Source organism: Pseudomonas sp. NPDC090208 (assembly GCF_044746785.1).
GTDB lineage: Bacteria > Pseudomonadota > Gammaproteobacteria > Pseudomonadales > Pseudomonadaceae > Aquipseudomonas.
The window spans coordinates 163,303-251,345 of record NZ_JBIVCU010000002.1; the positions used below are offsets into that span (position 1 = coordinate 163,303).

General features: G+C 61.6%; 79 protein-coding genes and 1 other RNA gene. 53 read left to right on the plus strand and 27 right to left on the minus strand.

Going from position 1 to position 88,043, the window contains the following annotated elements; genetic code table 11:
* The first annotated feature begins 17 nt into the window (after window positions 1-17).
* The 6 genes from rpsI (at window position 18) to ACIPL0_RS03810 (ending at window position 4,537) form a co-directional block, all read left to right on the plus strand.
* On the plus strand, window positions 18-410 hold the full coding sequence (gene rpsI / locus ACIPL0_RS03785; protein WP_400593495.1) for a 30S ribosomal protein S9: 393 nt from the start codon (window positions 18-20) through the stop codon (window positions 408-410).
* Window positions 411-672: 262 nt separating this feature from the next.
* Complete coding sequence (gene petA / locus ACIPL0_RS03790) at window positions 673-1,266, plus strand: ubiquinol-cytochrome c reductase iron-sulfur subunit (protein ID WP_400593492.1); 594 nt, start codon at window positions 673-675, stop codon at window positions 1,264-1,266.
* Window positions 1,266-2,477, plus strand: coding sequence for a cytochrome bc complex cytochrome b subunit (locus ACIPL0_RS03795; RefSeq protein WP_400593489.1), 1,212 nt, complete (start codon window positions 1,266-1,268; stop codon window positions 2,475-2,477). The genes petA and ACIPL0_RS03795 overlap by 1 nt, the downstream gene beginning before the upstream one ends.
* Complete coding sequence (locus ACIPL0_RS03800; RefSeq protein ID WP_400593487.1) at window positions 2,477-3,259, plus strand: cytochrome c1; 783 nt, start codon at window positions 2,477-2,479, stop codon at window positions 3,257-3,259. Before ACIPL0_RS03795 ends, ACIPL0_RS03800 begins: the two co-directional genes overlap by 1 nt.
* Window positions 3,260-3,487: 228 nt before the next feature.
* Window positions 3,488-4,105 carry a glutathione S-transferase N-terminal domain-containing protein gene (locus ACIPL0_RS03805; RefSeq protein ID WP_400593955.1) on the plus strand — a complete coding sequence of 206 codons (618 nt, stop codon included), beginning with the start codon at window positions 3,488-3,490 and terminating at the stop codon, window positions 4,103-4,105.
* Between the two features lie 18 nt (window positions 4,106-4,123).
* Entirely contained in the window at window positions 4,124-4,537 is a 414-nt protein-coding gene (locus ACIPL0_RS03810; RefSeq protein WP_081565333.1) for a ClpXP protease specificity-enhancing factor, read from the plus strand.
* A gap of 192 nt (window positions 4,538-4,729) precedes the next feature.
* Here the strand turns inward: ACIPL0_RS03810 and ACIPL0_RS03815 are convergent, their stop codons facing one another.
* From ACIPL0_RS03815 to ACIPL0_RS03830, 4 genes are all read right to left on the minus strand, one after another.
* Window positions 4,730-5,308, minus strand: a complete 579-nt coding sequence (locus ACIPL0_RS03815) for a BON domain-containing protein (protein ID WP_400593484.1) — start codon at window positions 5,306-5,308, stop codon at window positions 4,730-4,732.
* Entirely contained in the window at window positions 5,305-5,898 is a 594-nt protein-coding gene (locus ACIPL0_RS03820) for a phosphoheptose isomerase (protein WP_400593482.1), read from the minus strand. The genes ACIPL0_RS03815 and ACIPL0_RS03820 overlap by 4 nt, the downstream gene beginning before the upstream one ends.
* Window positions 5,899-6,072: 174 nt before the next feature.
* A complete protein-coding gene (locus ACIPL0_RS03825) occupies window positions 6,073-6,447 on the minus strand; it encodes a YraN family protein (protein ID WP_400593479.1) in 375 nt (124 codons plus the stop codon).
* Window positions 6,444-8,258 (minus strand): penicillin-binding protein activator, encoded by a 1,815-nt coding sequence (locus ACIPL0_RS03830; RefSeq protein WP_400593476.1) that lies wholly within the window; start codon window positions 8,256-8,258, stop codon window positions 6,444-6,446. Before ACIPL0_RS03830 ends, ACIPL0_RS03825 begins: the two co-directional genes overlap by 4 nt.
* Window positions 8,259-8,491: 233 nt before the next feature.
* Here ACIPL0_RS03830 and rsmI point away from each other — a divergent pair, with 233 nt between their 5' ends.
* From rsmI to lpxC, 18 genes are all read left to right on the plus strand, one after another.
* A complete protein-coding gene (rsmI, locus tag ACIPL0_RS03835; RefSeq protein ID WP_400593953.1) occupies window positions 8,492-9,397 on the plus strand; it encodes a 16S rRNA (cytidine(1402)-2'-O)-methyltransferase in 906 nt (301 codons plus the stop codon).
* An 86-nt stretch (window positions 9,398-9,483) separates the two neighbouring features.
* Window positions 9,484-9,842: RNase P RNA component class A (gene rnpB, locus ACIPL0_RS03840), an RNA gene on the plus strand.
* 306 nt (window positions 9,843-10,148) lie between these two features.
* Window positions 10,149-10,604 (plus strand): division/cell wall cluster transcriptional repressor MraZ, encoded by a 456-nt coding sequence (mraZ, locus tag ACIPL0_RS03845; RefSeq protein WP_037017349.1) that lies wholly within the window; start codon window positions 10,149-10,151, stop codon window positions 10,602-10,604.
* On the plus strand, window positions 10,601-11,548 hold the full coding sequence (rsmH, locus tag ACIPL0_RS03850; RefSeq protein WP_400593473.1) for a 16S rRNA (cytosine(1402)-N(4))-methyltransferase RsmH: 948 nt from the start codon (window positions 10,601-10,603) through the stop codon (window positions 11,546-11,548). Before mraZ ends, rsmH begins: the two co-directional genes overlap by 4 nt.
* Window positions 11,545-11,838 (plus strand): cell division protein FtsL, encoded by a 294-nt coding sequence (gene ftsL / locus ACIPL0_RS03855; RefSeq protein ID WP_400593470.1) that lies wholly within the window; start codon window positions 11,545-11,547, stop codon window positions 11,836-11,838. The genes rsmH and ftsL overlap by 4 nt, the downstream gene beginning before the upstream one ends.
* Window positions 11,835-13,583 carry a peptidoglycan D,D-transpeptidase FtsI family protein gene (locus ACIPL0_RS03860; protein WP_400593467.1) on the plus strand — a complete coding sequence of 583 codons (1,749 nt, stop codon included), beginning with the start codon at window positions 11,835-11,837 and terminating at the stop codon, window positions 13,581-13,583. The genes ftsL and ACIPL0_RS03860 overlap by 4 nt, the downstream gene beginning before the upstream one ends.
* Complete coding sequence (locus tag ACIPL0_RS03865; protein ID WP_400593464.1) at window positions 13,583-15,046, plus strand: UDP-N-acetylmuramoyl-L-alanyl-D-glutamate--2,6-diaminopimelate ligase; 1,464 nt, start codon at window positions 13,583-13,585, stop codon at window positions 15,044-15,046. Before ACIPL0_RS03860 ends, ACIPL0_RS03865 begins: the two co-directional genes overlap by 1 nt.
* Complete coding sequence (gene murF / locus ACIPL0_RS03870; RefSeq protein WP_400593461.1) at window positions 15,039-16,424, plus strand: UDP-N-acetylmuramoyl-tripeptide--D-alanyl-D-alanine ligase; 1,386 nt, start codon at window positions 15,039-15,041, stop codon at window positions 16,422-16,424. The genes ACIPL0_RS03865 and murF overlap by 8 nt, the downstream gene beginning before the upstream one ends.
* Entirely contained in the window at window positions 16,424-17,506 is a 1,083-nt protein-coding gene (gene mraY, locus ACIPL0_RS03875) for a phospho-N-acetylmuramoyl-pentapeptide-transferase (RefSeq protein ID WP_400593458.1), read from the plus strand. Before murF ends, mraY begins: the two co-directional genes overlap by 1 nt.
* Before the next feature lie 6 nt (window positions 17,507-17,512).
* Window positions 17,513-18,859 (plus strand): UDP-N-acetylmuramoyl-L-alanine--D-glutamate ligase, encoded by a 1,347-nt coding sequence (gene murD / locus ACIPL0_RS03880; RefSeq protein ID WP_400593455.1) that lies wholly within the window; start codon window positions 17,513-17,515, stop codon window positions 18,857-18,859.
* Complete coding sequence (gene ftsW, locus ACIPL0_RS03885) at window positions 18,856-20,073, plus strand: putative lipid II flippase FtsW (RefSeq protein ID WP_400593453.1); 1,218 nt, start codon at window positions 18,856-18,858, stop codon at window positions 20,071-20,073. Before murD ends, ftsW begins: the two co-directional genes overlap by 4 nt.
* Window positions 20,060-21,133 (plus strand): undecaprenyldiphospho-muramoylpentapeptide beta-N-acetylglucosaminyltransferase, encoded by a 1,074-nt coding sequence (murG, locus tag ACIPL0_RS03890; protein WP_400593450.1) that lies wholly within the window; start codon window positions 20,060-20,062, stop codon window positions 21,131-21,133. Before ftsW ends, murG begins: the two co-directional genes overlap by 14 nt.
* Complete coding sequence (murC, locus tag ACIPL0_RS03895; RefSeq protein ID WP_400593447.1) at window positions 21,126-22,586, plus strand: UDP-N-acetylmuramate--L-alanine ligase; 1,461 nt, start codon at window positions 21,126-21,128, stop codon at window positions 22,584-22,586. Before murG ends, murC begins: the two co-directional genes overlap by 8 nt.
* Window positions 22,583-23,542, plus strand: coding sequence for a D-alanine--D-alanine ligase (locus ACIPL0_RS03900; RefSeq protein ID WP_400593444.1), 960 nt, complete (start codon window positions 22,583-22,585; stop codon window positions 23,540-23,542). Before murC ends, ACIPL0_RS03900 begins: the two co-directional genes overlap by 4 nt.
* A gap of 3 nt (window positions 23,543-23,545) precedes the next feature.
* Entirely contained in the window at window positions 23,546-24,415 is an 870-nt protein-coding gene (locus ACIPL0_RS03905; protein ID WP_400593441.1) for a cell division protein FtsQ/DivIB, read from the plus strand.
* A gap of 15 nt (window positions 24,416-24,430) precedes the next feature.
* Window positions 24,431-25,690 (plus strand): cell division protein FtsA, encoded by a 1,260-nt coding sequence (ftsA, locus tag ACIPL0_RS03910; protein WP_400593438.1) that lies wholly within the window; start codon window positions 24,431-24,433, stop codon window positions 25,688-25,690.
* A 61-nt stretch (window positions 25,691-25,751) separates the two neighbouring features.
* Window positions 25,752-26,942 (plus strand): cell division protein FtsZ, encoded by a 1,191-nt coding sequence (gene ftsZ / locus ACIPL0_RS03915; RefSeq protein WP_400593435.1) that lies wholly within the window; start codon window positions 25,752-25,754, stop codon window positions 26,940-26,942.
* 112 nt (window positions 26,943-27,054) lie between these two features.
* Entirely contained in the window at window positions 27,055-27,966 is a 912-nt protein-coding gene (gene lpxC, locus ACIPL0_RS03920) for a UDP-3-O-acyl-N-acetylglucosamine deacetylase (protein ID WP_108236924.1), read from the plus strand.
* Between the two features lie 698 nt (window positions 27,967-28,664).
* Here lpxC and ACIPL0_RS03925 read toward each other — a convergent pair.
* Window positions 28,665-29,117, minus strand: coding sequence for a DUF721 domain-containing protein (locus ACIPL0_RS03925; RefSeq protein ID WP_400593432.1), 453 nt, complete (start codon window positions 29,115-29,117; stop codon window positions 28,665-28,667).
* 318 nt (window positions 29,118-29,435) lie between these two features.
* Between ACIPL0_RS03925 and secA the strand changes: the two genes are divergently transcribed.
* The 4 genes from secA (at window position 29,436) to ACIPL0_RS03945 (ending at window position 35,282) form a co-directional block, all read left to right on the plus strand.
* On the plus strand, window positions 29,436-32,186 hold the full coding sequence (gene secA, locus ACIPL0_RS03930) for a preprotein translocase subunit SecA (RefSeq protein WP_400593430.1): 2,751 nt from the start codon (window positions 29,436-29,438) through the stop codon (window positions 32,184-32,186).
* Between the two features lie 129 nt (window positions 32,187-32,315).
* Window positions 32,316-33,533 carry a bifunctional glutamate N-acetyltransferase/amino-acid acetyltransferase ArgJ gene (gene argJ, locus ACIPL0_RS03935; RefSeq protein ID WP_400593427.1) on the plus strand — a complete coding sequence of 406 codons (1,218 nt, stop codon included), beginning with the start codon at window positions 32,316-32,318 and terminating at the stop codon, window positions 33,531-33,533.
* 176 nt (window positions 33,534-33,709) lie between these two features.
* Window positions 33,710-34,336 carry a glutathione S-transferase family protein gene (locus ACIPL0_RS03940; RefSeq protein ID WP_400593424.1) on the plus strand — a complete coding sequence of 209 codons (627 nt, stop codon included), beginning with the start codon at window positions 33,710-33,712 and terminating at the stop codon, window positions 34,334-34,336.
* A 1-nt stretch (window position 34,337) separates the two neighbouring features.
* A complete protein-coding gene (locus ACIPL0_RS03945; protein ID WP_400593421.1) occupies window positions 34,338-35,282 on the plus strand; it encodes a Nudix family hydrolase in 945 nt (314 codons plus the stop codon).
* A 111-nt stretch (window positions 35,283-35,393) separates the two neighbouring features.
* On the opposite strand, the gene ACIPL0_RS03950 is transcribed toward ACIPL0_RS03945, so the two are convergent.
* From ACIPL0_RS03950 to ACIPL0_RS03960, 3 genes are all read right to left on the minus strand, one after another.
* On the minus strand, window positions 35,394-35,972 hold the full coding sequence (locus ACIPL0_RS03950; protein WP_400593418.1) for a cob(I)yrinic acid a,c-diamide adenosyltransferase: 579 nt from the start codon (window positions 35,970-35,972) through the stop codon (window positions 35,394-35,396).
* A 3-nt stretch (window positions 35,973-35,975) separates the two neighbouring features.
* On the minus strand, window positions 35,976-38,021 hold the full coding sequence (locus ACIPL0_RS03955; RefSeq protein ID WP_400593415.1) for an ATP-binding protein: 2,046 nt from the start codon (window positions 38,019-38,021) through the stop codon (window positions 35,976-35,978).
* 81 nt (window positions 38,022-38,102) lie between these two features.
* Window positions 38,103-39,035, minus strand: coding sequence for a putative 2-dehydropantoate 2-reductase (locus tag ACIPL0_RS03960; RefSeq protein ID WP_400593412.1), 933 nt, complete (start codon window positions 39,033-39,035; stop codon window positions 38,103-38,105).
* Between the two features lie 160 nt (window positions 39,036-39,195).
* Here ACIPL0_RS03960 and ACIPL0_RS03965 point away from each other — a divergent pair, with 160 nt between their 5' ends.
* Together ACIPL0_RS03965 and ACIPL0_RS03970 are read left to right on the plus strand one after the other, a co-directional pair.
* Window positions 39,196-39,681 (plus strand): YajQ family cyclic di-GMP-binding protein, encoded by a 486-nt coding sequence (locus tag ACIPL0_RS03965; RefSeq protein ID WP_400593409.1) that lies wholly within the window; start codon window positions 39,196-39,198, stop codon window positions 39,679-39,681.
* Between the two features lie 126 nt (window positions 39,682-39,807).
* Entirely contained in the window at window positions 39,808-40,650 is an 843-nt protein-coding gene (locus ACIPL0_RS03970; RefSeq protein ID WP_400593950.1) for a mechanosensitive ion channel family protein, read from the plus strand.
* Window positions 40,651-40,994: 344 nt separating this feature from the next.
* On the opposite strand, the gene ACIPL0_RS03975 is transcribed toward ACIPL0_RS03970, so the two are convergent.
* Both ACIPL0_RS03975 and ACIPL0_RS03980 read right to left on the minus strand, forming a co-directional pair.
* Entirely contained in the window at window positions 40,995-42,554 is a 1,560-nt protein-coding gene (locus ACIPL0_RS03975) for an AmpG family muropeptide MFS transporter (RefSeq protein ID WP_400593406.1), read from the minus strand.
* Between the two features lie 42 nt (window positions 42,555-42,596).
* Window positions 42,597-42,944 (minus strand): MGMT family protein, encoded by a 348-nt coding sequence (locus tag ACIPL0_RS03980; protein ID WP_400593947.1) that lies wholly within the window; start codon window positions 42,942-42,944, stop codon window positions 42,597-42,599.
* Window positions 42,945-43,125: 181 nt separating this feature from the next.
* Between ACIPL0_RS03980 and ACIPL0_RS03985 the strand changes: the two genes are divergently transcribed.
* The 5 genes from ACIPL0_RS03985 (at window position 43,126) to groL (ending at window position 48,569) form a co-directional block, all read left to right on the plus strand.
* Complete coding sequence (locus tag ACIPL0_RS03985; RefSeq protein ID WP_400593403.1) at window positions 43,126-44,133, plus strand: DUF481 domain-containing protein; 1,008 nt, start codon at window positions 43,126-43,128, stop codon at window positions 44,131-44,133.
* A gap of 903 nt (window positions 44,134-45,036) precedes the next feature.
* A complete protein-coding gene (locus tag ACIPL0_RS03990) occupies window positions 45,037-45,768 on the plus strand; it encodes a HugZ family protein (protein WP_400593401.1) in 732 nt (243 codons plus the stop codon).
* Between the two features lie 66 nt (window positions 45,769-45,834).
* Window positions 45,835-46,332, plus strand: a complete 498-nt coding sequence (locus tag ACIPL0_RS03995) for an FxsA family protein (RefSeq protein ID WP_400593398.1) — start codon at window positions 45,835-45,837, stop codon at window positions 46,330-46,332.
* A gap of 248 nt (window positions 46,333-46,580) precedes the next feature.
* Window positions 46,581-46,874 (plus strand): co-chaperone GroES, encoded by a 294-nt coding sequence (locus tag ACIPL0_RS04000; RefSeq protein ID WP_274135953.1) that lies wholly within the window; start codon window positions 46,581-46,583, stop codon window positions 46,872-46,874.
* 51 nt (window positions 46,875-46,925) lie between these two features.
* A complete protein-coding gene (groL, locus tag ACIPL0_RS04005; protein ID WP_400593395.1) occupies window positions 46,926-48,569 on the plus strand; it encodes a chaperonin GroEL in 1,644 nt (547 codons plus the stop codon).
* 424 nt (window positions 48,570-48,993) lie between these two features.
* On the opposite strand, the gene ACIPL0_RS04010 is transcribed toward groL, so the two are convergent.
* Window positions 48,994-49,737: a phosphatase PAP2 family protein gene (locus ACIPL0_RS04010; protein WP_400593392.1), complete on the minus strand. Its 744-nt coding sequence runs from the start codon at window positions 49,735-49,737 to the stop codon at window positions 48,994-48,996.
* 220 nt (window positions 49,738-49,957) lie between these two features.
* Here ACIPL0_RS04010 and colR point away from each other — a divergent pair, with 220 nt between their 5' ends.
* The 5 genes from colR (at window position 49,958) to ACIPL0_RS04035 (ending at window position 53,708) form a co-directional block, all read left to right on the plus strand.
* A complete protein-coding gene (gene colR / locus ACIPL0_RS04015; protein ID WP_400593389.1) occupies window positions 49,958-50,641 on the plus strand; it encodes a two-component system response regulator ColR in 684 nt (227 codons plus the stop codon).
* Complete coding sequence (locus tag ACIPL0_RS04020; protein WP_400593386.1) at window positions 50,631-51,911, plus strand: sensor histidine kinase; 1,281 nt, start codon at window positions 50,631-50,633, stop codon at window positions 51,909-51,911. Before colR ends, ACIPL0_RS04020 begins: the two co-directional genes overlap by 11 nt.
* Before the next feature lie 180 nt (window positions 51,912-52,091).
* On the plus strand, window positions 52,092-52,760 hold the full coding sequence (locus tag ACIPL0_RS04025) for a class I SAM-dependent methyltransferase (protein ID WP_400593383.1): 669 nt from the start codon (window positions 52,092-52,094) through the stop codon (window positions 52,758-52,760).
* Between the two features lie 4 nt (window positions 52,761-52,764).
* Entirely contained in the window at window positions 52,765-53,484 is a 720-nt protein-coding gene (locus ACIPL0_RS04030; RefSeq protein ID WP_400593380.1) for a lipopolysaccharide kinase InaA family protein, read from the plus strand.
* Window positions 53,481-53,708: a hypothetical protein gene (locus ACIPL0_RS04035; RefSeq protein WP_400593377.1), complete on the plus strand. Its 228-nt coding sequence runs from the start codon at window positions 53,481-53,483 to the stop codon at window positions 53,706-53,708. The genes ACIPL0_RS04030 and ACIPL0_RS04035 overlap by 4 nt, the downstream gene beginning before the upstream one ends.
* A 328-nt stretch (window positions 53,709-54,036) precedes the next feature.
* On the opposite strand, the gene ACIPL0_RS04040 is transcribed toward ACIPL0_RS04035, so the two are convergent.
* The 10 genes from ACIPL0_RS04040 to ACIPL0_RS04085 form a co-directional block, all read right to left on the minus strand.
* On the minus strand, window positions 54,037-57,069 hold the full coding sequence (locus ACIPL0_RS04040) for a multidrug efflux RND transporter permease subunit (protein WP_400593374.1): 3,033 nt from the start codon (window positions 57,067-57,069) through the stop codon (window positions 54,037-54,039).
* 27 nt (window positions 57,070-57,096) lie between these two features.
* Window positions 57,097-58,248: an efflux RND transporter periplasmic adaptor subunit gene (locus tag ACIPL0_RS04045; protein WP_400593371.1), complete on the minus strand. Its 1,152-nt coding sequence runs from the start codon at window positions 58,246-58,248 to the stop codon at window positions 57,097-57,099.
* 318 nt (window positions 58,249-58,566) lie between these two features.
* Entirely contained in the window at window positions 58,567-59,676 is a 1,110-nt protein-coding gene (locus tag ACIPL0_RS04050) for a DUF1513 domain-containing protein (protein ID WP_400593368.1), read from the minus strand.
* 1 nt (window position 59,677) lies between these two features.
* Window positions 59,678-60,742 (minus strand): imelysin family protein, encoded by a 1,065-nt coding sequence (locus ACIPL0_RS04055; RefSeq protein ID WP_400593365.1) that lies wholly within the window; start codon window positions 60,740-60,742, stop codon window positions 59,678-59,680.
* A 28-nt stretch (window positions 60,743-60,770) separates the two neighbouring features.
* Window positions 60,771-62,198 carry a di-heme oxidoredictase family protein gene (locus ACIPL0_RS04060; RefSeq protein ID WP_400593362.1) on the minus strand — a complete coding sequence of 476 codons (1,428 nt, stop codon included), beginning with the start codon at window positions 62,196-62,198 and terminating at the stop codon, window positions 60,771-60,773.
* 140 nt (window positions 62,199-62,338) lie between these two features.
* Window positions 62,339-62,812 carry an AP2/ERF family transcription factor gene (locus ACIPL0_RS04065; RefSeq protein ID WP_400593359.1) on the minus strand — a complete coding sequence of 158 codons (474 nt, stop codon included), beginning with the start codon at window positions 62,810-62,812 and terminating at the stop codon, window positions 62,339-62,341.
* Window positions 62,813-63,199: 387 nt separating this feature from the next.
* On the minus strand, window positions 63,200-64,522 hold the full coding sequence (locus ACIPL0_RS04070) for an imelysin family protein (protein ID WP_400593357.1): 1,323 nt from the start codon (window positions 64,520-64,522) through the stop codon (window positions 63,200-63,202).
* Window positions 64,523-64,828: 306 nt separating this feature from the next.
* Window positions 64,829-66,880 (minus strand): putative bifunctional diguanylate cyclase/phosphodiesterase, encoded by a 2,052-nt coding sequence (locus ACIPL0_RS04075; protein ID WP_400593354.1) that lies wholly within the window; start codon window positions 66,878-66,880, stop codon window positions 64,829-64,831.
* A gap of 301 nt (window positions 66,881-67,181) precedes the next feature.
* On the minus strand, window positions 67,182-67,778 hold the full coding sequence (locus ACIPL0_RS04080) for a superoxide dismutase (protein WP_400593351.1): 597 nt from the start codon (window positions 67,776-67,778) through the stop codon (window positions 67,182-67,184).
* Between the two features lie 326 nt (window positions 67,779-68,104).
* Window positions 68,105-68,707, minus strand: coding sequence for a LysE/ArgO family amino acid transporter (locus tag ACIPL0_RS04085; RefSeq protein ID WP_400593348.1), 603 nt, complete (start codon window positions 68,705-68,707; stop codon window positions 68,105-68,107).
* Between the two features lie 105 nt (window positions 68,708-68,812).
* On the opposite strand from ACIPL0_RS04085, the gene ACIPL0_RS04090 reads away from it, so the two are divergent.
* The 4 genes from ACIPL0_RS04090 (at window position 68,813) to ACIPL0_RS04105 (ending at window position 72,870) form a co-directional block, all read left to right on the plus strand.
* Window positions 68,813-69,712: a LysR family transcriptional regulator ArgP gene (locus ACIPL0_RS04090; protein ID WP_400593345.1), complete on the plus strand. Its 900-nt coding sequence runs from the start codon at window positions 68,813-68,815 to the stop codon at window positions 69,710-69,712.
* 218 nt (window positions 69,713-69,930) lie between these two features.
* Window positions 69,931-70,929, plus strand: coding sequence for an NAD-dependent epimerase/dehydratase family protein (locus ACIPL0_RS04095; RefSeq protein WP_400593342.1), 999 nt, complete (start codon window positions 69,931-69,933; stop codon window positions 70,927-70,929).
* A gap of 68 nt (window positions 70,930-70,997) precedes the next feature.
* Window positions 70,998-71,867 (plus strand): ATPase, encoded by an 870-nt coding sequence (locus ACIPL0_RS04100; RefSeq protein WP_400593339.1) that lies wholly within the window; start codon window positions 70,998-71,000, stop codon window positions 71,865-71,867.
* Between the two features lie 451 nt (window positions 71,868-72,318).
* Window positions 72,319-72,870: a hypothetical protein gene (locus ACIPL0_RS04105; protein WP_400593336.1), complete on the plus strand. Its 552-nt coding sequence runs from the start codon at window positions 72,319-72,321 to the stop codon at window positions 72,868-72,870.
* A 104-nt stretch (window positions 72,871-72,974) separates the two neighbouring features.
* On the opposite strand, the gene ACIPL0_RS04110 is transcribed toward ACIPL0_RS04105, so the two are convergent.
* From ACIPL0_RS04110 to ACIPL0_RS04120, 3 genes are all read right to left on the minus strand, one after another.
* The gene (locus tag ACIPL0_RS04110) at window positions 72,975-74,024 is read right to left on the minus strand and encodes an alkene reductase (RefSeq protein ID WP_400593333.1); all 1,050 of its coding nucleotides are present in this window, start codon (window positions 74,022-74,024) and stop codon (window positions 72,975-72,977) included.
* A 71-nt stretch (window positions 74,025-74,095) separates the two neighbouring features.
* Window positions 74,096-75,262, minus strand: a complete 1,167-nt coding sequence (locus ACIPL0_RS04115) for an MFS transporter (RefSeq protein WP_400593330.1) — start codon at window positions 75,260-75,262, stop codon at window positions 74,096-74,098.
* Between the two features lie 25 nt (window positions 75,263-75,287).
* Window positions 75,288-75,590: an ArsR/SmtB family transcription factor gene (locus ACIPL0_RS04120; RefSeq protein WP_400593327.1), complete on the minus strand. Its 303-nt coding sequence runs from the start codon at window positions 75,588-75,590 to the stop codon at window positions 75,288-75,290.
* Between the two features lie 271 nt (window positions 75,591-75,861).
* Here ACIPL0_RS04120 and ACIPL0_RS04125 point away from each other — a divergent pair, with 271 nt between their 5' ends.
* Complete coding sequence (locus ACIPL0_RS04125; protein WP_400593324.1) at window positions 75,862-76,467, plus strand: ACP phosphodiesterase; 606 nt, start codon at window positions 75,862-75,864, stop codon at window positions 76,465-76,467.
* On the opposite strand, the gene ACIPL0_RS04130 is transcribed toward ACIPL0_RS04125, so the two are convergent.
* Together ACIPL0_RS04130 and olsB are read right to left on the minus strand one after the other, a co-directional pair.
* Window positions 76,428-77,216 carry a lysophospholipid acyltransferase family protein gene (locus ACIPL0_RS04130; RefSeq protein WP_400593321.1) on the minus strand — a complete coding sequence of 263 codons (789 nt, stop codon included), beginning with the start codon at window positions 77,214-77,216 and terminating at the stop codon, window positions 76,428-76,430. The two genes, ACIPL0_RS04125 and ACIPL0_RS04130, sit on opposite strands and share 40 nt — an antisense overlap.
* Entirely contained in the window at window positions 77,216-77,971 is a 756-nt protein-coding gene (olsB, locus tag ACIPL0_RS04135) for an L-ornithine N(alpha)-acyltransferase (RefSeq protein WP_400593318.1), read from the minus strand. Before olsB ends, ACIPL0_RS04130 begins: the two co-directional genes overlap by 1 nt.
* Before the next feature lie 388 nt (window positions 77,972-78,359).
* Between olsB and ACIPL0_RS04140 the strand changes: the two genes are divergently transcribed.
* From ACIPL0_RS04140 to ACIPL0_RS04165, 6 genes are all read left to right on the plus strand, one after another.
* On the plus strand, window positions 78,360-79,472 hold the full coding sequence (locus ACIPL0_RS04140) for a serine hydrolase domain-containing protein (protein ID WP_400593315.1): 1,113 nt from the start codon (window positions 78,360-78,362) through the stop codon (window positions 79,470-79,472).
* On the plus strand, window positions 79,469-79,807 hold the full coding sequence (locus ACIPL0_RS04145) for an amidase (RefSeq protein ID WP_400593312.1): 339 nt from the start codon (window positions 79,469-79,471) through the stop codon (window positions 79,805-79,807). The genes ACIPL0_RS04140 and ACIPL0_RS04145 overlap by 4 nt, the downstream gene beginning before the upstream one ends.
* Before the next feature lie 97 nt (window positions 79,808-79,904).
* Entirely contained in the window at window positions 79,905-80,486 is a 582-nt protein-coding gene (locus ACIPL0_RS04150) for a YceI family protein (RefSeq protein ID WP_400593309.1), read from the plus strand.
* Between the two features lie 2 nt (window positions 80,487-80,488).
* Window positions 80,489-81,646, plus strand: a complete 1,158-nt coding sequence (locus ACIPL0_RS04155; RefSeq protein WP_400593306.1) for a phosphatidylserine/phosphatidylglycerophosphate/cardiolipin synthase family protein — start codon at window positions 80,489-80,491, stop codon at window positions 81,644-81,646.
* A gap of 480 nt (window positions 81,647-82,126) precedes the next feature.
* Window positions 82,127-82,708, plus strand: coding sequence for a DJ-1/PfpI family protein (locus tag ACIPL0_RS04160; protein WP_400593303.1), 582 nt, complete (start codon window positions 82,127-82,129; stop codon window positions 82,706-82,708).
* Window positions 82,709-83,119: 411 nt separating this feature from the next.
* The gene (locus ACIPL0_RS04165) at window positions 83,120-83,428 is read left to right on the plus strand and encodes a ribbon-helix-helix domain-containing protein (RefSeq protein ID WP_400593301.1); all 309 of its coding nucleotides are present in this window, start codon (window positions 83,120-83,122) and stop codon (window positions 83,426-83,428) included.
* Window positions 83,429-83,497: 69 nt separating this feature from the next.
* Here ACIPL0_RS04165 and ACIPL0_RS04170 read toward each other — a convergent pair whose 3' ends face one another.
* On the minus strand, window positions 83,498-85,021 hold the full coding sequence (locus ACIPL0_RS04170) for a fumarate hydratase (RefSeq protein ID WP_400593298.1): 1,524 nt from the start codon (window positions 85,019-85,021) through the stop codon (window positions 83,498-83,500).
* Between the two features lie 425 nt (window positions 85,022-85,446).
* Between ACIPL0_RS04170 and ACIPL0_RS04175 the strand changes: the two genes are divergently transcribed.
* Both ACIPL0_RS04175 and ACIPL0_RS04180 read left to right on the plus strand, forming a co-directional pair.
* The gene (locus ACIPL0_RS04175) at window positions 85,447-86,553 is read left to right on the plus strand and encodes a diguanylate cyclase (protein WP_400593945.1); all 1,107 of its coding nucleotides are present in this window, start codon (window positions 85,447-85,449) and stop codon (window positions 86,551-86,553) included.
* Entirely contained in the window at window positions 86,546-87,484 is a 939-nt protein-coding gene (locus ACIPL0_RS04180) for an iron-sulfur-binding ferredoxin reductase (RefSeq protein ID WP_400593295.1), read from the plus strand. The genes ACIPL0_RS04175 and ACIPL0_RS04180 overlap by 8 nt, the downstream gene beginning before the upstream one ends.
* Window positions 87,485-88,043 lie beyond the last annotated feature (559 nt).

Consider the following 88,043-nt stretch of genomic DNA (forward strand, 5'->3'; position numbering starts at 1 on the left):
TAACGGAATAGTTCATTATGTCGGCGACTCAAAATTACGGCACTGGCCGTCGCAAGACCGCAACCGCACGCGTTTTCCTGCGTCCGGGCACCGGTAACATCTCCATCAACAACCGTTCCCTGGACGTGTTCTTCGGCCGCGAAACTGCCCGCATGGTAGTTCGTCAGCCGCTGGAACTGACCGAGACTGTCGAAAAATTCGACATCTACGTCACTGTCATCGGCGGTGGTGTGAGTGGTCAAGCTGGCGCAATCCGCCACGGTATCACCCGCGCTCTGATGCAATACGACGAATCCCTGCGCAGCGCTCTGCGTAAAGCAGGCTTCGTGACTCGCGACGCTCGCGAAGTTGAACGTAAGAAAGTCGGTCTGCGTAAAGCGCGTAAGCGTCCGCAGTACTCGAAGCGTTAATTCGCTCTTCGTTCAAAAAGAACGCTCAGTTTCCTCAGGAAACTGGGCGTTTTTTTATGGGCGTCTATTATTGGTGATGACAACGCGACGCGTCCGTGGATGCCCCGTTCTATAAGGCTTCCCCGTTTTCGCCAAATGGCAATTCCCTTGTGACATGAAGGGCTATTCATTACCATTCGGCAGGATTTTTTGACAGCTAGAAAAATAATTTAAAGAGAAGTCCGACCAAGCGGGCTTCTTGAAGCTGATGGGAGAGGACGGAATGAGCAATGACGGCGTGAATGCAGGCCGGCGTCGCTTCCTCGTCGCCGCCACATCCGTGGTTGGCGCGGCAGGAGCGGTGGGGGCTGCGGTCCCGTTCGTGGGGGCATGGTTTCCCAGTGCCAAAGCCAAAGCCGCTGGCGCACCGGTAAAAGTCAATATCAGCAAGATCGAGCCCGGTCAGCAGATGATCGCCGAGTGGCGTGGGCAGCCGGTCTTCATCGTCCACCGGACCCAGGAAATCCTCACCAACCTGGGCAAGATCACCGGCCAGCTCTCCGATCCCGAATCCAAGAACTCCACGCAGCCGACCTATGTCGACCCTGTCGTGCGCTCGATCAAGCCTGAGATCCTGCTGCTGATCGGTATCTGCACGCACTTGGGCTGCTCACCCACATTCCGCCCTGAAGTGGCACCGGCAGACCTGGGCAAGGACTGGGTCGGTGGTTACTTCTGTCCTTGTCACGGCTCTCATTACGACCTGGCCGGGCGCGTCTACAAGGCGCAACCAGCACCCCTGAATCTGCCAGTGCCGCCGCATTCCTACGAGTCGGACTCAATCATCGTCATTGGTGTCGATCAGGAGAAAGCGTAATGAGCAAATTCATGGACTGGATCGATGCACGCTTCCCTGCGACCTCCATGTGGGAAGACCATCTCAGCAAGTATTACGCCCCCAAGAACTTCAACTTCTTCTACTTTTTCGGCTCCCTGGCGCTGCTGGTGCTGGTCAACCAGCTAGTGACCGGCATCTGGCTGACGATGAGCTACACGCCGTCGGCGGAGGAGGCCTTCGCCTCGGTCGAGTACATCATGCGCGACGTCGAGTACGGCTCGATCCTGCGCCTGCTGCACTCCACGGGCGCTTCGGCGTTCTTTATCGTGGTTTATCTGCACATGTTCCGCGGCCTGCTGTACGGCTCGTATCAGAAGCCTCGGGAGCTGGTGTGGATCTTCGGCATGCTGATCTATCTGGCGCTGATGGCCGAAGCGTTCATGGGCTATCTGCTGCCATGGGGGCAAATGTCGTACTGGGGCGCGCAGGTGATCATTTCACTGTTCGGCGCGATTCCGGTGATCGGCAACGACCTGACCCAGTGGATTCGCGGCGACTACCTGATTTCCGGCATCACCCTGAACCGCTTCTTCGCCCTGCACGTGGTCGCGTTGCCCATCGTTATTCTCGGGTTGGTGGTGCTGCACGTGCTGGCGCTGCATGAGGTCGGTTCGAACAACCCGGACGGCGTCGATATCAAGAAGCTCAAGGATGAAAACGGCAAGCCGCTGGACGGCATCGCTTTCCATCCGTACTACACCGTCAAGGATATCGTCGGTGTCGTGGTGTTCCTGTTCATCTTTTGCTCCATCGTGTTCTTCTTCCCGGAGATGGGTGGTTACTTCCTGGAAAAACCGAACTTCGAGCAGGCCAACGCGTTCAAGACTCCGGAGCACATCGCGCCGGTGTGGTACTTCACGCCGTTCTACGCGATTCTGCGGGCGATTCCCGACAAGCTCATGGGCGTCATGGCCATGGGTGCGGCGATTGCGGTGCTGTTCGTGCTGCCGTGGCTGGACCGAAGCCCGGTCAAGTCGATGCGTTACAAGGGCTGGCTCAGCCGGATCTGGTTGCTGCTGTTTTGTGTGGCCTTCGTGATCCTCGGGATTCTGGGGGTTCTGCCGCCCAGCCCGGGACGCGCGTTGCTGTCGCAGGTGTGTACGTTCGTGTACTTCGCCTACTTCATCCTGATGCCGTTCTACACGCGCATGGAGAAGACAAAACCGGTTCCGGAAAGGGTGACTGGCTAATGAAAAAACTATTCGCTGTTTTGTTGCTTGCTGCGCTGCCTGCCTTGTCATTTGCCGCCGAGCACGGTGGTCCTGAACTGGAGAGCGTCGATATCGATGTCTCCGACAAGGTCGCCATGCAGGATGGGGCGCGAACCTTCGTCAACTATTGCATGGGCTGCCACAGCGCCAAGTTCCAGCGTTATGAACGGGTGGCCGATGATCTGGGCATTCCTCATGAGCTGATGCTGGAGAAGCTGGTGTTCACCGGTGCCAAGATCGGCGACCACATGACGGCCGGCATGCAGTCGGCCGATGCCAAGGTCTGGTTTGGTGCTGCGCCGCCCGATCTGACCCTGGTGGCGCGGGTGCGTGGCACCGACTGGCTGTATGGCTATCTGCGCTCGTTCTACGAGGATCCGGCGCGTCCATGGGGAGTGAACAACAAAGTGTTCCCCAATGTCGGCATGCCTAACGTGCTGGTCGGCCTGCAAGGGCGTCAGGTGGTCGGTTGCAAGCAGGTCCAGGTGGTCGAGAACGACAAGAAGCAATACGACCCGCTGACCGGTTCGCCATTGACCCACGAAGCCTGTGACCAGCTGACCATCGTGCCTAAGAGCGGCACCCTGACCGAAGAGCAGTTCGACGAAAAAGTGAAGAATCTGGTGACCTTCCTCGCTTACTCGGCGAACCCGGTCAAACTGCAACATCAGCGTATCGGCACCTATGTGCTGTTGTATCTGGCCATCCTGTTCATCTTCGCGTATCTGCTCAAGCGCGAATACTGGAAGGATGTGCACTGACCGGATGTCGGTCTGGCTGTAAATGGAACGCGCTCTGGAGAGCCTCGTTCGGGTAATGGACGCAGAGCGGGTATAGTGGCGAGCGAAAGATTGCAGAAATTACCTTGAGTAATGAGCTATCTTGTCGCCCGCGATGAACACCCGCTTATTGTGGATGTTGCCGGAGGCGCCTTCAGGGCGCGTTCGTTTTTTCTGCTTCTGAATATCCAACAAGCGAGGAGGACCGCCATGGGCGTGACCAATCGGTTGGCCTGTTACTCCGACCCCGCCGACCACTATTCCCACCGCGTGCGCATTGTGCTCGCCGAGAAAGGTGTCAGCGCCGAGATCATCGATGTTGTCGGTGGTCGCCATCCGGCCAAATTGATCGAGGTGAATCCGTACGGCAGCGTGCCGACCCTGGTCGATCGTGACCTGGCGGTGTACGAGTCGACTGTAGTGATGGAATATCTGGATGAGCGTTACCCGCATCCGCCGTTGTTGCCGGTTTATCCGGTGGCGCGCGCCAACAGCCGTCTGCTGATCCATCGGATTCAGCGCGACTGGTGCGGCCTGGTGGATGTGATTCTGGACCCGCGCAGCAAGGAGGCCGCCCGTGCCCAGGCGCGCAAGGAATTGCGCGAAAGTCTGACCGGTGTGTCGCCACTGTTCGCGGAGAAGCCTTTTTTCCTCAGTGACGAGCAAAGTCTGGTCGACTGCTGTCTATTGCCCATACTCTGGCGCCTGCCGATTCTGGGTATTGAATTGCCGCGGCCTGCCAAGCCGCTGCTTGATTATATGGAGCGCCAGTTTGCGCGTGAGGCATTCCAGGCAAGTCTGTCTGCTGCCGAACGTGACATGCGCTAAGGCCCGAGGAGCCGTTTGATGAACTCCAGTCGCCCCTATCTGATCCGCGCGCTGTACGAGTGGATTGTGGACAACGATTGCACGCCGCACATCCTGGTCAATGCCGAATACCCGGCGGTCCAGGTTCCGCAGGGTTTCGCCAATGACGGCCAGATCGTGCTCAACATCTCGCCAAGCGCCGTGCGCCATCTGCACATGGACAATGACGCGGTGAGCTTTGAAGGTCGCTTCGGCGGCGTCCCGCACAGTCTCTATGTGCCGGTCGCGGCCGTCATGGGCATTTACGCCCGTGAGAACGGGCAGGGCATGGTTTTCGATCTGGAGCCCGCCGTGGACGACGACGAAGATCTGGACGTGGACGACGACATGCCGCCACCGGATGACGAACCGCCGCGCCCGAGCGGCCGGCCGAGTCTGAAAGTGGTCAAGTGATCACGTCGCAACAATGAAAAAGGCGATCCCGAGGGATCGCCTTTTTTGTGTCTGATCTCTGTAGCGAAGACTCCGGCCCCTGTGGGAGCGAATTCATTCGCGATGCGGTGGCTCGGCTGACAGGCCTTCGTCGTCGAGAAAACCTGTCGCGAATGAATTCGCTCCTACAATGGCACCGCGATCAGAGCAATATCAGTCGATGTACTCGAACAGTTTGACGATCTTCTGCACGCCCGACACGCCCTGCACCAGGTTGGTGGCGCGGGTGGCTTCCTGTTGGGTCAGCAGGCCCAGCAGGTAGACGATGCCGTTTTCGGTCACGACCTTGATCCGCGAGCCGGGAATGGCGCTGTCAGTCAGCATTTCGGTCTTGATCTTGCTGGTCAGCCAGGTGTCGTTGCTGCGTGCAAGCATCGACGACGGTTGAATCACCTGCAGTTCGTTGCTGACCTTCTTCACCTTCTGCACCTGGCTTGCGGTCTGCTCGGCCAGTTGTTTGAGGTCGGCGCGCGGGGTCTGGCCCGCCAGCAGGACGACACCGTTGAAGCTGGTGACGACGATGTGCGAGTTGTTGTCCAGGTCAGGGCTGGCTTTGGCGATGTTCACGGCGACCTTGGTTTCGATCAGCGAGTCATCGATCTTGCTGCCCAGCGTGCGGGTGCCGCGATCGTCGTCGATAGGTGCTTCGCGACTGGCGTTGACCACCGAGCTGCATCCGCTGATGCCCAGGCAGAGTGTCAGAGCCAGCAGGCTGAAACGTTTGGATATCATTCTTCACTCCCGAACAATTGGCTGTCGATCAGATCGCAGAGGCAATGGATCGCCAGCAGGTGGACTTCCTGAATACGTGCAGTGACTTTGGCCGGGACGCGGATCTCGACGTCCTCCGGCAGCAGCAGCGAAGCGACGTCGCCACCGTCGCGGCCGGTCAGGGCTACGACAATCATTTCCCGGTCATGTGCGGCCTGGATGGCCTGGATGATGTTGGCCGAATTGCCGCTGGTCGAGATCGCCAGCAACACATCGCCCGGTTGCCCCAGTGCGCGGATCTGTTTGGAAAAGACCTCGTTGTAGCTGTAGTCGTTGGCAATCGAAGTGATGGTCGAGGTGTCGGTGGTCAGCGCAATGGCCGGCAGGCTCGGGCGTTCGCGCTCGAAGCGGTTGAGCAGCTCGGAGGAAAAGTGCTGGGCGTCACCGGCCGAACCGCCGTTGCCGCAGGCAAGCATTTTGCCTTCGTTGAGCAGCGCGTTGACCATCACCTGGCTGGCTTGCTCGATGTGCGGTGCAAGAACGTCCATCGCCTGTTGCTTGGTATCGATGCTGGCCTGAAAAAGCTGGCGAATTCGGGATTGCATGTCCATCTGTGTAAACCTTAATAGGGCCGGCTGGTCGGGCGATGTCTGAGACAGGTCATCGGCATCCCGGCACAAAACTGTGCAGCCCGCAAAGCAAAGAGCAAAAAAATCGGTGTGGTTGGGTGTCAGGGTGAAGCTACCGGCGCGTGCCTGTGCCGTTGCGTCGTGGCGTACTTGCCATCAACTGTCGAACGCATTCTTCAGCCAGTTCAATGCGGGGGCCTTGCCCGGATCGCCATTAATGGCGACGACATCGAAACGGCAGGGCGAATCGGCCCACTGCGCTTCACGCTGGAGGAACGACTGAGCGGCCAGAGTGAGCTTTTCCTGCTTGCGAAAATCGACGCTTTCCAGCGCGCCACCCCATCCTGCGTGGCGCCGATAGCGAACTTCGACGAATACTACTGTATCGCCGTCGAGCATGACCAGATCAAGCTCGCCGCGTTTGCACAGCCAGTTCTGCGTGATCAGCTGTAAACCGTGCTGCTGCAGATGGCGCAGGGCGCAGGCTTCAGCCTCGCGCCCTGCGGTATGACGGGGATCGCCTGGGGTCAAGGCGCGGTGTCCGGCAGGCGCTGGACGCGACCGTCGACGAACTGTGCCCACGGCAGTTGGCGCTCGATACGTTGGCCCTGGCCGATGGCCAGGCTGCCGGAAAGTCCATCGATGCGGCTTTCAGGCAGGGTCTTCAGTTGAGTCAGGCGTGGCGCCAGGCGATAGGCGTCGATGCCCATGGCGTACAGGCGACCCAGGCTGCCTGCGGCTTGTGGCCACTGGTTGGTGACTTGCTGGCGCAGCGGGTCGGCCGCGTTGAGCAGCCATGGGGTTTCGCAGAAGCGCACGCCGGCGAGGTCGTTGTACATCGCCTGGTCGCCGCTGTTGGTGAACAGGTGCGAGGTGGCGTAGACCGGCACGTCGCCGGCGTACTGGAAGACCATGGTCGGCTTGATCTGCTGAGCCTGTTGCGGAGTGGCGGCGAGGAACATGAAGTCGACGTCCTGGCGACGCGAAGGCTGTGCGGCCATTTGCGCGCCGGTGGTGCTTTGCAGGCGCTGTGCGCGACCTTCGCTGTTGCGCAGCTGGAACAGTTCGGCGACTTGCTGGGCAAGTGCGACAGGCTGGTCGATACGCTCCACACCCAGCAGCGTGCCGCCTTTGGCGGTCCAGCTTTGGCGGAAAGCGTTCAGAACGCGGTCGCCCCATTCGCCTTTCGGCACCATGGCGACAGCACTGCGCTTGCCGTCGGCCCAGGCGCGGCGCGCCACTTCACGGGCTTCGTCTTCGGCGGCAAGGCCGAACTGGAACAGCTCGGCCGGACCTTGCGTGGTGGCATCGCTGTAGTTCAGCGCCAGAGTGGTGATCGGCAGTTGCGGGTGGGCGCTCAGCTGTTTGACCAGTGGTTTTTCCAGTGGGCCGACCACCAGTTGCACGCCGGCAGCTTTGGCCTGGGCGTAGAACGCATCCATGGAGGTCACGCGGGAGCTGTCGAACACTTCAATCGCAGGCGGCTTCTGGCCGGCCTGTTGCGCTTGATAATGCGCAGCCATGAAGCCATCACGCAGCGCGCGGGCGACCGAGGCCAGCGGGCCATCCTGTGGCAGCAGCAGAGCGATCTTGGTCAGCGGTGCGCTTTTCAGCTCGCGCAGTTGTGCCAGCGAAGTCGGCAATTGGCGGGCTGCCGGGTGCTGCGGGTTCTGCGCTTTCCAGGCGTCGATGGCAGCCTGTTGCTGTTCGAGGGTGCCAGCGCCCTTGACTGCGCGGGCCAGGCTCAGCCAGCCACCCATGTCGTCGTTGGCGGTGCTTTGCAGCTGCTCTGGAGGCAACGCAGCGACCAGCGTCCAGATCGCGTCATTATTGGCGCTGAGGGCGTCGCCTTGCAGCAGCGGGCCCATGAACACGCGCTCGCTGGCGGCGGCAAGGGTCTGACCGTCGGCTTCCAGTGCACGGGCGCGGGCAGTGTGGACGCGAGTCTGCAGGTCGACCGGCATTTCACCCAAGTGTTGCAGGCTTGGGTGATTGAGAGCAGTCAGAGCAGCTTTGGGCTGGCTGCGGCCCAGTGCCAGTTCGGCGGCCAGGGTGTTGGCGTAGATCTGCTTGTCGGTCTTGAGCTGATCCATCTGCACCTGCTCAAGGATACTGGCGGCGCGCCCAGGGTTGTTCTGGCGGGCGGCCAGATCGGCAGCGGTTAGTCGGAGCAATGCGGCCTGATCGGGCGTCTTGGCCGCGGCGGCCTGCTCCAGCAGTTGTTCGATGGTAGCGTCGGGAGTGCGTGGCAACTCGCCGAGGCTGGAGGAGGGCGAACCGGCGCAAGCTGCCAACAGGGCAGCCAGGCAGAGGGCAGAGAACAGCCGCAGGCAAGCGATCATGTATATGTTCCTGATTCTCGAGCAAATTAGCGGGGAATTGTACCCAAGCACTGGTCGGGGCGCGACGTCGAGGGCGTTAATGCAGCGAAATGGGTCGTGTCAGGGTGTGCCGGTGCTTGTCGATCGCCTGCTTTTGACAGGTTGAACACGATTTGCGGGATGGGGGAGTGTGGGCGTCCATTTTTCAATCTCTCCGTGTGCGACGCCCGTTTGTGAGCGTCGTAGGCTGTACAATGCAGCCTTTTACAGAATGTGAGGTGTGCGCTTTGACTGCTCCGGGTGCTTTGAATTCCGCTACGGGCTCGCTTTATGTGGTGGCTACGCCAATCGGCAACCTGGACGACATGAGCGTGCGCGCGCTCAAGGTGTTGCGCGAAGTGGCGCTGATTGCTGCCGAAGATACCCGGCATTCATTACGGTTGATGCAACATTTCGGCATAGCGACGCCGCTGGCGGCGTGTCATGAGCATAACGAGCGCGAGGAAGGCAGCCGTTTTATTACCCGTCTGCTGGCCGGCGATGACGTGGCGCTGATTTCCGATGCGGGGACGCCGCTGATTTCCGATCCGGGTTACCACTTGGTGCGCCAGGCGCGCGCTGCGGGTATCCAGGTGGTGCCAGTGCCCGGCGCATGCGCGCTGATCGCGGCGCTGTCAGCAGCCGGGTTGCCCTCCGACCGTTTTATCTTCGAAGGTTTCCTGCCAGCGAAAGCGACAGGGCGCAAAGCGCGTCTGGAATTATTGAAGGAAGAGCCGCGCACGCTGATCTTCTATGAGGCGCCGCACCGGATTCTCGAATGCCTGCAGGATATGGAAGCGGTCTTTGGCGGCGAGCGCCCGGCGGTCTTGGGGCGTGAGCTGACCAAGACCTTCGAAACCCTCAAGGGGCTGCCACTGGCCGAGTTGCGTGCATTCGTCGAAGCGGACAGTAATCAGCAGCGCGGCGAGTGCGTGGTACTGGTCGCCGGCTGGAGCGAGCCTGAAGGTGAGGATGCGATCGGCGCCGAGGCGCGGCGTGTGCTGGACCTTCTGATGCAGGAGATGCCGCTCAAGCGCGCGGCGGCACTGGCGGCGGAAATCACCGGTGTGCGCAAGAACCTGCTTTATCAGGTTGCTTTGGACAAGCAGAAGGGCGAGTAATAAACGCTCGCAACAAAACGGCTAAAAGCGCGATATGCGACTTAAAGCTTGTTCTTGGGGCGTCGTGCCATTAACCTTGGCAGCGGAGAGTCGATTGGACAGTCGCTGCCTTTCATTGTTCCGCAATGAAGGGGGGAGGAAAGTCCGGGCTCCATAGGGCGGAGTGCCAGGTAACGCCTGGGAGGCGCGAGCCTACGGAAAGTGCCACAGAAAACAACCGCCTAAGCACTTCGGTGCCGGTAAGGGTGAAAAGGTGCGGTAAGAGCGCACCGCGCGTCTGGTAACAGTTCGCGGTCAAGGCAAACCCCACTCGGAGCAAGACCAAATAGGGTTCCTAGGCGTGGCCCGCGCTGGAACCGGGTAGGTTGCTAAAGATGTCCAGTGATGGCCATCGTAGAGGAATGACTGTCCTCGACAGAACCCGGCTTACAGATCGACTCTCCACCTTTTCTTCCCTTCTTTTTTGTCTCGCAGAACCCTCCTCGTAATTCCGAAAAAATCTTAAACCTCATAAATCACTTTAAGTTTGTGCGCGATGTTTCTGATATCCGTCAGATTTATCCGTAGGAACGCTCCGAATTTTTCCAGCAGTCCTCCAATACCTCACCTAAATCTCCGTCCTGTAAGGGTTTTCCTTGAGAAGTTGCCTTGACGGTGTGGTGGGCGCATTCCTATAGTGTGCGCAAGTGGCGGAAAGTGGCGTGAAGTGGGTTTTTTGAGCGCAAAAAGATAATATTCGGAGATCGCGCCTGTGTTCCGTGGTGCAAACGCAATCAACCTCGACGCAAAGGGTCGTCTCGCTATGCCGAGCCGGTACCGCGACGAGCTCGATTCGCGCAGCGCCGGCCAACTGATTGTGACCATTGATACCGTCGATCCATGCCTGTGCATCTATCCGCTCCCGGAATGGGAACTGATCGAAGCCAAGTTGCGTGAGCTTGCGACATTTCGCGAAGAAAACCGCCGTCTGCAGCGGCTGTTGATCGGTAATGCGGTTGATCTGGAACTCGATGGCAGTGGGCGATTTCTGGTACCGCCACGTTTGCGTGAATACGCCAAGCTCGACAAGCGAGTAATGCTGGTAGGCCAGCTCAACAAGTTTCAACTGTGGGATGAGGACGCCTGGAACGCACTTGCTGATGCGGACCTTGCGGCCATTCAAAAACCGGGTGCGATGCCCGATGAATTGCGTGATTTGATCCTGTGACTACGAATAGCGGCTTTACCCACATCACCGTACTGCTCGAAGAAGCCGTCGAGGCTCTCGCGGTGCGCGCCGATGGCTGCTATATGGACGGCACGTTCGGCCGTGGCGGACACAGCCGCCTCATCCTGCAGAATCTCGGGCCGGATGGCCGACTTCTCGGATTCGATAAAGATCCTCAAGCGATTGCCACCGGGCAAGCGCTGGCGGCCGAAGACGGCCGCTTTGTCGTTGTGCAGCGCAGTTTTGCGGAAATGGGCGCAGAGGCTCTGGAACGCGGCCTGGCCGGAAAGGTCAGCGGCATCCTTCTGGACCTCGGCGTGTCCTCGCCGCAACTGGACGACCCTGAACGTGGCTTCAGCTTCATGAACGACGGCCCGCTGGACATGCGCATGGACCCGAGCCGTGGCATCAGCGCTGCCGAGTTCGTCAACACCGCATCCGCCGAAGAGATCGCTCGCGTATTCAAGGAATACGGCGAAGAGCGTTTCGCTCGGCGCATGGCTGGCGCAGTCGTCGCTCGCCGTGAAACCCAGCCGTTCGAACGCACCGCCGATCTGGCTGAAGTGCTGAAAGTCGCCAACCCTGCGTGGGAAAAGGGCAAGAACCCGGCGACCCGCGCGTTCCAGGGCCTGCGCATTCACGTCAACAACGAACTGGGTGATCTGGAAGCTGGCCTTGATGCTGCACTGGAAAACCTCGAAGTCGGCGGTCGTCTGGTAGTGATCAGCTTCCATTCGCTGGAAGACCGCATCGTCAAGCTGTTCATGCGCAAGCTGGTCAAGGGCGAAGCGGACAACATGCCGCGCAACCTGCCGATCCGTCATCAGGCGTTCGAGCCGCGCATCAAATTGATCGGCAAGGCGCAATTCGCCTCCGACGCTGAAACCAAAGCCAACCCGCGCTCGCGCAGCGCGGTCATGCGTGTCGCGGAGAAACTCCGGTGAGCCGCGGTATGTTCAAGCCTCTGCCAGGCGGCAGCTTCTTCATGCTGCTGCTGTTCATTGCCGTGCTCGTCTCGGCCATCGCCGTTTCCTACAGCGCGCACTGGAACCGTCAACTGCTCAACTCGCTGTACTCCGAACTCAGCGTGCGCGACAAGGCGCAGGCCGAATGGGGCAGACTGATTCTTGAACAAAGCACCTGGACCGCCCACAGCCGGATCGAGGCCCTGGCCACCGATCAGCTGAAAATGCGTGTGCCGAATGCTGCCGATATCCGCATGGTGTCGCCATGATGAAACTCGACGGCGCCCTGTATCCGTGGCGATTCCGCGTCGTGGTCGGCTTGCTGACGATCATGGTGCTGGCTATTTCCTATCGCATCGTCGACCTGCAGGTCATTGACCGTCGCTTCCTGATCGAGCAGGGCGATGCGCGCAGCCTGCGTACCGTTTCGATCCCTGCTCACCGTGGTCTGATCACTGACCGTAACGGCGAACCGCTGGCGGTCAGTACTCCGGTCACCACCATCTGGGCCAACCCGTCGGAGATGCAGGCGGACAAGAGCAAGTGGGGCATCCTGGCGCAGGCGCTGGGGCAGGACCCGAAATCGCTGGCCGATCGCCTCAACGAGCAGGCGAGCAAAGAGTTCATCTATCTGGTTCGTGGCCTGACCCCGGAGCAGGGCCAGTACGTGCTCGATCTCAAGGTGCCGGGCGTTTACGGCAAGGAAGAATTCCGCCGCTTCTATCCGGCTGGCGATGTCACGGCCCACATGGTGGGCTTCACCGACCTCGACGACCACGGTCGCGAAGGTGTCGAGCTCGCCTACGATGACTGGCTTGCCGGCGTGCCCGGCAAGCGGCAAGTGATCAAGGATCGGCGCGGCAAGCTTATCAAGGATCTCCAGGTGAAGAAAAACGCCAAGGCCGGAAAGACCTTGGCTTTGTCTATTGATCTGCGCCTGCAATATCTGGCGACCCGCGAACTGCGCAACGCCATTCAGGAAAACGACGCCAAGGCCGGCAGCCTGGTGATCATGGACGTGAAGACCGGCGAAGTGCTGGCGATGGTCAACCAGCCGACCTACAACCCGAACAACCGTCGCACCATGGTGCCGGCGGCGATGCGTAACCGCGCCATCATCGACGTGTTCGAGCCGGGTTCGACCATGAAGCCGATCTCGATGACCGCCGCGCTGGACAGCGGCCGCTGGAAGCCGAGCGACAAGGTCGAGGTCTACCCGGGCACCCTGCAGATCGGCAAATACACCATTCGCGACGTGACCAAGACCGAAGGCCCGATCCTCGATCTGACCGGCATTCTGATCAACTCCAGTAACGTCGGCATGAGCAAGGTGGCCTTTGACGTCGGTGGCGAAGCGATCTTCCGCGCCATGCAGCGTGTCGGTCTGGGTCAGTACACCGGCCTGGGCTTCCCCGGCGAGCGCGTGGGCAACCTGCCGAACTACCGTGAATGGCGCAAGGCGGAAACCGCGACCCTGTCCTACGGCTACGGCCTGTCGGTGACGGCGCTGCAACTGGTGCACGCCTACTCGGCACTGGCCAACAACGGCAAGATCGTGCCGCTGACCATTCTCAAGACCGACAAGCCGGCCGAGTCGACCCAGGCGATTCCGGAAGCCACTGCCAAGACGCTGCAGACCATGCTCCAGGCGGTCATCGAAGACCCGCGCGGTGTGTACCGTGCCCGCGTGCCGTCGTACCACGTGGCCGGCAAGTCGGGTACCGCACGTAAAACGTCGGTGGGCACGAAGGGCTACGCCGAGAACTCTTACCGCTCGCTGTTTGCCGGCTTCGGCCCGATGAGCAACCCGCGTTACGCCATCGTCGTGGTCATCGATGAACCGAGCAAAGGCGGTTACTTCGGTGGTCTGGTTTCGGCACCGGTGTTCAGCAAGGTGATGTCGGGCACGCTGCGTCTGATGAACGTGCGCCCGGACAATCTCGCGCCCATTCCGCCTGAGCAGCAAGCCAACGCCGTACCGGCTGTTGTTCCTGTCAAAGGAGGACGGGGCTGATGTCTTTCAATCTGAGCAAGATCTTCGCGCAGAGCGACCGTGACCTGTTGATTCGCGAACTGACCCTGGACAGCCGCAAGGTGCGTCCGGGCGATCTGTTCCTGGCGATTCCGGGTCTGAAGGTCGACGGTCGCGACCATATTACCGACGCCATTGCCCATGGCGCGGCGGCCATCGCCTATGAAGTGGAAGGCGCCAAGGTGCTGCCGATCACCGACATTCCGATGATTCCGGTCAGAGGCCTGGCCGCGCAGCTGTCCGATATCGCCGGGCGTTTCTACGGCGACCCGAGCCGCAGCCTGAGTCTGGTTGGCGTCACCGGCACCAACGGCAAGACCAGTGTCACCGAACTGGTGGCCCAGGCGCTGGACAAGCTCGGTCAGCGCTGCGGCATCATCGGCACGCTGGGTACCGGTTTTCACAACGAATTGAAAAGCGGGATTCACACCACCCCCGATCCGATTTCCGTGCAGGCCACCATCGGTGAGCTGAAGTATGCCGGTGCCAAGGCGATTGCCATGGAGGTTTCCTCCCACGGTCTGGATCAGGGGCGGGTCACCGCGCTGGCGTTCGATGTCGCGGTGATGACCAACCTGTCCCGCGATCATCTGGATTACCACGGCACCATGGAAGCGTACGGCGCCGCCAAGGCCAAGCTGTTCGCCTGGAATGACCTGCGTTGCCGGGTGATCAACCTGGATGACGCCTTCGGTCGGCAACTGGCCGCCGAGCAACAGCCTTCGCGCTTGATCACCTACAGCCAGGAAGACAGCAGCGCGTATCTGTATTGCCGCGATGCGCAGTTCGATGACGACGGCGTGCGTGCCACGCTGGTGACGCCGCAGGGCGACTACGTGCTGCGCAGCAGCCTGCTGGGCCGTTTCAATCTGAGCAACGTGCTGGCGGCAGTCGGTGCGCTGCTTGGTCTCGACTACCCGTTGAGCGACATTCTCAAGGTGTTGCCGTCCCTGGAAGGGCCGGTGGGCCGCATGCAACGTCTCGGTGGCGGCGCGCGTCCGCTGGTGGTGGTCGATTACGCCCACACCCCGGATGCCCTGGAAAAAGTGCTGGCTGCCTTGCGCCCGCACGCCAAGGGGCAACTGGCCTGCCTGTTCGGCTGCGGCGGCGATCGCGATCGCGGCAAGCGTCCGTTGATGGCGGAAGTGGTCGAGCGTCTGGCCGACAAGGTGCTGGTCACCGACGACAACCCGAGAACCGAAGACCCGGCCCGGATATTCGACGATATCCGTGCCGGCTTCACAGCCGTGGACACGGTCGACTTTGTCGCCGGTCGTGGCAAGGCCATCGCGCAGATCATCGCCCAGGCCCAGGTGGCCGACGTGATCGTGCTGGCCGGCAAGGGCCATGAGGATTACCAGGAAATCGATGGCCAGCGCCATCCGTTTTCCGATCTTGAAGAAGCCGCCAAGGCACTGGACGCATGGGAGGCTGCACATGCTTAAGCCGCTTTCGTTCAGCGAACTGCTGGTGCCGCTCGATGCTCGTCGCGTCGGCGAAGACTGCAGCTTTTCCGCTGTCAGTATCGACAGCCGGGCCATTGCGGCCGGGCAACTGTTCGTGGCCTTGACCGGGCCGCGTTTCGACGGCCATGACTATCTGGATCAGGTAGCCGCCAAGGGCGCGGTCGGTGCGCTGGTCGAGCGTGAAGTACCGGGCAGTTCGCTGCCGCAACTGGTGGTGGCGGATACCCGCAAGGCATTGGCTCAGCTGGGTGCGATGAACCGCAACGCGTTCGTCGACAAACCGGTGGCGGCGATTACCGGCTCCAGTGGCAAGACCACGGTCAAGGAAATGCTCGCGAGCATCCTGCGTACCCGTGGTCCGGTGCTGGCGACACGCGGCAACCTGAACAATGAACTGGGTGTTCCGCTGACGCTGCTGGAACTGGCCCCTGAATTCGACGCTGCGGTGATCGAGCTCGGCGCATCGCGGGTGGGCGAGATTGCCTTCACCGTGAGCCTGACCCAGCCTCACGTGTCGGTGCTGACCAATGCCGGGACCGCCCATGTCGGCGAGTTCGGCGGGCCGGAAAAGATCGTTGAAGCCAAGGGCGAAATCATCGAAGGGCTGAATGCCAGTGGCACCGCGGTGCTCAACCGTGACGACAAGGCCTTCGCGATATGGGTTGCGCGCGCCGCCGGTCGCCGGGTGTTGAGCTTCTCGACCCACAACAGCGAAGCGGACCTGTACGCCAGCGATCTGGGTATTGATGCCCGTGGTTGCCCGGCGTTCACCCTGCACAGCCCGGCGGGCTCGGCACAGGTGCAACTGAATCTGCTGGGCGCGCACAACGTCGCCAATGCCCTGGCCGCAGCGGCCGCTGCCTACGCGCTGAACGTTTCGCTGCCAGGCATCGTCGCCGGGCTGAACAACGTGCAGCCGGTCAAGGGCCGTACCGTCGCGCAACTGGCGACCAACGGTATCCGCGTGATCGACGACACCTACAACGCCAACCCGACTTCCGTGGCCGCGGCGACCGACATTCTCACCAGTTTCCCGGGCCGCAAGGTGCTGGTGCTGGGCGATATCGGCGAGCTGGGCGACTGGGCCGAGCAGGGCCATCGCGACGTCGGCGCCTATGCTGCCGGCAAGGTCGACGCGCTGTATGCCGTCGGTCCGTTGATGGCCCATGCGGTCGCAGCTTTCGGGCAGGATGCCCGCCATTTTGCCAATCAGGCCGACCTGATCGAGGCGCTGGGCGCCGAGCAAGATAAAAACACCACCATTTTGATCAAAGGTTCGCGCAGCGCGGCGATGGAAAACGTCGTTGTCGCTCTCTGCGGACCTCAGACTTACCCCTTGAAGGCGGAGAAACATTAATGCTGCTGCTGCTGGCCGAGTATCTGCAACAGTTCTACAAAGGCTTCGCGGTCTTTCAGTACCTGACCCTGCGCGGGATTCTCGGCGTGCTCACCGCATTGTCGCTGTCGCTGTGGCTGGGCCCCTGGATGATCCGTGCCCTGCAGAACAAGCAGATCGGCCAATCGGTCCGTAACGACGGTCCTCAATCGCACCTGTCCAAATCCGGCACCCCGACCATGGGTGGCGCACTGATTCTGTCTGCCATCGGCATCAGCACCCTGCTGTGGGCTGACCTGACCAACCGTTACGTGTGGGTAGTGTTGATCGTCACGTTGCTGTTCGGCGCCATCGGCTGGGTCGATGACTACCGCAAGGTGATCGAAAAGAACTCCCGTGGCCTGCCAAGCCGCTGGAAATACTTCTGGCAGTCGGTGTTCGGCCTGGGCGCTGCGCTCTTCCTTTATATGACTGCGCAGACGCCGGTGGAAACCACACTGCTGATCCCGATGCTCAAGGACTACAGCATTCCGCTGGGCATCGGTTTCGTGGTGCTGACCTACTTCGTTATCGTCGGCTCCAGCAACGCGGTCAACCTGACCGACGGTCTCGACGGTCTGGCGATCATGCCGACGGTCATGGTCGGCGGCGCTCTGGGTATCTTCTGCTACCTGTCAGGTAACGTGAAATTCGCCGAATACCTGCTGATTCCTTACGTACCGGGCGCGGGCGAGCTGATCGTCTTCTGCGGAGCGCTGATCGGCGCAGGTCTGGGCTTCCTCTGGTTCAACACGTATCCGGCCCAGGTGTTCATGGGCGACGTCGGCGCACTGGCGCTGGGCGCAGCGCTGGGCACCATCGCGGTGATCGTCCGTCAGGAAATCGTCCTGTTCATCATGGGCGGCGTGTTCGTGATGGAAACCCTGTCAGTGGTCATTCAGGTTGCATCCTTTAAATTGACCGGCCGCCGCGTTTTCCGTATGGCGCCGATCCACCACCACTTTGAACTCAAAGGCTGGCCCGAGCCGCGCGTGATCGTCCGTTTCTGGATCATCACCGTGATTCTCGTGCTGATCGGCCTTGCCACGCTGAAACTGAGGTAAGAACGAGTGTCACTGATCGCTTCTGACCACTTCCGCATCGTTGTCGGCCTCGGCAAGAGCGGCATGTCCCTGGTTCGTTTCCTGGCGAACCGGGGCGTTGCCTTTGCTGTCGCCGATACGCGGGAAAACCCGCCAGAACTGGCGACCCTGCGTCGTGACTATCCGCAGGTGGAAGTGCGCTGTGGCGAGCTGGATGTGGAATTCCTCTGCCGCGCCGACGAACTGTATGTCAGCCCCGGTCTGGCGCTGGCCACGCCTGCGCTGCAACAGGCCGCTGCGCGTGGCGTGAAACTGTCCGGCGACATCGAGCTGTTCGCGCGTAACGCGAAGGCGCCGATCGTTGCCATCAGCGGTTCCAACGCGAAGAGCACCGTGACCACGCTGGTGGGCGAGATGGCGGCGGCAGCCGGCAAACGCGTCGCCGTCGGCGGCAACCTTGGCACCCCGGCGCTGGACCTGCTCAGCGACGACGTCGAGCTGTACGTCATGGAGCTGTCGAGCTTCCAGCTGGAAACCACTGACCAGCTTGGCGCCGAAGTGGCCACCGTGCTGAACGTCAGCGAAGACCACATGGATCGTTACAGCGGCCTGCCGGCCTATCACCTGGCCAAGCACCGGATCTTCCGTGGCGCGAGGCAGGTGGTGGTCAATCGTCAGGATGCACTGTCGCGACCATTGATCGGCGAGAGTGTGCCGTGCTGGACCTTTGGTCTGAACAAACCTGACATCAATGGCTTCGGTCTGCGAGAAGAGAACGGCGAAAAATTCCTCGCCTTCCAGTTCGAAAACCTGATGCCCGTCTCCGAATTGAAAATCCGTGGTGCGCACAATCAGGCCAACGCGCTTGCGGCGCTGGCTCTAGGCCATGCCGCCGGTCTGCCGTTCGAACCGATGCTCACGGCGCTGCGCAGCTTTGCCGGTCTGGTGCACCGTTGCCAGTGGGTGCGCGAGCGCAATGGCGTCAGCTACTACGACGACTCCAAAGCCACCAACGTCGGTGCGGCACTGGCCGCCATCGAAGGCCTCGGCGCGGACATCGGCGGCAAGTTGGTGCTGATCGCCGGTGGCGATGGCAAGGGCGCCGATTTCTCGGCCCTGAAAGCCCCGGTCGCGGCCCACTGCCGTGCGGTGATCCTGCTGGGTCGTGATGCCGAGCTACTCGCCGCGACCTTTGGCGACTCGGTGCCGCTGGTGCGGGTCAAAACCCTGGAAGAGGCGGTGCAACGCGCTGCCGAACTGGCGCAGGACGGCGACGCCGTGTTGCTGTCGCCAGCCTGTGCGAGCCTGGACATGTTCAAGAATTTCGAAGAGCGCGGACGTCTGTTCGCTCAGGCCGTGGGGGACTTGTCATGATCTTTGGCGTGATCAAGCCATACCCGTCGCCGATCATCAGCGGCCGTGGCATCGACGTCGACTTCCCGATGCTGGCCGGCTGTCTGGCGCTGCTCGGTCTGGGCCTGGTAATGATCACTTCCGCGTCGTCGGAAGTGGCCGCCGTGCAGTCCGACAACGCCCTGTACATGATGACCCGTCACCTGATCTATCTGGTGCTGGGTCTGGGCGCCTGTGTCGCGACCATGATGATTCCGGTCGCCACCTGGCAACGCCTGGGCTGGCTGATGCTGCTCGGCGCCTTCGGCCTGCTGATCCTGGTGATCGTGCCCGGGGTGGGGCGAGAGGTGAACGGCTCGATGCGCTGGATCGGCTTCGGCATGTTCAACGTACAGCCGTCGGAGATTGCCAAGGTGTTCGTGGTGATCTTCCTGGCCGGTTACCTGATTCGTCGACAGACCGAGGTCCGGGAAAGCTGGATGGGCTTCTTCAAGCCGTTCATCGTGCTGCTGCCGATGGCGGGTCTGTTGCTGATGGAGCCTGACTTCGGTGCGACCGTCGTGATGATGGGTTCGGCGGCGGCGATGCTGTTCCTCGGCGGCGTTGGCCTGTTCCGTTTCACCCTGATGGTGGTGCTGGCGGTCGGCGCAGTGTTCGTGCTGGTGCAGGCGCAGCCGTACCGGATGGCCCGTCTGATCACCTTCACCGACCCATGGTCCGACCAGTTCGGTTCCGGCTACCAGTTGACCCAGGCGCTGATCGCCTTCGGTCGCGGCGAGTGGTTCGGCGTCGGTCTGGGCAACAGCGTGCAGAAGCAGTTCTACCTGCCGGAAGCGCACACCGACTTCGTGTTCTCGGTACTCGCCGAAGAGCTGGGTGTGGCCGGTTCGCTGGCGACCGTGGCGCTGTTCGTGTTCGTCAGCCTGCGTGCGATGTACATCGGCATGTGGGCCGAGCGCGCCAAACAGTTTTTTGCCGCCTACACCGCTTACGGTCTGGCGTTCCTGTGGATTGGTCAGTTCCTGATCAACATCGGCGTGAACGTCGGCCTGCTGCCGACCAAGGGGCTGACCCTGCCGTTCCTCAGCTATGGCGGCAGTTCGTTGATCATCTGCTGCGCCAGTCTCGGACTGCTGCTGCGTATCGAATGGGAATCACGCAACAACATGGGCAGTGAAGAAGCCGAGTTCAAGGAAAGCGATTTTGCCGAGGAGCCCGCTCATGGCCGTCGGTAATGTGCTGATCATGGCAGGCGGCACCGGTGGCCACGTGTTCCCGGCGCTGGCCTGCGCCCGCGAGTTTCAGGCGCGCGGTTACACCGTGCACTGGCTGGGTACGCCACGGGGCATCGAGAACGACCTTGTGCCGGCAGCCGGGCTGCAATTACACCTGATCAATGTCACGGGCCTGCGTGGCAAGGGCCGTCTGTCCCTGCTCAAGGCGCCATTCATGCTTATCAAGGCGCTGTGGCAGGCGCGCAAGGTCGTGCGCCAGCTCAAGCCGGTGTGCGTGGTCGGCTTCGGTGGCTACGTCACCGGTCCGGGCGGCCTGGCCGCGAAGCTGGCCGGCGTGCCGCTGATCATTCATGAACAGAACGCTGTTGCCGGCACTGCCAACCGCAGTCTGGCGTCGTTCGCCAGCCGCGTATGCGAGGCGTTTCCGCAGACGTTCGCGGCTTCGGCCAAACGTCGTACCACCGGCAATCCGGTGCGTGCCGAACTGTTCTTCGAAACGCCGCGCCAGGAACTGGCCGGTCGCAAGCCGCGCCTGCTGGTGCTGGGCGGCAGCCTGGGCGCCGAGCCGCTGAACAAGCTGCTGCCCGAAGCGCTGGCCCAGGTGCCGGCGGACATCCGTCCTGAAGTGTTTCATCAGGCCGGCAAGAATCACGATGAGATCACCGGCGAGCGTTACCGCGCAGCGGGTGTCGAGGCGCAAGTGGCGCCGTTCATCAAGGACATGGCCCAGGCCTATGGCTGGGCGGATCTGGTGGTCTGCCGCGCAGGTGCGCTGACCATCAGTGAACTGGCGGCCGCGGGTCTGCCGTCGTTGCTGGTGCCGTTGCCCCATGCCATCGACGACCACCAGTCGCGTAACGCCGATTATCTGGCCCGCGAAGGCGCTGCCTTCGTCATGCCGCAAGCGACAACTGGCGCCGCCGAAATGGCCGCTCGCCTGAAAGAGGTTTTGATGCAACCCGAACAATTGAAACGCATGGCCATCACGGCTCGCCAACTGGCCAAGCCGGACGCCACCAACACCGTCGTCGATGTCTGCCTGGAGGTGGTCCATGGTTGAGAATCAACGCGCGATGCCACAGCCGGAAATGCGCCGTATCCGTCGCATCCACTTCGTCGGTATCGGTGGTGTGGGCATGTGCGGGATCGCCGAGGTGTTGCTGAACCTGGGTTACGAAGTGTCCGGCTCGGACCTGAAAGCTTCGCCGGTGACCGAGCGTCTGGAGTCGTTCGGCGCGCACATCTATATCGGCCACCGCGCGGAAAACGCCGCGACTGCCGACGTATTGGTGGTGTCCAGTGCCGTCAACACCTCCAACCCGGAAGTGGCGACCGCCCTTGAGCGCCGTATTCCGGTGGTACCACGTGCCGAAATGCTCGCCGAGCTGATGCGCTACCGCCATGGCATCGCAGTGGCCGGCACCCACGGCAAGACCACCACGACCAGCCTGATCGCTTCGGTGTTCGCGGCAGGTGGGCTCGATCCGACCTTCGTCATCGGTGGCCGTCTGAACGCGGCTGGCACCAATGCCCAGCTGGGCACCAGCCGTTACCTGATCGCCGAGGCCGACGAGAGTGACGCCAGCTTCCTGCACCTGCAGCCGCTGGTGGCCGTCGTCACCAACATCGACGCCGACCACATGGCGACCTACGAAGGCGACTTCAACAAGCTGAAGAAAACCTTCGTCGAGTTCCTGCACAACCTGCCGTTCTATGGACTGGCCGTGGTGTGCATCGACGATCCTGTGGTGCGCGACATCCTGCCGTCGGTCAAGCGCCCGGTGCTGACCTACGGTTTCGACGAAGCCGCCGACGTGCGTGCGATCAACGTGCGTCAGCAGGGCATGCATACCCATTTCACCGTGCTGCGTCGCGACCGCGAGCCGCTGGACGTGTCGGTGAACATGCCGGGCAATCACAACGTGCTCAACTCGCTGGCGACCATCGCGATTGCCACCGACGAAGGCATCAGTGACGAAGCCATCGTCCAGGGCCTGTCCGGGTTCCAGGGCGTTGGCCGACGCTTCCAGGTCTACGGTGAGCTGCCGGTTGAAGGTGGCAACGTGATGCTGGTGGACGACTATGGTCACCACCCGCGCGAGGTCGCTGCGGTGATCAACGCCGTGCGCGGTGGCTGGCCGGACCGCCGTCTGGTCATGGTCTATCAGCCACACCGCTACAGCCGCACCCGCGACCTGTACGACGATTTCGTTCAGGTGCTCAACGACGCCAACGTGTTGCTGCTGATGGAGGTCTACCCGGCCGGCGAAGAGCCGATTCCCGGTGCCGACAGCCGTCAACTGGCGCACAGCATCCGTCAGCGCGGTCAGCTGGACCCGATCTACATCGAGCGTGGCGTCGAGCTGGCGCCACTGGTCAAGCCGCTGCTGCGCGCTGGCGACATCCTGCTGTGTCAGGGTGCCGGCGACATCGGTGCGCTGGCGCCGCAACTGCTCAAGAGCCCACTGTTCAGCGGCGCCATCGTGGCGCCAAGCGAAGGTAAGCTGAAATGACAGCCGCCCTGCAATCCTCACTGCTGTCGACCCTGGAGCCGCAAGGCTTCGGTCGCGTGGCCGTGCTCTTCGGTGGCAAGAGTGCGGAGCGGGCAGTGTCCCTGAAATCCGGTCAGGCGGTGCTCGACGCGCTGCTGACCGGGGGCGTGGATGCGTTCGGCATCGACGTGGGCGAGGATTTCCTGCAGCGGCTGGTCAGTGAAAAGATCGACCGTGCGTTCATCGTGCTGCACGGTCGCGGTGGCGAAGACGGCACCATGCAAGGCCTGCTGGAGTGCCTGGGCATTCCTTACACCGGCAGCGGCGTGCTGGCTTCGGCGCTGGCGATGGACAAGCTGCGCACCAAGCAGGTCTGGCAGAGCCTGGGCTTGCCGACGCCGCTTCATGCGGTATTGGCCAGCGAAGCCGATTGTATTTCTGCGGCGACGGAACTGGGCTTTCCTTTGATCGTCAAACCCGCCCATGAAGGTTCCAGTATCGGTATGGCCAAGGTGACCGGCGTCGATGAACTGATCGCCGCATGGAACGCCGCCAGTACCTACGATTCGCACGTGTTGGTCGAACAATGGATTCAAGGTCCGGAGTTCACCGTCGCCACTCTGCGCGGGCAGGTATTGCCGCCCATCGGCCTGGGCACCCCCCACAGTTTCTACGACTACGACGCCAAGTACCTGGCGTCCGACACCCAGTACCGGATTCCCTGCGGCCTCGACGCCGCCAAGGAGCAGGAGCTCAAGGCACTGACAGCCCGGGCTTGCGAAGCCGTGGGCATCACCGGCTGGGCGCGTACCGATGTGATGCAGGATGCCGAGGGCCGGTTCTGGCTGCTGGAGGTGAACACCGTTCCCGGCATGACCGACCACAGTCTGGTGCCCATGGCCGCACGTGCGGCAGGGCTTGATTTTGAACAGTTGGTGTTGGCGATTCTGGCCGACAGTGTCCAGGTGCGAGGGTAAATCATGCACGGCGCGACGCTACGTCATCAGCAACCCGGATCCGGCCGCAAGCCGGTGCCTCGTGGTGCCAGTCGGATGGTGGCCAAGGAGCCCTTGTCGGCGCGCATGCCGAAACCGAGTTTCGGTTTTCTGCGCAGCCTGATGTGGCCGGTGCTGCTGGTGGTGTTCGGCTTCGCTTCCTATGAAGCGGCGGTGCGCCTGTTGCCGTACGCCGACCGGCCGATCTCGCGGATCAACGTGCAGGGCGACCTCAGCTACATCAGCCAGCAGGCCGTGCAGCAGCGGATTGCACCGTATGTGGCGACCAGCTTCTTCAACACCGATCTGGCCGGCATGCGCGCCGAGCTTGAGAAGATGCCATGGATCGCCCATGCCGAGGTCCGCCGCGTCTGGCCGGATCAGGTGGTGATCCGTCTGGAAGAACAATTACCGGTTGCGCGCTGGGGCGACGAAGCCCTGCTGAACAACCAGGGGCAGGCGTTCACCCCGCGTGAGCTGTCCAACTACGAACACCTTCCGCAGTTGTTCGGGCCTCAACGGGCTCAACAGCAGGTGATGCAGCAGTACCAGGTGCTGAGTCAGATGTTGCGCCCGCTGGGCTTCTCCATCGCTCGTCTGGAATTGCGCGAGCGAGGCAGCTGGTTCCTCACCACCGGTGCAAACAACGCAGGCCCCGGCCTGGAGTTGCTGCTGGGGCGTGACCATCTGGTGGAGAAGATGCGCCGCTTTATTGCCATCTACGAAAAAACGCTGAAAGAACAGATCACGAACATTGCGCGAGTAGACCTGCGTTACAACAACGGCCTGGCCGTTGGCTGGCGTGAGCAGGCACCAGCGCCAACGACGGACAAACCCGCCGTCGCGAAGAATTGATAAGAGGCAGGACCCATGGCAAACGTGCAAAGCGGCAAAATGATCGTCGGATTGGATATCGGTACCTCCAAGGTGGTGGCGCTGGTAGGCGAAGTCGCGGCTGATGGCACGCTGGAAATCGTCGGTATCGGCACCCACCCGTCACGCGGCCTGAAGAAGGGCGTCGTGGTCAACATCGAGTCGACCGTGCAGTCGATTCAGCGCGCCGTGGAAGAAGCGCAGCTGATGGCTGGCTGCCGCATTCACTCGGCGTTCGTCGGTGTTGCCGGTAATCACATTCGCAGCCTGAACTCCCACGGCATCGTGGCGATTCGCGACCGTGAAGTGAGCTCGGCAGACCTTGAGCGCGTCCTCGACGCCGCCCAGGCGGTCGCGATTCCGGCTGATCAGCGCGTCCTGCACACCCTGCCGCAGGACTACGTGATCGACAACCAGGAAGGCGTGCGCGAGCCGCTGGGCATGTCGGGCGTGCGCCTGGAAGCCAAGGTTCACGTCGTGACCTGCGCCGTCAACGCCGCTCAGAACATCGAGAAGTGCGTGCGCCGCTGCGGTCTGGAAGTCGACGACATCATTCTGGAGCAACTGGCTTCGGCCTACTCGGTACTGACTGACGACGAGAAAGAACTGGGCGTGTGCCTGGTGGATATCGGCGGCGGCACCACCGACATCGCCATCTTCACCGAAGGCGCGATTCGTCACACCGCGGTGATCCCGATTGCCGGCGATCAGGTGACCAACGACATTGCCATGGCGTTGCGCACCCCGACCCAGTACGCCGAAGAGATCAAGATCCGCTACGCCTGCGCCCTGGCCAAACTGGCCGGTGCCGGCGAAACCATCAAGGTGCCGAGCGTTGGCGACCGTCCACCGCGCGAGCTGTCTCGCCAGGCCCTGGCCGAGGTGGTCGAGCCGCGTTACGACGAACTGTTCACCCTGATCCAGGCCGAACTGCGTCGCAGCGGTTACGAAGACCTGGTGCCGGCCGGCATCGTGCTGACCGGTGGCACCTCGAAGATGGAAGGTGCGGTCGAACTGGCCGAGGAAATCTTCCACATGCCGGTGCGCCTGGGCGTGCCGCACAGTATCAAAGGGCTCGCGGACGTCGTTCGCAACCCGATCTACTCCACCGGTGTCGGCCTGTTGCTGTACGGACTGCAGAAGCAGTCCGACGGCATCTCGCTGTCCGGCCTGGCCGGCCCCGGTAGCAGTTATAGCGATGAACCAAAGGCACCCGTGTTTGAGCGCCTCAAACGCTGGGTCCAGGGGAATTTCTAAGTTTCAAAGTGGTAGGCAGGCAGTAGGCGATAAAAAACTAGAGAAGTGAAGGAGAGGGAACATGTTCGAGCTCGTAGACAACATCCCACAAAGTCCGGTAATCAAGGTTATCGGCGTCGGTGGCGGCGGCGGCAATGCGGTCAATCACATGGTCAAGAGCAACATTGAAGGCGTCGAGTTCATCTGCGCCAACACTGACGCTCAGGCACTGAAGAACATTGGCGCACGTACCATTCTGCAACTGGGTACCGGCGTGACCAAAGGTCTGGGTGCCGGTGCCAACCCTGAAGTCGGCCGTCAGGCTGCACTGGAAGATCGTGAGCGCATTGCGGAAGTTCTGCAGGGCACCAACATGGTCTTTATCACCACCGGCATGGGTGGCGGTACCGGTACCGGTGCTGCACCGATCATCGCCGAAGTGGCGAAGGAACTGGGCATTCTGACCGTTGCGGTGGTCACCCGTCCGTTCCCGTTCGAAGGTCGCAAGCGCATGCAGATCGCCGATGAAGGCATCCGCGCGCTGTCGGAAAGCGTCGACTCGTTGATCACCATTCCCAACGAGAAGCTGCTGACCATCCTGGGCAAGGACGCGAGCTTGCTGTCCGCATTCGCCAAGGCTGACGATGTACTGGCCGGTGCCGTTCGCGGTATCTCCGACATCATCAAGCGTCCAGGCATGATCAACGTCGACTTCGCCGACGTACGCACCGTGATGTCCGAAATGGGCATGGCGATGATGGGCACTGGCGCAGCCAGCGGTCCGAACCGTGCGCGTGAAGCGACCGAAGCGGCGATCCGTAACCCGCTGCTCGAAGACGTGAATCTGCAGGGTGCCCGCGGCATTCTGGTCAACATCACTGCCGGTCCTGACCTGTCCCTGGGTGAGTACTCGGACGTGGGTAGCATCATCGAAGCGTTCGCCTCCGAGCACGCCATGGTCAAGGTCGGTACCGTTATCGATCCGGACATGCGCGACGAGCTGCACGTGACCGTGGTTGCCACCGGCCTGGGTGCCAAGATCGAGAAGCCTGTGAAGGTGATCGACAACACCATGCAGACCGCACAAGCAGCACCTGTGCAGCAGCAGGCAGTGCGTCAGGAGCAGCCGTCGGTGAACTACCGTGATCTGGAGCGTCCGACCGTGATGCGCAACCAGGCTCACGCCGGTGCTACCGCTGCAGCGAAGATGAACCCGCAGGACGATCTGGATTACCTGGATATTCCAGCTTTCCTGCGTCGTCAGGCTGATTGATGATTTCTATCAGGGGTATAAGGGTGATTGGTGTTCAGCAAAGGCGAGGTCTGCTATTATCGCCAGCCTTTGTTGATACTAATTCGCGATATGCGCTGAAGCGGCCAATGCCATGATTAAACAACGCACCCTGAAGAATATTATCCGTGCCACAGGTATCGGCCTGCACTCGGGGGAAAAGGTTTACCTGACCCTCAAACCTGCACCTGTGAACGCTGGCATTGTGTTTTTCCGTACCGACCTCGAGCCGGTTGTCCAGATCAACGCGCATGCGCTGAATGTGGGCGATACCACGCTTTCCACCACGCTGTTCAACGGCGATGTGAAGGTCGATACGGTTGAACACTTGCTGTCGGCCATGGCCGGCCTCGGCATTGATAACGCCTACGTTGAACTTTCTGCCTCCGAAGTTCCAATCATGGACGGCAGCGCAGGTCCCTTCGTATTCCTGATTCAATCGGCTGGCCTGGAAGAGCAGGACGCACCGAAAAAATTCATCCGCATTCTGAAAGAAGTCTGCGTTGAAGAAGACGGCAAATACGCCAAGTTCGTACCGTTCGAAGGTTTCAAGGTGAGTTTCGAAATCGATTTCGACCACCCGTACCTGAAGAACCGTACGCAAACGGCCAGTGTCGACTTTTCCAGCACTTCGTTCGTAAAAGAAGTGAGCCGTGCGCGTACTTTCGGTTTCATGAAAGACATCGAGTACCTGCGCAAGCACAACCTTGCTCTGGGCGGCAGCGTTGAAAACGCCATCGTCGTGGACAAGGACGGCGTGTTGAACGAAGACGGTCTGCGTTACGAGGACGAATTCGTCAAACACAAGATCCTGGATGCCATCGGTGACCTGTATCTGTTGGGCAACAGCCTGATCGGCGAGTATCAGGGCTTCAAGTCGGGACACGGTCTGAACAACCGTCTGCTGCGTGCGTTGATCGCGCAGGAAGACGCGTGGGAAGTCGTGACCTTCGAAGATGCCAGTACCGCACCGATCTCTTACATGCGCCCTGTCGCGGCGGTGTAAACGTCTCTTCTTCCTTGTTTGTTTTTAAGGCCACCTTCGGGTGGCCTTTTTTTATGTTCGGTAGGTGGTTTTAGGGTTTGGGTGAATATCCATTTCTGCGGTAACGGCTGCTTATGGTTCCGCTCTTACAGCGGGTCACTTTTGGCAAACGCCCCAAAAGTAACCAAAAGGTCTTGCTCCTGGTTTGGTCCTCCTTCGTCGGATTCCCTCACTCCGACGACGCTCCGTGGGCCCGCGCCGAACGGACATCCATGTCCTGACGGCGCTCTCGCGGCATCCATGCCGCTCGACCCACTCCGCGTCGCCTGCGTTCGGCCTGCACCCAAGTCGCGTTTGGTGGTGTCTGGGCAATCGCGCATAAAAAGCAAAGCAAAGCGCGCTCTCCGCTTTTGATTTTCGTACGCGACCGATCAGACACCGCCAAACGCGACTTTGGGAGGCCGAACGCAGGCGTTGCTCCGAGGGTTGAGCGGCATGGATGCCGCGAGAGCTGCGCAGGGCCATGGATGGCCCTTCGCAGCGTGCCCTCGGAGCAATGCCGAAGTGAGGGAACCCCGACGAAGGAGGGGCCGGACAGGGAGCAGGGCCTTTTTGGTTACTTTTTTGGCTCTTGAAAAAAGTGACCCGCCGTAAGGGCGGAACCATAAGTAGCCATCACCGCAGCAACGGATATGCCCCCAATCTCAAACCCCAAATAATCACTTGGGCCTGGCATGCGCCGCCAACCGCTCCAACGCCGCCCGCAGATTCGGATCGCTGATCCCCTCGGCCGTGGAACTGATCGTCTCCGCCGCCTCTGCCGACAACCCGGCGCCCTGACCAGTGGTGCCCCGGTGAGTCGTCGCAGGCTGTACCTTGAACTGCACGCGAGTCAGGTTGGCGAACTCCTTGAAAGCCGCAAGCTGACGCTGCAGGCGTTTCTGTTGATAACGCAGGCGCGTGGCCCAATGCCCGTCGGTCACCACCAACAGCAGCGTGCCCTCACGCCACGACGCCACATGGCAGTGTTCCCGGGCAGCCGGTTGCAACTGGCTTTCCAGCAACCGCTGCAAATGCGCCAGACGCTGGGCGTGATTGAAAATGGCTTTGAGCGGCCTGGCTTCGCGCAGAAGTACCGCCGGTGCGCGAGCCGTTAACGGGCGAAATGCCATATTAAAGTGCCTTATGTTGCAAGGCCGCCATGGTAGCAGAAAGCCCGAACAGCCCCGCAGCCATGGCTGTTTAACGCGGTGGTCGGTACGTTGAATGAAAAAACATTAATCAAACTTCTGACCCGTACGGGTTGAAGTCCGAGGAAATGCCCCTATTGTACTTCTGCCCCGTAACATTGCTGTGCCAGCATCGTGGAATAACGCCACTTTCCTCACCACCATTTCCGGGTAGAATGCTCGTTCGCATGCGGCCATGAGGGCCGCACGGGCGACTCACGGGGCCGCCCTCCATCTCTATGTGTGGAAGATCCTGTCGATATGTTTGCACCTTTGTTGAAAAAACTCTTCGGAAGCAAAAACGAGCGCGAAGTGAAGCGCATGCTCAAGACGGTCCAGATCGTCAACGGCTTCGAAGAGCAAATGGTGGCCCTTTCGGACGAGCAACTGCGTGCCAAGACCGAAGAATTCAAGGCCCGCATCGCCAAAGGTGAGACCCTCGATAAGCTCCTGCCTGAAGCCTTCGCGGTGTGCCGTGAAGCGGGCAAGCGCATCATGGGGATGCGCCACTTCGACGTTCAGCTGATCGGCGGCATGACGCTGCACGAAGGCATGATCGCCGAGATGCGTACCGGTGAAGGTAAAACCCTGGTAGCGACCCTGGCCGTGTACCTCAACGCACTGTCCGGGAAGGGCGTGCACGTCGTGACCGTGAACGACTACCTGGCCCGCCGCGACGCCAACTGGATGCGCCCTCTGTACGAATACCTCGGTCTGACCGTCGGTGTCGTCACGCCATTCCAGCCGCCGGAAGAGAAGCGTGCTGCCTACGCCTCGGACATCACCTACGGCACCAACAACGAATTCGGCTTCGATTACCTGCGCGACAACATGGCGTTCAGCCTGGAAGACAAGTTCCAGCGCGAGCTGAACTTCGCCGTGATCGACGAAGTGGACTCGATCCTCATCGACGAAGCCCGTACACCGCTGATCATCTCCGGCCAGGCCGAAGACAGCTCCAAGCTGTACACCGAAATCAACAAGCTGATCCCGCGCCTCGAACAACACATCGAGGAAGTGGAAGGCCAGGTGACCAAGCAGGGCCACTTCACCATCGACGAGAAATCCCGTCAGGTGGAGCTGAACGAGTCCGGCCACCAGTTCATCGAAGAGATGCTCACCCAGGTCGGCCTGCTGGCCGAAGGCGAGAGCCTGTACTCGGCGCACAACCTGGGCCTGCTGACCCACGTTTACGCCGGTCTGCGTGCGCACAAGCTGTTCCATCGCAACGTCGAATACATCGTCCAGGACGGTGGCATCCTGCTGGTCGACGAACACACCGGCCGTACCATGCCGGGTCGTCGCCTGTCCGAAGGCCTGCACCAGGCCATCGAAGCGAAAGAGCACCTGAACATCCAGGCCGAAAGCCAGACTCTGGCGTCGACCACGTTCCAGAACTACTTCCGTCTGTACAACAAGCTGTCCGGCATGACCGGTACTGCGGACACCGAAGCGTTCGAATTCCACCAGATCTACGCCCTGGCCGTGATGGTCATCCCGCCGAACAAGCCGTTGGCGCGTAAAGACTTCAACGACCTGGTGTACCTGACCGCCGACGAGAAATACGCGGCAATCATCACCGACATCAAGGCCTGTCTGGCCGAGCAGCGTCCGGTGCTGGTGGGTACTGCAACCATCGAAACTTCTGAACACATGTCGGCTTTGCTGCGCAAGGAAGGCATCGATCACAAGGTTCTGAACGCCAAGTTCCACGAAAAAGAAGCTGAAATCATTGCTCAGGCCGGTCGTCCGGGCGCGCTGACCATCGCCACCAACATGGCCGGTCGCGGTACCGACATCCTGCTGGGCGGCAACTGGGAAGTCGAAGTCGCCAGCCTGGAAGACCCGACCCCCGAGCAGATCGCTCAGATCAAGGCTGCCTGGCAGAAGCGCCATCAGCAGGTGATCGAGGCCGGCGGCCTGCACGTGATCGCTTCCGAGCGTCACGAATCCCGCCGTATCGACAACCAACTGCGTGGCCGTGCCGGCCGTCAGGGTGACACCGGTTCCAGCCGTTTCTACCTGTCGCTGGAAGACAGCCTGATGCGCATCTTCGCCTCTGACCGGGTGAAGAACTTCATGAAGGCCCTGGGCATGCAGTCCGGCGAGGCGATCGAGCACCGCATGGTGACCAACGCCATCGAGAAGGCACAGCGCAAGGTCGAAGGCCGCAACTTCGACATCCGCAAACAGCTGCTGGAGTTCGACGACGTCTCCAACGAACAGCGTAAAGTGATCTACCACATGCGTAACAGCCTGCTGGCTGCTGCGAACATTGGTGACACCATCGCCGAGTTCCGCGAAGAAGTTCTCGACGCCACCATCAGTGCGCACATTCCGCCACAGTCGCTGCCAGAGCAGTGGGACGTGGCCGGTCTGGAAGCTGCGCTGAACAGCGACTTCGGCGTGAAGCTGCCGATCCAGCAATGGCTGGACGAAGACGATCATCTGCACGAAGAAAACCTGCGTCCGAAACTGCTGGAAGCCATCCTCGCGGCTTACAACGAGAAGGAAGACCAGGCCAGCGCAGAAGCCCTGCGTACCTTCGAGAAACAGATTCTGCTGCGTGTGCTGGACGACCTGTGGAAAGACCACCTGTCGACCATGGATCACCTGCGTCACGGCATTCACCTGCGCGGTTATGCGCAGAAGAACCCGAAGCAGGAATACAAGCGCGAGTCCTTCACCCTGTTCCAGGAACTGCTGGATTCGATCAAGCGCGACACCATCCGCGTGCTCTCGCACGTTCAGGTCCGCCGCGAAGATCCGGCCGAAGAAGAAGCCCGTCTGCGTCGCGAAGCCGAAGAACTGGCTCAGCGCATGCAGTTCCAGCACGCCGAAGCGCCGGGTCTGGACCAGCCGCAGGCCATGGCCGAGGAGGGCGATGATGTCGCCGTCGCGGCTGCCACGGCGATGTCGCCGGTTCGCAACGATCAGAAGCTGGGTCGCAACGAACTGTGCTGGTGTGGTTCGGGCAAGAAGTTCAAGCACTGCCACGGCCAGATCAATTAAGTAACGGCCTGGCTGCAGTTTCACCGTAATACCACGCCGCGACCGGCTCAGCCGTCGCGGCGTTTTTCTCTCGTTCAAGCCGTACCGGCGCACCCGGACGGCGTGGTTATCTCTCAAGGAGCGCATTTCATGGCTGTTGGTCTTGGTCCTCTGCCGACGCTGCACCCGGTTCCCGGTTTTGAACTTGGCATTGCTTCTGCCGGCATCAAGCGCCCGGGGCGCAAGGATGTGGTGGTGATGCGCTGTGCCGAGGGCTCCAGCGTGGCGGGCGTGTTCACCCTCAACGCGTTCTGCGCGGCACCGGTGATCCTGTCCAAGCAGCGCGTGCAGGGCACCGTGCGCTACCTGCTGACCAACACCGGCAACGCCAACGCGGGTACCGGCGAGCCAGGCCTGCGCGCCGCTGAACGCACCACCGCCAAACTGGCCGAGCTGACCGGCGTCGACGCCAGTGCCGTGCTGCCGTTCTCCACAGGTGTGATCGGCGAGCCGCTGCCTGTGGAAAAGATCGAAGGCGCACTGCAAGCCGCGCTGGACGACCTGTCTGTGGATAACTGGGCGGCTGCGGCCACCGGTATCATGACCACCGACACCCTGCCGAAAGGCGCCAGCCGCCAGTTCCAGATCGACGGCGTGACTGTCACCGTCACCGGTATCAGCAAAGGCGCCGGCATGATTCGTCCGAACATGGCGACCATGCTCGGCTACATCGCCACCGACGCCAAAGTCTCCGAGAGCGTGCTGCAGGACCTGATCCGCGACGGCGCCAACAAGTCGTTCAACCGCATCACTATCGATGGCGATACCTCGACCAACGACTGCTGCATGCTGGTTGCCACCGGTCAGGCCAACCTGCCGGAAGTCACCGAGGCCAAAGGCCCGCTGTTCGACGCGCTGAAAAAGGCAGTGTTTGAAGTGTGCATGGAAGTCGCCCAGGCCATCGTCCGTGACGGCGAAGGTGCCACCAAGTTCGTCACTGTCGAAGTCAATGGCGGCGCCAATCACCAGGAATGCCTGGATGTTGGCTACACCGTGGCTCACTCGCCACTGATCAAGACCGCGCTGTTCGCCTCCGACCCGAACTGGGGGCGCATTCTGGCGGCCGTGGGCCGTGCCGGCGTGCCGGATCTGGACGTGAGCAAGATCGACGTGTTCCTGAGCGGTGTGTGCATCGCCAGCCAGGGCGCCCGTGCCACGACTTACACCGAAGCGCAGGGTTCGGCGGTGATGGCTGAAGAAGAAATCACCATCCGTATCGAACTGGGTCGCGGCGATTGCAGCGAAACCATCTGGACCACCGACCTGTCGCACGAATACGTGAAGATCAACGCGGAATACCGCACCTAAGAGGCTCTGGTCGAGGCGCCGCGTCCAGCGGTGCCTCATCGGGCCCAATCGCGGATAAATCCGCTCCCACAGGATGAATGCCAACAGGTGGGAACGGATTTATCCGCGAGGCGATTTGAGTGGCGCCGCATGCGGTCAGTCTGCATGCGTGTTCTCTTTCTGAATGGAGTCTGAGCATGAGCCTGCATCTGATCATCGGCGACAAACGCTACTCCTCCTGGTCTCTGCGACCATGGCTGGCGCTGGAACTGACCGGTGCAGCCTTCACCGATCAGGTCATCCGTCTGAATCAGGCCGACACCCGCCGGCGGATTCTCGAACATTCGCCGACCGGCAAAGTGCCTGCGCTCAAGTGCGAGCACGGCACCATCGTTGATTCCCTGGCGATCTGCGAATACCTGGCTGAACGCTTTCCGGACGCCGGTCTCTGGCCGTCCGACATTGGCGCTCGTGCTCAGGCCCGTTCGGCGTGCGCGCAAATGCACAGCGGTTTTGTCGGCCTGCGCTCCAACCTGCCAATGGACCTGCGTCAGGACGCAGCGCTGGAAGTGATTCCGGTGGAGGCTCAGGCCGATATCGACCGCATCGTCGCCTTGTGGGGCGAGTGCCGGGCGGCCTCGAAAGAAAGCGGCCCGTTCCTGTTCGGCAAGCCGGGCATCGTCGATGCCTTCTTCGCCCCGGTGGCCGTGCGTCTGCGCACCTACCGTGTGCAGTTGCCGGCCGAGGCTGCCGCCTACGTTGAAACCATTTATCAGTGGCCTGCCTTCAAGCGTTGGCAGCAGGCGGGCCTGGAGGAAGGTTGAAGTGAAACGCATCCATGTAGCCGCCGCGGTCATCCGAGGCGCGGACGGCAAGATTCTGATTGCGCGCCGTGCCGATTCTCAGCATCAGGGCGGCTTGTGGGAGTTTCCCGGTGGCAAGGTCGAGGCCGGAGAAGCGGTCGAGGCCGCGCTGGCCCGGGAGCTTCAGGAAGAACTGGGCATTGTGGTCAATGCCGCACGGCCACTGATCAAGATTCGCCACGATTACCCGGACAAGCAGGTGTTGCTGGATGTCTGGGAAGTCTCGTCGTTTTCCGGCGAGCCCCATGGCGCCGAAGGTCAGCCACTGGCCTGGGTGTCCAATCGTGAGTTGAGCAGTTATGACTTCCCGGCGGCGAACCAGCCGATCGTCGCGGCTGCCCGTTTGCCGGGCGAATACCTGATCACCCCGGACGGTCTGGAAACGCCGCAGTTGCTGCAAGGCATACAGAAGGCGGTTGCCGGTGGCATCAAGCTGATCCAACTGCGGGCCCCGAATCTGTACGACCCCAAATATCGCGACGTCGCGGTGGACGCAGTTGGCCTGTGTGCCGGCAAGGCGCAACTGATGCTCAAAGGGCCGCTGGAGTGGCTGGGCGACTTTCCGGCCGCCGGTTGGCACCTGACCAGCGAGCAACTGCGCAAATACGCCAGCAAGGGCCGTCCGTTCCCGACCGACCGCTGGCTGGCGGCGTCCTGCCACAACGCCGAGGAGCTGACGCTGGCCGAGCAGATGGGCGTGGATTTCGTCACCCTGTCGCCGGTATTGCCGACCCAAAGCCACCCCGACGCGCAGCCGTTGGGCTGGGAACAGGCTCGGGCGATGATCGACGGTTTCAGCAAGCCGGTGTATCTGTTGGGTGGTGTGGGCCCTGCCGAGCGTCAGCAAGCCTGGGAGCACGGCGCGCAGGGCGTGGCGGGGATCCGGGCGTTCTGGCCTGCCCAATGAGATCAGACTTGTAGGAGTGAGCTTGCTCGCGATGGCGTCAGAGCCGACACATCTATGTGGTCTGACACATTGCATCGCGAGCAAGCTCACTCCTACAAGGTCCAGGTGTCATTACTCTGGTTTCTTTGCCGGTTGCCACAGAATCTCCTGCACCCCCTCCCGCCGCGCAATGATGCGCGCTGTCACGAACAGCAGGTCCGACAGCCGGTTGATGTACGCCAGCCCGACCTCACCCATCGGCTCGATGGCGTTCAGTTGCTGACAGCGTCGTTCGGCGCTGCGGGCGAGGCTGCGGCAGACATGGGCCTGGGCGATCAACGATGAGCCACCGGGCAGGATGAAGTTTTCCAGCGGTCCCAGTTCTTCGTTCCAGCGATCGATGGCGAGTTCCAGACGCTCGACTTCCGCGATGTTGAGCGCCTGATATTCCGGCATCGCCAGCTCGCCGCCGAGGTCGAACAAACGGTGCTGACAGGGCGCCAGCACATCGACGACCTCCTGAAACACCGGCATCGCGTGGGCCAGGCATTCGAGGTTGGCCAGCAACAGGCCAAGCTGGCTGTTCAGCGTGTCGACCTCGCCGATGGCCTCGATGCGCGGATGGTCCTTGGGCACCCGGCGACCATCGCCCAGCCCGGTTTCACCTTTGTCGCCGGTGCGTGTGTAAATCTTCGACAAGCGAAATCCCATGGTTCACTCCCGGTCGTTCTGACCAATGATCTGTGCCGGCACGTTCATCGGGTTGCCCGCCAGCGGCAGGCGCAACGTGAAGCAGGTGCCCTGGCCCAGCGTGGAATGCACTTCCATCTGGCCCTTGTGGTTGTTGGTGATGATGAAATACGACACGGACAGGCCCAGGCCGGTGCCCTGGCCGATTTCCTTGGTGGTGAAGAACGGCTCGAAAGTGCGCTTGCGCACGGTCTCCGACATGCCGATGCCGTTGTCTTCGACCTGAATTTCCGCCCACGGCGGATTGAGGCGGGTGCGCAGGATGATGCGCCCCGGCTCCTTGTCGTTCTCGCGCTGGTGAATGGCCTGAGCAGCGTTCTTCAGCAGGTTGAGCAGCACTTGCTCCAGCTCGTTGGCGGTGCCGGGCACCGGGCCCAGTGCCGGGTCGAACTGGCGGATGATGTTCTGGCCCTTGAAGTCGAAGCCGATGGTCAGGTCGAAGTCGTTGCTGGCAATTTCCACGGCCTGATCGATCAGTGCCGGCAGGTCGCAAGGCGCCATCTGCCGATTGCTGCGGCGGCTGAAACTGAGCATGTGGCTGACGATCTTCGCCGCACGAGCGCCGGCCTGCTGAATGCCATCGAGCAACTGCGGTACTTCGCGGGCGCTGAGGTATTGATTCACCGAGCCCAGCTCGATGCCTTCCTGCTCGGCCTGTTCGAGGTTTTTCGGCAGGTCCGGCGACAGCCGTCGGCGAATGTTCTGCACGTTGTGCATGATGGCGCCCAGCGGGTTGTTGATCTCGTGGGCCATGCCCGCTGCCAGACCGCCCACCGAGAGCATTTTTTCCGACTGCACCATCATGTCTTCCAGCGACAGGCGCTGGGTAATGTCGTCGATACGGATCACCACGCCACGCCCGGCACCGCCGGTCAGCGGGTAGAAGGTGAGGGCGTAATGGCGGGTTTCCTCGCCCTTGACCCAGGTCACCCGCTCGATCTTGGTCACCGTGTGCTTCTCGACGGTCTGCTTGATCTGCGGCAGGAAATTCTTCATCGGCGGAAACGCGAGGAAGATCGGCTGGTTCAGCGCTTCGTCCAGCGGCGTGCCGGAGAGCGCGCCGGCCTCCTGGTTCCACTGGGTGACATACAGTTGCTCGTCCAGCGCGATCAGCGCCGAGGGCATCGAGTCGATGATGCTGTTGAGGTAGTTCTGAAAGCCGGTGAGCTTCTTCTCGATCTTGCTGCGCACCTGGACTTCCAGCTCCAGCTTGCGGTTGGTGTGGCGGGTTTCCTCGGCCAGCCCCTGAGCCTGATCGTAGGCTTCCTGGGATTCGTCGCGGGCGCGCTTGAGCTGCTGCTCGCGGGCTTCCATGCGCGACAGCATGGTGTTGAAGGCTTCGGCCAGCGAGCCGATTTCGTCGTGGTTGCCGGTGTTGGCGCGCAGCGCGTAGTTCTCTTCGCGGGTGACCCGGCGCGACAGTTGTTCCAGTTGATAGATCGGCTCGGTGATGAAGCGGCGGATCTGCCGTGCCACACCGGCCCACAGCAGCACACTGAAGATCAGGATGCCCAGACTCGCGGTCAGGGTGCCGGTGTAGAACGCTGTCGGCAGTTCGCTGCTGGCCACCAGCAACAGATGACCCGGCGCCTGACCGGGTTTGGGCACCGGAATCACCTGGGTGTTGCGGAATTCGGTGATGCGCCAGCTTTCCAGGTTGCGGTAGTGGTCGGGCAGATGCAGCTTGTCGCCCTGTTGCATCTGCGCCAGACGATTGCCGTTGCTGTCGTACACGGCTGCGGCGCGCAGCGGGCCATAGTTTTTCAGCTCCTTGAGCAGCGCCTGGGCATTGCCCGGCGACGCCAGCGCCTGATCGGACAGCGACGGGTTGCCGATCAGCCTGCCGATGGTCTGCAAGGCCTGCGGCGCCATGGCTTCCTGGGAAATGTAATAGGCGGCGCTGATGAAGGTCAGGTTGGCGACCAGCAGGACGGTGGTGAGCAGAACCAGCAGGGCGGCCAGCAGCTTCTGACCGACCGGCAGGTTTTCAAGGCGCTGGTGCAAAGGCATGAGGCGCAGTCACTGTGAATGAGGAACAGGCAGGTTAGCGCTGTTCCGGCCCAGCGCAAACCCGCGATGCAGGAATGTCGCTCAGTCGCCGGGCAGCCCCAGGCTGTTCAGGTGGGCGATCAGGCGCAAGCGGGTGGCGTCGAGGAACGGCACCGGGCAGTTGACGCGGGCGGCCGTTGCGCACACATGGCCGAGCAGGTAGCTGATTTCCGTACGCCGACGCTGGGCGACGTCCTGATACATCGACGAATAATTGGCCGCTGTGGCCTCGATCACTTGCTGCACCTGTGCCAGCAGGCCGGTCGCAGCATCGCCCTGACCGCAACGGATCAGCACCTGAGTCAGCTCGTCACACAGCACGGCGACTTCTTCGGCATGGGCCTGCAAGCCGCCGTTGCGGCAATCGTGCAATACGGTCAGCGGGTTGATCGCGCAGTTCAGCGCCAGCTTGCGCCACAGGCGCGTGAGGATGTCACCGCTCCACTGGGCGGGAATGCCCGCCGCTGTCAGGTCGTGCAGCAGGACCGGCGCGGGGCCTTGTTGGCTATCACCGAGCCAGTTGAGGCCCTGGCCGGCGAACACCACACTGAAATCGTCGTCGCGAAAGGCACCTTCGGTGCTGGACACGAAGATGCAGCGTGCCTGGGGCAGCATCGCGGCCACTGCGTCCTGACTGCCCAGGCCGTTCTGCAGCAGCAACACCTCGGCGCCAGGGCTCAGGCGGTTGGCCACGCTGGCGACGGCACGCTCGGCGTCGTAGGCCTTGCAGGCCACCAGCAGGCGCTGGATTGGCGCTTGTGCGTCGATATCCTCGGCAGCAATGGCGAAGGTCTGGCGCTGATTCTGTTCGCTCAGCGTCAGGCCGCCTTTGCCGGCGTAGGCATCCAGCCGCTCGTGATTGCGCAGAATCAGCCGCACCGGTACACCGGCGCGGGCTAGCCGGGTTGCCCATAGGCTGCCCAGGCTGCCGGCGCCGAGAATGTGCCAGGTGATCGGTTGAACGCTCAGTGACATGGCAAAGCGGCGAGCGCGAAGGAGGGAAACAATAAAATCGACATCGCAAGCTCACATGAACGGCGGAAAAGTCTCGTTATAATGACCGGGCTTTCATACCGTCAAGTCAGGCGTGCTCCATCGACATGTCGAGCCGCGCCGCACCCATTGGAGAATTTACATGCCCTCGTTCGACGTAGTGTCCGAACTGGATAAACACGAAGTCACGAATGCCGTCGACAACGCTATCAAGGAGCTGGATCGCCGCTACGACCTCAAAGGCAAAGGCAGCTTCGAGTTCAAGGAAAAGGAACTGACCGTCAACCTGACCGCCGAAGCCGAGTTCCAGCTCGAAGCGATGATCGAGATCCTCAAGCTGGCACTGATCAAGCGCAAGATCGACGTGCAGTGCCTGGAAGTGAAGGATGCCTATCCGTCCGGCAAAGTGATGAAGCAGGAGGCCACGCTCAAGGAAGGCATCGACAAGGAGCTGGCCAAAAAAATCGTTGCCCATATCAAAGACGCCAAGCTCAAGGTACAGGCCGCCATTCAGGGCGAGCAGGTGCGAGTGACCGGCAAGAAGCGCGACGATCTGCAGGAAGCCATCGCGGCCCTGCGCGCCCGTGAATTCGGCATGCCGCTGCAGTTCAACAACTTCCGCGACTGATTGCCTGTCGCGGGGAACCTCGGCCGTTCACGCGCGTCCGAGTGCAAGCCCCGCTGAAACGACGGCCCCGCAAGGTGCCGGCGTTTCGCTTTTCTGTTTCGCGAATGCAAGGAGACATCAATGGATCTGGATTTGAACGGCCAGGTGGATCACCTGGTCAAGGCTTCCCAGGCCTGGATTCCCATGGTCATGCAGTACGGCAGCAAGGTGCTGCTGGCGCTGGTGGTATTGCTGGTGGGGTGGTGGCTGATCAACAAGCTGACCGCCAAAGTCAGCGCACTGCTGGCGTATCGTCAGGTGGATCTGGCGCTGCAGGGATTCATCGGCAGTTTGGCCAACATCATCCTCAAGATCCTGCTGATCGTCAGTGTGGCGTCGATGATCGGTGTCGAAACCACCTCCTTCGTGGCGGCGATCGGTGCGGCGGGTCTGGCCATCGGTCTGGCGTTGCAGGGCAGCCTGGCGAACTTCGCCGGCGGCGTGCTGATTCTGCTGTTCCGTCCGTTCCGTATCGGTGACTGGATCGAGGCACAAGGCGTGTCCGGCACTGTCGACAGCATCCAGATCTTTCACACCATCCTGCGCACCGGTGACAACAAGACGGTGATCCTGCCCAACGGCAACCTGTCCAACGGCATCATCACCAACACCAACCGTCAGCCGACCCGCAAGGTGGTGTTCGACGTGGGGGTGGATTACGACGCTGACCTGCAGAAGGCCCGGCAAGTGCTGCTGGAGCTGGCCAAGGACCCGCGTGTGCTGGCCGATCCGGCGCCGCAGGCCGTGGTGTCGACCCTGGGCGACAGCTCGATCACCGTATCGCTGCGTCTGTGGACCAAGACCGCCGACTACTGGGACGTGATGTTCATGCTCAACGCCGAGGCGCGCGACCGTCTGCGGGCCGAGAACATCGACATTCCGTTCCCGCAGCGGGTGATCCGCGTGGTGCAGGAACAGGCGACGCCATAACCTGCTCGTTGCCTCAACAAAAAGCCCCGGCTCGCAGGAGACCGGGGCTTTTTGTTGTGTGACGCAATGCTTCCGGGCGGGCACGCGGTCTCTAGTAGGAGCGTGGCTTGTCCCGCGAGCGCTCCGGGGGGCGCGTCCGACCGCAGCAGTCGTAAAGCCTGAGCACGCGTTGAATCAGACACACCGCATTTACCGGTCTTGCTGCCGCTTCGCGCCAGGTCGCAGGACAAGCCAGCTCCTACAGGTTCCGGTCGGGGCAGGCATTCTGTGGGAGCGGGCTTGCCCGCGAAGATGTTGGCCCGGCCGCCATCGCGGGCAAGCGCGCTCCTACGAATGGATGGCGTTCAAGGTTGTTCGCTAGCCGGGGTCTCGGCAGGTTTCTGCTCTTGCTCGGGCTTGTCCTGACGCAATTCCTGCGCCCAGTGCAGGGCGATCATGAAAAGGGTCGGCACGCCCATCAGTGCGGTCGCCAGGAAGAAGTTGTGGTAGCCGAGCTTCTCGACCATCACCCCCGAATAGCCGCCGATCAGCCGTGGCAGCAGCAACATGATCGAACTGAGCAGGGCGTACTGGGTGGCGGAGAACTTGAGGTTGGTCAGGCTCGACAGATAAGCCACGAACGCCGACGTCGCCAATCCTGAGCTGAAGTTGTCCAGCGAGATCGTCAGGATCAGCATCTTCAGGTTCGGGCCCATGTCGGCCAGCATCAGGAACAGCAGGTTGGTCGCCGCCGACGTGGCGCCGCCGATGAACAGGATTGGCAGGATGCCGAAGCGCACGATGGCCAGGCCACCGAACGCCGCTCCCAGCAGGGTCATGACCAGACCGAAGAGCTTGCTCACGCTGGCAATCTGATCTTTGGTAAAGCCCTGATCGATGTAGAACACGTTGGCCATCACGCCCATGACTGTGTCGGACATGCGATAAGTCGCGATCAGACCGAGCAGCAGCAGCGCCTGCCAGCGATAGCGCAGGATGAAATCGTTGATCGGTGTCAGCACCGGGGCCAGTCCGCGTCGACCCATAGAGGACAGGCAGCCTGCGGTGAGCAGGGTGTAGAGGATCGCCCGCAGGAACGCGCGGTCTTCCATCAACAGGTCTTTCCAGGTCGCATCCTTGAACAGCACGCTGGCAAAGTCGGTGTTGTACAACTGGGTGAACATCGCCGGCACCGAGACCAGCAGGATGATCAGCACGAACACCGAAGCGAGTTGGTGGGCGAACCCGTAACGGGCTGCCGACAGTTGTGTGCGCAGCGGCACCGCTGGCTCGCGCATGATCAGTGTGGTGATCAGTGCGGGCACCATCAACAGGCCGAACAGTGCATAGGTGCCGGTCCAGGCCGAGTGTTTATAGGCAAAACCAGTGGAACCGAAGCCTTCGGCGAAATACAGCGCACCGGCCGTGGCGAGCAACGACGCCACGCGATAACCGGCCATGTAACTGGCGGCGAGGGTGGCTTGCTGGCTGTCGGAGGCGATTTCCAGGCGGTAGGCGTCGATGGCGATGTCTTGCGTGGCTGAGGAAAACGCCACGACAACGGCAATCGCGATCAGCCAGGACAGATGCTGCTGCGGGTCGCAGAAACCCATGCCGATCAGACCCAGGGTCACCAGCGTTTGTGACAGCACCAGCCAGGAGCGTCGCCGTCCCAGTTTGCCGAGCAACGGCAGGCGCCACTGATCGAGCAGCGGTGACCAGACCCACTTGAAGGCATACGCCAGGCCGATCAGGCTGGCATAACCGATGGTTTCCCGAGCGACACCGGCTTCGCGCAGCCACACCGAAAGCGTGGAAAACACCAGCATATACGGCATGCCCGCGGCGAATCCGAGCAGCAACAGTACAAAAGTCGAGGGGCTGGCATAAGTGGCGAGCGCGGCGCGCCAGGTTTTGCGGGGCATGGGCTGGAATCTGCCTCAGTTTACGTAAACAAAGCGCGCACTCTAACCGTTGTCCTCTGTCGGACGCCAGCCATGGCGCTGCATATCCACACGATTGTTACGGATGGTCACCCCTTCGGCGCGCAATCTTGCACGTTGTTCCTCTCCCGATACGGTACCGGCGGCCAGGCTGATCCGACCACCGGCACCGATCACGCGGTGCCAGGGCAGGCTGCTGCCATCGGGCAACTGGCTCAGGGTGCGGCCGACAAAACGTGCCGCTCGTCCTAAACCTGCCAGTTCGGCCAATTGACCATAGCTCACCACTTTCCCTTCGGGAACCTGATGCAGCGTCAGGTAAAGCGCTGTACGGCGGGCCTCTGCGGGGGACAGGCCAGTCGGGTCTTCCATGGGTGACAGTTGTTCGATCACGCATTCGTTCCTGTTTATAAGACCGGCGGGAATTTTCGTTAAGGAACTCGGGAAAAGTCCTACGGTCAGTGATACCTGTGCCGGCCGTCCTTGGATTGCCCAGACGTTATCCGCCCGGATAATGCCCGTATTTTCGCGAACCAGAGCCCTGTTGTTGCTTATGTTGTCCAGAACCCTGTTGTGCCTGCTGGTTACCAGCGCTTCCACTCCTTTGCTTGCCGATACCGTCTGGTTGAAGAACGGCGACAAGCTGACCGGGACCATCAAGGTCTTCGATGGCGGCAAGCTGCTGCTCAATACCAAGTATGCAGGCGATATTCCGCTGGACTGGAAAGAAGTCAAGACGCTGGAGAGTGACCAGCACCTGTTGGTCAAGCAGGATGCCTACACCGGCGAGATTTCCAAGTCGCTCAAGCCTGCGGACGATGGCAAGGTCACCCTGGCCAATGGCGATGCGCCGAAGACCGTCGACCTGGCAAGCATTCAGCAGATCATGAAACCCAAACCGGTGGTCACCGATCTGGTCTGGAAGGGCAACGTCGACGCGGCGCTGGACTTCCAGCGCGCCGACAAGGACACCGACGACTACAACATCGCCTTCAAGACCTCGGCCACCCATGGCCGCTGGCGGCACAACGCCAAGGGCGAGTACAACCGCGAAACCCAGGACGACCTGACCACTACCAACAACTGGAGCGCCGAGTATTCCATCGACCGCTTCATCACTGACAAGTGGTTCTGGGACGGTCGCTTCACCTATAAGCACGACGGCATCGAAGACCTGCGCCGCCAGCGCACCGTCGGTACCGGTCCGGGTTATCAGTTCTGGGACGATGAGCTGGGCGCCTTCAAGATCGGCACGCTGGTCAACCGCACCGACTTCGAATACTCCAACGGTGAGAAGGACAACTTCTACTCGATCTCCGGCACCTGGGATTACAACCGTTATCTGATCGGCAAGAAGGTTGAGTTCTTCAGCAACGGTGAGGTGGGTAAACCGATCAGCGGTGTGGCCGATTACAGCCTGGATACCGAAATCGGTCTGCGCTACAAAGTCACCGAATGGGCGTCGCTCAACGTCAAGGCCGAGAAGGACATCATCAGTGGTTCTGACGATGGCAACCTGAACAAGACCCGCTATACCGCCGGTTTCGGCGTGGCCTGGTAATACCGGCCGGTGGTGGTGTTCCTGAAATCGCTGCCGCCGGCAAGCCGGACTGCTACGGGTGGTTTTGCGCTGTATCTGTAGGAGCTGGCTTGCCCTGCGACCGGCGACGAAGTCGTCGTAAATCCTGTGCACTCGGTTTGTCTGGCGGATTGCATGGTCTGCTAACGCAGCCTGTTCCGCCTGACGGCGAGTTACGCGGTCAAATGTAGGAGCTGGCTTGTCCTGCGACCGGCGACGAAGTCGTCGTAAAACCTGTGCACTCGGTTTGTCTGGCGGATTGCATGGCCTGCTAACGCAGCCTTGTTTCGCCTGGCGGCGAGTTACTTGGAAAAGCCCCAAGTAACCAAGGGCTTCTTACCCCGCCATACGGCACCTCGCTGATGCTCGGTGTTCCCTCACTCCGGCAATGCTCCGTGGGCCCGCCGCGAATGGGCCATCCATGGCCCACGCGGCTCTCGCGACATCCTGTCGCTCGGCCCACTGCGCATCGCCTGCGTTCGGCCTTCTGGGACGGGGCCCCAAGATCAAAAGCCAGATCAAAAGCCGGCGAAACACACACTACCTGTGGGAGCGGGCTTGCCCGCGAAAGCGGCCTTGAGATCACCTCCGCCGGCAAGTCGGACTGCTACGGATCGATATATGCGATCTGCCTTTGCTTCTGGCCGAAGGCCGTGGGCGCCGGCTCGCACGCGAAGGCGCCCTTGAAATCGCCAGCGCCGACAAGCCGGCCAGCTACGTGGGATCACGATTCCACCCAGCAGCACCGTCAGAAATTTTTACGCTGATTTCGCCGAAAATCGTCACACCCGCCCGATCTGGCACGAGCCTCCGATACCGATTATCGTGTGCTCAATCGCCCGCTGCTGCGGGTTTCGTCTGTGCATCAATTCAGGAGCCCGCCTCATGAGCGCCAAAGCCAACCAGCAAGCCCGAGCACTGCTGCTCAAGGAGTATCGCGGCGTGCTGTCGACCCATTCCAAGTCGATGCCTGGTTATCCCTTTGGTTCGGTGGTGCCTTATTGCCTCGACGATCAGGGCCGCCCGTTGATTCTGATCAGCCGTATCGCCCAGCACACGCACAACCTTGCGCGTGACGCCAAGTGCTCGTTGCTGGTGGGCGAGCGGGGCGCAGAGGATGTGCAGGCAGTGGGCCGGGTCACGGTGATGGCCGAAGCGGAGAAGGTCACCGAAGCAGAAGCTGTCGAGGCAGCAGCCAAGCGCTACTATCGTTTCTTCCCTGAGTCGGAGAGCTATCACAGCGCCCACGATTTCGATTTCTGGGTGCTCAAGCCAGTGCGCTATCGCTACATCGGCGGCTTTGGTGCGATTCACTGGCTGGATGAGGTGGCGCTGGCCAACCCGTTCGCCGGGGCAGCCGAGACCAGCATGGTCGAGCACATGAATGAAGACCACGCCAAGGCCATCGCTCACTACGTCGAGCTGTCCGGTCTGCCCAAGAGCGAGCCTGCGGTACTGGTCGGCATCGACAGTGAAGGCATGCACCTGCGGATCGGCCAGGGCGTATACTGGCTGGCCTTTGCCGAGTCTTGTAACACGCCGACACAAGTCCGTCAGGCCTTGGTCCAGCTGGCTCACGCCGATAAATGGCCGACATCCGAAGCCGCCGAGGCTTGAATTAACGACCTTGCGACATCAGGTAAGGTCTACTTGGAAGACGTCTTCCGCTGAGGAACCTATTTGATGCGCGCTTTACTCCTGCTTTTGTTGCTTTTTCCGGTGCTCGAACTGTTCGTGCTGGTGAAAGTCGGCATGTCCATCGGCTTTCTGGCGACCTTTCTGCTGGTCGTGGCCGGTTCCATGCTCGGAATCTTTGTCATCCGTGTGGCTGGGCTGGCAACGGCCATGAGCGCCCGGGAAAGTCTGGCGCGGGGCGAACTGCCCGCGCAGCAGATGATGGATGGCCTGATGATGACCGTTGGTGGCGGCCTGCTGGTGCTGCCCGGTTTCATCAGTGATGTACTGGGCCTGATCTGCCTGTTGCCGTTCACCCGTCGCCTGCTCGCCAGCAAGGTCCGTCAGCGTGCCGAAGATCAGGCCCGGCGCCAGCGTACCTTTGCCGATGACCTGCGTTCTGCCGGGCCGTTTCATGGCGGTACCGCGCGTCCCGCCCAACGTCAGCCCGAAGTGATCGAGGGTGAGGTGATCGAAGGCGAATACGAACCTGTCGACAAGAAGTGAGGCTCACCTTGTCTTCCGCACGGCACCTTCGGGTGCCGTGCTGCTTTTCGGTGTGCCTCAAAAAATTTCACAAGCCAGCCTTGTAATCGCCTTGCACGCCCCTATGTATGGGTCACCGCAAGGTTTCTGGCGCATTTCGCCAGACCGTATTCTGCGGTTCGCTCGCGAACCGTAACCGGCAAGCCCGGATGTTTTAACCGGCCGGTGTCTGCACCGGGCGTTCAAAAACCATAATTAGGAGATCGACAATGAAGCTTCGTCCTCTGCATGACCGCGTCGTAATCCGTCGCAGCGAAGAAGAAACCAAGACTGCTGGCGGTATCGTGCTGCCTGGTTCGGCTGCTGAAAAACCAAACCGTGGCGAAGTCATCGCTGTCGGCGCTGGTCGCATCCTGGACAACGGTGAAGTACGTGCGCTGGCCGTGAAAGTGGGTGACAAAGTGGTGTTCGGCCCTTACTCCGGCAGCAACACTGTGAAAGTAGACGGCGAAGACCTGCTGGTGATGAGCGAGAACGAGATTCTCGCGGTCGTCGAAGGCTGAGTTGATACCCCGCATTTCCCGTTACTACAAAGTATTTAAGGAATAACGATCATGGCTGCTAAAGAAGTTAAATTCGGCGACGCTGGCCGTAAAAAGATGCTGGCTGGTGTAAACGTCCTGGCCGACGCGGTTAAAGCGACCCTGGGCCCGAAAGGCCGTAACGTCATCATCGAAAAAAGCTTCGGCGCTCCGCTGATCACCAAAGACGGTGTGTCGGTTGCCAAAGAAATCGAACTGAAAGACCGTTTTGAAAACATGGGCGCGCAGCTGGTCAAAGACGTTGCCTCCCGTGCCAACGACGACGCCGGTGACGGCACCACCACCGCTACCGTTCTGGCTCAGGCCATCGTCAACGAAGGCCTGAAAGCCGTCGCTGCCGGCATGAACCCGATGGACCTGAAGCGCGGCATCGACAAGGCCACCCTGGCCATCGTTGCTCAGCTGAAGTCGCTGTCCAAGCCATGCACCGACACCAAGGCGATCGCCCAGGTCGGTACCATTTCGGCCAACTCCGACAACTCCATCGGCGACATCATTGCCGAAGCCATGGAAAAAGTGACCAAAGACGGTGTCATCACCGTTGAAGAAGGTTCGGGTCTGGAGAACGAACTGTCCGTCGTTGAAGGCATGCAGTTCGACCGTGGCTACCTGTCCCCGTACTTCATCAACAAGCCGGACACCATGGTGGCCGAGCTGGACAGCCCGCTGCTGCTGCTGGTCGACAAAAAGATCTCCAACATCCGCGAAATGCTGCCAGTCCTGGAAGCCGTTGCCAAAGCCGGTCGTCCGCTGCTGATCATCGCTGAAGACGTCGAAGGCGAAGCCCTGGCGACTCTGGTCGTGAACAACATGCGTGGCATCGTCAAAGTCGCTGCCGTCAAGGCACCAGGCTTCGGCGACCGTCGCAAGGCCATGCTGCAGGACATCGCTGTCCTGACCGGCGGTACCGTGATCTCCGAAGAAATCGGTCTGAGCCTGGAAAGCACTACCCTGGAGCACCTGGGTAACGCCAAGCGCGTTGTGCTGAACAAAGAAAACACCACCATTATCGACGGTGCTGGCGTTAAAACCGACATCGACGGCCGCATCGCGCAGATCCGTCAGCAAATCGGTGACACTTCGTCCGACTACGACAAAGAGAAACTGCAAGAGCGTCTGGCCAAACTGTCCGGCGGCGTTGCAGTGATCAAGGTCGGCGCCGGTTCCGAAGTTGAAATGAAAGAGAAGAAAGCCCGCGTTGAAGACGCCCTGCACGCTACCCGTGCTGCGGTCGAAGAAGGCGTGGTACCTGGCGGTGGTGTGGCGCTGGTTCGCTCGCTGCAGGCCATCTCCGAGCTGAAAGGCGACAACGCCGATCAGAACGTCGGTATCGCTCTGCTGCGTCGCGCTGTTGAGGCGCCACTGCGTCAGATCGTTGCCAACTCCGGCGACGAGCCAAGCGTTGTAGTCGACAAGGTCAAGCAGGGTTCGGGTAACTTCGGTTACAACGCTGCTACCGGCGAATACGGCGACATGATCGAGATGGGTATCCTGGACCCGGCCAAAGTGACCCGTTCTGCTCTGCAGGCCGCGTCCTCGATCGCCAGTCTGATGATCACCACCGAAGCGATGATCGCCGACGTGGCAGAAGACAAGCCTGCAGCTGGCGGCATGCCAGACATGGGCGGCATGGGTGGCATGGGCGGCATGATGTAAGCCAGCCTTACCCCGATGCACAAAAAACCCCGCTTCGGCGGGGTTTTTTTTATGGGCGGTGACTGGCTTGGGATTCTTACTCTGATGCCCTTCGGGCCTATCGCGAGCAAGCTCACTCCTACATTTGTTTAAACGTGCCGTGGTCTGAAAGACCGAGTTGGTAGCCTTGGCGCGCGGCTTTGATTGTGCGTTCTGCCTTTAAAGGCTGCGCGCTCGGTGCATCAGGATGTGGCGCGTTGCAAAAGATGTAGGAGTGAGCTTGCTCGCGATAGCCCACAGGGCATCAAAACAGCAATCCCCCGCCATACACCAAAACCATCAACTCGGTCTTTCAGACCATGGCACGTTGCAAAAAATGTGGGAGCGGGCTTGCCCGCGAAAGGGCCCGCAGGGCATCAATGTTGCGACCTGAAGCCAACACCCGCTACCCAGAAATCGGCTGCCCTTCGGCCGCATTGACCTGTTTTCCAGCAGGCCTGTACAACACCACGTAATAAGCCCCCAGACAGATCAACCAGCAGAACACCGCCGTCCACACGTTGTGCGAGAAGAAATGCGCGCCCTGCAGCATGCGGCCGATCGAGAACACCGTGCCCAGGCCGAAGGCAAATACCAACCCGGCCTTGGCCATACGTGGCTTGCGGTCGCGCAGGACAAAGAACAACGCAAACAGGGTAAAGCCTGTGGCGGCATGACCGCCCGGCCAGCAGCGCCCCGGCTTGTCAGTCGGTGGGCGAGGGCTCAGCAGTTCGCTGTAGGTTTCCTGGCCGCCAAATTCAGTCAGGCTCCATGGGCACTGCACCGACGTCACCACCTTGACCGGCGTGACGAAACTGGTCGACAAGGCCATCGACAGCACCAGACAGCCCAGTTCACGCCGCCAGGGTTTGAGTTTTTCGATGAAGAACGCCCCGGCAAAACCCAGCGCCGCCAACACGGCCATGGCGATCACCGCCTGCTTGGCCCGGTCGTGCAGCACGTTTTCCAGAAAATAACTGTGTTTGCCGATAAACCCGCCTGCAGCCGGGTCATAGGCGAGCTTGGCGATATCCATATCCAGCGACGTCAGTTCCAGCAACAGCAGGGTGACGGCGGTCACCAGCGGAATGCCCAGATAGAGCCACAGATTGATCGGGCGCGAGACTGGCCGCTCAAAGATTTCAGACATGGTGGATTCCGTGTGATGGCAGGGAACGCTTCGGGCTGATCCCGAGCGCTCGGCATTCTGAACGTCAGGCCGTCGGCGGGCTGTGAACCAATGGTGAAAAAAACGTTATGCACGTCGACACTGGCCCTCAGGCGCACTTGGCCGTAAGCTGCCGCCAACTCTGACCGTGTCGACGCCTGTACCTGGTCATGCCGACAACCGCATATGGAGACATGCACCCATGCGAATTCTGCTGGTTGAAGACAACCGCGACATCCTTGCAAACCTGGCCGATTACCTCGGAATGAAGGGGTATACGGTCGACTGCGCCCAGGATGGCCTGTCCGGACTGCACCTGGCCGCCACCGAGCATTACGACCTGATCGTGCTCGATATCATGCTGCCGGGTATCGACGGCTACACGCTGTGCAAGCGCTTGCGTGAAGATGCGCGTCGCGACACGCCGGTGATCATGCTCACCGCACGCGACCAGCTCGACGACCGTCTGCAAGGCTTCCGCTCCGGGGCCGACGATTACCTGCTCAAGCCTTTCGCCCTGTCGGAACTGGCCGCGCGTATCGAGGCCGTGCTGCGCCGCGCTCAGGGCGGCGGGCGGCGCACCTTGCAGGTGGCCGATCTGGTTTACGACCTGGACACCCTGGAAGTCACCCGCGAAGGGCGCATGCTCAAACTCAACCCGGTCGGCCTCAAGCTGCTGGCCGTGTTGATGCAGAAAAGCCCGCACGTGCTGCGCCGGGAAATCCTCGAAGAAGCACTGTGGGGCGACGACTGCCCGGACAGTGACAGCCTGCGCAGCCACGTTCACCAGCTGCGTCAGGTGATCGACAAGCCGTTCGACAAGCCGCTGCTGCAGACCGTGCACGGCGTCGGTTATCGCCTGGCCGAGGGCCGCGATGGAGTTTAAGCAGAGCCTTGCCCAGCGGATCATCATCGCCTTTGCGCTGATGAGCGCGCTGGTCGCCGGCTCGTTCGCCATGGGCATCGTCGCGACGGTGCATCTGGTGGAAGAAAAGCTGATCTCCGCAGGCCTGGGGGGCGATCTGACCCGTCTGTTGCTGATGGACAGCGTCAGTGACTGGAGCCACCGCCCCGAGCCTGATCAGTTGTTCTACTTCAGCGGCGGCCCGGGCGATTTCGAGCTGCCCAAGGATTTGCGCCATCTGGAGCCGGGCTTCCACGAGGTGTTTCGCGGGCCGCTGTCGTATCACGCGATGGTCGAGATCGTCGACGGCCGGCATTACGTGCTGTTGCAGGATCAGAGCGACTTCGAAGAACGCGAGCGGGTGCTGTTTGCCGTTGTCCTGGTGGGCTTCGTACTGGCGCTGGCGCTGGCCGTGTTCCTTGGTTGGGTACTGGCGCGACGAGTGATGGCACCGGTGGTGCGTCTGGCCCGTCAGGTGCGTCATCGCGATCAGTTGCTCGGCCTTGCGCCGCCACTGGCACCGGACTATGCCGCTGACGAAGTCGGTGAGCTGGCGGTGGCCTTCGACGCCACGCTGGGCCGTTTGCGCGACGCGTTGACCCGTGAGCGGATGTTCACCAGCGATGTCAGCCATGAACTGCGCACGCCGCTGATGGTGCTGGCCAGCTCCTGTGAATTGCTGCTCGCCAACCCGGCCCTCGATCAGCGTGCCCGCACCCAGGTGGAGCGGGTGGCGCGGGCCTGTGAAGAAATGCGCGATCTGGTGCAGACCTTCCTCATGCTGGCACGAACCCAGCGCGACGATGCCGGCATGCACCCGCAATTGACGTTGCAGGGTGCCGCGCAGCAACTGCTTAATCTGTGGCGTGAGCCAATCGAGACGAAGGGCCTGACGCTGGAGTATTTCCCCTGCGAACCGTCCGAGAAGGGCTATAACGCGACATTCCTCTACGCGGTGATGGGCAATTTGCTGCGCAATGCCTTGCACTACACCGACCATGGGTTCATCCGGCTGACGCTGCATGAACAGGGGTTCGTGGTCGAGGATTCCGGTGTCGGCATTCCTGTAGAGAAGCGCGAAGCGATGTTCCAGCCATTCGTGCGAGGCAACGAAAAACGTGGCGAAGGGCTTGGCCTGGGGCTGTCGCTGGTACAGCGGATCTGTGAAAACCAGGGCTGGACGGTGAGCCTCGACACCATGGAGCCCAACGGCTGCCGGTTCAGTGTCGACTTCTTCCGACACTCAAGCTGAATGTACAGACTGTGTAAATGTTGCTGCGATTTCCGGCTTTATGGCCATATGCTAGCCCCATCTTCCGGTAAAACCTCGTAACATTTGCTCACGGAATAGCACGTTTTTTTCACATTTGCATGACCTGAGAATGACGTGTTTCTACCTACCGTGGTTGTATCACCTCCAGGAGATGCAACCATGAGCAAGCGGATCGAGCTTGATTTCTCGCGCAAGTACGACGACGAGCACGCCAGGAAATATCTTCGCAAGCACAAGAACGGACTCGCGCGCAGACTGTCGGATCATCGCGACAAACAACTGGCCAGACGTGCTCTGGCCCTGGCGGGTGAGCCGGGCCTGGTACTGGATCTGCCGTGCGGCGCCGGACGCTTCTGGCCGGTGCTGGCGGAAAAGGCCAACCGGGTGATCATCGGAGCCGACAATTCGGCATCCATGGTCAAGATTGCCTGTGAGTCGCAACCGGCGGATGTGGTGAAACGGGTACAACCCTTGCAGACTTCTGCTTTCGCCATCGACATGCCGGGCAACGCAGTGGACAGCATTTTTTGCATGCGCCTGCTGCACCACATCGGTGAGGCCCATGACAGAGCGGTCTTGCTGAAGGAGTTCCATCGCGTGACCCGCGACAGCGTAATCATTTCGTTATGGGTCGATGGCAACTTCAAGGCCTGGAAACGCAAGCGTGCGGAGGCGACCCGGCAACAAGAGGGTTACCAGAACCGCTTTGTGTTACCCGTGGCTACAGTGGAAGCCGAATTTGAACAGGCAGGATTTCGCATTCAGGAGCGACTGGATTTCCTGCCGATGTACGCCATGTGGCGAGTGTATCTATTACGTAAGAGGTAACAGGATGGCCGTGGATGTTGCAGCAGAGTTGACCGTTCCAGCCAAGGACCGCTTTGCCTATTTCTGGAATACCCGTGGCGAATGGGTGGAAGAACCCAACGTACGCCGTGGCGGAGAAAGCGGCGTGCAGCGCGTCATGTCGGAGAACGGGCGGCTGTTGTACGTGAAGCGCCAGACCGGTCACATCTACCGTAGCTGGCTGCACCCGTTCGGCCGCCCGACCGTACTGCGTGAACGCGATGCACTGGAAGGCTTGCGCCAGCTCAACGTCAACGTGCCGCGCATGGTGTTTTGCGGTGCCGAACGTGACGAGAACAACGAGTGGCGTGCGCTGTTGGTGACCGCCTCGCTGGATGGCTTCGAAGAGATTGAAAAGTGGTACGCCGCCGGTGGTCGCGAGCGCTACGGTGAAGCGTTGCATGATCAGATGCTCAAGGAGCTGGCGGAAAACCTGGCGCGCATGCACCGGGGCCGCTGGCAGCACAGCTGCATCTATATCAAGCATGTGTTCGTGCGTGTGGTCGGCGAAGGTGCGGCGGCCCGGCCTGAAGTGGCGCTGCTGGATCTGGAGAAATGCCGCCGTCGTCTGACCGCCTATGGCGCGGCCCAGCATGACATGAAACAACTACGTCGCCATTCGTCGTTCAGTGCTGGCGACTGGAAGAAGCTGGTCTACTTTTACGAGACGGCATTTGGCAGCCCCATCAAAGGTTTGGATCGATGAAGTTAGAACTGGCGCGAGGTTTGTTTTTACTCGGGGCATTGGGGATCGCATCCATTGCGCTGGCTGCCTGGGAACAACCCGGGCCGAAAATTCTGAGCGCAGTGCACGGTGAAGGGCAGTGCCCTTTACCGCGGGTGGCGAAGGCCGTCTCCACGGCCCGACCCGATCATGATCTGTTGCTGTTGATGTTCGGCCTTGCCCAAGGAACGGGGCCACAACATTGAAGTTGCCTGATAACTGAAAGGCCCCGATTTTTCGGGGCCTTTTTTGTTGGGGTTTGGGATTGTTGGGGTTGGCTTGGGATTCTTACTTTGATGCCCTTCGGGCCTGATCGCGAGCAAGCTCACTCCTACATCTGTTGTAACGTGCCGCATTCTGATGGACCGAGTGCGCAGCCTTTGTAGCAAACCGCGAAGATGTTGCGCCGGGCACCAAGGCTACCAACGCGGTCCATCAGGCCATGGCACGTTGCAAAAAATGTAGGAGTGAGCTTGCTCGCGATCAGGCCCGAAGGGCATCAGAGTTGCGATCTAGAGCCAATCTCATCTCAACTCACACCCGCGAATCCCCCCGCCCCGCCAACACCGTATAAACACAAGGCAATACAAACAACGTAAACAACGTCCCCACCGACATCCCGGTCGCAATCACCAGACCGATATCGAAACGGCTCACCGCGCCGGCGCCGGTCGCCAGGATCAGCGGGACCATGCCGAACACCATGGCTGCGGTCGTCATCAGCACCGGGCGCAGGCGAATCGCCGCCGCTTCTTCCACCGCTTCGCGGGCGCTCAATCCCTTTTCGTGGCGCAGTTGGTTGGCGAACTCCACTACCAGAATGCCGTGCTTGCTGATCAGGCCGATCAACGTCACCAGCCCGACCTGGGTGTAGATGTTCAGTGTCGACACCCCGAGAAACAGCGGGATCAACGCCCCGCAGATCGACAGCGGCACCGTCACCAGAATCACCAGCGGGTCGCGGAAGCTTTCGAACTGCGCCGCCAGCACCAGAAAGATGATTGCCAGCGCCAGGCCAAATGTGACCCACAGCGCGTTGCCTTCCTGCACGTACTGGCGCGTGGCCCCGGCGTAGTCGTAGGCGAAACCGGGCGGTGCTTCCTCGTCGGCGATCTGCCGCACCAGTGCGATGGCCTCGCCGGTGCTCACCAGCGGTACGCCGGAAATGATCGCCGAGTTCAACTGTTGGAACTGGTTGAGCTGACGCGGCCGAGCGCGGTCGCTGACCTTGATCAGGGTCGACAGCGGCAGCATTTTGCCTTCGGTGTTCTTCACGTAGTAATTGGCCAGCCATTCGGGATTGTCGCGATAGGGCCGTTCCACTTGGGCGATGACCTTGTAGCTGCGGCCATCGATGGTGAAGCGATTGATCTCCGCCTCGCCGAGCAGGGTCGCCAGGCTGCCGCCCAGATCCTGCATCGACACACCCATCTGCGCCGCCTTGGCGCGGTCGATGTCGACCACCACTTCCGGTTTGTCGAATGCCAGATCGAGGTCGAGAAAGGCGAACTTGCCGGACTCGGCCGCGCGTTTCTTGATCCGGTTCACCACCTCCAGCAGCGCCGCATAATCGTTCGGCGTGTTGACCACGAACTGGAACGGCAGACCTTCACCGGTGCCAGGCAACGACGGCAGGTTGAAACCGAAAATCTGCAGACCGGTGATCTGCTCCAGTTTTCCCTGCACTTCGGGCAACAGCTGCATCTGCGAGCGACTGCGCTCATCCCACGGTTTCAGCAGAAAGCCGCCGACGCCGGTCTGCACGCCGTTGAAGCCGTTGATCTGGAACGACGAGTAGTACTCGGGAAACTCCTTGAAGATCCGGGTGAACTGGTCGGTGTAGCGGTTCATGTAGTCGAGGTTGGTCGGCTGCGGCGAGGTCGACATCATGAAAATGATGCCCTGATCTTCATCCGGCGCCAGTTGCGACTGGCTGAACTTGAGAAACACCGGGATCAGGCACAGCACCAGCACGGCAAATACGATCACCACCGGCCGCGTGTTCAAGGTGCCGTGCAATAGACGCTGATAGCGCGCCTTCAGTCCATCGAAAATCTGATCGAGCTTGTGTGCCAGCCCGCTGGGATTCTCTTCGTGACGCAACAGCACGGCGCACATCATCGGAGACAGGGTCAGGGCGACGATCCCGGAAATCACCACGGCACCGGCCAGGGTCAGGGCGAATTCCTTGAACAGCGCCCCTGTCAGGCCTTCGAGAAAGCCGATGGGCGCGTACACGGCCGCCAGAGTGATGGTCATCGACACCACCGGCATGGCGATCTCCCGCGCGCCCTCCAGCGCTGCATTGAGCGGCGATTTGCCTTCCTCGATATGCCGGTGGATGTTCTCCACCACGACGATGGCGTCGTCCACCACCAGACCGATGGCCAGCACCATCGCCAGCAGGGTCAGCAGGTTGATCGAGTAGCCCATGATCTGCATGAAGAACAGCACGCCGATCATCGACAACGGGATGGTGATCACAGGGATCAGCACCGAACGCAGCGCGCCGAGGAACAGGAACACCACGACGATGACGATCAGCACGGCCTCCACCAGTGTCTTGACCACTTCGTGGATCGAGGCCTGGATGAACAGCGTGGCATCGTAGGCAATGGAGGCTTTCAGGCTTGGCGGCAACTGGCTTTCCAGCTCCGGCATGATCCGTCGAACTTCCTTGATCACGTCCAGCGGGTTGGAGCTGGGCGTGCCCTTGATGCCGATGTACACCGACGGCGTACCGTCGAACGAACTGACGGTGTCGTAGTTCTCCGCGCCCATTTCCACCCGCGCCACGTCACCCAGCAGCACGCGGCTGTCACCTTGGGTCTTGAGCGGAATTGCGGCGAAGGTTTCCGGGGATTTCAGGTCGGTGGTGGCGTTGACGCTGGTCACCACGTATTCACCTTTCACTTCGCCGGCGGCCGAGAGGAAGTTGTACTTGCGCACGGCGTCGGTGACGTCGTTGGCGGTGAGACCGAAACCGGCGAGTTTCACCGGGTCCAGCCACAGGCGCATGGCGAAGACCTGATTGCCGAGAATCTCCGCTTCGGCCATGCCGGGCAGGGTCGCTAGTTTCGGCTGGATGACCCGCGACAGGTAATCGGTGATCTGCGGGTTGCTCAGCTCCGGGCTGTAGAAACTGATGTACATCAGCGCCGAAGCATCGGCGGCTTCCTTGCTCAGCACCGGGTCTTCGGCGTCTTGCGGCAGTTTGTTCTTCACCTCGTTGGCCTTGGCCAGCAGCTCGGTGTAGAGGCGGTCGCTGTTGGAGCCGATGCGCGCGTAGATCGAGATGATCGAGAAGTTCTGCCGACTGACCGAGGTCATGTAGTCGATGCCTTCGGCGCTCGCCAGGCTCTGTTGCAGCGGCTGAGTGATGTAGCCCTGAATGGTTTCGGCGTTGGCGCCGGGGTAAGCCGTGGTCACGGTGATCAGGGCGTTTTCCATCTGCGGGTACTGGCGGATGGTCAGCTTGCTGAACGCCTGGAAGCCCAACAGCACGATCAGCAGGCTGATCACGCTGGCGAGCACCGGACGACGGATGAACGGATCGGTAAATGCCATGGTCGCTCCTTGAACCGTCGCTTTCGATCAGTCGACTTTGCGTTGACTGTTCGGCTCGACTGGCGCTGTCGCAGCGGCACTGATGGCAACCGGGGTGCCGTTGTCCAGCTTGAGCTGGCCTCCGGTCACCACCTGATCGCCCACTTGCAGACCCTTGCTGATGATCACCAGACCGCCGCGACGCTCGCCGGTGTCGACGAAGCGCCTTTCGACCATCTGTTGTGGCTCGCCCTTGGCGTTCTTTTCCGGTTGACCGTCGGCACCTTTCTTCGCGACCACGACGTACACCGAATTGCCGTACAGGGTGTAGGTGATGGTGCTTTCCGGCAGGACCATGCGCTGACTGTCCTGGCCCAGCAGCACCTGCAAATTGGCGAACATGCCCGGCAGCAGCTTGCCGTCTGGGTTGGGCAGGGTGGCGCGGATCTGCACGTTGCGGGTGGCGTCCTCGACCTTGGGGTTGATGGCACTGATGCTGGCTTTGAACACGTCCTGCGGCCAGGCACCGACCGTGACCTCGACCTGCTGGCCGACCGCGAGTTTGGGCAGCGCTTGCTCTGGCACGAAGAAGTCGGCGTAGAGGCTGCTGAGGTCCTGCAATGTGGCGATCACCGTGCCGCTGGCGAGGTAGTCGCCGACGTCCACTTGACGAATGCCGATGGTGCCGCTGAACGGCGCGAGAATGCGTTTTTTCGCCAAGGAGGCATTGAGCTGCGCCACGGTGGCGGCGGCTTTCTTGCGGGTGGCGGCAAGCTTGTCGAAATCGCCACGGGAAATCGCGGCGTCGCCCACCAGTTTGCTGCCACGGACGTAGTCGACTTCAGCCAGTCCCAGATCGGCCTCGGCGGTGCCGAGCAGGCCCTTTTCCACATCGCTGTCCAGTTGCAGCAACGGCTGGCCGACCTTGACCTTCTGCCCGGATTCGAACTGCAGCGCCTTGACCGTACCCGCCACTTCCAGGCTCAGGTTGACGCCCTGCAAAGCCTTGAGACTGCCGATGGCCGGCAGACGCTCCTGCCACAGCCGCTGCTCCACCGTCGCCACCTCGACATTGACCGGTGGCTTGGGGGCGGTGAATTGCTGGATCTGTTTGTAGACCGAAAACGCTTTATAGCCCCCCAGGGCCAGCACCACGATCAGGACAAATCCCAGCATGATCAGCATGCGGCGACGCAACATATTCCACTTCCTTGGAAATTCGATGAATCAGGCGAGCACGTTAAACGGCTTGCGGATGACTTGCCAGCACTGGCCTGTGCTACCGGGTGTAGATTCTTACTCTGATGCCCTTCGGGCCTGATCGCGAGCAAGCTCACTCCTACATTGGTTGCAACGTGCCATGGCCTGATGGACCGCGTGGGTAGCCTTGGTGTCTGGCCCCATTTTTTTTGCGGTCTGCTTTTAAGCGAACAACACGGTCGTTCGGGTGTGGCACGTTGCAAAAAATGTAGGAGTGAGCTTGCTCGCGATAGGCCCGAAGGGCATCAACGTAGCGCCTCAAGCCAACCCAGGCACCAAATGCAAATGGTTGTCCCACAACCCCGCTGGCAACTCCAGCGGCTGCGGCACCAGTGCGCTCTGCCGGCAATCGTAGAAACGGCAGCGCCCCTGGCCCGAGGTCACCACAAAGCCATCGGCCACCGCACCCACGCCGGCGCAATCCGGCAATGGCGCATCCAGCTTCACGGCACCGCTGTCCAGGTCCCAGATGAAGAAGCGGTTGCCCCGCGGCGCGGTCAGCGCCACCAGACGCAGTTCGTTGTGGATGGCCACGCTGGCGGTGTAGTGGGCCATGGCCTGCAACTGCTGATCGGCCACCGGAAATGCCTGGAACGGCTGTCCTGGACGTTTGATCGCCAACAGCTCTGCCGGTTCGTGGGACGGCCCCATGAACTGCTGACCGGCAACGATGGTGCCGTCACTGGCAATCGCCATATGGCGCACGCTGTTCATCTGCTGGGCCAGGGTTTCCTTGCTCAGCAACGTGCCGTCGCGCTGCATCAGCACCAGGCTCGGCTCCATGGCGTCGAGGTTCATCTCGACCCGGCTTTCCGCTTCGGTACGAATGCCGCCGTTGGCCACCACCAGGGTTTCACCGTCCGGCAGCCACGACACCTGATGCGGGCCGATACCGTGGGTCGGGATCTCGCCGCTGTGCTCCAGACGCTCGCCGACAAAACGGTAAATGCCAAGCAGACCACGGCCCGGATCGGTGGTGTCGTTCTCGGTGGCGTACAGCCACTCGCCACTTTTGTGGATCACCGCATGGCCGTAGAAATGCCGGTTCGGCTGCGAGGTGATGGTCTGCAACAGGCGGCCATCGCGCAGGTCGATCAGGTAACTCTCGGTGCCGGGGCGGCGTGCCACGAACAGCGCGATCGGCAGCTGTGGGTGATTGATGATGTCGTGGCAACGCTGGGCAACGGGCGTGGCGAACACCTGCGTGCCGTCCACCCGATAACCCACGGCGTAATGCTGGCCACTGCTGTCGTCACGGGCGGACAGCAGCAACGGGCTTTCGCCTTTCTTTCTGAACAGCGTCCAGCCGCCCAGGGTGCAGGCGCTGAGAACAAGGCTGCCGAGGGCCAGAGCCTGACGTCGCAACATATCAGTCACCATCGTTGGCATTGAAACCGAGCTGAATGCCCAACGCCTTGGCCAGCTCGCCTTCGTGCAGGCGATGCACCGCGTTGAGGCTGTCGTAGAACGTATTGAGTTGCTGACGGCCTTCCTCGCTGGCGAGCAGGTCCGCCAATGGCGGTTTCAGCGCGGCCAGTTGCTTGCGGCTTTCGGCGTAGGCGGCGTCGATCTTGTCCGCCAGCGGCTTCTGTTCGGCCGGCAGCAGGCCACGCAGACCATGATTGTCGACACCGGTCCAGACCTGCTCGGCGCTGACCAGGCTGGCTTGCAGGCTGCTGAGCGACGACTTGCTGCGCCAGGCCTCGGCCTGGAACGGCTGCGGCACGCCCTTGGATTGGCGACCCAGCGGCGTGCCGAGTTTCTTCTTCAGGCTGTCCAGCGCAGTGACCTGTACCCGCAGCAATTCGGCGATGGCTTCGTGGGAATCGGCGTAGCGCTGGTTGGGAAACTTGCTCAGTTGCGCGAGCATGCCGTCGTTGCTGTTCCAACTGCTGAGGATCTCCTCGGCCAGGCCTTTCTGCCGCTCGCCGATGGCGATCAACAGCGGGCAGTACCGGGCTTTTTGCTCGGCGTTGGCCATGTCGATCTCGGCGTCGAACAGAATGTACTCATAGGCCGACAGGCCCTGAACCACCACGCTGGACTTGGCCAGAGCGTCGGCGCTGACCTGCGGTTGGGCGGTGATCAGTTGCTCGACCTGACGGCCCACGAGGTTTTTCTTGTCCGGCCAGAACTGGATCTGCCACGACCGGTTGCCCTCGGCCAGCGGCCCGATCAGCAGCGGTTGCAGCTCGGCCCAGGCTTTTTGGGCGTGGAGGAAATCGGCGCGGGCAGTGTCCAGATCACTCTTGCCCTGGCAGAACGCCAGTGCGCTGACGGCCAGTTGTTTGTCGGCGTCGACCCAGCGGCTGTAGGTCGGCAGGATCACTTGTTTGGCGATGGCGGCGGAGGTCACGGCCTGCGGGTCGGAGGGCGCACAGGCACCCAGCGCGAGCGCGGCGAGGCTGGTGAACAACAGCTTGGGACGGAACATGCCCGACTCCTTTTTTCAGAAAATACGGTTAGAGAGAATTCAGAAACGCCAGCAACGCAGCGCGCTGGTCGGCATCGAAGGCCAGCACCTGACGTTGGGCGGGCAGGGCCTCGCCACCGTGCCAGAGCACGGCCTCCATCAGATTGCGGGCACGGCCGTCGTGCAGAAACTGGGTGTGGCCGCTGACCGCGTCGGTCAGGCCGATGCCCCACAACGGCGGGGTGCGCCATTGCTGACCGCTGGCCTGAAACTCGCTGAGGTTGTCGGCCAGACCTTCGCCCATGTCGTGCAGCAGCAGGTCGGTGTAAGGACGGATCACCTGATTGGCCAGCTCCGGCTCGGCGGCGTTCGCTGCAGTGGTGAACTGTGGCGTATGGCATTGCTGGCAGCCGGCCTTGAAGAACAGATTCTTGCCGGTCAGCACCTGTGCATCGTTGACGTCGCGGCGGGCCGGCACCCCGAGATTACGGGTGTAGAACGTGATCAGCCGCAGAATGTTGTCGCTGACTTCCGGCTCGCCGTCCGGCCCTTCACCGTTGGGTGCCTGACGACAGTCCCGTTGTGCGACGGTGCAATCGTCGCTGCGCTTGAGGCTTGAAGTCAGGCCCATGTCACCGGCCAGTGCGTGGACGTTCTGCTGGTTGACGCTGGGCTGCGAGGCTTTCCAGCCGAAGCGGCCGAGCACGGTTTTCTGCTGCGCGTCGTCCCAGACCCAGTTCGGCTGCCCGTTGATGCCGCTGCCGTTCTTGCCGTTCGGATTGACGTTGGCGAGGATCGCCGCTTCCGGAATCGCTTCCAGCAGACCGAGGCCAATCATCGGCGGGGCGATGCGCGCCGAGGCGCGAGTCTGTGGATGCAGCGGGCCATAACCCAGTTGCGTGATCTGCAGCGTCGGGCGGCGCAGATGCACTGGCGTGCCGTCGCGAAAATGCACGGTCATCGTGTCGTAGGCCACCCGCACCTTGCCTTCCGGTGCAATGCCGGGAACTGCCATATCCTGCAACTGCGTGCCGTAGGTCGGCTCGGCTACCAGGCCCTGCTGGCGCAGTTGCTCGGCGTAGGCGGGGTCGTCGGGAATCGACAGGCGCACCAGCATCGACACGGCGTTGTCGGCCCCCGGCTCGGGCGGATGACCGCGACCGTCGCGAATGTGGCAGTTCAGACACGCGTTGGTGTTGAACAACGGGCCGAGGCCATCGCGGGCTGTAGTGGTGGAGGGTGCGATGACCCAGGGGCTGCGGAAGAAGCTGTTGCCGACGCTGAAGTCCAGCCGGCGGGTCGGCGACAGGTTGGCCGATGGCAGGGAAAACGCATTGCGGTCGCTGCGGTTGACCGTGGCGGCGCCGCCGGACTGTGCCTCGCCGGGTTCGGCGGCACTGAAACGCGGGGCATCATCGCACCCACCGAGGGCCGCAGCCATCAGCAGGCACAACGAAATACGGAGCCGCGCAGCCATACACATCCTGCAAAGGGGGGGAATTCGGGGCGAGCAAGCTTACCAGCCCCGACCTTCAGGAATAAGAGGGATTTGCGTTTGTCAGTGCCTCTCGAAACGAGTTGTTACCAATTTGCCGGCGAGAGGCGGGGAGGCGTGGTTCAGATGCCGGCAATCGCCAGCGTCGGATTTTCTACGATCAATTGCATCAACCGGCGTTCGCCTTCTTCGACTTTGAACGAGCGGTAATCGCCGATACCGTCGAGTTGGCGCTCGCGTTCGCGAATGGCCAGCTCCTTGGCGTGTTCGTAGCCGTAATGCTCGACGCGGAAGGACTTGGTCACGCTGCTGCCATTGCGCAGGGTGGTGCGCGCCACCCAGTAGGCGATGCCGGTGTAACAGCGGTAATGCACGCCGGGATGGCCGCTGGTGTTGGTGGCGATAAGGCGTTGCCGCACGTCGCGGCTGAGTTTGGGCAGATTGGCCAGCAGGAGTTCGTCGCGGCAGGCGTCGGCGGCCTTGCGAGCGGCGTCGCGACCGCCGTGGCGGGAGAATGAAAACAGTTTGTTGAAGGTCTTGCCATCCCGGTAGATCGTGACTTTCCAGGCCCTGGGGCCTTTGAGTCCTACCAGCATATGGATTCCGTAATCGTTGGCTTTGGCATGGCTGACGCGGCTCCTCTTTTTGTCTCTCTTGGGCACGGTCGGTCTCCTCCTGGATCGAGTGGGTCAACGGAGTGCGCATGATCGACGTCGAACAGGGGCTGTTCAATGCAGCAGAGGCTGAACAGGAAATGCCTTACAGGATTTACAGAGTGTTCCTCGGCAGGTTGCCGTTAAGAGAAAGAACACGATGACTGTAGGAGTGAGCTTGCTCGCGATTACGGTTGGTTTGGTACGCACCGGTGACTGACACACTGCTATCGCGAGCAAGCTCACTCCTACAGGTATTGTGGCGACCAAAAAAATGCCGACCCACGAATGGGTCGGCATTTTCGGTCACCGCTGGCGCTGACGGACGAATCAGAATTCGTGGTCGGCGTTGTCCGGGTTCAGATCGGTGATGCCCAACTTGCCGGCGGCCTGTTCGATGCCGCCGGTCTGTTTGACCAGTGCGGCGATGGCGTCACGCACCACCTGATTGCCGGCCGTGTTGCCAGCGGCGATCAGTTGATCGAAGTGCTCGCCCTTGTTGGCGTGGTCGACGATGGCCTGCAACTTGGCCTGGGTGCTGTCCAGGTCGGCGCGCAGGGCGGTGTCGGTGGCGGCGTCAGCCTTGGCCACCAGCGACGACAGGCTCGGGCCGCTGACCTTGCTGCCGTCTACACGGGTGTATTCGCCCAGATAGACGTTGCGGATGCCCAGACCGTTGTAGAAGTGCGAGTTGTGAGTGTTGTCGCTGAAGCAGTCGTGCTCGTCTTCGCTGGAGTTGGCTTCCAGTGCCACCTTCATGCGCTCGCCCGCCAGTTCGCCCAGGGACAGGCTGCCCATGCCGAACAGCATCTTGCGCAGGCCGCTTTCGGCCGGCTCGGCTTCCAGGCTGGCGCGGTAGTTGTCGGCCACGCCCGGCTTCCAGTTGTTGACCATTTCTTCGAGGTCGCTGATCAGCAGATCGGTGACGGCTTTCAGGTAGGCGCGGCGACGGTCGTTGTGACCACCGGTTGCACCGTTGCCTTCGACGTAGTCGCTGGCCGGACGCTCGCCGGCGCCCGGGCCGGTGCCGTGCAGATCCTGGCCCCAGAGCAGGAATTCGATGGCGTGGTAACCGGTGGCAACGTTGGCCTCGGCGCCGCCCAGCTCGTTCAGGCTGGCCAGTTTTTCAGGGGTGATTTCGCTGACATCGACCTTGTCTTCGCCGACCTGGATCGAGGTGTTGGCGATGATGTTCGCGCTGGCGCCCGGGTTGCCCAGCGCGTGCTGGTAGTCCTTGGCGACGTAGTCGATCAGGCCCTCGTCCAGCGGCCAGGCGTTCACCTGACCTTCCCAGTCGTCGATGATGGTGTTGCCGAAGCGGAACACTTCGCTCTGCATGTACGGCACGCGCGCGGCGACCCAGGCGTCGCGCGCGGCTTTCAGGGTCTGGTCGTTCGGGGTGGCGAGGAAAGCGTCGACGGCAGTGCCGAGTTTCTTCGCGGTGGATTCGGCATCGCTGAATACGGCGAAGACCATGTTGGCGTAATTCGCGACCACGGCCTTGGTGGCGGCATCGCTGGTCTGGGCAGGCGCGGCGGCTGCCGGAGCCGGTGTTGGCGCTGCAGCGACGGGCTTGTCCTTGCCTTGATCACAACCGGCGAGAGAAATGGCGATGGCCAGCAGACTGGCGGTAGCCAGGGGCATACGAATCATGACGGAATCCTGCGTCTGGAAAGTGTGTGAGCGGTGGTGAGGGCCGAAAAAAGCTGCGACATAATGCGAAGTATTTGCATTCGGTGTAAAGGCAAAATGCCCCGTGCCGAGAGGGGAGATATTTCAAGCTGTTACAAAGCGTTTCATGCGCCCCCTGTAGGAGCTGGCTTGTCCTGCGAGCGGCGGGGAACCCGTCGTAAATCCGGTGAATGCGGTGTATCTGACACGGCCAATGCGTAGGGTTTCACGACGGGTTCCTCGCCGATCGCAGGGCAAGCCAGCTCCTGCAAGGGGAGGCGTTCGAACCTACAAGACTCCCACCTGAGTCCGCTTGGCCTGCTTCAGGTACGCCAGCAGTTCCCGGGCCGGCAGCGGCTTGCTGTAGAAGTAGCCCTGGCCTTCGTGGCAGCCCTCGGAAATGATGTAGGCCTCCTGCTCGGTGGTCTCCACGCCCTCGGCGATGACCTGCATGCCCAGGCTTTTTCCGAGCTGGATGATGGCGCGCACGATGGTCGCGTCGTCTTCGTCGTCGATCAGGTCCTGCACGAAACTCCTGTCGATCTTGATCTTGTCCAGCGGCAGGCTTTTCAAGTAGCTGAGCGAGGAATAGCCGGTCCCGAAGTCATCGATGGCGATCAACGCGCCGGAGCGGCGCAAGCTGAGCAGGTGCTGGGCGGCGGTGCTGATGTCTTCCATCAGGCCGGTTTCGGTGACCTCCAGCTCCAGGCTGCGCGGCGGCAGGCGATAGATCTGCAGCAGGTTGTTGACCACCCGCGGCAGCTCGGCGTGGTGCAGTTGCACGGTGGACAGATTGACCGCCATGCGCAATTCGATGAAGCCCTGATCGTGCCACTCGCGCAGTTGCTTGCAGGCCTGATCCAGCACCCATTCGCCGATGGCGATGATGGTGCCGTTCTGTTCGGCCAGAGGAATGAACTGGTCCGGCGGGACGAAACCGTGTTCCGGGTGAATCCAGCGAATCAGTGCTTCGACGCCGACCACGCGATGATCGCGGTAGCTGATCTGTGGCTGATAGACCAGATGAAACTGGTTGCGCACCAGCGCTTCGCGCAGGTCTTTTTCCAGCTCGCGGCGACGGCGCATCTCGCTGTCGACGCTGGCGATGTAGAACTGATAGCGGTTGCGCGAGCGGGTCTTGGCCAGGGTCATGGTCTGTTCGGCTTTCTGCAGCAGCTTCTCGGTGCTGTCGCCGTCTTCCGGGAACAGGGTGATGCCGATGGTGGCGCGCAGGCGGATGTCTTGCTGATCGACACTGAACGACGCTTCCAGATCGTCGAGGATGTTCTGCGCCAGTTCCGCGGCTTCGTACGGCTGCTCGATATCGGCCTGGACCAGGGCGAACTGGTCGCCACCCAGACGGGCGAGGGCGCCGAGGCGTCCGCTGTGGCTGCGCAGACGGTCGGCCAGGGCCAGCAGCAACTGATCGCCGGCCTGATAGCTGAATTGTTCGTTGATGCCTTTGAAATCATCCAGCCCCACGCACAGCACGGCGACCCGGTGCTGCACCTTGCCGGCGTCGACGAGGATCTTGTCCAGTTGCTGTTGCAGCTGCTGGCGGTTGGGCAAACCGGTGAGGAAGTCGTACTGGGCCATGCGCAACAGGCTGGATTCGGCTTCGTGGCGCAGGTGGGTGTTGCGCTCGATAGAGGCCAGCAACTGGTTGGCGGTGTTGACCCAGATGCCCAGCTCGTTCTTTTCGTGGCCCTTGAGCAGCGGCAGTTGGTGCTCGCTGGGGCGGTCTGGGTTGATGCTGGTCAGGTGTTCGATGATGCGCGACAGTGGCTTGGTCAGCAGCCAGTGATAGACCAGATAGAGCACCATGCCCATGGCCAGCGCGCGCAGCACACCGGAAATGAAAATGATCAGCGAATTGACCAGAAAGCCTTCGCCGTAGGTGGCAGTGTCGAGGGTGATGCGCAGGTCGCCGTAATACTCGCTGTACGGGCTGCGACCCACCAGTTGAGTGGTGAAACTGCGTTCCTGGCCGAGGATCGGGTCGGTCAGCCAGCGCGTCGGGGACGCATTCAGGTCGCGGGATTTTTCTGCCAGCAGGGTTTCGTTCGGATGGCCGATGGACGCCATGCGCACGGCCTTGTCCTGGAACAGACCCTCAATGACCTGCATGCCCATTTCCCGATCCAGACTGTAAACCGCCTGAGTCGAAGGGTCGCGAAACATGTCGAGGATGCGTTCTGCATCAGTCGCGACGGCCTGCCGCGTCTTGTACGCGTCATAGACGATCTGTGCGCAGCTGAGTACCACGCCCACGACCAGCGCCGAGAGCAGTACCACACGCAACAGCTTCACCGACAAGCTGTTTTTGAGTTCCAGCTTCAAATGGGCATTCCTTCATCCATGCTGATAGCGGGTGACTGTTTGCAAGCATTGGCAATGCACGCCTTCGGGTCAAGCGTACTGGTTCACACCTGGCCTGTTTCATCTGGTTAACGGTTCACATGCAGGCAAAGTAAGGCTATCACCACTGTGTCGGTAGACAGCGGGTGGAACTTGAGTTTCGTTTTATCGGATTGCGATGAAAAATGATATTAGTACGCCATCGTTTTTCGACAATACAGAAAGCGCATGCAGAAGGCGAAAAAAAACCCGGCGAGGCCGGGTTTTTCATGCGAAGCAGGAATCAGGCGGCGAAGCTCTTGCCTTCGAACTGCTCGGCAACGAAGTTCCAGTTCACCAGGTTCCAGAACGCCTCGACGTACTTTGGACGCAGGTTGCGGTAGTCGATGTAGTAGGCGTGTTCCCAGACGTCGCAGGTCAGCAGCGGGGTGTCGCCGTTGGTCAGCGGGTTGCCTGCGCCGATGGTGCTGGCCAGTGCCAGGGAGCCGTCAGCCTTTTTCACCAGCCAGCCCCAGCCGGAGCCGAAGGTGCCGATGGAAGTCTTGCTGAACTCTTCCTTGAACTTGTCGAACGAACCGAAAGCCTTGTTGATCGCGTCAGCCAGGGCGCCGGTAGGCTGGCCGCCGGCGTTTGGCGCCAGGCAGTTCCAGTAGAAAGTGTGGTTCCAGACCTGGGCTGCGTTGTTGAAGATACCGCCCGAGGAAGTCTTGACGATTTCTTCCAGAGTCTTGCCTTCGAACTCGGTGCCTGGCACCAGGTTGTTCAGGTTCACGACGTAGGTGTTGTGGTGCTTGTCGTGGTGGTATTCCAGGGTTTCCTTGGAGATGTGCGGTGCCAGAGCGTCATGGGCGTACGGCAGCGGCGGCAATTCGAAAGCCATGGTAATTCTCCTAATCAGGTCAGTTGCGGTGAGCGCAAGGCCGATCACGGGCGGCCAGACAGAACATGCGCCGGTTGAGTTTTTACTCTTTTGCGACGCAGGGGCAGGATCATAGCACCGGCCCCGATGCTTAACCACGCAACAACTGTGTGGGATAGAGGTTCCAGAGCATTGCGCGAAAGGTTGGTGCGTTCCCTTGTAGGAGTGAGCTTGCTCGCGATTGCAATCTATCTGTACCTGCTGCACCGACTGATCCGACGCATCGCGAGCAAGCTCACTCCTACAAAACGGCGATCACCACCGGCAGTCATCCGTGTGTCGACCTCTCACGCTGAACGAACCAACTGCACCGCCACGCTGAACATCATCACCGCCACCATGAGATCCAGCGCCCGCCAGGTGGCCGGTCTTGCCAGCCACGGTGCCAGCCATGCTGCGCCGAGTGCCAGGGCGGAGAACCACAACAGCGACGCGCTGGCTGCGCCGACCACGTAAGCGCCGGGCACGCTTTGCTGGGCGCCGAGGGAGCCGATCAGCAGCACCGTGTCGAGGTAAACGTGAGGGTTGAGCAGTGTCACCGCCAGGGCCGTCAACAACACGGCCCGCCGCGAACGCTGGCCGTCGCTGTCACCCTGCAACAGGCTTTGTGGCGACAGCGCCCGGCGCAATGCCTTGCTGCCGTACCACAGCAGAAACACCACGCCACCCCAGCGCGCGACCGCCAGCAGCGTCGGGTTGTGCGCCAGCACATTGGCCAAACCAAACACCCCGGCCGTCACCAGCACCGCGTCGCAGAGAATGCACAATAGCGCGACGGACAAGTGATGTTCGCGACGCAGGCTTTGCGCCAGTACGTAGGCATTCTGCGTGCCGATGGCCATGATCAGGCCGCCCGCGACCAACAGGCCATTGAGATAACTTTGCCACACGGTGTCTGTGCTCCTGATCGAATAAAACGGCGTTGTGCTGGCGATTGTCGGTAATCCGACGGTATAAGGAAAACCAATAATCCTGATTGCTCATTAGGAAAACTGATGTTCGACTATAAATTGCTTTCGGCGCTGGCGGCGGTGGTCGAACAGGCCGGTTTCGAGCGTGCCGCTCACGTACTGGGCCTGTCGCAATCGGCGGTGTCGCAGCGGATCAAATTGCTCGAAGCGCGGGTCGGCCAGCCGGTGCTGGTGCGCGCCACGCCACCGAGCCCGACCGACATCGGTCGGCGCCTGCTCAACCATGTGCAGCAGGTCCGTCTGCTGGAGCGCGATCTGCAAAGCGTGGTGCCGGCGCTGGACGAAGGCGGTCTGCCGGAGCGACTGCGAATCGCCCTGAATGCCGACAGCCTGGCGACCTGGTGGGCTGCTGCCGTGGGCGATTTCTGTGCCGAGCGACGGCTGCTCACCGACCTGGTGGTCGAGGATCAGGACGTCGGCCTCAAGCGCATGCGTGCGGGTGAAGTGGCGGCCTGTGTCTGCGGCAGCGAACGACCGGTGGCGGGGGCGCGCAGCCTGCTGCTTGGCGCCATGCGCTATCGTGCGTTGGCCAGCCCTTCATTCGTTGCCCGGCATTTTCCGAACGGGGTGACGGCGCAGGCGTTGGCCCGCTCGCCGGCGCTGGTGTTCGGGCCGGACGATTTTCTCCAGCATCGGTACCTGGCAATGCTGGGCGCAGAGGGCGGTTTCGAGCACCATTTGTGTCCGTCGTCCGAAGGTTTCATCCGCATGACCGAGGCCGGCGTCGGGTGGGGGCTAGTGCCCGAGTTGCAGGTGCGCGAGCAACTGGCGAGCGGCCGGCTGGTGGAATTGTTGCCTGACCGCTGCATCGATGTGCCCTTGTACTGGCATCATTGGCGCAATGGCGGGCAGTTGCTGTCGGCGCTGACCGACCATCTGGCAAAAAAAGCCGGGCTTTGGCTGGTGCCGTTGGCGCAGATGTGAGCGTCGCAATGCGAGCGATGTTCCTTGTAGGAGCTGGCTTGTCCTGCGACCGGCTGCGAAGCAGTCGTAAATCCGGTATACGCGGTGTGTCAGAAAGGCATAGTCGTCAGGGGTTGCTGCCGGTTCCCGGCAGGTCGCGGGACAAGCCACGCTCCTACATAGGGGAGCGCCGTGTTCGTCGTAAGCGATGTGCGGTTTATGAACAGGTGGAGTGGTAAATGAAGATTCTGGTCACCGGCGCGAGCGGCTTCATCGGCGGGCGCTTTGCGCGTTTCGCCCTGGAGCAGGGCTTCAGCGTGCGGGTCAACGGCCGTCGCGCGGAAGGTGTCGAACATCTGGTACGGCGCGGCGCCGAATTCATCCAGGGCGACCTCAACGATCCGGACGTGGTGCTGGCGCTGTGTGACGACGTCGAGGCCGTGGTGCATTGCGCCGGTGCGGTCGGCAACTGGGGGCGTCGCGTGGACTTCCAGCAGGGCAACGTCCAGGTCACCGAAAATGTCGTCGAGGCCTGCCTCAAGCAGCGGGTCCGGCGTCTGGTGCACCTGTCGTCGCCGTCGATCTATTTCGATGGCCGTTCGCACCTGGACATCCGCGAAGAACAAGTGCCCAAACGCTTCCACAACCATTACGCCGCGACCAAATACCTGGCCGAGCAGAAGGTGTTCGGTGCCGAAGAGTTCGGTCTGGAAGTCATCGCCCTGCGTCCGCGTTTTGTCACCGGCGCCGGCGATACCAGCATCTTTCCGCGGCTGATGCAGATGCAGCGCAAAAAGCGCCTGTCGATCATTGGCAATGGCCTGAACAAGGTCGATTTCACCAGCATTCACAACCTCAACGAAGCGCTGCTGAGCAGCCTGCTGGCCAGCGGTTCGGCGCTGGGCAAGGCCTACAACATCAGCAACGGCACGCCGATTCCGCTGTGGGACGTGGTCAATTACGTGATGCGGCAGATGCAGTTGCCGCCGGTGACCCGCTATCGCAGCTACGGGCTGGCCTACAGCGCCGCGGCAATCAACGAGACGGCCTGCCTGCTGTGGCCGGGCCGACCTGAACCTACGCTGTCCAGACTGGGCATGCAGGTCATGACACGTGATTTCACGCTTGATATCAGCCGCGCCCGGTATTATCTGGATTACCAGCCCAAGGTCAGTGTCTGGACCGCACTGGACGAGTTCTGCAGCTGGTGGAAAGCACAGCACGGCGGGCCGCTGTAAAACGGCAGGCCATTCAGGCGGTCGTAGTACTGCTCCATTCAGATTCAGTGTTTTTCAAAGGGAAGCCCATGCGCAAAGATCCGTATGACGACGTCGATGACGTGCCGCACCTCAGCGCCAAAGACGATGACGACGATTTCATCCCCTCGGCCGGTGCCCGTGAACGCACCACGGTGTATTCGCGCACCACGCCGGTGGTCAAGGTCAAGGCGCCTGGTACGGGCGCGCTGTGGGCCTTGATCGGCGCGCTGTTCATTGCCTTCTGTGGTTTGGGTTGGTGGAGTTTTCAGCAGGTCTCGCTGATGGAGCAGCAACTGGTGGCGACCCAGGAGAGCTTCGCGCGAATCAGTGAGGAAGCGGCGGGGCGTCTGCAGGATATTTCCGGCAAGGTGGTGGCCACCGAGTCGGTCGCCAACAGCGGCGGCGAAGCCTTGAAGGCACAGATCAAGCAGTTGCAGGAACAACTGGCCGAGCAGAACCGCCAGCAGCAAGGCGTTGCCGGTGTGCAGGGCGGGCTGGACAAGCGTCTGGAACAGATTGCCGGGCAGAGCACCCAGCAGCAGGCCACCAATCAGCAATTGCAGGAACAGCTCAAGGCCGTCGCCACGGAACTGGCAGCGCTGAAGGCGGCGATGCCCGATGGCAAGGCGATCCAGGCGACGCAGAGCGAACAGTCGCGTCTGGATGGTGAACTCAAAAGCCTCGGTGCCGATGTTGCCAACCTGAAGAAAAGTAACAACAGCCAGGCCATCGAGCGTCTGGAACAAGACATGATCGTGCTCAAGAGCCAGCAGGACAACCGTCCGGCGACCCCGGCCTCGTCTGGCGCCAGCACGGCCGAGTTCGATGCTTTTCGCGGTCAGATGACCCGTAACATCAACACCCTGCAAAGCCAGATCCAGAACCTGTCGCAGCAGATCAACGCGCGACAGCAATAACGTCCGCTGTTCGTAGGAGCGCGCTTGCCCGCGATAGCGATATGCCTGACACCTTGAAGGTGATTGACAGGGCACAATCGCGGGCAAGCGTGCTCCTACAGATACCTGCTTACGCTCCGTAGCAGCACGGCTTGCCAGCGAATGGATTCGCCCCCACCGGCATGCCATCACATCTGATCTCCTGGCGCTTCTGCCTCTCCTCGGATCACGTCGTCCGGCTATTCGGAAAACCTCGGAATTTGCCGTCAGTTATTTCCTAGTATCTTGAAATTCATAGGCTTTTATGGTCTTGGCGCTTGTTTTTTTCCGGCCGGGAAGTAACTTCGCAAACATCACCTGGCCAGGGCGATAGGAACCATTCCATCGACAGGAGTTGATGGACGATTAGCCAATGGAACAAGGACGGTCGGCGCCCCTTAAATGGGGGGCGACCTCATAAGGAAAATGAAAGATGAACAATGATCAGACAACGGGCGATAACCCAACCCATGCAGCCATCAAGGCCGGCCCGCCAAAGCGTCCGAAGCCGCCGGTCAAACCACCAGTGAAACCGCCGGTCAAACCTCAAGTGAAACCGCCGGTCAAGCCTCCGGTCAAACCGCCTGTGAAGCCACCGGTCAAGCCAGACGAACGCACTGGCCCTTCGACTTTTGAAAAGGTCACCACCGTCATCAACACTGTCACCGGCGTGCTGACGCTGGTCAATCCAGCCAGCAGCATCATTAACCCAGATGGGTCTGCGACCTGGCCGAACGGCGGAGTGACCAACCCTGAAGGTACTGCGGTGACGCATCCGGACGGCACCGTGCAGCATGCCGATGGCAGGACTGTCGATTCCGAAGGCACCGTGACCCACCCGGACGGCAAAATAGTGTTCGCCGACGGCACCGTCCAGCATCCTGACGGCAAGATCGAGTGGCAAGACGGCACCGTCAAATATCCGGACGGTTCGATCAGGCGCCCGGACGGCACCATCGAGCCGCCTGAGGTCGAAAACGCATAACGGCGTGTTGCATCACGCCAAGGCTGCGGAATGAAAAAGCCCCGACCTGATCAGTCGGGGCTTTTTGTCGTGCTACCGGAGAACGGGATCAAGCGGTCAGCGACTTACAGCGCCGGATAATCCAGATAACCCACGGCGCCCTTGCCATAGAAGGTTTCCGGGTGCGGCTCGTTCAGCGCCGCATCCTTGGCCAGACGGGCTGGCAGGTCCGGGTTGGCGATGAACGGGATGCCGAAGGCCACGGCATCGGCCTTGCCTTCTGCCAGCCAGGCGTTGGCGCTTTCCTTGGTGAACTTCTCGTTGGCGATGAACACGCCGCCGAAGGCTTTCTTCAACTGCGGGCCGATGCTGTCGTCCAGTTCACGCTCACGGGCGCAGATGAACGCCACGCCACGTTTGCCCAGTTCGCTGGCTACGTAGGTGAAGGTTTCGGCCAGGTTGGCGTCGCCCATGTCATGGGAGTCGGCGCGCGGTGCCAGGTGCACACCGACACGGCCGGCGCCCCAGACTTCGATGGCGGCGTCGGTGACTTCCAGCAGCAGGCGGGCACGGTTCTCCAGCGAGCCGCCGTATTGGTCGGTGCGCTGGTTGGTGCTGCTCTGCAGGAACTGGTCGAGCAGGTAGCCGTTGGCGCCGTGGATCTCCACGCCGTCGAAACCGGCGGCCTTGGCGTTCTCGGCGCCGACGCGGTAGGCGTCGACAATGTCTTCGATTTCAGCCAACTCCAGCGCGCGCGGGGTGACGTAGTCCGACAGCGGGCGCACCAAGCTCACGTGGCCTTTGGGCTGGATGGCACTTGGCGCAACCGGGGTTTCGCCGTTCAGGTAGGACGGGTGCGAGACGCGGCCCACGTGCCACAGTTGCAGGACCATCTTGCCGCCGGCCGCGTGAACGGCCTTGGTGATGTTGGCCCAGCCACGCACCTGGTCGTTGGACCAGATGCCCGGGGTGTCCGGGTAACCGACCCCCATCGGCGTGACCGACGTGGCTTCGGAGATGATCAGGCCTGCCGAGGCGCGCTGGACGTAGTATTCGGCCATCATCGCGTTAGGCACGCGGCCTTCGTCGGCGCGGCAACGGGTCAGTGGGGCCATGACGATACGGTTCGCCAGCTCCAGCTCGCCCATTTTGATCGGGTCAAAAATGGTAGTCATTGAAAAGCTCCTGGATTTATAGGGGTGTAATCCGCAGTTTTTCTTATTATTCGATTCGTGCTGTCTGGCGTTCAGTTCGCCACCGCGGCCAGCTCGGCATCGCCGCGCTGACGGAAATTGATCAGGGTCACCAACAGTGCCAGCACGGCCAGCACACCGGCGGCCAGTGGCACGCTGGTCAGGCCGAAGCCGTGGGCGATGACGCTGCCACCGACCCAGGCGCCCAGCGCGTTACCGACGTTGAAAGCGCCGATGTTCAGGGTCGAGACCAGATTCGGTGCGTCTTTGCCGAAGGTCACCACGTTGATCTGCAACGCAGGCACCGCGGCAAAACAGGCGACAGCCCAAAGGAACAGCGTCAGCTCGGCGGGGATCAGCGCGACGCTGGTCCAGCTGAGGACGGTCGAGGCCACGGCCATGCTGATGAACACGCCGATCAGCGTGGCGGCCAGACGGCGGTCGGCCAGCTTGCCGCCGATGATGTTGCCGGCGGTCAGGCCCAGGCCGATCAGCATCAGCGTCCAGGTCACGCCATGGGGCGAGACGCCGGTGACTTCGCCCAGCAGCGGCGCCACGTAGGTAAACAGGGCGAAAACCGAAGCGGCGAACAGTACGGTCATGCTCAGCGACAGCCAGATACCGCCGCCTTTGAGGGCGCTCAGTTCGGCGCGCATGTCGATCTTTTCTTCATCGGTTTTGCTCGGCAGCACGCGAATCAAGCCGATGAAAGCGATCACGCCGATCACCGTCACCGCGAAGAACGTCGAACGCCAGCCGGCCTGTTGGCCCAACGCAGTGCCCAGCGGCACGCCCAGCACGTTGGCCAGGGTCAGGCCGGTGAACATCAGGGCGACCGCCGAAGCACGGCGATTGGCGGGCACCAGGCCAGCCGCCACGACTGAGCCGATACCGAAAAACGCACCGTGACACAGGGCGGTGACCACCCGGGCGATCATCAGGATGTTGTAGTCCGAAGCGATGGCGCAGAGCAGGTTGCCGACGATGAAGATGCCCATCAGCGCAACCAGCGCGGCCTTGCGCGGCAACTTGGCGGTGGCCATGGCCATGAACGGTGCGCCGATGGCGACGCCCAGTGCGTAACCGGTCACCAGCCAGCCGGCACCGGGGATGCTCACGCCCAGATCGGCGGCGACATCGGGCAGCAGGCCCATGATGACGAATTCGGTGGTGCCGATGGCGAAAGCGCTCAGGGCCAGGACGAGTAGCGATAGAGGCACGTGGCGTCTCCTTGAAAGGGTTGAATCAGAGCTGTTTGCTCAGCTCTTGCAGGAACGCCTGGATGACGTCTTCGTTGCGTTTGAAAAAGTGCCATTGGCCATGCTTGCGGCTGGTCACCAGACCGGCGCGCTGCAACGTGGCCAAGTGAGAGGACACGGTCGACTGCGACAAACCCGTGCGCTGGTCGATCTGCCCGGCACAGACACCACCGTCGAAGGTGTGCTGCTGGTCGGGGAAACAGGTCTGCGGGTCTTTCAGCCAGTCCAGAATCTGCCGGCGTACCGGATGGGCCAGCGCTTTGATGATTTCGTCGAGGTCGATAGGCATGTCGTTCTCAGGGTGTGTAGCGGTATATCGCGATGGGGCGAACTTTATATCTATAAATCGCGATATACAAATATGATCTGGCGCTAAGAATGTGCCAGATCGGTATATCGGGTTATATCGATATATGGGGCAGGCACCCGATCCCATAACCCTTGTGGGAGCGGATTCATCCGCGATGACGGCTTTACAGACGCCGCAAATGTGTCGAATGTACCGACAGATTCGCGGATGTATCCGCTCCCACAGGCTGAATCCGGTTGCGCACAACGTCATGAATTACCTTGCACACCTCCACCTCGGCGGCCAGGCACCCGCGCAATTGCTCGGCAGCCTCTACGGCGATTTCGTCAAGGGCCTGCTGGCCGGGCGGTTTCCGACTGACATCGAGGAAGCCATTCGTCTGCACCGGCGCATCGACGTTTTCACCGATGCCCACCCAGTGATTCGCCAGGCCATGGCGCGTTTCCCGGAAGGGCGGCGGCGCTATGCCGGGATCGTGCTGGACGTGTTTTTCGATCACTGCCTGGCGCGGGACTGGCAGCAGTACTCGGATGTGCCGCTGGAGGCGTTCACCGACAAGGTTTACCGGGTGCTGGCCAACGAGCCTGAGTTGCCGGAACGGCTGGCGCGGATTGCGCCGCGCATGGCGGCGCAGGACTGGCTCGGTTCTTACCGTGATTTTGAGGTGGTGGGCGATGCGCTGGCGGGGATCTCCCGACGCCTGTCACGCCCCGAGGGACTGGCCGGTGCCATGCAGGAACTGCGCGGGCTGTACCGGCCATTGAGCGAGGATTTCAGCGAGTTTTATCCACAGTTGCAGGCATTCGCTCAGGCAGCTCAGGCAGCTCTGGCGGCCGGGCGCGCCTCAGCCGGTTGAGCCACTTCACCGAACAGCGCGGTCTGCACCGCCTGCTGCGCTTCGAAGGCCAGCGCTGCGCGTTCCTTGCCTTGCGACGCAAGCGGCGTCAGCAGGCGGATGTGCACCTCGCTGACGTCGTTGTCGAACAGCCGGCGCAAGTGCGAAAGCAGGTCATCGTCGCCAATGAAGGGCGCGATCTGATCTGGCTTGCCGTTGCGCAGGTACTGAATCGCCACCGGTTGCAGCGGCACGCCGGTGTCGATGGCGCTGGACAGCAGGCGACCGTGGAAAGTACGCAGGCTGCGGCCATCGGTGGTGGTGCCTTCCGGGAAGATCGCCAGCGCATGATTGCCCAGCAAGTGCTGGCCCATCTGTTTCTGCACCAGCTTGCTGTCGCCAGCACCACGACGGATGAACAGCGTGCCGGCTTTCAGCGCCAGCCAGCCGGCCACCGGCCAGGTGCGTACTTCGGCCTTGGACAGGAACGACAGCGGCGCCAGCATGCCCAGCAGCGGAATGTCGGTCCACGACACATGGTTGCTGACCCACAGCATCGGCTGGCCTGGCAGCTTGCCGGTGACTGTCACGCGGAACGGCAGGGCGCCACTCAGCCGCGCCATGAACCAGTGGGTCCAGCGCTGCCGACGGGCCATGGTGTTGCCGATACGCAGACGCTCCATCAGGGCGAAGGTGCCGGCGATGGTCAGGCCCAGGGCGATTACCCACAACACGCGGATCACGCGCGCATGACTGCGCAGGCGACTCATCAGACCGCCGCCTTGAAGTGACGGGCGTAACGCGGGCACAGCTCGTCGCGCTTGAGCAGGATGAACACGTCGGCGACCTGGAAGTCCTCGTCCCAGCACGGCTCGCCGCAGATCTTCGCGCCCAGGCGCATGTAGGCCTTGAGCAGCGGCGGCATTTCGCAGATCACGTTGTTCGGCAAGTCGAGGCTTGGCAGCGGCTTCTTCGGCTCGGCGCGCAGGTGTTCGGTACACAGGTAGCGTTCGCGCAGACGCTGCATGATCGCGTGGGCCTGAATGCCGCCGTCCTGCATCGGGATGCTGGCGCAGCCCATCAGGTAGCTGTAGCCGCCTTCGTTGAGCACTTCGGCCAGCTCGCTCCAGAGCACGGCGATGGTGCCGCCGTTGCGGTAGGCCGGGTCGACGCAGGTGCGGCCCAGTTCCAGGATCGGGCCTTGCAGATGGACCAGACCGTGCAGGCTGAATTCTTCTTCGCTGTAGAAGCGGCCCAGGCTGCTGGCGGCCTTGTGGTCGAGCAGGCGGGTGGTGGCGACCAGACGGCCGCTGTTGAGGTCGCGCACGCCGATGTGCATGCAATGGATGTCGTAATCGTCGATGTCCAGACCCTGTTCGGCACCCTTGAGCTTGGCGTTGAACTCGCCGCTGAACACGCTGAAGCGTAGCGCCTGGGCTTCCTGCAAGGCTTGGTCACCCACCAGGCGCACGGCCTGCAGACGACGTTCGGAGTGGGTGTCTCGAATGCTGGCGATCTGAGTCATGTGGCGTCTCCGTGGGCCAGCCTTCGTCCAGGCCGGTCGACTGATTGTTTCGAATCATTGCTGTACGAATGCAGGCTAGGGAGGGCCGATGTCATCACCGTTAAGTTTTGGTGATGGTTGCGTGACAGGGGTAAGCGCCGCCGTTTTCTGTAGGAGCTGGCTTGCCCTGCGAGCGCGCCGGGGTCGCGTCCGACCGCAGTCGTCGTAAAACCTGAGAACACATTCTGTCTGACACGCCACGTTTACCGGTTCTACGACTGCTTCGCAGCCGGTCGCAGGGCAAGCCAGCTCCTACAACGGCCGCAAGGCAATCCACGCGCGGAAAGGCTTCACATCACCTGTCACGAATTCCGTCTACAGTCCCCCGGTCGCCGTCCGGGATTCGTTCATGAACTGTCGTTTGTTCGCCTGCCTGCTGCCTCTTGTCACACTGCTGCTCGTCAGCACCGCCAGCGCCGAAAACTGGCCCGATCCGCAATGGGCGACGCGGCCGTTGCCCATTAACGCTGCGGTGCAGGCCCTGGACACCTACGCCTTCCCGCCCCGCGACGAGCAGACCCGTAAAGGCATCCGCAGCGACGCGCTGTTGATCGTGCGCAACGGCGAAATCGTCTACGAGCGTTACGCTGGTGCCACCCACGCCGACACGCCGCACCTGACCTGGTCGGTGAGCAAAAGCATTCTCGCCACCGTGCTGGGCGTGGCCTACGGCGAAGGGCGGGTCCGCCTGGATGACCCGGTGGCGAAGTTCTATCCGCCGTTCAGCGCCCACCCGCAAATCCGCATTCAGGACCTGTTGCATTGGGCATCCGGGCTGGACTGGCAGGAAGACTACGAATACGCGCCGCTGAATTCGTCGGTGGTGGCGATGCTCTACACCCGCGGTCGCGGTGACATGGCCGGCTTCACGGCGCAGCACGCGGTCGTCAGCGCGCCGGGCACCTCCTATCGCTATTCCAGCGGCGACAGCACGGTGCTGGCGGCGGCGCTGAAAGGCATGGTCGGCGCGGACCGCTACGCCGACTACCCCTGGACCGCGCTGTTCGACCCGCTGGGCATCCGCAGCGCCACCTGGGAAAGCGACGCCAGCGGCACCTTTGTCGGTTCGTCCTACGCCTACATGACCGCTCGCGATCTGGCGCGCATCGGCTTGCTGATGGCGCGTGACGGTCGCTGGCAAACGCGACAGTTGCTGCCGGCCGAGTGGGTCCGTTTCAACCTCACGCCGTTCACCTCGCAGACGACAACACAGATGGCAGCGGACGAAGCCCCCGGCGGGCACTGGTGGCTCAATCGAACGGGCAACGGCCAAGCGGGGCCATGGTCCGATGCGCCGCCGGACACCTTTGCCGGCCTCGGCCATTGGGGCCAGGCGCTGTACGTGATCCCTAGCAAAGGTCTGGTGATCGTGCGCTACGCTGACGACCGCGACGGCAGTTACGACCACAATCGACTGCTCAAACTGGCACAGGCAGCAGTGGCCGGGGAGGGCGCTCAATGACTGCGCGCAGAAGCTTCATCCGCCGTCGTCCGTTCAGCACCCTGGGGTTGTTGATTCTGTTCGGGCTCATCGTGCTGATCGGGGTCTGGCGCGTTCAATTGCAGGCGTTCCCCAGCATCATCAGCGCCTACACGGCCAAGGAATATTGCTCGTGCCGCTATGTGATGAACCAGCCGGTGGACTACTGTCAGGGGTACGTCAAACAGTGGCTTCCCGCCAGCTTGCATGAGGACGCTGCAGCACGGTTGATCTCCTCCAGCGGCATGGGCCGCGACAGCCGCGCGCAATGGCTCGGCCCGCACCAGGGCTGCCGCTTGTTGCCTGACGCGCCTTAGCGAGGGGTGTAGCGAGAGGCACGGCCGCGAACCTCGTCAATTGCCTGCGGTCTGACAGCCGGATAACGTAGCCCTCATCCGCGCTTCTGGAGTTCGCATGCCCATTTTTCCCCGCCTGTTGCTGGCCTCGCTGGCCGTGCTTGCTCTGCCAGCCCAGGCGAACTGGTATCTGGACAACGAGTCCTCGCGGCTGTCGTTCATCTCCACGAAAAACGCCGACATTTCCGAAGTCCATCGTTTCCTCAATCTGCATGGCAAGGTCGACAGCAAGGGCGTGGCCGAGCTTGAGATCGAGCTGGATTCGGTCAGCACCGGCATCCCGCTGCGTGACCAACGGCTGCGTCGTGACCTGTTCGAGATCAAGCAATTTCCCGAGGCGCACATCTCCGCGCAACTGGACATGCGCCCGATCAACGCGCTGGCGCCGGGCGCGCAACTGGAACTGCGGCTGCCGTTGAAAGTGCAGATCCACGGCCAGTCGCAGACCTACAACGCCGAGCTGCTGGCGACCCGTCTTGATGATCGGCGCTTTCAGGTGGTGACCCTCGAACCGCTGGTGCTGCATGCCGAAGATTTCGGCCTGCTACCGGGGCTCGACAGCCTGCGCAAGGTCGCCGGTCTGTCGGCCATCGGTCACTCGGTGCCGGTAGGCGCCGTGCTGATCTTCACGGCGCGCTGATCATGCGAGGGGCGATCTTTCCGTGGCGTGACGACAACCAGTTCAACCTGCTGATCGACGGGCCAGCGTTCTTCCCGCGCATGATCGCGGCCATCGACGCGGCGCAGCAGCAGGTCGAGCTGGAACTGTATCTGGTCGAGGCCGGCGCCTGCGCCGAAGCGGTGGTGCAGGCGCTGGCTGCTGCGGCACGGCGCGGGGTGATCGTGCGCTGCCTGTTCGATGACTTCGGCTCGCTGGCCTTCACCCTGAGCCTGCGCAATCGTCTGACCGAAGCCGGGGTGATTCTGCGCTTCTACAATCGGGTGCACTGGCGGCGCGGCCTGCGCAACCTGTACCGCGACCATCGCAAGATCCTGCTGGTGGACAAGTCGCTGGCGGTGGTCGGTGGCACCGGCGTGACCGACGAATTCTGGCAGCCGGATCAGGATGTCAGCCAATGGCACGAAGTGATGGTGGAAATCCGTGGCCCGCTGGTGCTCGACTGGCAGGCGCTGTTCGACCGTCAGTTCCACGCCAACCCCCGGCGCAAGGCCTGGCGCCCGGCGGAAAACTTCGGCCTGCCGCGCCTGCCCAAAGCGCCGGTCAGCGGCCAGGGGTTCGGTCGGGTGGCCTACGCCGACTCGCGCCAGCATCGCGACATTCTGCAAGCGCTGATCCGCGCCCTGAGCACCAGCAAACGGCGCATCTGGTTGGCGACGCCGTATTTTCTGCCGACCTGGAAAGTCCGTCGTGCCCTGCGTAGAGCGGCTTCGCGGGGTGTCGACGTGCGCCTGCTGCTGACCGGCCCGCGCACCGATCACCCGTCGGTGCGCTATGCCGGCCATCGCTATTACCCGCGCCTGCTCAAGGCGGGGGTAAAAATCTTTGAATACCAGCCGTGCTTCCTGCACTTGAAAATGGTCCAGATCGACGACTGGGTCAGCATCGGCTCGTGCAACTTCGACCACTGGAACCTGCGCTTCAACCTGGAAGCCAACCTGGAAGCCATCGATCCGGCGCTGAGCCAGGCCGTGACCGCCAGCTTCGAGCGCGATTTTCTGCAAAGCAGCGAAGTCAGCCTGGCCGACTGGCAATCCCGCCCGCTGTGGCGACGGATCAAACAGCGGCTGTGGGGCTGGGTCGACCGGCTGGTGGTCAATGCGCTGGACCGGCGGGGTTAATGGCGCTGTTGCCCGTTCGCTTGCTCCCACAGTTTTACTGCTGCAGGTGAACGACGCGGTAGTGCTTTTGCTTCTGGCCGAAGGCCGTGGGAGCCGGCTTGCTGGCGAATGCGATGGACCTGTGACGACGATGGCGGCTGGTAGACCGGTTCGCCAGCAAGCCGGCTCCTACAGATTCAATGTCGCCTGTTCCGTAGCATTCCGGCTTGCCGGCGGCAGCGATGGTGAACTCGCCACCGCCGGCAAGCCAGGCTGCTACAGCGATAACGGCGATGAATCTGTGGGAGCGGGCTTGCCCGCGAAGGCGTTGTGTCAGACAGCATCATTGCTGCCGGTGTACCGTAATCGCGGGCAAGCGCGCTTCTACAGCTTCACGAATACGCAGCCATCGCCTCGTGTAGTACTACGCTGTTACCTGCGCGGGAAATATCCCGCCAATACTGTCGGCTCAAGGACACATCCACCGGAGGGTATCAGCAGATGGCGGCCAAGAAGATTCTCATGCTGGTCGGCGATTACGTCGAAGACTACGAAGTGATGGTGCCGTTCCAGGCGCTGCAGATGGTCGGTCACACCGTCCACGCAGTCTGCCCCGGCAAGAAAAAAGGCGAGGTCATTCGCACCGCCATCCACGATTTTGAAGGCGACCAGACCTACAGCGAAAAGCGCGGCCATAACTTCGCCCTCAATTTCGACTTCGCCAGCGTCAAATCCGCCGATTACGACGCCCTGCTGGTGCCGGGCGGACGCTCGCCGGAATACCTGCGCCTCAACCAGGACGTGCTGGCACTGGTCCGTGAATTCGGCCGCGACAGCAAACCCATCGCCGCCGTCTGTCACGGCCCGCAACTGCTGGCCGAAACCTGCATTCTCAAAGGCCGCTCGCTTAGCGCCTACCCGGCCTGCGCCCCGGAAGTGCGACTGGCCGGCGGTGAATACGTCGACATCGGCATGGAAGAAGCCCACACCGACGGCAACCTGGTCACCGGCCCCGCGTGGCCCGCGCACCCGGCGTGGCTGGCGGCGTTTCTCAAACTGCTGGGCACCCAGATCATTCTTTGAGGCAGTACGGCTGACACCATGACCTGTAGCAGCCCAGCTTGCTGGCGGCGACGATAAAAAGACCGCCACCGCCGGCAAGCCGGACTGCTACGGGGCAGATGTCATGCCGAGGCATCCCGAACGCCGCAAACCCTGTGGGAGGAGGCGCTCCCACGGCTACAACGGCGAACGTTCTGTAGCAGCCTGGCTTGCCAGCGGCGACGATAGAAAGACCGCCACCGCCGGTAAGCCGGACTGCTACGGGGCAGATGTCATGCCGAGGCATCCCGAACGCTGCGAACCCTGTGGGAGGGAGCTCTGCTCGCGATAGCGTCAGGCCAGACAACCCGACGTTGACAGACTTGTCGCCATCGCGAGCAGAGCTCCCTCCCACGGAAGTTTGCGAAAAGCTTATCCACTGAGGCCAACACCATGTGCGAACTCTATGTAAAAGCCGACCCTATCCTCTACGAGTCCCGCTCACGCTCGCTGCGCATCTGCGGCGTGGTCACGACCTTACGTCTGGAAAACCAGTTCTGGGACATCCTCGCCGAAATCGCCCGCAACGACGGCATGACCACCAATCAACTGATCACAAAGTTGTATGAAGAAGTGATGGGCTATAACGGCGAAGTCATCAACTTCGCGTCGTTTCTGCGGGTGAGTTGCACGCGGTATTTGAGCCAGAAACGATCGGTAGTAGTGCCTGAACCGGGGCTTTTGCGTGCGGTAGGGAAGTAACGTTGCGCCGGTTGGATGAAAAAGCCCGGTACTGGGACCGGGCTTTTTCATTGCTCGCAGATAAAGCGCTTACTGCACTTCCACCGCCAGGCTTTCACTGATCTTTTTCTGCCAGATGGCGGGACCGGTGATGTGTACGGACTCGCCTTTGCTGTCGACCGCAACGGTGACCGGCATGTCTTTGACTTCGAACTCGTAGATCGCTTCCATGCCCAGTTCCGGGAATGCCAGCACTTGCGATTTCTTGATCGCCTGGGCCACCAGGTAGGCAGCGCCGCCGACGGCCATCAGGTACACGGCTTTGCTGTCCTTGATCGCTTCGATAGCGGTCGGGCCGCGCTCGGATTTGCCGATCATGCCCAGCAGGCCGGTCTGTTCGAGGATCTGACGGGTGAACTTGTCCATGCGGGTCGCGGTGGTTGGGCCAGCCGGGCCTACCACTTCGTCACCGACCGGATCGACCGGGCCGACGTAATAGATGAAGCGACCTTTCAGGTCCACCGGCAGGGTTTCGCCCTTGTTCAGCATCTCGACCATGCGTTTGTGCGCAGCGTCGCGACCGGTAAGCATCTTGCCGTTGAGCAGGACGGTTTCACCCGGCTTCCAGCTCTGCACTTCTTCCGGGGTCAGGGTGTCGAGGTTGACGCGACGGGCCGACGGGCCGGCTTCCCAGACGATTTCCGGGTAGGCGTCCAGAGGTGGCGCTTCCAGCGAAGCCGGGCCGGAACCGTCGAGCACGAAGTGCGCGTGACGGGTGGCGGCGCAGTTCGGGATCATGCACACCGGCAGGGACGCGGCGTGGGTCGGGTAGTCCATGATCTTGACGTCGAGCACGGTGGTCAGACCGCCCAGGCCCTGGGCACCGATGCCCAGCTGGTTGACCTTCTCGAACAGCTCCAGACGCATTTCTTCCAGACGGTTCGACGGGCCGCGAGCCTTCAGCTCGTGGATGTCGATGGACTCCATCAGGACTTCCTTGGCCATGACCGCGGCTTTCTCGGCGGTGCCGCCGATGCCGATGCCGAGCATGCCAGGCGGGCACCAGCCAGCGCCCATGGTCGGCACGGTTTTCAGTACCCAGTCAACGATCGAGTCGGACGGGTTGAGCATCGCCATCTTCGATTTGTTTTCCGAGCCGCCGCCCTTGGCCGCCACGTCCACTTCGACGGTGTTACCCGGCACGATGGAGTAGTGGATGACCGCCGGGGTGTTGTCCTTGGTGTTTTTGCGAGCGCCCGCCGGGTCGGCGAGGATCGAGGCACGCAGGACGTTTTCCGGCAGGTTGTAGGCGCGGCGCACGCCTTCGTTGATCATGTCGTCCAGGCTCATGGTGGCGCCGTCCCAGCGCACGTCCATGCCGACGCGCACGAAAACGGTGACGATGCCGGTGTCCTGGCAGATCGGCCGGTGGCCGGTGGCGCACATGCGCGAGTTGATCAGGATCTGGGCCATGGAGTCGCGGGCAGCCGGCGACTCTTCGCGCAGATACGCTTCATGCATGGCCTGAATGAAGTCAACGGGGTGGTAGTAGGAAATGAACTGCAGGGCGTCAGCGACACTCTGGATCAAATCGTCTTGCTTGATCACGGTCATGGGGGCGCGCTCCTCTGATTTGGCGGGAACATTCGTGTTGCTATGGGCGACAGTACTGCAACGTTCTGGCGCAAGCATCCTGATTAAGCGTGAGGCGTGCCGAAGGACAACATCGGCAGGTCGGCGTAAAAAAGGCGCGGCAGTATAACCCGTGGTCGTTTTTGGTACAGCGGGTTACGACTGAACGTTGGTCGAACATCGCCCGGTTTCATCGACCCGCAAGGGGCGGACGAGGCGCAGTGTGGCGGTCGTCGGGAAGCTGACATTTGGATAGTCATTTTGCAGCGCAGGCACTAGAGTGGCGAACTGCCTGATTGGACAGCCGTGACCGTGCAAGAAGCGCGGGTCACGCGCTTGAGCCGTCGTACAGGTCATTTCTTCTGACAGTACAGGACGGACCCTTTTTATCCATGTTGAATCAAGACGTGACTGACGACGCCATTCAGCGATTGTTGCTCAAGCGACTCGCTCTGGCCGCCGGCACCTACGGGCTGATCATTGCCCTGGTGTGGGTGGCGCTTTTTGCCGGTTATTACCATGCCTCCCTGTTCAGCGTCGGCTTGTCCAGCCTGTTGGTGCTGCTCAGCCAGGGCGGCCTGCTGGCCCTGTTCGTTTCCGGGGCCAACCGACGCTTCAAGGACCCCGGGCTGACCGAATTGCAGGTGCTGATCGGGCTGGGCTGGCAAACCTATCTGCTCAGCCATCTGGACTCGGCGCGTGGCACGTTCCTGGTGCTGTATGTGCTGGTGCTGCTGTTCGGTCTGTTCCACCTGCCGCCGAAAGTCTTCACCCGCTGCGCGCTGTTCGCCTTGCTGGGTTTCACGGGGCTGAACTTGTGGGACGCCTTCGCCCGCCATCTGACCGACCCCAATCTCGCTGCCCTGCAGACCTGTGCGCTGTTTCTGGTGCTGGCCTGGCTGTGCCTGTACGCCCGCTTCGTGCAGCACTCGCGCCAGCGCATGCAGCAGCGCCGGGTCAGCTTGCAGGCGCATCAGGACACCCTGCGCGGCATGATGTTTCAGTTGGAAGAGTTGGCTGCCACCGACGAACTGACCGGACTGTTCAATCGCCGGCACTTTTTGCGCATCGCCACCCGCGAACTGGACGCCATGGCGGACGATGAGACCGAAGGGCTGGCGCTGATCGACCTCGACCATTTCAAGCGGGTCAACGACATGCACGGCCACGCCGCCGGCGACCGCGTATTGCAGGCATTTGCCGCCAGCGCCCGTGGCTGCCTGCGCCCGAACGACATTCTGGCGCGTTACGGAGGCGAGGAGTTTGTCTTGCTGATTCCCCGCTGTACCCGCGCGCAACTGGTCGAATGTTGCGAGCGTATTCGCCTGGCCTTCGAGCAGGTCAGCCTGCCTGACGTGCCGGAGATGGCGTTGAGCCTGTCCATCGGCATGACCGTGATCGAACACGGCGATGACATGGATCGCGCTTTGCAGCGCGCTGACCAGGCCCTGTATGGCGCCAAGCATCATGGCCGCAACCGTTGCCATGGCGAGTGGGATTTTGCCGATGCCTGAGTTGCGAGTGTCCGACCGGCAATGGCCGGTGGCGGCGGGCAGCAATCTGCTCGATGCCTTGAACAGTGCCGGGCTGGCGGTGCCCTTCAGCTGCCGTGCGGGCAGTTGCCATGCGTGCCTGGTGCGTTGTGTGGCCGGCGAGCCGCTGGACGCCATGCCCGAAGCGCTGGATGCCGGCAAGCGCGAGCAGGGCTGGCGGCTGTCTTGCCAATGCCGGGTGGTCAATGATCTGGTCGTGGAAATCTTCGATCCGCTGCGTGACGGTTTGCCGGCACGGGTGATCGCCTGCGACTGGCTCGGAGCGTCCGTGTTGCGCCTGCGTCTGGAGCCCGAACGTCCGCTGCGCTATCGCGCCGGTCAGCATCTGGTGCTGTGGACGGCCAACGGCATTGCCCGGCCGTATTCGCTGGCGAGTCTGCCGGGTGAAGATGCGTTTCTGGAGTTTCATCTGGATTGCCGCCATCCCGGCGTGTTCACGGACGTTGCTCGCACGTTGAAAGCCGGGGACGCCATTCGTCTCGGTGAACTGCGTGGTGGTGCGCTGCATTACGACCCTGACTGGCACGAACGGCCACTGTGGTTGCTGGCTGCCGGTACCGGGCTGGGGCCGTTGTGGGGTGTGCTGCGTGAGGCGCTGCGCCAGCAGCATCAGGGGCCGATCCGGGTCATGCACGTGGCTCACGGCCCGGATGGGCATTACCTGGCACAGCCATTGGCGCAACTGGCTCTGGAGCATCCACATCTGCAGGTCGAGTTGATCGACACCGATGGCTTTCAGGCGGCGCTCTCGACCTTGCGCGTCAGCACCCGTCAGACCATCGCCCAGGTGTGCGGCAGCACGGCCAGCGTCGAGGCGTTTTCAAAGCGCCTGTTCATCGCCGGGTTGCCACGCAGCCAGCTGCTGGCGGATGTGTTTTTGCAGAAGGCCTGAACGCCTGCCCCTGTAGGAGCGCGCTTGCCCGCGAAGGCGTCAGGTCAGACACATTGATGTCGACTGACCCACCGCCTTCGCCAGCAAGCCGGCTCCCACAGGATGTGTGTTGAACGTAAATGCTGCGAACACCACAAACTATGAGCCGGCTTGCCGGCGACCCTCATTGTCATGACCCATTGAGGTGTCTGATCTGCCGGAAATGGTAGGAGTGAGCTTGCTCGCGATGACGTTCCTTCAGGCTCTGCAGAGTTGACTGATGTGGCGCTATCGCCAGCAAGCCGGCTCCCACAGGATGTGTGTTGAACGTAAATGCTGCGAACACCACAAACTCTGAGCCGGCTTGCCGGCGAACCTCGTTGTCATGACCCATTGAGGCGTCTGATCTGCCGGAAATGGTAGGAGTGAGCTTGCTTGCGATGACGTTTCTTCAGGCTCTGCAGGGTTGACTGATGTGGCGCTATCGCCAGCAAGCCGGCTCCCACAGGATGTGTGTTGAACGTAAATGCTGCGAACACCACAAACTATGAGCCGGCTTGCCGGCGACCCTCATTGTCAT

Coding starts and splice junctions, on each gene's coding strand:
- rpsI (WP_400593495.1), top strand. CDS start 18: ATGTCGGCGACTCAAAATTACGGCACTGGCCGTCGCAAGACCGCAACC.
- olsB (WP_400593318.1), bottom strand. CDS start 77,971: ATGACTCAGATCGCCAGCATTCGAGACACCCACTCCGAACGTCGTCTG.
- ACIPL0_RS04055 (WP_400593365.1), bottom strand. CDS start 60,742: ATGTTCCGTCCCAAGCTGTTGTTCACCAGCCTCGCCGCGCTCGCGCTG.
- ACIPL0_RS03985 (WP_400593403.1), top strand. CDS start 43,126: ATGTTGTCCAGAACCCTGTTGTGCCTGCTGGTTACCAGCGCTTCCACT.
- murG (WP_400593450.1), top strand. CDS start 20,060: ATGGCCGTCGGTAATGTGCTGATCATGGCAGGCGGCACCGGTGGCCAC.
- ACIPL0_RS04020 (WP_400593386.1), top strand. CDS start 50,631: ATGGAGTTTAAGCAGAGCCTTGCCCAGCGGATCATCATCGCCTTTGCG.
- ACIPL0_RS04120 (WP_400593327.1), bottom strand. CDS start 75,590: ATGCCTATCGACCTCGACGAAATCATCAAAGCGCTGGCCCATCCGGTA.
- ACIPL0_RS04045 (WP_400593371.1), bottom strand. CDS start 58,248: ATGTTGCGTCGCCGCATGCTGATCATGCTGGGATTTGTCCTGATCGTG.
- ACIPL0_RS03925 (WP_400593432.1), bottom strand. CDS start 29,117: ATGGCATTTCGCCCGTTAACGGCTCGCGCACCGGCGGTACTTCTGCGC.
- ACIPL0_RS04035 (WP_400593377.1), top strand. CDS start 53,481: ATGAAGTTAGAACTGGCGCGAGGTTTGTTTTTACTCGGGGCATTGGGG.
- ACIPL0_RS04180 (WP_400593295.1), top strand. CDS start 86,546: ATGCCTGAGTTGCGAGTGTCCGACCGGCAATGGCCGGTGGCGGCGGGC.
- ACIPL0_RS04165 (WP_400593301.1), top strand. CDS start 83,120: ATGTGCGAACTCTATGTAAAAGCCGACCCTATCCTCTACGAGTCCCGC.
- ACIPL0_RS03820 (WP_400593482.1), bottom strand. CDS start 5,898: ATGGACATGCAATCCCGAATTCGCCAGCTTTTTCAGGCCAGCATCGAT.
- rsmI (WP_400593953.1), top strand. CDS start 8,492: ATGCAGCCTTTTACAGAATGTGAGGTGTGCGCTTTGACTGCTCCGGGT.
- ACIPL0_RS03905 (WP_400593441.1), top strand. CDS start 23,546: ATGCACGGCGCGACGCTACGTCATCAGCAACCCGGATCCGGCCGCAAG.
- ACIPL0_RS03795 (WP_400593489.1), top strand. CDS start 1,266: ATGAGCAAATTCATGGACTGGATCGATGCACGCTTCCCTGCGACCTCC.
- ACIPL0_RS03950 (WP_400593418.1), bottom strand. CDS start 35,972: ATGGGATTTCGCTTGTCGAAGATTTACACACGCACCGGCGACAAAGGT.
- ACIPL0_RS03860 (WP_400593467.1), top strand. CDS start 11,835: ATGATGAAACTCGACGGCGCCCTGTATCCGTGGCGATTCCGCGTCGTG.
- ACIPL0_RS03810 (WP_081565333.1), top strand. CDS start 4,124: ATGAACTCCAGTCGCCCCTATCTGATCCGCGCGCTGTACGAGTGGATT.
- ACIPL0_RS04065 (WP_400593359.1), bottom strand. CDS start 62,812: ATGCTGGTAGGACTCAAAGGCCCCAGGGCCTGGAAAGTCACGATCTAC.
- argJ (WP_400593427.1), top strand. CDS start 32,316: ATGGCTGTTGGTCTTGGTCCTCTGCCGACGCTGCACCCGGTTCCCGGT.
- ACIPL0_RS03800 (WP_400593487.1), top strand. CDS start 2,477: ATGAAAAAACTATTCGCTGTTTTGTTGCTTGCTGCGCTGCCTGCCTTG.
- ACIPL0_RS04010 (WP_400593392.1), bottom strand. CDS start 49,737: ATGTCTGAAATCTTTGAGCGGCCAGTCTCGCGCCCGATCAATCTGTGG.
- ACIPL0_RS04090 (WP_400593345.1), top strand. CDS start 68,813: ATGTTCGACTATAAATTGCTTTCGGCGCTGGCGGCGGTGGTCGAACAG.
- ACIPL0_RS04095 (WP_400593342.1), top strand. CDS start 69,931: ATGAAGATTCTGGTCACCGGCGCGAGCGGCTTCATCGGCGGGCGCTTT.
- ACIPL0_RS03830 (WP_400593476.1), bottom strand. CDS start 8,258: ATGATCGCTTGCCTGCGGCTGTTCTCTGCCCTCTGCCTGGCTGCCCTG.
- ACIPL0_RS04070 (WP_400593357.1), bottom strand. CDS start 64,522: ATGATTCGTATGCCCCTGGCTACCGCCAGTCTGCTGGCCATCGCCATT.
- ACIPL0_RS04150 (WP_400593309.1), top strand. CDS start 79,905: ATGCCCATTTTTCCCCGCCTGTTGCTGGCCTCGCTGGCCGTGCTTGCT.
- ftsZ (WP_400593435.1), top strand. CDS start 25,752: ATGTTCGAGCTCGTAGACAACATCCCACAAAGTCCGGTAATCAAGGTT.
- ACIPL0_RS04155 (WP_400593306.1), top strand. CDS start 80,489: ATGCGAGGGGCGATCTTTCCGTGGCGTGACGACAACCAGTTCAACCTG.
- ACIPL0_RS04105 (WP_400593336.1), top strand. CDS start 72,319: ATGAACAATGATCAGACAACGGGCGATAACCCAACCCATGCAGCCATC.
- ACIPL0_RS04125 (WP_400593324.1), top strand. CDS start 75,862: ATGAATTACCTTGCACACCTCCACCTCGGCGGCCAGGCACCCGCGCAA.
- ACIPL0_RS04040 (WP_400593374.1), bottom strand. CDS start 57,069: ATGGCATTTACCGATCCGTTCATCCGTCGTCCGGTGCTCGCCAGCGTG.
- ACIPL0_RS03990 (WP_400593401.1), top strand. CDS start 45,037: ATGAGCGCCAAAGCCAACCAGCAAGCCCGAGCACTGCTGCTCAAGGAG.
- ACIPL0_RS04000 (WP_274135953.1), top strand. CDS start 46,581: ATGAAGCTTCGTCCTCTGCATGACCGCGTCGTAATCCGTCGCAGCGAA.
- ACIPL0_RS04025 (WP_400593383.1), top strand. CDS start 52,092: ATGAGCAAGCGGATCGAGCTTGATTTCTCGCGCAAGTACGACGACGAG.
- ACIPL0_RS03865 (WP_400593464.1), top strand. CDS start 13,583: ATGTCTTTCAATCTGAGCAAGATCTTCGCGCAGAGCGACCGTGACCTG.
- mraY (WP_400593458.1), top strand. CDS start 16,424: ATGCTGCTGCTGCTGGCCGAGTATCTGCAACAGTTCTACAAAGGCTTC.
- ACIPL0_RS04160 (WP_400593303.1), top strand. CDS start 82,127: ATGGCGGCCAAGAAGATTCTCATGCTGGTCGGCGATTACGTCGAAGAC.
- secA (WP_400593430.1), top strand. CDS start 29,436: ATGTTTGCACCTTTGTTGAAAAAACTCTTCGGAAGCAAAAACGAGCGC.
- lpxC (WP_108236924.1), top strand. CDS start 27,055: ATGATTAAACAACGCACCCTGAAGAATATTATCCGTGCCACAGGTATC.
- colR (WP_400593389.1), top strand. CDS start 49,958: ATGCGAATTCTGCTGGTTGAAGACAACCGCGACATCCTTGCAAACCTG.
- petA (WP_400593492.1), top strand. CDS start 673: ATGAGCAATGACGGCGTGAATGCAGGCCGGCGTCGCTTCCTCGTCGCC.
- ACIPL0_RS04110 (WP_400593333.1), bottom strand. CDS start 74,024: ATGACTACCATTTTTGACCCGATCAAAATGGGCGAGCTGGAGCTGGCG.
- ACIPL0_RS04060 (WP_400593362.1), bottom strand. CDS start 62,198: ATGGCTGCGCGGCTCCGTATTTCGTTGTGCCTGCTGATGGCTGCGGCC.
- ACIPL0_RS03900 (WP_400593444.1), top strand. CDS start 22,583: ATGACAGCCGCCCTGCAATCCTCACTGCTGTCGACCCTGGAGCCGCAA.
- ACIPL0_RS03965 (WP_400593409.1), top strand. CDS start 39,196: ATGCCCTCGTTCGACGTAGTGTCCGAACTGGATAAACACGAAGTCACG.
- ACIPL0_RS04030 (WP_400593380.1), top strand. CDS start 52,765: ATGGCCGTGGATGTTGCAGCAGAGTTGACCGTTCCAGCCAAGGACCGC.
- groL (WP_400593395.1), top strand. CDS start 46,926: ATGGCTGCTAAAGAAGTTAAATTCGGCGACGCTGGCCGTAAAAAGATG.
- ACIPL0_RS03955 (WP_400593415.1), bottom strand. CDS start 38,021: ATGCCTTTGCACCAGCGCCTTGAAAACCTGCCGGTCGGTCAGAAGCTG.
- ftsA (WP_400593438.1), top strand. CDS start 24,431: ATGGCAAACGTGCAAAGCGGCAAAATGATCGTCGGATTGGATATCGGT.
- ACIPL0_RS04170 (WP_400593298.1), bottom strand. CDS start 85,021: ATGACCGTGATCAAGCAAGACGATTTGATCCAGAGTGTCGCTGACGCC.
- ACIPL0_RS04080 (WP_400593351.1), bottom strand. CDS start 67,778: ATGGCTTTCGAATTGCCGCCGCTGCCGTACGCCCATGACGCTCTGGCA.
- ACIPL0_RS03940 (WP_400593424.1), top strand. CDS start 33,710: ATGAGCCTGCATCTGATCATCGGCGACAAACGCTACTCCTCCTGGTCT.
- ACIPL0_RS03980 (WP_400593947.1), bottom strand. CDS start 42,944: ATGGAAGACCCGACTGGCCTGTCCCCCGCAGAGGCCCGCCGTACAGCG.
- ACIPL0_RS03960 (WP_400593412.1), bottom strand. CDS start 39,035: ATGTCACTGAGCGTTCAACCGATCACCTGGCACATTCTCGGCGCCGGC.
- ACIPL0_RS04140 (WP_400593315.1), top strand. CDS start 78,360: ATGAACTGTCGTTTGTTCGCCTGCCTGCTGCCTCTTGTCACACTGCTG.
- ACIPL0_RS04050 (WP_400593368.1), bottom strand. CDS start 59,676: ATGTTGCGACGTCAGGCTCTGGCCCTCGGCAGCCTTGTTCTCAGCGCC.
- ACIPL0_RS04100 (WP_400593339.1), top strand. CDS start 70,998: ATGCGCAAAGATCCGTATGACGACGTCGATGACGTGCCGCACCTCAGC.
- ftsW (WP_400593453.1), top strand. CDS start 18,856: ATGATCTTTGGCGTGATCAAGCCATACCCGTCGCCGATCATCAGCGGC.
- ACIPL0_RS03975 (WP_400593406.1), bottom strand. CDS start 42,554: ATGCCCCGCAAAACCTGGCGCGCCGCGCTCGCCACTTATGCCAGCCCC.
- murF (WP_400593461.1), top strand. CDS start 15,039: ATGCTTAAGCCGCTTTCGTTCAGCGAACTGCTGGTGCCGCTCGATGCT.
- ACIPL0_RS04145 (WP_400593312.1), top strand. CDS start 79,469: ATGACTGCGCGCAGAAGCTTCATCCGCCGTCGTCCGTTCAGCACCCTG.
- ACIPL0_RS03805 (WP_400593955.1), top strand. CDS start 3,488: ATGGGCGTGACCAATCGGTTGGCCTGTTACTCCGACCCCGCCGACCAC.
- ACIPL0_RS04130 (WP_400593321.1), bottom strand. CDS start 77,216: ATGAGTCGCCTGCGCAGTCATGCGCGCGTGATCCGCGTGTTGTGGGTA.
- ACIPL0_RS03815 (WP_400593484.1), bottom strand. CDS start 5,308: ATGATATCCAAACGTTTCAGCCTGCTGGCTCTGACACTCTGCCTGGGC.
- murC (WP_400593447.1), top strand. CDS start 21,126: ATGGTTGAGAATCAACGCGCGATGCCACAGCCGGAAATGCGCCGTATC.
- ACIPL0_RS03995 (WP_400593398.1), top strand. CDS start 45,835: ATGCGCGCTTTACTCCTGCTTTTGTTGCTTTTTCCGGTGCTCGAACTG.